Origin of the sequence: Streptomyces sp. NBC_01410, from assembly GCF_045040195.1 — a bacterium.
GTDB lineage: Bacteria > Actinomycetota > Actinomycetes > Streptomycetales > Streptomycetaceae > Streptomyces.
Genome location: NZ_CP109530.1, coordinates 8,191,984 through 8,306,450, shown reverse-complemented (window position 1 = coordinate 8,306,450; position 114,467 = coordinate 8,191,984). Strand labels below are relative to the sequence as shown.

Here is a 114,467-nt window from a genome sequence, read left to right as displayed (position 1 = left end):
GGCCCCTTCACCGCAAACCACGCGGCGACCCTGCGCGGCACCCACAAAGGCAAAGCGAACTTCATCGTCACCGTCCTTGACGCGAAGGGTGACCTGCAGAACCTCCCCTTCAACCAAGTCGGAAACTTCAACGGCTCCACCGTCACTCAAATGATCAGCGACGGTCCCTACTACCTCAACGTGACCGCGGACGGAACGTGGACACTGAAGCTCTCCAAGCCGTAGCGCTGCAGTTGTGGATGGGCGCTACCTACCCTTGGGCGCGCCTGACTGCCTCACCAAATCGAACAGACGTATCATTCTGGTGGGCTGAAACGTACGACTTCCCCGAGGACCTCCGCGCCGCGCAGTTCGTCCTGCACAGAACGCGGGCGGAGTACGAGGCGCTGTGTCGCACGCTGCCGTGGTCGGTGACGCCGGAGCCGGGCTGGACGAGCGAGAAGTACGTGCTCAACGACCGGGTGGCGTCGTTTCCGGACAGTCCCGGCTACACCGCCGAGCAGCTGCCGGAGGAGAAGCGATTGCGCCAGCGGCTGCTTGCCCTGTCGATCGCAGTGAGCACGCATCCCTACTGGGAGACGCCGACGCTGCAGGGGAAGGTGGTCGATGCCCGGATGGCGTTGAAGCACGTCCACGAGCGGGCCGATGACGAGGCGGCGTAACCCGTCATGGACGAGGGCCAGCCACTCACGGACGGAGAGGTGCCGTCTGCGACGCCCACCCCGCCGATCCGGATCCAGCTCTACGACGGCCAGCAGATCACCGGCCGCCTCCACCACCCCGGTGGCAGGGCTCCACCGGCTCCTGTTTTCTACCGGGTGAGCGTGACGCTCTGAGCCCAGCACCCAACTGGGCGCCCGCGACGTCCCCCAGCCTGCCGACGTCGAGTTCGATGCGCCGCAGACACACGTGCGGCCGATCGACGGCGTCTCCTACCAGGGTGTACGGCTCACCCGGCACCGGGACGCGATCGTCCGCGCGCGCACTGGCCACCGCCTGCCCGAGCCACCGCCCCAGCACGCCACGGCAGTTGTCGACGAAAGGGGCTGGGGCGTGGAGCGGGAGCGGCAGGCCTACGACGCCACAGGCCCGCGCCGCACCCACGTCCACACCGAGGACTGCCCCATCTACAAAGGGCCGTTCGACCTCACTGCCCAACAAGCGCTCCAGGCCGCCACACAGCCCGCGGCCGCCGTCTGCACCATGTGCAGCGCCGCCAAGAAGATCACGCAGCTACGCCAGCACCCCACACCCGGCACGCCATCAGCGCCTCAAACCCCCGGGCGGCACCCTGCAACTGGCCGGCGGGCACCAGGACATCCTCACCTGGCAGACGGGAGCGGCCCGCGAAATGGGCTACTGCCTGACGTACGCACTGCCGCTTGGCGCGGCGGGGTTGTCCTGGGCCGATCTCGTGGAGTGGTGGCAGCAGGAGAACCCAGCATGGATGATGCGTGCAAATCTGGGAGAGGAGGACACCCGCTTCTCAGACGGGAGTCGATGTTAAGTGGCGGGGGAATCAGATTCGTTAACTTCCTCAGGTTCTTCGGGCTGGTCAGGCGCGGTCACTGAGAGGGCAGGTTGCCCGCCTTTCCTCCATGTTGCCGATACTTTGAGGGTGGTCTTCCCGCCCGCGCTCGTCACTGCGCTCACCAAAAGTCCGGACTTGATGGCTAGTTCGATTCCGAATTCGAGCGTAACTTCGTCCGGCGCTGCCTTCCGCAGCCCCGAGCGCACGCTGCCGACGACGGTCTCCAGCGTGCGGGGAAGATCATCCAACTGGAATCTGCCACCGAACGCCGTATCCCTGGGCCCGCCGCGATCCTCGATGCGCACCCAGAGAGTTCCCTCGGGCGTTTCCACCTGGACAATCTCTGACAATTCTCCTCCTTGCTGATGTAATACTCAGCAACTGCATCGCGTCTAGAGGGGTGACGACCGGTGGACAACGATTCTCTGGAGACGAGCGCGGAAAGGATCTACCTTTCTGACGTCGAGCCCCATGCGGCGGCACCGATTGACGGAGCCCCAGATCTACGGTCGCGTGTACTGCTGCACGTGCTCTTCGCGGACACTCTACTGATCGGGGACTCCCAGAGCCTCAACAACAAGTACTTCCGCGCGCTCGTCTCGCCCCAGGAAGCTGAAGAAGTCGAGAACGCCGCAGCAGGCGCTGTGCTCCCGGATCTCGCCCCGCTGCTGGAGGAGGGCAGGATCCGTGTGGCTCGCCGTGCGGGGTACACGCTCCACGGGATCAGAGACGCACATGCGGCGAAGAACGTCGACCATGTTCCCTGCTCCGCCTATGTTGACCAGCTGGACGCGATGGCAGCCGCCCACTTCGTGCCGTACGAGGGAAAAGTGGTGGAGGCTGCCTTCAAATCCGGTGCGCTGCACCGACTGGAGCTGGGGCTCCAGCAGGCTCAAGGCGATACGAGGGCAGTCTTGGACGCCGCTCTGATGTGGTCCAGGGACCAAGAGGTGCTGTACTACAAGTCGCTCCGTGACTGGCTGGACTGCTACCGCAAGACATCCCCGAGGGCGAGCGCGGAAGTAGTACTGGCGCTGCAGTCGGTGGACGACTGGGCCGGTGAGTCCTACCGGCAGGCTCTCCCGAGTGCGTTGGACGTCGGTATGGCCAGTCCACGCGATGTACCGGATACGATCCCGGCTTCGCGAAGCCGCCGGATTCTGGAACAGGCAGAGCTGCCCGCAGCGGTACTCGACAATTTCCTGCTGTCGCAGCTCCCTGTGGAGGTCTTGTTCGAAGCGACAGCGCAGCCCTCACGCAACGCGCTGGTGCGGGAGTTGGCACGGCTCAGGCGTGGCCTGCAGCCGGATGTCTCGGTCCTACGGGCCGCTGTCAAAGAGTTCAGTTCGTGGATGATGGAGGCGTTCGACCGCACGTTCCGTGCCAGTGGCGGCCGGGCATGGGACCACCTGCGGGGTGAGGCCCGTCTGATGCGCTTCGGCTTGGATGAGGACCCGGCGACCGGTCGCCTGGGGGCGGGGCTGGAGATCCAGACGGCGGCTGCCAGCACCGCCCGGAACCTGTCATTCCATGTGGTGAACCGTCCGACCGAGGCAGCGGAGGGCGACTGGATCCAGGCTCCCCGGCGATCGTTGAAGGACCTCGATCAATTCGACCGGGTGGTCACCCTCTAGCCACCAGCGGCAGCGTATTCCGCTCAGCCATCACCAGGGCGTAGGCGGCGATCGTGACACCACAAGTGATCCGTCCTTGCCGCAACCAGTCCGGCATCTCATCTTGCGAGACCCACACCGGTTCGGCCACCGACTCCATTGCTTCCGGCCGGGCGGCCTTGCGCTCCGCGGAAAGCACAGTGGCACAGCAGACGTGGATGCCGGTCTCGATCAGGCCGGTATCCGCGTGGATCAATCCGATGTCCCGCACAGAGGAGGCGTCGAGTCCGGCCTCCTCCCGCAGTTCGCGCACAGCGGCTTTCTCGGGGTGCTCACCAGGCTCGCAACCGCCGCGCGGGAACTCCAGGGAGGCAGCGCCCACCGGATAGCGATATGTAGGCACCAAGCCCATGCCGTCCGGACCCACCGGTACCACCACCACCCCCGTCTGCGCCCACTGCCACCGCAGGTAGTTACCCGGCAGCCCGCCCGGTGAGACAACGTCGTCGTTGTACAGCCGCCCGAAGCGGTTGGTGAAGACCTCGACGGCCCGCTGGCGCCGGATCGGCGCGGGAGAGCCGGAAGTCTCGTGGTCGGTCGGCATATCGCTCCTGCCTGGAGTGTCATGGACTACCGGTGCGAGGGTTCCTCATCCGCCATGATCGTCCAGGGACTCCAGCTGCTCCAGCCATGACGCACGTTCATGAGAGAACTCACTGAGGTCGCAGCACAGTTCAGCCAGCGCGCGCAATGATTGCCGCTGCGCTGCGAGCCGTGCAGGGTCCCGGCCAGGAAGCCCTTTACGCAGGTTCGCGGACTCCCTAAAGGCGATATAGGCCTGCCGGTCCTGGCCTGTCCTGATGAGGCCCCTCGCGTGGCGGTGCAGCGTCTCGGGAAGCCTCGCAAGGTACCGCCCTGGCTGTCGCTCGGCCAATTCGCGCAGAAGCGCTACGGACTCTTCTCCGGAGACGACGGCAGCCTTGATCAGGCCGGTCCGCTGCCTGCACTCGGCGAGTACTTCGAGGCAATCCAGCATCGTGTCGTCCTGTCGGGCACCTGGACTCGCTTGTTCGCACAGCAGAACACCCCGGGCGGCCTCGCGGGCAGCCGCGTGCACCTGGCCGTCCTTCAGGCGCAGCAGCGCGAGAGTACTCAGGGCCGCCGCGGCGTCCAAGAGGTGCCTCTGCCGCGGCAGGCTTTCCCTCTCGGCTTGTGCCAACAGCTGCTCGTAGAGGTCAACCGCCAGCCTGCTCTGTTCCAGCGCGGGCCCCGTCTCACCGGCGCGGTGCAGCAGCAGGCTCAGGTTGTTGAGCGCCGCTGCGTACTCGGCCATGTGCCGTCCGGACTGGCGTACCAGGTCGCGGCTCAGTGTGACGGCCTGGCGGGCCGCTTCCAGCGCCATGTGGTTCCGACCCGTGTCGTCGAGTCGGAGGCTGTAGCGGGAAAGGCGGCGCAGCCTGAGGAGTTGGTCTTCCTCGGTGAATTGGGCACTCGGCAGGTCCAGCAACCGGCCGAGGACCACCACTGCGACCGGGGACAGGCTCGAGGGGTAGTCGGGCAACCTGTTTTCGACTGAGGCGAGCAGTGACGGCTCGCATACCTCGAGCACTGGCAGCATGAGGTCGGCCAGCGGCTCGGCGTGGGGCAGCACACCGCCGGTGATGACAAGCGCGGGCAGCAGCACTTCTGGGTGCTCGGCGACGGCATGGTCCAGGGCTGCGTCCAAGGCTTGGTGCGCGGGGTGGGCCTCGACCCGGCCCACGCCCGTGCAGCCGCGGGCCCGGGCGAGCACTTCGACCGTCTCCGCGGCCGCCGCGATTCGGGCCTCGGAGGCGTGATGGCGTGTCTGCAGCAGCGCGGCAAGATAGGCGTTGGTGTGCCCTGAGCTTTCCGGCGTGCTGAGGACCCGGCGGACCAGAATCTCGCCGATCCGGTCCGGCTCCAGCGGGGCCACTTGGTCACCTCCTGCGGGATAGAGCATCTGCAGAGAGGTCTGGACGCCGAACGTGTTGAGCGCCTGTCTCCCGGGAAAGGCCGCCGAATAGACCCGGTTCAACACGTCGGTGAGGTCGGTTCGGGGCAGTCTGGGGACCAGGGTAGGAACGAGTAACAGTCCTTCCGACACGCGCTCACCGCTCTCGCCGGACAGCGCCGTCTCCCCGGGCAGGCGTGCCGCGAGCAGAGCGTGCCAGCCCCGGATCTCATGGTCGCAGATCCGCTCCAGCGGATCGCCGGCTTCAGCCCAGGTACCGCCCTGCTCTAAAGCGAGGACCGCGTCCAGCGCGAGTGCGAGCACGCCCAGCAGCGAATCCTGCTCTTCAGCGCGTGCGTCCAGCGATTCCGGCGCGGCGAGCCACCCGCAGCCGAGGCGGTCGGCGAACACCTTGAAAGCCCTGGAGGCCAAGGATGAATTCGCGATGGTCCTGGGAAGCTGTACGACGCTCGCACCGGCCAGCGCCCAGTCATCAACACGGCGCTTCAGCGCCTGCCACAGCGGTTCGTCCGAGCGGGCGAGGAGCAGCAACCGCAGCCGCATCCCCTCGGGGCCGTACTGGTACACGTGCTCCAGCTGCGCACAGATGTCATCCAGCCGAGCCTGGGCGTAGTCGAAGACGACCAGTACCGGAATGCCCGCCGAGAGGGCATCGATGAGTTCGACCAACCACTCCGGCCTGCCCAGCGCCCTTTTGTCTACAAACCCGGCGATCCAACCGTGCTTGTGCATCTCGCGGCACAGTTCACCGGCGAGCCTGGTTTTGCCAGAGCCCCCCGACGCGTGCAGCAGCCGCAGCAAGTAGTCCGGGTCGTCGTCGCACCATGCCCGCAGATCCGCTAGCTCCGGGCGATCCTGGAAAGGCATCGTGCCTTGGGCAAGCAGCTGCGCTGGGGTCACACGGGATACGGCGCGCCGCGGACCGCTGCTCCCGAAGTGGCCAAAGAGCGCGGTCTGCCGGCGCTTGCGGTCCAGCGCCCAGTCGCACCACTCGGTGCCGGGCCGGTGGTCCCGGTAGTTGCGCTCCGCCAGCTCAGGGAAATGGTGTCGTACGGCATCGACGGGGATGAACCAGCCGCCAAGGGGGTACTGGTCGTCGCGCGACGCCTTGAGCACGCCGCACACCCGCCCGGTACGGAGGTCGAGCACAGGGGCGCCACTGAATCCCTCCACGACCTGATCCCCTTGGAGCCGCACCAGCTGTCCAGCCGGCCCAGCCACGACGAGGCGCATAGTGTCCCGCTGCGCGCCAGCTTGTAGGGTGCTCTCGCTGAATCCGTGGACAGCCACCTCTCCGCCCTGCGACGGTCCCTTCTCCCCGAGCCACACGCCGATGCCGCCCTCCAGAGGCTGACAAAGACGGAGCTCCGCGAGGTCCGGGAACTCATAGATGTCCCTTTCACCTCCGTGCTCTGGAACCCTGCGGACCACTTCGGCATCCATCGTGCGCCCCCGCACCGAAACCGAAACCGCCTCGCAGTTCTGAACGACATGAGCGCAGGTCAGGACGGTGTCTTCGGAGACCAAGAATCCGGAGCCATGGGGGTCGTCCGCGGTCCCTACGCCGACCACCTGATCGACGGCCAGCCGGTTCAATGCGTCCAGTCTCTCCCACGCCTCGTCGTCAGCGACCATGCCCTACTCCTCTGGGGTCGGGCAGCCAGCCTTCCGTGCGCTGCCACCGGAATCCAGTAGCCACCGCCGGTGTCCGCCTTCAAACACGCCTCAGAGCGACGAGGACCACAATCCCGCTTCGCCTTGTCGTTGCCCCCGTAGAGCTCCCCCTTGAACTCCAGGTCGTACGACTCGGAGACCGCATTCGTCTTCAGGGCGACAACCTGGGCGTGCGAGACCGCGTCCAGCCGGGCCCCGAAGAGCCCTTCCAGACGGCGGGGACGAAGGGCAACCATGACGCCCGACACTGCCCAAACCACCCACATCTGTCACAGGATCAAGCGGATTCCCCACCAGCCCCGGCACGGGGGCGGTTGCTTGCCCAGCGCTTGAGGTCGCCGACGCGGTAGAGGAGTTCGGCACTGCGCTTGCCCGCCGGGTTGGGAAACACAGGCGCGGCGGGGACGTCTCGGTCCGTACCGTTTGCCCTTGGACGACTGGTTCAATTCATACTGAGCGAGGGTAAGTTGAGCGATCAAGAAGGCGTCGTCGTCGCGGCCTCGGCCGCCGCGGTCACAACGATCGACGATGTGCCCGGCCTGATGCAGAGGATCCGGCCGGAGTGGCAGGCGAAGAACCTGATCGAGCGCGTGCGACGCATCCTGCCCGTGGATCCGAGTAGCGCCTGTCAGCGTCTGTTCAACGCCGCCGTCCGAGATCTCCGGGACAAGATCCTCATCGTGGGTGTCAGCATCGCCAGCGAGGCCGCCAAGACGGCCAAGCCGAAGCTCCCGCCGATCGAGAACGCCGAGGACATCGAGAACTACTCAACTGCCTACTTGATCAGGCTTGCATACCGCATTGGGCTTCTCAGCCGCGCCGAGTGGCGGAAGATGACGCGGGTGTACGACATCCGCAAGGACCTCGAACACGAGGACTCCGAGTACGAGGCCGGCTTCGAGGATGTCGTATACACCTTCACGACGTGCATCGACGCTGTTCTGTCGAAGGACCCGATCACGTTGATCGAGGTGTCCGAGGTCAAGCAGATCATCGAAGCCTCTGGCCCCATCACACCGGATAGTGGGCTTCTCACCGACTTTGAGCACGCACCGGACCAGCGCCAGGAGGAGATCGTCCGGATTCTCGTCAGCACGGCTCTCAGCAGCTCCGAAGTCGATGTCGTTCGCGAGAACGCCTACCTGATGCTGCAAGAGCTGAGCGGACGGACTCGAAACGGTGTGCGCCTGGCCGTCGCCAAGAACCTGCTGACCAAGCTCGGCCGTGACCCCCTGGACGAACTCACCGTGCGTGTGGCCCACGCTGCCGAGCTCCTGCCCTACTTCGGGAAGGGACAGCGTAAGGACTTCTTTGCAAGACAACTCGACAAGCTCACCGGCATCGGCCACCGATGGACGAACCACGAGGAGCACGGCCCCGCGCTGCGGCTGTTCGAGGAGTTCGGCGGCCTCGATCCGGTTCCCGACGGCATCAAGCCTGGGATCGTCAAGTGGATGGTGCTCTGCTACATCGGCGAGCCGGGGGGATACGGCGCTGGCATCAACCGCAAAGTCTTCTACAGCAACCGGGGCGTCCCCATCATCAATCAGCTCTTCCTGGACAGCCGCGGCGGCATCCAGAAGATCGTTGAAGATCTTCAGAGCGATTCAGTTGTCCGCCGCGCGTGTGGAAACGAACACGTGAACCGCCGCTTCCAGGATCTGCTCGACATCGTCAGCAGCTGATCAAAAACCCGTCCCCGTCAGGGCGCCGGACAGGCCACGTGGCCTCGGAGGATGCATCTGCTCCACCGGGGCTCGTGGCGTATCCGGACCTGGTCACGACAAGTGGGTGGTGCCGACGGCGGCACGGAGCCGGTTGCGTGCCCGGCGCTTGAGGTCACGGACGCAGTAGAGGAGTTCGGCACCGCGCTTGCCGCTGAGGAACGGGAAGTCGGGGTCGTTGGCGCGGGCCCAGCGCCGTTCAGCGGATGTGGAGGAGCACCGGGCCGACGCGGGCTCAGTCAGAAGGAGACATCGATGTAGTCGATGTCGGTGAATTCGACCTCAAGCTGGTCGGCGCGGCGGCCGTTGTCCTTGAAGTACCCCTCCTGGATTCCTTCGGCGATGACCTCGTTGGGGCTCAGGGCACCGATGTCTTGCTGGGCGTCGAAGAGACGCCGGGCGTAGTCGGCGGGCAGGTGGACGGTGATGCGCCGCATGCGGCCGTCGTCGGTCGTACCGATGGGTGCGGTGTAGCCGAAGCGGGCGCGGGCTTCCACGGTGATCCCGGTCGAGGTGGCGGCCTGCTTCCGTCGACGGTCACGGACCTTCGGTTGCCAGCGGGCGCGCACCGCGGCGTCGATCCGGTCGGCGATCGCCTTGGGCGGGTGCTTCCGCTCGCCGGTGCGGTAGCGCTCCACCGAGCGCTGGGTGATGCCGAGTGCCTGGGCAACGGCCTTGGTCGTCTTCAACTGCTTGAGCAGGAAGTTGATGCGGCCCTTGAGAGTCTTGGGGGGCTCGCGGGTGAAAGCGTCCTGCCCGGCACGCTCGATGGCGTCGAGGACGAGGGCGTCGTCGGCGTCCGCGTTACCCGGGCGGATCCGTCGCACCATGGCCTATTCCCCTTCGTCAAGAACGGCGTCGCCGCCCTTGATGTGGCGGGCGGGGTTGTAGCCCTGCTCCATCAGGTCGACCGCCCAGGCCATCTCCTGGACGCCCTCCAGCTTGCAGAAGCCGGGATTCGCGCCCAGGCGGAAGGTGCCGTAGACGGGGGTGCCGTCGCCGTTGGACGGCAGGAAGTGAAGCGGGGAGGGGCCGCGGCTGGCGTAGACGACGCAGTCTGAGAGCACCGCGAGGGGGTGCAGGCCGGTGAGGGCGGCGAGTTTGGCCATCTTGCGGTGCATATTCACCCGGGCCTTGGCGATGACTGCCGCACGGATGTACGGGTTCCAGGTCGGTCGCTCGAGAGCGGGCCACCGCTCCCCGTCCTTGTAGTGCCGCCCTTGGGGGCGTTCGCGGAGCTTGCCGATACCGCCCTTGACCGTCGACTTGACCGCCGACAGCACCATCGCGCCCTGCCGATGCCGGCGCACCGCAGCCGCCAGCTCCTCATCGCCCGCCTCGGCCAGGCGGGTTGCGTCGGCGCGGTAGGCCGGCATCTCCCGCAGCGCCGCGCGCAGCGTGTCCAGGTCGGTTTCGTCGGTGACCGCGTACGTCTTGTGCAGCGCCAGGGCGTCCAGGAAAGCCACCGGGTCGGCGTCCTTGTCGATGGGGATGCCCATGTCCGCATTGGTGGTGAGGTAGGCGTCCTTGAGGCGGTCGTGCCACGGGTCCAGGTACGCGCCCGTCTCCCGCCGCAGGTACGCCTCGATCGGGCGGACCTCGAAGCCGAGTTCCTCCGCGTAGGCCAGGGTCGGGGTTGTGTACCAGCCCGGGCCCTCCGGGCGCTGCCCGGTCGGGGTGAAGGGGTTGGGCAGGCGTGGGTCCAGGTCGATGTGGGAGAGGTCCACCAGCCACGTGCCGGGGACCTTCTTGTCGAACACGGGCCCGGTGACGTGCACCGGCTCCGACAGCCCGACTGTGAGCCGAGCGGCGGCGGCAAGGAAGGCGGTGTTGATGTCGATGCCGACCGCGTGAGGCAGCAGGCACTCTTCATCCGACAGCAACTCAGGGTCGCGCACCCACTGGTAGGCCTCCTCATCGAGGAAGCCGCGTGCCCATCCCTGCGCGACCGGATGTTCCTGGGGGGCCTCCGGCGGCGCCGGGTCCACCGGACGGGTGAGGGCGCCCGGGTTCGGGCCGGAGACCCACTCGCCGGTCGCCTCATCCTTGACCGGCCGGGTCGGCGGCCGCACCGCGGTCATCAGCTCCAGGCCCGTCACCGCGGTAGAACCGCGCGGGGTGAGCACCCGGGACGCGAACACGCCGAGAACGCGGGCCAGATCGGCCGGGTGCAGCTGAGCAGCACCGCCCCATGCCCGGGCGTCCAGAGCGTCCCAGGGCAGGATCGCCAGCTGCACGCACTGCCGCTGGCCGCCCTGCGCCGGCCGGTAGATCCGCGGCCACGGGCCGAAACCGCGCTGCGTCAGCTTCCACTTCGCCTTCGCGAGTTGCTTGATGACTGGATGGTCCTCCGCCAGTCGCAGGCCCCGGCGGTCCTGAAGCTGCTCCGGCAGCCCGAACCGCTCGGCCGCGGCCGCGGTCAGCACCATCAGCGGGTCGGAGTCCTTGCCGTGCCGGTGCAGCTTCGGCTGCCCGATACCGGACTCCTTCAACACCCAGTCCACCAGCTGCGGGATGGTGGCGGCCGGGCACTCCAGCAGTACCCCGCCCAGGCAGTAGGCGGTGCCGTCGCCGTCCAGGACCGCCAATGGGCCGTTCGGGAACCGGGGGTCGGCCGCGGGTGCGGCCGCCTTCGGCGTGGCCGGGCGCCGCGACATCGACGTCGCCCTAGCGGGGGCGGCCGGACGGGGGGCTGCGGGCACAGGGGACTGCGGGCGCGGGGAGCCCTCGGACACAGCCGCAGGAGTGCCGGGGGCATCGGTGGGCACCTGGTGTGTTTCCGGTGCGGGCGTCGGCCCGGTGAACGCTTCCGGAGCCGGCTCGGTCGCGGGTTCGGCCGGGTATTTCTCCGCCCAGCCCTCCAGCAGCCGCAGATACGCCTGACGGCGCGGCGGCCGGGGCTCGGACCGGCCGCTCTCCCAATTCTTCACCGTCTGCGTCGTCGTCCGCAGCACCTGAGCCAGCCGGGCCTGCGTCACCCCGGCTGCGTCACGGAGCCGTGCCCGTTCCGCCGACGGCGGCAACTCCGGCTCCCCCGCCAGCAGTTCATCCACCGCCGCAAGCAGCTCATCCTGACTCGGCTGATTCGGCATCCGCCACCTCCAGCCCCCAAAACTAGCAAATTTATCCTTGGATATTTCCAGTTCCTTAGCCTTGGATTTGGAAATGTCGGTTAGGCGGATGCGAAGCGGTAGCCGAAGATGGGTCGGTCCGGACGGGCCGTCTGGCGCTCGCCGGACGCGGCTTGCGCGGCGGCGGGCGTCGCGGCTGTCATGCAGGACGCATCGCGCGAGAAGGCTGAAGCCCTGGAGCCCTGGAGCCCTGCGACGGCGAGCACTACCGCCTCTTCCTCGACGACTCCCTCGACGACGGCCTGCCCCTCATCCCGACGCCGTTCCCCTCCACGGCTACCCCGAACCCCACTGACACACGGTGCGGGGAAGGCACGCGCGCTGCCGCCCGCCATCCCTTCTGCCATAGCTCTTGTCAGTTGGCGCCTCGGGCGATGGACCGACCGACGTGGGTCCACGTTGGCTCGACAGGTTGCTCCCGTGTGGCGTCGGTGAGGCCGTCGAGGTGATCGACAGCCTGACGGGTGATGTACCGGTCGGGGTCAGGGGACTGCACGTAGCGGCGAAGGAGGGCAGGGTCGAGGTCCTGGCGCTGGAGGTAAGCAGTGATCGTCCCAACCAGGAGATGGTTGTGGGCAAGGGCGTCGGTCAGGGCGTACAGGACCAGGCGCTGCCATTCGTTCTTGCAAGCCTGGTGCAAGGTGCCCAGACTCTGGGCGCGGGCAAGGTAGGCGTTGATGTGTCGGCAGTGGTAGGTGACCAGCGCGAGCAGTTCGTCCGGCACCTCATCACCCGCCGCCGGGCGCGGGGCGGGCGCGACGGTACGCGCCGCTGGTGCAGGCGGCAGGGCGTCACGGATCTGCTGAAGGCCTTCCGACTGCTCGGGGCCCCGAGGGGTCTCGGTGCATCGCACAGGACGCTTGCGCGGGTATGAGGTCATGACAGTTGCGCTCTCCGGCCGGCCCCACGATCCGGCGCTCGTCGGTGGCCTGGCCACACGGTGGGCGCTGTGAACGACGCAGTGCGCCTAGGGCCTACCCGTCCGCATCAGTCGGGGGCTGACGCGGCACTCGGCCGGGCACCGTCACAGCGGACTCAAGGGCGGCACCACTCAGGGAACGATCCACGTCCCGGTGAGGTCACGCAGCGGCGGGCCAGCCCTGGCACCCCTCGCCCGCAGCCCCGGCACAACGTCCCTCGCACAGCGGCACCAAGCCACCGCGCCTGCGCCATCTGCCCTGGGGATGTGCTCAGGGGCGCCACGCCACCGCAACGAACGGCGCCGCCCGAACCTCTCGCGTTTCAAACAGTGCCGCTGTGTGATGCGCCGAACAGCCGTCATGCCCGGTGGAGGGCTTCCCCGAGGGCGCCTTTCTCCCACGGTGGACGCACGTTGGAACAACTCTCGGTGGATGGAGGGGATTTCCTTGTCTGAAGCGACGCCTGGCGATGCCGTGGCCACGGACGTCACGGTGCAAGGCAAGCTCGCCAGCAGGAGCGGCGAGATGTTCGTCGAGGTGCAGCGGGCGGACGGAAAGGCGGCGGCGCTGTGCGCGGTAGCGGGAGGCCTGCTGGCCCTCGTCGGTGCCGCGCTGGTTGCACCGGCAAATGGCGTGCATCTGGCAAAAGCCGTCCTGGGGTGCGCCTGCGTTCTCCTCGGCGCGGCGCTGTTAGCCGCTTTGCTCTCCATTCGTCCTGTGCTGCCGCCTGGCAGTGCCTTGACGGGGCTGGAAGGCGTGTGCGCCGGGTCGGCAGCGGAGGATGTCGTGGCGGCATTTCAGGCCATGAGCAGCGGGGATCGCGTGCGGGTTGAGGTGGACCGTCTGTCGCTGCGGGCCGGTCTCGCCCGCAGGAAGTACCGGGCGATCAAGGTGTCTGTGGATCTGATCGTCACAGCCATCCTCGTGGCCGGAATTGGATTGTTGATCCCCTATGTGACTACTTGAGAGCATCGCATCTGTGACGGCCGCCACATACCGGGGGGGATATGTATCAGCCTCATGCACGCCTCATCGGGGACCAGTTGTGGTCGAAGCTCCGTGAAATGGCCCCTGAACGCCTGCGTCCGGCCAGGAGCATGCTGCTGCGCCAAGGAGACCCGGGCACGCAAGTGATCCTGCTGACGTCCGGTTCGGCTCTGGTGGCCCTGGCTGGCTCCCAGGGGCAGCGGACCCTGCTGGCCGTGCGAGGGGCCGGTGAGTTATTGGGCGAGCTCGCCGTCCTGGACGCGAAACCCCGCACGGCGTCCGTCATCGCCGCCGAGCCGTGCCGCGTGCACCTCATCCCGGCTCCCGAGTTCCTCGCGTTCGTCGACGAGTACCGGCTCTTGGCTCCGCTGCTGCGTCATGCCATCGCACGCGTCCGCGAGTCGGAGGCGGTCCGGCTCGAACTGGCGACCGCCGCTGTGCCTGTGCGGCTTGCCGCCGCGCTGGGCCGGCTGGTTCGTGCAGCGTCCGCCACTGGTTTGCCGTATGCAGTGCGGCTAACCCAGGAAGAGCTGTCCCAGCTCATTGGAGCCTCCCGCAACGCGGTGGGCTGCGCCATCAAGCCGTGGCGGGAACGGGGCTGGGTCGACACGGAGGCAGGTGGAGGCCTCCTCGTCCACGACATGGATTCCATTCAGGAACACGCACAGGCCGACGGGCACAGGTGACGCAGCACACCGTGGTGGTGCCCAGTGCTGGGCACCACCACGAAGACGCCCCGGTCAGCATGGGTCGCCCACGGCAACTCCTGCTGAACGAAAGGTGACTTCCTCATGGAAGCGGCCAATCCTCAAGACGGCTTCGACGTTCCTCCCGACCGTGCTCTCCTGGTCGTCGACATGATGCGCTACAGCCAGATCCCCGAAGCGAAGATGGCCGTCGTGCGTTCGGACCTGGACGACATCCTGTCGACCGAGTTCACCGAAAGCCGGCTGCCCGACCCTCGCTCACTCGGCGGGGGATACAAAGACACAGGCGACGGTGCCATCTTCGTCCTGCCCGCCGAGCATCTGGCACGCCTCGTCGACCCCCTGCTCACCAACCTCAACGCCGCCCTCCAGCGCTACGACAGGCAGCGTCTGGCCAGCAGCCCGGCCATCCGGCTTCGGGCCGGCATCCACGTCGGACCGCTGACGCCCGGGCACCGCGGTGACGCCATCAACGAGGCCTGCCGGCTCGCCGACAGCACCGTCGTGCGCCAGGCCATGGCCGCCGCGGTGGACAACGGCTCCTTCCTGGCCGCGGCCCTCTCGGAAACCGTCTACCGGCGAACGGTCCACGCAGGCCGCACCCCGAGCCTCCATCCGCGCCAGCTTCTGACGACCACGGCCAGGGTGGAGGGCAAGGAGGGCTTCGAGGAAGTCTGCCGACTCCTCGTTCCCGGCTTGGCTCCGGTGGTCCTCGAGCCCTACCTCACCGAGACGGACGATCAGCCGGTCCCGCAGCCCCAGAGCCCCAGCCAAGAGAACGCCGCGAAGCGGCAGGGCGAAGGGCGCCAAGCCGACGTCAGGCAGAAGGGCAAGGCGAGCGGCAAGGCACGGATCGTGCAGGTCGGCGGAAACTACATCACTGGCCCGGAGCAGTCATGACGAGCACTGAGGGCGTCGTGACGGTGCCGATCCAGCAGGCGGATGCTTCAGGCAATGCGCGCGTGACGCAGGTGGGCCGCGACTACGTGGAGCACGTTCACCAGTACGTGCGCGGCCGGGAGTACCTGCGCGGGCTCGGTATGGACGACCGCGAGATGGACCTCGTGGAAGACGCGTTCGTCGATGTTCCCGGCCCCAACGGGCCCGGACAGGTGGTACATGCCGTCAGCAAACTGAAGCACGCAGACGGTCCAGGCCATGCGCTGGTCCTCCTCGGAGAGACGGGCGCAGGACGGCGCACAGCCGCGCTGCGTGTACTCCGCGATGCGGGGGTGTCCAGGGAGCGGATCCGCTGGCTCGTCCTGGACTGGGAACAACCGCGCACCGAACAGATCCCGCACACGAAAGGACACGGCTTCGTCCTTGACCTGACGGGCTATTCCGCACTGCCCGAGGACTTCTACACCGGGCTCGCCGACTACCAGAAAGAAGCCGAAGCGGCCGAAGCGTTTCTGGTCATCCTGGCGGCTCCGAACTCCTGGGATCCGGGGCCGTTCACCACCGTGCCCACAGTGCGCTTGGCCCGTCCGCCGGCGAGAGAAATCGCCGAATCCCATCTGCGGTATCTGTCGGACGGCAGGTTGGACTGGCTGACCGGTGCTCCCCTCGACGCACTGCTCGCGAAGGCAACCCAGGCATCCGACGCGGCCCGGCTCGCGCGGCTTGTCGCCCAGGCTGAAGGTGACGACAGGGACGCGGTCAAGCAGGAGTTCACCAACTGGCGGGAGCACCTGCGTCTCTGGTTCGAGAAGCACTCAGAGCCCAAGGACCTGCGTGAGCGAGCCCTTCTGATCGCCGCGGCGCTGCTGGAAGGAGTGCCGGCTGAGGTCGTGCTGGAGGCGGCGGACCAGCTCTTCACGGAAGTCGGAGGTGTCCTGCCGCCGGGTGGCGCGCTGGCCGGCCGGGATCTGGACATGCGGCTTTGCTCCATCCAAGCTTCACGTCTGGGAGGCGAGAGCATCTCGTTGGACGCCGAACGGCACGGACTGGCACAAGCCGTTCTGAGCTACGTGTGGCAGCAGCGCCCTGCGCTGCGACGGGCGCTGCTGGAGTGGGCCTCGCGCATCAGCGCGCCGCAGGGGATTGCCGTGCGTCATCTGCGTCGCATCGCCGAAGTCCTCGCCCAGCTGTCCCTGCTGCCCGGTGGCGCCACTGTGCTGGCCGTGGTGAGCACGTGGATCGACACCGGCCGGTCAGCGCATCGGGAGCTGGCCGTTGACGTCCTGGAAGCCATGGCGCTCGCCCCGGTCACGGGCGCCGGGGTCCGTAAGCAACTGTATGACTGGGCCCATCAGAAGAACACCAGCGAAGCGCTGGCCACGGCGGTTGCCGAGATCTGTGCCGGCAAGCTGGGCCAGATGTATCCGCGTGTCGCACTGACCAGGCTGCGCCTGCTGGCGTCACGGGAAGACGGCCGAGCCCGCGAAGCGGTGGCCAAATCAGTGCGTGCTCTGGCAAGCATCCCCGAGCAGCGCATGCTGGTGCTGTCGGAGATCGTCGACTGGTCCGAGTCTGCTGATGAGACAGTGGGCAGGGCCGGAGCGAGCACCTTCCTCGCGCTCGCAGAGGACCCGAACGGCACCCTTGGTTCACCGGCCACGGCGCAGGAGACAGCCAGCGCCTCCGACGAAGCAGCGATTGCGCAATTCTTCGTCCGCGGCTGGCGCGCGGCGCTGCTCGAGCCGGCTACGGGCGAGAGGGCCTATGCCCATCTCGCGGCCTGGCTGGACTCTCCCGAGCTGTCGGACAACCAGGTCCTTCCGCTGGCAGCGGCAGTACTGCGTGGAAGCATCGGCCGGGAGGGGCCCGCCGCGCTCCTGGTGAGTCACGGCACCGATCTGGGGCGCACTCGGCGCAGAACACTGCTGGACCAGCTGTTCTCTGAACAGTCGGCTTCCCTCACCGTCGTCGCCCCGGTCACCGAGCCAGGCGGCGATGGTCTCCCGACGACAGCGTGAGTCTCCTGCCTCGGCGCCGCAGAGCCTTGTCCGTGCCTCCCTGGGCAGGCAGCGAGGGAGCGCATCCGCTCGTCGTGAGCGGCGAGCGAATGCCCAGCCACATCGCCAGCGTGTTCTTCACCGTCCGTATCGACGGTGCATGGCGCCCGACACCCGAGCAGGCACTGGACCACCACGATCCGGGTGCGCTCGCCGGTCATCAACTGCGTCAGCACCTCGCCCCCGTCCTGCGTCGGCACTCGGTCCTCGATCCCGCCGCAGCACGGGACGCCGCTAACACCGCCCTGGCGCGGTGGCTGCCTGCCACTGCCGGGCTGGAGATCACCGGGTCGGTACAGCTCACCGTCTCGGCCCCGGGCCACGCTCTCGCCGAGGAACACGCGCGCCGACAGCAGGCCGCCGATCTCGAACACGAAGACGAGATGCGCCGCCTGGCGCACCTGCAGCGCGTGCTGGCCGATCCAGACCTACGCCGGGTGTGGTGGATCGCCCAGTACCCCGACCGCCACCAGGACCTCACGCCACTGAAGGAGGCACTCAATGGCCTGCCTCTTCCACACGAGACCACGGACGACGGCATCCGCAGCGACATCCGCCGCTTCACCGACCGACTCCTCACCACCCTGCACACACCCCAGCAGCGTGAGGTCTTCCTCCAAGCCCTTACCCAAGTCCTGCACACCCTCGGCCACCACGGCCTGAAGAGCACGGCCACCCACTGGCAGGCCGACAACGCCCCCGGGAGCCCACCAGCATGAACCCGCACACCACACGATGGCTACTGGCACCCCTGCGGCAACTACGCACCCGCCGGCTCATGGCTCAGCACGGGCCGACCCTGCCCTACGACACCGCATGGGCCCTCATCACACTGCACACAGCACCCGACGAAACCGACCTCGTGCGAGCCTGGGCCCACGAGAACCCCAGCGGGCCGCCGGGAATCCACTACGACCAAGCCCGCGACCTGGACAATGCGGAACACGCCCGCCGGCACCAATGGCTACGCCGCCACGACCACTCCCCCATCCAACTCCTTCACCTCGACACCGAACTCATCAAAACCGCCGGCATCCACGTCCTCGACTGGGGACCAACCGCGACGGCGGCAGCTACTGCCCGGTCAGCGAGGCTACGACGGCGCGCAAGGGTGCGATGAGTTTGGGATGGTCTCCGCGGGAGGCGGACTGCAGTAGATCGGCGGCGACGACCAGCTGCGCTGTGCGCCCGGCCTCGGTGCCCAGGATGTGCGCGAATTCGGCGCGGATGCGGGCGGCGGTGGCTGGCGCGAGCAGTGAGTAGGCGTACATCAACGCTTGATCCCAGCCGCGGGGGGCGAGGCCGAAGCCTTCCCAGTCGAGGATGACCCCGGAGGTGGTGATGTTGCTGGTGTGGAAGTCGCCGTGTGAGCAGGTCCATTCGGTGATGCGCGGTGCGGGTACTCCCGTATGCGTCGGCACGGCGCGGTCGATCCACTGCTGACGGACGCCGACGCGGTCGGTGGCGACGGTAGCGATGGTGTCCAGGTCGGTGCGGATGGACTTGAACCAGGTGTCGGTCAGCTCGAGTTCGCCGCGCAGGACCGGTTCCGGGGATAGCACCGGGCTCTCGATGAACTCGGTGAGCTCGGCCCGGTAGGCGTGTCCGTCGGCGGTGGCGTCGTGCAGGGCATGCAGGGAGGGCTTGTGGACACCGGTGAAGAGGCGGCCAGCAAGTTCCGTGCCGTCCCACAGCTTGCCGCCTGCCTTCGCTGCTGGGGCGGAGAGCAGGCGCAGCCAGCACGCGCCGTGGACTGGGTGGTCTGCGCGCAGGCCGAGGGTGCGGCCGTGCCAGCCCCACACCGGATCGCCTGTGGCGATGGCGCCCAGTGCGGCGGCGGCCGCGGCGTGCGCGGCCGTCATGCGCCGGGCATCGACGTCATTGGGGGGCGGCGAGTACATCGAGCACCTTCCGCATGCTCTCGGCGGGAATGGGACCGTCGTCGAGCGCGGCGAGGGCCTCGTCCCAGTGTCGCGGATTCCCGGTGGACAGGAGCAGCATCGAGACACCTGGGCAGGAGGCGGCCGCAGCCAGGCAGGCGGCCGGGATGCTCGCGCCGGGGCGGAGCAGGCCGGTGAGCTCGCGGGTGGCCAGGGTGGGCAGTTCGCCGCCGTGCAGGGGGGCGGAGGCGTGGACCTGCCAGCCGAGGGCGGCCGCGTCGGCGATCGGGCCGCGGCCCGCCAGGGCCTGGTCGAAGGCGTCGGCCATGACGAGGCTGACGGGCAGTTGCAGCGCGCGCAGGTGGTGTTCGCGGGTGCCGGCCGCCTCGGCGGCGAGCCGGTCCAGGTCGGGCACGGTGATGCGGTGCTCGGTGAAGCCGGACCAGCTCGCGATGCCGTAAGTGGTGAGGTGGCCGGCCGCGGCCGCTTCCTCGAGGACCGCGAATGCGGCGCGCAGTTGGTCGTGGAGGCGGTCGGGTCGGGTGGTGCGTTCGGGGTTGTGGAGGAATACCGTGTCGAGGCGGTGTCGGCCGAGTTCAGCCCGGTTGCGTTCGAGCTGCCATCGCGCATACGGCCCGGCGAGGCTGTGCCCGGCTGCGGCGTCGGTCTGGTCGACCACGCCGGCCGCGAGCGCGGCCCGGGCGGTCGCCGGGGTGAGGAATCCGGTCTTCGTCGCCACCCGCAGACCGGGGTCGTTGGCGAGGACGGGGGCGAGGAGGCGGTGGGCGCGGCCACGGTTGTAGTTGGGGGCGGTGTCGATCCAGGCCGCCGGGGAGGATGCTGCGCGGCGGGCGGCGTCGGCGAGCTCCTCCCCCGCGATCCGGTAGGTGCCCAGCCCCAAGGTGGCGTTCACCGGGCGCCTGTTCGTACGGCTGCGGCTTGGGCGGTGACGAGTTCGCCGACCACGGTGGCGACGTCCGGCACGGTCAGGCCGGCGGCGTTGGCGAGCCCGCCGAGCGGATGCCAGCCGCCGGTCATGAGGCGGCGCAGCAGCGGGCCAGTCCCTGGGGCGAGGTCCATCTCGCTGCCGGCGGCCGTGAAGCGGACGAGGTCCTCACCGTCCACTCTGACTTCGGTCAGGCGGGCGCGGCCGGTGGTGAGCCGCACCCTCAGGTGCGGGTCGGCGGGGAGCTGCTGCAGGTAGGGCAGGGAGGGGCGCATCCGGCCGACGTCCTCGGCGTCGCAGGCCGTGGTATACCGCTGCAGCAGGGCCGGTTCGTCAAGGGCGGCGTGGAGTTCCTTGCCCAGGTCGGCCAGGAACTCTGCTTGCTGCTCGAGACTGGCGTGCAAGGGCAGGTCGGCGCGGACCAGTTCGCTGGAGCGCAGCGTCTGCGACAGCCAGCCGATCAGGTCGGCGCCGGTGTGCGGGGTGATCCCGCAGGTGAGGTGCAGGGAGTGGGTGCCCTGGTCAGCGGTGACGGCGTGCCACCAGCCGCGCGGCAGGTAGAGCACATCACCGGGCTGCAGGACGAGTTCGGCGACCGGCTGCACCGGTGGCGGTTGCGGCGTGGCGACGTCGCGGTACATCGGCAGGCGCCGGGTGGGCCCGAAGAGCTGCCAGCGCTTGGATCCTTCGATCTGGACCACGATGACGTCGTGGTCGTCCCAGTGCGTTCCGAAGCCTTCCGTAGCGGTCCAGGAGGCGTACGCGTTGATCTGGACGCGTGAGCGCAGCCAGCCCTCGATTCCGGCGGCCAGGTCGCCGATCGGCTCGTGGAGTTCGTCGATCGCATCGATGACGAGGGAGGCGCCTTCGGCCAGACGCTGGTGAAGCTCGGCGGGGTGGATGCGGTGCCACACGATGGCGCGACGGGTGGTGACCGGTACGGCATAGCGGTGCTGGGGCAGGGCCTCGCCGGCGGCGGACAGGCGCAGCCGAGGGGGCTCGAGACGGTGGCTGGCCAGCAGATCGTTGAGGGTGTCGAAGCAGGCGAGAGAGCCCGGGTTGTCGAGCGCACCGGGCACGTGGAGGAAGTCGCGGCCGTACGTCTGGGCCAGGAAGGTCTCCTGGCCCAGACGCTCCGCGATGAGCAGGCTGGTCATCGCAGGTTCACCGGTCCCGTGCTAGTCGTTGCCGTCCGAGCGGCCGGTGCCGCCGCCGTCGGACGGGGTGGCGCCGCGGGTACGGGCTGCGGCGATGGCCCGGCGGGCGCGGACCAGGCCGCCGCCGGTGCCGGGGGTGCTGCTGGAGGTGGTCGTCGGCATCAGGTGCCTCCTCGGTGAGTCAGGCGGCCCCGGGATTCGTGGCCGCCTGCTCAGCGTCGCGGCGAAGGTGACGTCCCGTCATTGCCACCCAGCGGAGCGGACATTGCGCGTCGTCCGCAATCGCGGCGCCCTGCCCGTGGCCGGGGTGCTCGGCTACCGTGAACAGGCTGATTCGCCGTCCGCACGGGGGTGCGCCCATGGCCACAGTCACCCGCTCGCGCCGCGCCGCCATCCAACGCGAAGCCGCCCAGATCCGCATGCGCTGCCAGCGCCAGCAGCACACCCTCGAGCAGACCGTGAAAGCCATCCGCACCGTGCTGCCCGAGGTCTCCGCGCTGGAGGCGTGGCGCTTCGCGCTGGGCTGGTCCAGAGCGGCCACCGTCGCCCAGATCGCCGGCCTCTACCTCGCCGACGGGCTCTTACCGCCCGGCCTGTCCGAGTCGATGCTGTGCCGGTGGGAACACGATCCGGACGAGTGGCCCGGCCCGGAGTACACGGTGATGCTCTGCCGCATCTACGCCGCCCGCCCCGAACAACTGGGCCTGCACCGCACCGTGGAGCCGCCATGGGGATACCGGACGATCCGATACGGTCAGCCCGATCACGCCGCATACGGGCCAGGCCCGCGGGAAGGGATGCAGCCGATGACCACAGCAGCCGGCCTCCCAGCCGTCCGAGAATCCCTCCACCTCGCCCTGCTCGCCCATCCGGACGGAAGTGTGCTGGCCGCCGAGATGGCCGAGGCCGCCGTCGAGCACTACGCCCTGAACTACTCCAAGCACCCACCGCAGGTGCTGTTCAACGAAGTCCGCGACGTGCGCCAACTGCTCACCCCGATGACCACCAACGGCAGCAGTGAGCCGGCCACCGAACTGCAGCGTCAGGTTGGCTGGCTCTCCGCACTGCTCGGCAACCTCGCCTTCCACCTGGACGACACCTCCGGCGCACGGACGCATCTCGGCACTGCGGCCGCATACGGCGAACGCGTAGGCGACCCGCGGCTGGTCGCATGGGCGTGGGGCGCGCAGAGCATGATCGCCCGCACCATCGGACGTCACGAGGCGGCTGTCGCGCACGCCGAGCGCGGGATCGCGGCCGCCCCGGCCGGTCTGGTGCGCGCACAGCTCCACGCGTGGGCGCTGCTGCCCGCCCTCGCCCGGCAGGGCCGCGGCGACGACGCCGACCAGGCCCTCACCGTCGCGCTCACCGAGCTGGAATCGGACCGGGAGGGATCAGCGCCGGGCCGGTTCGGATTCGACGAGCCCGAGCTCGCGCTCCACCAGGCCGAGGCCCATCTCGCCCTCGGCCGCACCGAACAGGCCCGCCACCGGGCCCAGGCCTCCGCCGACGCATGCCCGGCCGGGACACCCGGCTGGGGCGCCGCCACCCTCGTCCTCGCCCAGGCCGAAGCCACCGCTCGCCCCGACGACGCCGCACAGCGAGCCATCGACGTCCTCGAGCGAATCCCGCCCCAACGGCTCCGCTCCACCGCCCGCGCGCGACTGATCCGCCTCGACACACTTCTCGCCGACCGGACCGTCCACTCAGTGGCAGACCTCAACGAACGCCTGCGCGTACTACCCACAGCCATCGACGCACACGGACAAGCCCTCAGCAACTGACCGCGGAACCCCCGGTTCAGCTCACACTCCGGCCCGGCGGCCACGCCATCCGACGGGGGTACAGATCCGCTGGCCATCCCAGACTGCCGATGCGGCCTCGCCTGTCCGGAGCTGGCTCAGAAGAAGAGACGAACTCGTTGACCTGCTGGAACACCTCTCGCTTCGTGCGAGGACCCCGCGTTGAGCGATGGAGAGCACGGTAGACGCCGTACTGGGCTATGTATAGGCAGCAATGCGGCTGCGCTAGCTCGAGGGTGTCCAGCACCGGGAGCAACTCCGAAATGGATGCCACGATCGCCCTGTCCTCCGCCCCCGCGCCGTGAAGCTGTAAGCGCTTCGACTCGTCGCGCGCGTGTCCGAGGAAGGACACGCCGAGTTCGGAGGCGGCCTCAAAGTCCGCTGCCGAAACCCCGATCATCAGTGACTCCGAAGCGGTCGAGCCGGTCGTCTATAGAACTTCCAGGCCAAGCACGCTTGACAAGCGGATCATAACGGCGTGAACTGGACATATTGACGACTCGGAGTGAGAGTCCGCCACTAATAGTGAGCATGGCTACCGTGGGTGACCGTTGCCCCGGGCAGTCACCAATTAGCGGTTAGGTCGGACAAGCAGGCTCGGCCGAATGCCAAGTGCTCTACGTCAAGGGGTATCGGCATGTCTTTCGAGAGCCAGGTACAACAGTTGGCGCGGCTCAGTCACGTCAATCTGGCAAATGTGACCTCTGTTGGAGCGAGCGCCAAGTATCGGTTCGGTGACTACGTTCAGACGGTCATGATAGTTCCGTACGACGGCTTGTGGGAGTTTTCCTGCCTCACCGTCTTCGCGTCATCTGATCTTGACGGCTTCCCGAAGATGCTTCTCGCGGACACTCTCCGGAAGAACGCCAAGGTGAAGACAGGGTTTTGGTGCATTGAAGACATCAAGGATCGCAAAGTTCTTTCCTACATGCATAACCATCAGGAAGCAGATCTTTCCCCAAAGAGATTCAGCGACATCTGCTACGACGTCACACACCACGTCCAAGAACTGGAGAAGGCATTCCGCAGCTGAGCCCGCCTTGCTGGCCACCCGGGTGGACACCTCCCTGGCGCTTACATCAAGACGTGCGAAGTCGAATTTTCGGCGCTGTACCCCTGCGGCCGTTCAGCCCATCGCCGACGAGGACTACCGTCACTTCAACGAGGAACACCTCTACCGAGGGGTCGGCCGGGATACGGCCAGAAGGGATAGCAGGGCCAGTTGGGGGTTGCTCGTAAGCGGATCCCCCAACGGACAATCGTGATCTTGCCCCGCCGGAGAGACCGACCTGACGGTCTACCGTGTCTGGAAGACCATCGCGATACCAGCGCCGAACGATGGCAACTACGCCTTCGCGAAGCAGGCGTAGCCGAGGAGCACGTCGACGGTGTACTCGGCCTGCAGGCCTTGCGTTCGTCCCGTCCGGCGAGCTCTCGGCAATGGCAGAGACTCGCAGACCGCCGCACGCCGCCGGGGGATCAGCAGCGACGACCACTTCGACCACGACGACCTGCCCGAGGCCACCTTCGACCGAGGCCTGGCCTAGCTGGCGGCCGACGCCCCGGCCAGAAGAGGCGGCGAAAATGCTACTGCGGCTGCGGGAGGACACCCAGTGCATCACGCGCCGGATCCAGCACCGGCGCTCCAACGCAGCCTCGACTCTTCGCTCTGCAGTACTCGGTACCTGGGCGATGTCACACATTCGCCGCCCTGGTGCACTAGGAGACGCGGTGCCGGTGGTGGCATCGCTGACTGAGTGCCAGGAGGACTAGGTGGATCCGGTGTTGCTGGGGTGCGATCGTGCTCGTCAGCGCTGCATGGAGCGCGGCGCGGCGGCACGGCATGGGGCTGGGCACATAGGGGCAAGCGTCGTCGCCCAGGCGCTCACGGAGCAGTACCGGCTTACGGTGCCCAGGGCTCAGTCGACAGGTGACACGCGGCACGTTCATCTCTTCGGCGGAGCTGGGGTGAGTCGTCATGGAGGACGCGGCGAGCGCTGAACTACGTGTCACCGAACCTCTCAAGACGGCGCTTCCCGCTCTGCGCGGCCGGGATCTGGCCGAGGAGCTCCACCACGCTGAATACCCGGGCCTGGTGCGCTTTTTGCTGCTGCACGGCGCGTCCTGGAATGAAGCGCAGGACGCGGCGCAGGACGCTTTCACTCAGATGTGCCGGCCCGGTACGAGTATCAGCTATCCCAAAGCCTGGCTGCGGAAGGTGGCCTGGCGTTCCTGGTTACGGCAGCAGGTCCGGCCAGAGGATCCGTGCTCGCAGGTGCCGGCGGAGTCGGTGGTGCACTGGCAGACCCCCGCGCACGCGGCGGAACTCGGCGTCGAGGAACGGCGCGTTGTCGAACTGCTGTTGAAGCTGCCGGCCAAGCAGCGCGCTGCCCTGGCGTGGACTCTGGACGGTTTCACCACGCTGGAGAGCGCGGAAGCCATGGGCATCACGCCCGAGGCGGCACGTCAGAACCTGGCCCGGGCCAGAGCGACTCTGAAGGCGGAACTCAGCCTGGAGGGATTCAGCGGCACAGCTGGAGAGGAGGAGCGATGAGCCACGACAGCGCTGAGGAACGGTTCGACACGCTGCTGGCGAGCATGTATGAGCAGTTGGGGGTGGCGGTCTACGACGGCCTCATGGGTGCGGGTGGGCCACCGGAACTTCACGACCCGGACCGGGTGCTGGGCCAGTTGCTGGCGGCCGTACACCGGCAGACCGGCGCTGCCGTCGGCCGGCGTCTGGCCCGGCGGCGGAACAAGATGCTCGCGAGTGAACGTCGGCCCGTGAACGGGGGCTGCGTGTATGGCGAGGGCACCGTGCTCATGCGCAGGCCGGCGTCCGTGCGGCTCAAATACCGCGAGGAGGCCTTGCGTATCGCCCGGACGTACTGGCCGCAGGACCTGGTGCAAATACTTCGGGACGCTCTGGACTACGTTCAGGATGTCATCACGCACCTGGAAACGGATTCGCTGCCGCCCGGTTCCCGTCAGACACTCACCCGGGTGAGCGCCAGCATCGGGCATGTACTTGCGTTGCCGGAGTCCCCGCAGCTGCCGCCTGCACTCGCAGGCTACGACTACCTGGAGACGGTGGAGAACGACCTCTCCGGCGGCGCCATCCGGCTCATGTCGCAGGTCCGTGATGTGCAGCAGCTGCTGGAGACGGAGCTGGTTCCCCACCTTCTGGCAGCCGAGGTCTCCTGGCTTGGTGCCCTCGAGGTAGCTCAAGACCTCGCTGACGACCTGGACTTGGCGCACCGGGAAGCCGCCGCTCTTTCGGAGGTGGTTGGCGCCGTCGAAGAAGCGAGCACGGATTTCAGGGGCGCGGACCTGCGCTCCGTGGATCTCGAGGGTGTGGATCTTGAGGGCATCCGCTGGGATGCCACGACGATGTGGCCGCCGGAATGGGAGGAACGGATCTGGAAGGCCTCCCTTGAGGAGAAGACCGACCGGGGGGTCCTCATCGTGGGCGTGGAACCTCACGACAGCACAGTGCCGGCGGACCTGTGAACTGCCCCCAGCTGCCCGGTGCATCCGGAGGAACCGGGCCGGGGTGCGCCCCTGGTCGCGGATCTGCAGCAATGCCCTCCGACCCTGCGCCGGGGTTCGCGGAGGGGGTTGACGAGTCGTCGTCTGGGATGCTGCATCCGCGGCCGGAACATGGCGGAGGCCCGGCCGCTCGGCCGGGCCTCCACTCGGGCTGGGGTACTCCCCCCAGTGCGAGGTCCCCCGTTGGCGCGAGGGACCTCTTAATCCGCAAGCGTGTCCAAGGTCAGGAACAAGCGCTGTGGATAGCAGCCCGTGCGGGCCGCTGCACCATGGTGACGAGCCATGGCGCTGTCAGGACAGCCTAGCGGACAACTTCCGAATTTCGGCCCGTTTCCGCAGGACGGGTCGGCTGGTTTGACCTGCGGCGACAGCCTCATAACCGGTCGTAGCTGCTGTGTTGTTCAGTTGTTTATTCGCGGCCTCCTCTGCCCAGTCCGGGAATTTCCACTCACCCATCCGGGCGATGCCATAACCGGCATACAGGACAGGAAGCGCCGCGGTGGCGTTCCGGTCGGAACCCCGTCCGGAACGGAAGGCAATTCGGACGTCTGCGCGACCATCACCTGCACGATATGGCAGTTGTTCAAGGTTTCGAGTTTCGCGAGGAGTTAGTGCCGTAACGCGTGGTGAACGAGGCAACACGTGCGGCAAGATGGGTGACGCAAGCGGCCCGATCCGCTGGGGAGTTGGCGCTCTCGCAGTCGGCGGTGAAGGCCTTCAGTCCAAGGTCGAGCAGGGTCCCTGTCCTCATGTCGAGGTACCACTTCGTCCCAGCAGGGACCCTGCGTATTCACAGGAGCACGTCGTGGAAATCCACCGTCCCATTCCGGGCAGCGTCTGTCTGCCCATCCCCGCGCAATCCCCGCTGCCACTGCTGCAGTTGATGCGCGAGGCGATCGCCGCCGGGCTGGCATCGGCGGCCACCACGGTGGCCTTGCGGCGCCGTACCCGCCCGCTGCGCACGGCCGGCTACACCGCTGCGGGACTCGGCGCCGGAATCGGCGCAGCGCTTCTGGGCGCCGATGTCGTCGAGGCCGCCTCGCTGGGGGTGAGCGTGACCACCTCGCTGTTCACCCTCTCGCCGCTGCCCGGCGAGCCGGCCGCCGTGCAGGCCGCACAGCCCGAGACGCTCACCGCCGCGCCAGCGAAACCGCTCCCCCGTGCCACGGGGCCGAGGCGGGGTGGGCACCATCGCTGGGCGCGCAGCGCCCGGCGCATCGTCGAACGGCAGCACGGCCGGACGCCCGGCCCATCGGCCGACGCCTGACGGGGAAGGGGAAAAAGGATGCCTCGACCCGAGAGCCCGATCCACGCCGACGCGAGCGACGAACTGACCACGCTCGTACGGCTCATGCGCGAGCTGCGCAACACCAAGGCCATCCCCTACGGAGAGCTCGCCAAGCGCTGCCACTACTCGGTGGCCACCCTGTCCACCGCGGCCTCCGGCAAGAAGGTGCCCAGCTGGGAGATCGTCCAGGCCTACGTCCTTGGCTGTGACCCCACCACGGACCTCCCTGAATGGAAGGAACGCTGGCAGGCCGCCCACACCGTCGAAGCCGACCGGGCACACGTGGCCCGACACGTCGTCCATCACCGCAAGCCCAGCTGGCTGAACCGGCCCCGCACAGCCGAACAGCCCGCCATGCCCTCGCAGTCACTCGCCGAACTCGTCCGCGAGGCCGCCATGGCCAGCGAGAAACAGCAGAACCTCCCCCAACCGGTGCGCTCCGACCCGATGCGCACCGCGCTGGGACTGTGCACCACACCGGCCGACTTCACCGCGCTCCTCAAAGACATCCGCGAACGGGCCGAACTGTCCCTGCGCGACATCACCGAACGCTCCCGCCAGTTCAGCACCCCGATCTCCAAGTCCGCCGTCCACGACATGCTCACCGGACGGAAACTCCCGAGCACCGAACTCCTCCACACCTACCTCCTGGCCTGCGGCCTCGCCCCGGAAAACACCCTCGCCTGGCACCACACCGCCACCCGCCTGAAAATCTCCCAGATCCGCCGGACCGAACACCCCCCCAGGCCCCGCCTGTTCTCCCGCACACACATCAACAGCGAACCGATCTGGCCCCTGCTCATGACCCTGCTCCTAGCAGCCACCCAAATCATCCAACTCACCAACCACTAACCCGCTGTCAGGGCCTGCCGGGCGCATCACACCCGGCAGGCCCTGACCCGTGCCTCGCAGCCCGAAGCCGCCACGGCGAAACTGGTTGTAGCCAGCTACGCGAGATCGAAACGGAATGCCTGTCGCCCGCCCTGAACAAGATTCGCAGGCGCCTGCGAGAAGGCGAGCTTGGTGATCTGAGCCAGCTCAGTGCCGAGGACCGCAGCGATCTTGGCGATCTACTCCAGCGACTGGAGCTAGGGTCTGTTGTGAAAGTGCTGGTCATAGCCATTCGTTGATGGCTGCGACCAGCACGGTGGCTTCGTAGCGGACGGCGAGTTTGTCGTACCTCGTTGCCACTGCGCGATGTCTCTTGAGGCGGTTGATGCCGCACTCGACCGCGTGGCGTTGTTTGTAGTCTTCGCGGTCGAACCTCGGTGGTCTGCCTCCGCGGGAGCCGAGGTTCTTGCGGTTGCGGATCTGGTCCGCTTTCTCCGGGATGGTGCAGGCGATCCGGCGTTCGTGCAGGTAGGCGCGGTTGGCGCGGGATCCGTAGGCCTTGTCGCCCCGGACCTTGTCAGGTCTGGTTCGCGGCCGGCCGGGGCCTTGTCGGGGTACTCGGATCTTCTCCAGGACCGGGCGAAGGTAGGGACTGTCGTGCCGGTGGCCGGCGGTGATGAGCAGTGACAGTGGTTTCTGTCCCTGCTCGGTGGCGAGGTGGATTTTCGTGGTCAGACCGCCGCGGGAACGTCCGAGGCCGTGGTCGTCGGGTTCGGTGACGAAGCCGCCGGGCGGTTCCTTTTGAAGGTCCCCTTTTTACGTGCCCCGGCGGCGTGCTGATGAGCGCGGCAGACCGTGGAGTCCACGCTGACGTCCCACGTGATCAGGCCCTTCGCATCGGCATCGGCCTGCAGTTGCTCCAGAATCCGGTGCCAGGTGCCGTTTCGCTGCCACCGGCGGAACAGGTCGTACACCCGGTCCCACGGCCCGTACCGCTCGGGCACATCCCGCCATGGCGTTCCCGCCCGGGTCCGCCACCGTATGCCGTCTATGAGCTGCCGTCTGGTCCATACCGGCGGCCTCCCGGCCTTCTTGCCGATCGGCAGCAGCGGCTCCAGCCGCGACCACTGTGCATCCGTCAGATCTCCACGCGCCACAACGCATGATCATCACCGATCAAGATCCACTTTCGCAACAGACCCTAGTTGGCTTCTTCGTGGAGCGAGGGCTGGTTGATCTGGAAGACGCCAAGAGTGGCCATACATCGAGCGACGCCGAGATCATGAGACGGGCTACGCCGCCAAGTTTGAACGCTTGATACGACGATCCTGGTCCCGGAACTGCCTATTCATCCGGCCACCTCACCCGCTGTCGGCTACGACTACGCAGGACGAGCCCTGATTGATCTGCGCGAACTCCAGCCACGCACAACGCCTGTGGCTGCTTGACCCGTTACGTCGCAGAGTGTATCTCCCGTTGGGGCCTTCACCGTTCCCGTCAATCCCTCAACCCAGCGACGCAGTGAACCCGCCAGCCTGGGCTTCCGCCGAGGACACAGAGATCTTGCCCCTGTGAGTCACCTCGACCTGGTAGAACTTCTCGCCCTTCGGCACATCCGACACGCTGACCGGGAACGTGCATGCCCGCAGCGAGGATCCATCCGGCTGATCGCCCTTCCCCAGCGCCCCGGACGCCACGACGTCGCCCGCGGCGTTGTACACCGTGACCGACGCGCCACTTGCGATGTCGTCGTAGCCACCACCGCCAGCGCACTCGCTGTCGTCGATCGTTGCCGACGTGGCCCCAGTCGTGAGCAGCAACGTGCCCCTGAGAGTGAATACCCCCGGCTTGTCCGCCCCTCCAGAAGCCTGCAGCCACCAGACCCCACCCACGGAACCGGCACCCACCACGAGGCCGCATAACCCAGCCAGCAGCGGGTTGGACCACCAGCGCCTCCCGCCTGCCCCAGGCACGTGCGGCGGTTCCGAAGGGGGCTTCGGGAGGCCCTGGCCCATCGGAGGCGGTTCGGGCTCGGAGCCAGCCGATGCGGGTTCGTTCGTCGTCATGGTCCACAGGATTCCAGCGCGCCACACAGAGCAACCGGTTCGTCACCACACCGTGACACAGCGCTGGCAGGGAGGTGAGCGCCCGTGGCCGGCAACTCCCACAACAGCAGGCTCAGGCTTCCGGTTGACAGGCTCTGGGATCGAGTGCGGATCCAACGACGATGTGAACGTGCGGGACTTCATGACCAATCAGCCCGGCTTCAGCATCAGCAGTGTCACCATCAACCGCGGCACCAACCAGATCGGCACCGGCAACACCCAGGGAGGGGTGGTGCCGCGGGGCATCGCTGATGGAGTGCCAGGAGGACGAGGTGGACCGGGTGTTGCTGGGGAGCCGCAGCGATCGTGCTCGTCTGCTGTCGCATTGTGTGCGGCAGGTGCGCAGCGCGAGTGGACCGTGCAGGACGGAGACAGCGGATTCACAGCCACAAAAGCACTCGGCCGCTCGGCCTGCCCGTGGGACGCTGATCATTCATGCAGGCCAGGAAAGGAGACGCAACAATGGTCGAGCGGAAGGCGGACGCCGTGAGGGGAAGGGGCAGTACGTGATAGATCACGGCGATGATTACTTCTCCAGCCTTTACGGACGTGCCGACTTCATCCCTTTCGAGCACCGCCTAGCGTCCCTCGCCTGGCTGCGCGACAGGATTGACATGAGCGTCAACCTCGATCTTGCCGAGCTGCGCGAGGAACGCAAGACCGGTGCCCATAGAGTCCCCGGCTGGGAGGGGGAGAGCGACCTGGTCCTCGATGAATCGCTGATCACCCTTGACACGGACACGCGGCAGATCGGCGCCGGCATCATCGTCGTGGCGGCAGTTGCGACCCTCGAGTCGCTGATGAACCAAATGCTGGACCGGCCCACGGACGAACGCCTCCGCAGGGCAGGCCTTTCACGGAAGGCCAACGAGCTGGCGACGCGGTGGCCAGCAGCGATCAACGCGACGGAGTTCTTCGCGCACATTGCATGGCTGAAGGACCGGCGCAACTCGTTCGCGCACCGTCTCATCGACGAAGATCGTGTCGCGCACGACCAACCGTGCGCGTGGACCTTCGACGACGAGATGGCGGACGAGGCACTGGCGAAGGTCGGATCCGTCGCCCGGATTTTGGAAGAGGGCTGGGAGCGGCAGCTCACTGCGCAGGGCTGATGGACTGATGCCCGCTCCCGTTCGAAGTCGGCCCAGATCCCGTGCCGGTTCCCCCGCCGTGCCGTCGCTACGGGTGATGAGCCGGGCCAGGTGGTCGGCGGTGTCGTCTGACTAGACCGAGCGGTTCGGTTTGCGGTTGATCTCGGCGGCCACATCGCTGATCTCGTCCTCGGCGTACGCGGTGCGCACGCCGGAGACGGTGTATCCGGCGGCCCGGGCGAGATCCTCGAGTCGGTAGGGGCGGGTGCCGTGGAACTCCCGTCCGTATGCGAGCAGTCGGCGGATACGGGCGTCCGCCGACTCTTTCTCCGCCCGGGCATCGTTCAGCGCCAGCAGCAGAGGGTCCATCTCCAGGCCGTCGCTTGCCGCCTCGAGGTGGAGGGCGTCGTCCTTGCGCTGCTGCTCGGTCTGTTCACACGCGTCGTCGTAGCAGTCGGCCGGCGTGACACTGCCCGGCTTGGGCATGGGACTGCGCAGGGCGGCGAGTTCGTCGATGAGATGCATGATGCGATCATCTCATTCCATTGCGATGATCGCAATATTCTGGCACGAGGTTGGCCGGATACGTAGGGGGCACGGTCCAACTCTTCGGCGGCAGCTCCTCGTTCGCCTTTGCGCGGGAAAGTCACGATGCAGGGTCCGGGGAGAGTGACGGGTTTCCGTCGGGGTGGTTGTTGATCCAGGACAGGCCTCCGAGGTCGAGGCAAGTGCGGGTGCGGGTGACTGCGACGTAGGCAAGACGTGCTTCGCTGTCGTCGATCGGGCCGGGAATCGGGCGGCCGTTGGCGTCCTGCTGGTCGGTGTCTTTGGGTGGGGTGAAGTCGGCGGCGATCCTGACGCTCGCCCATTCACGGCCTTTGGCCCGGTGGGCGGTGGAGATGGTGATGTCGGCGTGTGCCTCGGGGGTGAGTTGGTCGACGGCGGCGAGGATGACGTCCGGACCGTGCTGGTCGATCAGGTCGACGAACGGCTTCAAGTCACCTCCGGCAGGGTCGTGTTCGGCGTAATCCTGCAGTTCGCCCCAGGAAGGGAAGAGGAGGAGCTCGGAGTGCCAGGTGCGGCGTCCTTCCTTGAGGTCGCGGGCGGCGTTTGCCAGGGCGCGCAGGCTCTCCCCTCCCCCGGCCAGTGCCACGCGTTGGCCGGCGGCGAGATAGGTCATGACTTCGGTCATGGCGCCGATGTTGGTCCGGCACAGCACCGCGTCAGGGTCCTCAACGGGGGCGAGTGAGGTGGAGATCGCGTCGGTGCCCGCGAGGCGGATCGGCGCGTCGGCGATCGTGAGCCACCGGTTGGCCTCGTCGGCGAGGCGGGGGCCGAAGCGGAAGGACTGCGACAGGGACAAGGCGTGGCCGTCGAAGCCGGCCATGACGTCGCGGGCGCCGCGCCAGCCGTAGATGGCCTGGGCTGAGTCGCCGACCATCACGAGCTGGGCGTGGTCACGTTGGGCGGCGAAGACGTGTTCGAGGACGGGGTTGGTGTCCTGGGCTTCGTCGAGGAGGAGGAAGTCGGCGTCGATCTTCGGGTCCGACAGGGCCCAGATCTTCAGGTAGTGGTCGTGGTCGAAGCGGACCACGCCGTCGTCGGGGTGCTGGAGGTCGGCCCAGGCCTTCTGGGCGAACGGCAGAACCACGTGGGCGAGTTGGGTGTGCAGGTCGGGGTCGTCGAGGCCCCGCAAATGCGGGACGTGGTGGCGGGCGAGGGTGCGGTCGGCGGAGTGGCAGTAGCGGGTCACCGTGCGCAGCACGGCGTGGGACAGAGCCTTGGGCGTCACCTCGCGGTCGCCGATACGGACGGACTTGGTGATGCCCAGGGCCGTGCCGGTCTTCCAGCCCGCTTGGCGGGGGCCGTTGAGGCGGCGGGCATAGCGGTGGCCGATCGCCGCGAACGCGAGTGCGTGGGCGGTCTTGCACGTCACGGTGGCGGGGAAGCGGGCGGCTGCATCGTGGGCGATGGCCTTGTTGAACGCGATGTAACGCCCGCGGCGCCGGGTAGCGGAGGCCAGCAGAACAAGGGTGCTGGTCTTCCCGGTACCGGCGCCTGCCTGGAGGGCCAGGTGGTGGCCGGCGCGGAACGCGTCGGCGGCTGCGGTCTGTTCATCGGTCGGATTCAGCATTGTCGCGTTCCAGAGAGGGTGAGGGTGCGGCCAACGGCGGCCAAGAGCATGCCTGGGGTGGTGCGGTCCAGCAGGGCCTTCAGGGCGTGGTCGAGGCGCTCGGCTTCCTGACGGGCGTGGCGGGCGAGGGCACGGTGGATGGTCTGCTGGAGGAAGACGCGGGGTGTCTGGCCCATCTGTTCGGCGGCGTGGCGGATGAAGGCGTCGGCGGTGGGGCTGAAGGCAGGGGTGAGAAGGACGTGTCCGTCGTGGGCCGGGTAGTGGGTGGCGAGGACGTCGAGGGGCAGCAGGTCCTTGAGGCGGTGGTGGGCGCGGCTGAGGGCCCGGCCGGGATCCTTCGCCTTCGCCACGGTCATCAGGCGGGTGGCGTCGTGGTTGGCGGCGAGTGGCATGACGCGGGCGGCACGGGCGAGTTCAGTTTGGGTGGCGGGCCGGGTCAGGGTGATCTCAAGAGCGTGGTGCGGCATGGTCACGCCTCCGTGGCGTACGGGAGGACTGCTCCGTCTGCCGGTGGCGGCGGACTGGCGCTGTCCGGCCGGTGGAGAGCGCCTCATCCGGCCAGGTGCCCTGGCTGGAGGCTGCGTTTCATGGCCGTTCCCGGCGGCCGGTGGCGGGGAGGCGGGCGTGAATGTGCTTGTGATGGAGCAGCGGGTCGAAGACCTCCCAGTCCGCCAGCGCCAGGTCCGCAGCTGCGGGGGCGGCGGCGTGGTCTGGGCAGCGCTGGGTACGCCAGCGCAGCTGCTCCGCATAGGGCAGGTGGGTGAGGTCGTAGACGGCCATGTCGGCGGCGGGCAGGGCCAGTTGCCCGCGGGCGGCAGTGGCGGGCATGAGCACCCAGACCCCTGCGGGGCCCTCGACGGCGAGGACGGGGTGGGGGCAGCGGTGGCGCCGGCGAGTCTGGGCGACGCACTGGATGTCATCAACCGGGCGGGCAGCGAGGTAACGGCCGTACAGAATCTGCACGACGGGCCGGGCCGGCCGGCACACCGGCCCAGATGCAGGGGTCGGTTCGCCGTCCGGAGGCGGCGCGAAGGCGCCAGTATCGAGCAGACGCCGGGTGCGCAGCGCGAGGCGGCGGCGCAGTTCGGCCAGGTGCGGCGTCAGCGGCTCGGTGGGCTCGCGTGCTGGGCACAGGACGGGGTGCGGGATACGGCACCACCGGGTGCCGTCGCTGGCGGCGTGCGCGATGCCGGAGTCGACGTGCCAGCGGCAGGAGGCAGGGACTGCGGCTGCGGCGAGTTCCTGCGGGTGAAGGCCGACGGGTCGTCCTTGGGTGCGGGTGTACCAGTCGATGCAGTTGCCGCAGTCCGGGCACCGGCTGGGCTGAGCGGTGCGCAGGAGCCGGCTGGGGCTGTCCGCGTCAACGCGCAGCGCCCGCAGGTGTCGAGGGGCTGCGGGGGTGCCGTCCCAGCGTCGGCCGGACGGGGTGGTGAGGGAGCACATGTCCGCGAAGGTGACAGGCGACGCGCCGCAGGCACGGTGTCCGGGCCGCCTATGTCGCGCGAACGGTCCAAACACTGGGAACTGATGCGCGATTCATCGCACGTGTGCGCGAGGTCGGTGACCGGATCGGGTGATCTGTCGACAGCGGTGCAGCCGGGGCTATTTCGCAGCTTCGGCGGGAGGGGTGTGGCCGTCGCAGAGGATGGCGAAGAGGTGGTCGACGGGCACGCCCAGGGCATGAGCGAGGGCGTGCCAGGTCTTCAGGGATCCGATGGTGCGGCCCTGCTCGATTTCGATGAGGGTGCGCCTGGCCAGGCCGCTGCGGCGGGCCAGTTCGTCGTAGGTCCAGCCGCGCTCGCTCCTCAGCCGCGCCAGCTCCAAACGGAGGGCGGTGAGGTTCGGGTCGGGCGGGAAGATCGTCACCCCACCATCCGACGGTGCAGACACCTGCCCTGTCAGTGCAGACCTCTGCCCTATTTCCGCAGGTGACCGCCCCAGCGGCAGGGCAGAGGTCTGCACTACGGTGCGGCCAACACCCCCGCTCCCCCCATCGAGGAGAGCGGTAAGCGGAGCGGCCCCGCGCCGACGGAAGGAGGAACGCGCGCCCCATGAGGCTGTGCACCACGCACCCACCGGTGCCCCGCACCTGGACCGTCGAACTACGCTCCCAACGCGGCGGACCGGTGCTCCACTGCCCGCGATGCTCCCCCAGCGGCCAGCTCTTGCAGGCAGCCTCGGCAAGGCAGGCAGCCCTCGCACACCTGGCCCGGCACGCCCACAGCGACGCCCTCCCCGCGCATCTGCGCATCTGTCAGTGCCATGAACGCGGCTGCCGCTGGCACACCCGCCACCGCGGCTGCGCCGGACCCATCCTGCTCGTCCTCACGCGCGAAAACGGCGGACGCATCTGGCGCCTGGCCGATGCCTGCGCCGCCTGCGCAGCCGCCACCCCGTACGCGGCCGTCGTGCCCGACACCGCTCTCGCTGCCCCGTCGACGCGGCATCCGCCCGGTGACAAGCCCGGCTCCGGCCGCGTGAAGCGCGCCAAACGGCGACGTGGCCCGTCCGAGCAGGTCCGCGTCCAGGACATGCTCAGCTACCTGGCATCCGCCCTCCCCACCGGCACCAGCCCCGAGGCCCGGCTGCTCGCTCTCCAATGCGTGCTGCGCGCCGACAACCACGGGCAGGTACGGCTCCGCTTCGGGCTCCTGCGCGGCATGCGTCTGGCCCACGACCCCACGCCCTGGCACGAGTTGGAACGCCACCGCTGGCTCCACCTTGGGTCGCAGCAGAGCACCACCTGCCCGCACGACCAAACCTTCACGGCCCAGTTGGTCGACCCCCTGACACGGGAACCCGGCCGCGCTGACCGTCGCAGTGCCGCCGACTGGGCCCTACGCGTCGCCTTCACAGCACCGCTCAGAATGCTGCCCGCCAGTGCACGACTGACCGCACTGGGCCTCGCCGCACACCACTCCCCCGCCCACGCACGCACCGGCGTTGAAACCGACCGCCTCAGCCGCGCATGCGGCACCACACCCGCAGAACTCGGCCCGCTGCTCGATCAACTCGTCACAGCCGGGACGATCAAAGCCTGGGCCTGCGACCCGCACATCGAAGAGCTCCACTGGGCCCCCTCACGCCCCTCAGTACGCCCTGTCGGGTGAGGCCGACTCACCGCAATGCTGTCGTGGCCACTCCCGGATTCCCGGGATACGACTCCCTTGTTGCTGGGATCACCGCCCGCCGAAAGTGCACGTACTGGAGGTGAGCCATGAACAAGCTCGCGGGAAACCAAGAGGCACACACGATCCCGAGCACGACACCCCTGCTGGCGAAGCTGGCGCAGAAACGAACCGCCTGGAGCCTGTGGATCGCCACGGCCGTCATGGCGGCTATGGCTGTGGCCTTCGCGATTCCCAGCCGGTCGATGCCCCACCCGGAGTGGCACCCATGGGAACTCACCCTGGTGGAGCCCGTCATGCTCGTTGCGTACGCCTTCCCAGGGTTCGTGGTGGCCAGGCGCCGACCGCAGAGCCCTATCGGATGGCTGCTGTTGTTCTCCGGGTTCGGAGCAGTCCTCGACTCCCTGGGGGAGGCTTACGGGCTCTACGCGATTTCCCGAGGCCTGCCGGGGGGTGTCTTGGGCGCGTGGGTGGCGAACTGGGCCTTCGCGTTCTACCTCTTCCCGGTCTATTTCCTGCTGCTGCTCTTCCCTGATGGGCGATTGCCGTCTGCACGCTGGCGGACGCCTGCTGGCATCGTTGCCGCCTGCGGGGTGTTGGTAATGCTGTTCGCGGCCTTCGTGCCGGGCCCGATTGACCCTGACTACTTCCCGACGGTGCCCAATCCGGTCGGCACATCAGTGCTGTCGTTCGCAGCCCGGAATGAAGGCGTGTTCTCGTTCCTGCTTGTCGCGTGTCCGTTTCTACTAGCGGGCGCCTCCCTACTCCGGCGGTTTGGCGCCAGTGGTGGGGTAGCGCGCCAGCAGATCAAGTGGATGGCGTTCGCGGTGCTGGTGGACGTGGTCATGGTGGCTCTCGTCGTGACCTGGAACCAAGGTGTGGTGGGATCGATTGCGGTCGATTTGGCCAGTGTGGCGCTGAGTGCGGCCATCGCGGTCGCGATCGTGCGCCACAATCTGTTCGATATCGACCGGATCTTGAGCCGGTCCCTGCTCTATGCAGGGCTGACGGGGTGTGTGGCCGGGCTCTACATCGGGTCCGTGAGCCTCTTCGGACTTGTGCTGCAGCACTCAGCCTCCGCGGTTGCCGCGCTGCTGGCGACCGGCGTGGTCGCCGTTGCGCTGCAGCCGCTGCGTGACGTGCTGCAGCGCCTGGTCAGCCGGCTCGTGTACGGCTTACGGGACGACCCGTATGCGGCACTGGCCCAGCTCGGCCGCCGGCTAGAAGCGGCCACTGATCCGAAGAGCGTGCTGCCGCAGGCTGCTGCGACGGTGGCCGAGGTAATGCGCCTGCCGTATGTGGCCATCGAACTCGACGACGCCACGGCGCCCGGCGCAGGCACGGCACGCGTCGCCGCCCACGGCACCGAATCCCCGGTCGCGCTGCGGCTGACGCTGGCGCATCAGGGAGAAGAGATCGGCACTCTGCTGGTGGCAGCACGGGCGCCCGATGAGGCTTTGTCTGCCGCGGATCTGCGGCTGTTACGGGATGTTGCCCGGCACATCGCACAGGCCGCCGCCGGTGTTCGGCTGTCCCTGGCACTTCTGCGCTCCCAGGAGCACGCGGTCGCTGTACGGGCGGAAGAGCGCCGACGCCTGGCCCGCGACCTCCATGACGGCATCGGCCCGGTCCTCACCGGCGCCACCTGGACCCTGCAGGCGGCCACCGCCAAGCTGCGGACCAATCCCGACGCCACGCACGACCTGCTGAACACCGCGCTGGTCCACATCCGGCAAGGCGCGCAGGACCTGCGCCGGATCTCCATGGGCCTGCGCTCCCCGGTCGACCAACTCGGACTGCGCGAGGCCGTCCTGGCCTACACCGACCGCGTGTCCCTGGCCGTACACACAGATCTGCCGCAGCACATTCCCCGGCTTGCCGCGGCAGTTGAAGAGGCCGCGTACTGGATCCTGGTCGAGGCGGTGGCGAATGTGCTGCGGCACGCGGAAGCCGCCAACTGCTGGATATCCCTTGAAGTGGGCAACGACGCACTCCAGATGACGGTCGCCGACGATGGGCAGGGCCTGCCCCCGCGGATGCGCCCGGGGGTGGGGGTGGGGTCCATGCGCGAGCGTGCCGCCGAGATCGGCGGCAGCTGCGAGATCCGGCCGCGGAGTGGCGGCGGTACCGAGGTCGTCGTATGCCTGCCCGTCAGTCTGCCAGGCGCAGAAGACACCGGCCTCGCCGAACCGAGCAGGAGCGTGTGATGGAGCAGGGCATTCGCGTCGTGATCGCCGACGACCACCCCTTCACCCGCTACGGCCTGCGCGTCTTACTGGAGTCGGATCCCGGAATCACTGTGGTGGCCGAGGCTTGCGACGGCCGTGAAGCGCTACGCCATGTACTCGAGTTCCACCCGGATGTCGTCGTCATGGACGTACGGATGCCAGGCGGCGACGGCCTGTCGGCCACCCAGGAAATCCAGCGAGCCCGTCCCGGCACCAAAGTCCTGGTCCACTCGGAATACGAAGCAGACCCCACGGTGATGGCCGCCATGCGGGCAGGTGCTTCCGGCTTCCTCCTCAAAGCCGGAGACGATGTCACGCAGCTCACCCGGGCGGTGCGTGACGTAGCGGCTGGCGCCTGGATCTTCCACCTCTCCGACACCGCCCGCATGCGCCCCTGGTTCGACCAACTACGGACCGCCCGCCGTGACGGAGCCTTCCCCCAACTCACCACCCGAGAAAGAGAAATCCTCAACGTCATCGCCATCCCGAAACAGACCACCCGCACCGCCGCAGCCCGCCTCGGCATCAGCCACAAACGCGTCGAGAACGCCCTGACCGACATCAAGGCCAAACTCGGGGCCACCGACCGTGCAGAACTCATTGCCCTAGCCCGTGCAGCCGGCCTCGGAACGCCGCCCTGACCCACCAACCCCGCCGCGTCGGTAGACCGCTCCCGTGACCGCGGGAACCCTCCCACCGCACCCTGGTCTCAACAGATTCCGAGAATTTTGAGGGATCCAAGGCGGAAAGGGAGGGGCGGATGCACCAGGAACAACGGCAGCTCGGCAGCAAAGCCGAAGCGGCGCACAGAACACGGAGTTGGGGCAGGACCGTACGACTGTGGACACCAGCCATCGGGACCGTCATCACCACCGTGATCACGATCTACCAAGCCTGGCACGGCCAGCCACCCGGCTAACATTCCACACGGCACACCAGCCAAAGGCTCACCCAAGCCTGAACAACAGGCCCCTGGGTGAGGCCTTTTGGGGGCATCCCCGATGGACATCGGAGCCGCCAAGCATGGGACGGGTCGGCGCGTACTGATCGACATCAATCCCGGGTTAAGCCACCGTGCCATCGGCATCATGCTCATCCTCTTCGGCCCGTCTCTCGCCAGGGTCGTGACGATGCGCATGGACGAATTCCGTGAAGGCCAGAACGGGATGGAGGTCGTGTTCGCCAGGCCCCGCCGTACTTGCGCTGACCGGCCACTCCGAGCAGGCCACCCCGGCCCCGCTGAAGCGCCTCAAAACAGCTGAAGCAACCACCCAATTAATTCCAAATCTGGACCACGCCCCGCGAGGGTCAGGCGAACACGCCAAGAGATTCCAGAGCCTTGACTGTCCGAGAAGCGATTTGGCCGGAGAAAGGCCATGCCGCCTAAGCTTCCGGAGGTACCGGAACCGGCGAGGACCGCATCCCGATTGACGCGCAACTCACGTGCACGCGGGGACTGAACAGGTACTCCGGTGACCGAATCCCACCCGACGAGCACCGGCCCGGGCCGGCTTCCGGCGGACGCGACCCCGAAGACAAGTCAGCTACGGCCATGGGTGAGGGGTAGCGACTGGGCACACGCTCTCGGCGTCTAGGGTCGAGAGGATCAGTCAGCATGCTTCATCCGCGAGGTGGTCATGTCCTCTCCTGTTCCGGGCCTGCCGGACCAGCTGTTTCAGCACTTCGGTCGCGCTGGATTGCAACGGTTCAGCCGGGCCGATCTGGTTGGCGCCCAGATGCCTGGCTCGGCCCGGGCATTTCTTGAAAGCACGGGCGTGCCTCAGTCGGTGGCGCCCTACTTCCAGGGTCGCGGCCTCACGGAATCGGTGGCGCTCGGTGTTGTTGCCGCTCAAGAGCTGCAGCTGCGGGTTCCTGCAGAGTTCGAGCGGTGGCTGCGGATCGGTTGTGACGGCCGGGCGCATCTGTGCGTCCGGCCGAACGGCGCGGTGGAGGCGGTCCTGCTGGTCGAGGGTGGCGAGGACATGTTCGTGAACAGCGACGTTCATGCGTTTGCGGCGTCGCTGCTGGCTCTGGATCGAGCCCAGCCTTTGGTCGCGGCCTCCTCCGGGCTACAGGAGGCGGCCAGGGTGTTCCGGGACCTGAACGCGGAGCTGCGTGGCATTGACAGGCAGGCGTTCGCGGAGCGGGAGAGCTGGTGGCCCCGTGTCCTGGACGACGTCCGCCACACCCTGAACTTCCCGTTCTCCGCTGCTTTCGAGTACGTCGATGAGATGGGCAGCAGGCAGACTGTCACCGAGTCGACCGGGCCGGGGCTACGCCATCCGGAAGAGATTCTGTGGCAGCGCCTGTCCGCCAGCGGCGTGCAGCCACGGCAAGTGCGCCGCGTCTACTGCGAGCTGGAGCCGTGTCTCATGCCGGGGCACTACTGCGCTCTGTGGCTGCAGGCCACGTTCCCCCATGCCGAGTTCACACACAGTTTCGACTATGGCAGTACGGCGGAGTCTCGCGAGGCAGGGCTGCAGGAGCTGATCAGGCACGCCGCGGAGCAGGCGAGGCGGCAGTGACCCGTTGGGAGCCGCCGGCCGCCGGTCGTGAACCTGCTGCGGCTGCTGTGCTGGGCTGGCTGGCTGACCCAAAGGCTCCGCATCTGTGTCTTGTCTCCGGTTCTGCAGGTTGCGGCAAGTCGACGCTGCTCGCGTGGCTGGTGCGCCATGGCAGCAGGAGCGCCACCCCGGCCGAGCGTGCCATCCATGCGGTGTCGCCGTTTGCTGGGAGCAGTGCGCGGGGCACGGTCTGGGCTCTGGCTGCTCAGCTGGGGCTGTCGGCACGCACGCCCGGGGAGCTGGTGGCGCAGCTAGCAGCGGACACGCGGCGGGCCGCAATCGTCATTCCTGATCTCGCCGAGAGGGCTGTCGCCGAACTTGTCCTCGAGCTTGCGCGGCTGCCTCACGTCCGATTGATCGTCGAGGCTCGCACAGGCAGTCCCGCGCACGGCGTCCTTGCCGGCAACGGGTACGCGGAGCTGGATCTGGACCTCGCGCAATGGCAGGACACGCGCCGCTTCGAACAATGGCAGGCCGCACTGCCCCCGCGGGGCGAGGCTGACGCCGGCGCGAGGGCAGCTGATCCTGTGGACCTCTCCAGCCCAGAGGCTGTGTGCGCGGCCGACCCTTGGGTCGTCACGGCGCTGTACGAGGCAGATGCGGCAGAGGATCACGGCGGACTGCGATCTTCATGGTTGAAGGCAGGACAGTCCCTGTGCCGTGAACAGACACCCGCCACCCGGGCATTGGTACTCCTGGCCGCACTGGGCGACATGGCCGATCCCCGGCTGAGACCTGCTCTCGCCGGGCTCGCTGACGAGGCTCCGTGGCAGGTGGACTGGACCCTGACCAAGGGGGACGTGACTCCGCCGTGGACCGGCCCGGTGGCCGCCCTGACGCTGGGAGAAGGTTCGCTGGATGGCACCGTCCTCGCTGCGGATCACCTCGGCACCGTACGAATCCTGACCTTGCGCGACGGCGTGCCGCATGGGCGCCTGTCACCGGCGGTGGGGGTGGTGTCAGCGCTCGCCGTATTGCTGGACGGCACGTTGCTGGTGCTGGGCGAGGCCGGAGGCGTCCATGCGGACCGTTCCGGAGCGCAGAAGAAGTCCGGCTCCGGCATGGAGGCATTGCTGGAGGGCCCGGACGAAGCCGACGGCCTCATCACCTCGCTTCAGGGACAGGCGGGTACTGCGCTCGCTTCCGCTGGAGACGTGGTCGCGCTCGGAGACGCTCTGGGGACGGTGCGGGTTTCCGGTGAAGCGGTCGCTAGGGCGGCGCTCCATGACGGGCCGGTCAGCGCAGTGGCCGTGGTGAGTCTGCCGGTTGACGACGGGACGATGCTGCCAGTCGTCTACAGCGGCGGCGTGGATGGCAAGGTGCGCGCGTGGTCGCCCCTTGAGGATCCGATGCGCCTGCCGGTGGTGGAGCGTCGGCAATCGGTGGTGGCGCTTGACGCCACCTACGGAGACGAGGGCCCCCTCGTCGCTGTGGCGTGGGCTGATGGGCTCGTGGAACTCCACCAGCCGGACACGGGCGGCCATTTGCGCTTCCGCCCAGGCGCTCCGGTCCGCGCCGTGGCAGTCACGACGCAGGGTTCTGTGGTGGTGGGCATGGACGAGACGGTCGTGCGACTCTCGCCCCGGATCCGCCAACCAACCACCCTCTGACGCCACTAATCAGCCAGTCACTGGCTTGATCCATTCCCCCCGGCCCAACCGAGTTGACGATCATTCAGGCCACAGTCGAGGCTGACGAGACGACGCCGACGACGGGGGTTCAACGCGTGGGGAAACAGCTGCCGGACGACTTGGTCGAGGTCCTGGACCTGATCGGCATCGACTGGCCACAGATCGACGAGGACGAGGTCAAGTCCTCGGCCAAGGACTACCGGAACCTAGCCGACGGCATCCGCGACGCGGTCAAGGAAGGCAACAACGCCTGCTCGCACATCGTCGGCGGCAAGAGCAAAGGTGCCACCGTCGCCGCCATCGACCGGCGTTGGGGCAGGCTTACCACCAGAGACCTCGCCACGTTCGCCAAAGGCTGCGACGAACTGGCCGACGCGCTCGACGAGTGCGCTGGGCTCATCCTCACCTGCAAAATCGCCATCATCGCCAAACTCACCGCCACGGCCGCTACCGCGACCGCAGGCGTCATCGGCATGTTCTTCACCGCCGGACTCAGCGGCCTGCTCTCCGCGGCCGCCATAGCAGCGGCGCGCCTCATCATCCAGGAGGCGATCGACTACGCGATCGGCGAGATCACGGCCATAGTCACCGACAAGATCGAGGCCAAGATCCTTGCGGAGATCGAAGAACTCTTCAGCGACCGTCTCGGCGCCGGCGCCACCTACGACGTGATGGCCTCGGGCGAGGCGGACATGGCCCAGGATCTCGTGATCGAGTTCGACGAGTTCGACCGCGCGTCAGGCGACTACAAGAAGACAGCGGACAACTTCGACAGGAAAAAAGGCACCTTCAAAGGCGGCGGGACCCACCGCAAGACGTCGGTCAAGAAGGACAGCCGCTTCCACAAGCTCGCCACCGTCATGGACAAGGCCGAGGACGCGGTCGACAAAAAGTCCGACGAAATGGTCAAGACCCTCGAAGACCACGGCGGCAAGATCGACAAGAGCAAACGCGACCAGCGGAAGGAGGACGAAGAGCGCAAGCGCGACCTCGACCGTTGCAAGGTGGACAGCGGGGACACCCCCATGTACCTCCTCAACGCGGACGGCTCCGTCCAGACACTCAGCGCGAACGGCACAACCGGCGACGTCTCCCGCACGGACAAGTCCGGGATCTGGAACATCCTCGAGAAGGACGGAACGATCTGGCGCCCTCCCAAGGGAGACAACCCCTACACCGTCCCGCGAGGCCGTACCGGACCGGCCATCAGTTCCACCAAGATCCAGCCCGGCAGCAGCGATCTGTCACGCGCCACCGAAATCGCGCGCTTCGCCAAACAGGACTACGGCGGCACCAACTTCGCCGCGGCCCGCTACATCAACCCGCAGACAGGCAAGCCCGTCATCCTGGTCGGCGACAGCGGAGGACCGCACTCCGAACGGCTCATCGGCTACCCGGTCCTCCGGCACGGACAGGAGAAACACATCCAGACGGTCTACACCGAACGAGAACCCTGCCAGCTCAGCCCCAAATGCGACCAATGGCTCGACATACATTTCAAGTCGAAAAACCCAGCACTCGAAGTCGAATACGCCAATGACTACGACCAAGCAGACAGGTCCACCGCACGGGACAAGGAGCATCGTGACTACATGAGAGACTTGAAGAAGCAACACCAGGAACAAGGACATCCGTAACCCCGGGAAGACGACCGCATGCTGACCCACATCCCTGCCTCCACGGTCATCGAGACGTTCGGACTCACGGCCGTCACCTACTTCCCGCGCACAGCCGGTGGCCACCTCCACGAGCCCACCGCCAGGTTCCTGTCCTGTGTCGGCCTGCCCGAGAACTCCTTCTACTCCCCAAGGCTCGACCTGGAGAACCAGGCATCCCCACGGCTCAGCAACTCCCCGACCCTCAAAGCACACTTCGAGGCCGACGGAGCAGAATGCCCACCTGAGGCCGAAGGCTGGGAAGTGCTGGGCGGCTTCATCTACGCCACCGTCGCGCTCGACCCACGAGACGGCAAGATCTACGCCTTCCCCGAAGGGGAAGAGTTCTACGTGCCCATGCACGCCGACGTGTCATCGCTCGTCCACTCCCTTCTCGTCCTGGAGCAGGGGAAGGCCGACTACAAGAACCTGCCGCACGACGACGAAGGTGCCGCCGGCGCCGAGGCAGCAGAACGCATGAAACAGCGCATCACCGAAGTCGACCCCACACCCTTCGCAAGCGCCGACAGTGAATGGGAAAAACTCTTCGAAGAGATTTCCTTCGGCATGTGGGGATAGGCACCCCCATCGTCTTCCGGTCTCATCCCGGCTGAGGCAGCCCAGCAGTTTGCTGGCCGTGGGGCGCGAACGCCACATCAAGGGTCGTCCTCCGGGTACGGCTGATTTGATCAAGGAGCCCCGCCCACGCGGAACTTGCCGTCCACGAGGGGTGACGCGGACCAGATCATCGATGACGTGATGAGTGAAGGCTGGAGACGTTCTCACCGTCGGCACCACGCAGGTCGTCACCGCTCCGGATTCCGCGCGCCGCTCAACGAGCCGGCCCACTCCCTGGACAGGCGGTGGCAGCCGCACCCGATAGCCGGCCCTCACCCCCTGGCGCATGACCGACCGTGGCATCGCCACGGAACGCGCCCGGCCGTGAACGGCCGTAGCCCGGGCGAAATACGCGCCGAACCTCGGGGCCCTGACGATCAGCGAGGACCGTGCACCGGGTGCAGCGGTCCTCGTTCTGAAGAGGCAGCGGGCGGGCGGGCGGCGGTTCAGCCCGCCTTCCGCCTCGCCATGCCACCCTCCGCGCCTGGCAGCGCGTTGCGGATGACGGCCTTGCCGGTGATCGCGCGGGCGATGGTGTGCGTCGCACCGAGCACGACGATGAAGGCGGTCACGATGAGCGCGACAGCGACGTCACGGCGTGAGGTCAACTGGCCTGTGAAGTACAGGACGCCGACGGTCACGATCGCGGTCGGTGCCACGGCGCCGTAGATGCGCTGGCGGATACGCGGCGGCAGGACGGGGATACGGATCCCGACCTTGCGGAACCACGGAGAGTCGGACGGGACGAGGCTCAGCGGGACGGGCTCGTTGCCCTCAGAATCGTTCACCTGCGGGTCCTTCTGTTCCAGGGGGACAGGGGTACTGCGGTGGTGCTGGGTCCGGGCTCGACGCCGCTGGGTGCGGCGCCGGGTTGCCGGAGAAGCGTCAGGGCCGGCCACGGCGACCGCGGCCCAGGCGCTGGTCGAGGGTCTTTGCCGTCATCTCGTCGCGCGCGACGATGAGGTCGGGGATGTCCCCGCCCTCCTTCAGGGTGTTCATGAGCAGCTGCGAGCCCTTCCACGACGGCAGCATCCGGCTGGCGTCGGCGAGGGGCCGTACAGCGAGCCCGTGCGCGGCAGCTACGAGGACGATGGCGGAGTCGAGCACCGTGCCGGAGTAGTGCATGGCCACCGGGACGTTGTGGCTGAGGAGGGCCTCGGTGATCGCCGAGCAGGTGTCGTGCACGTAGTCGATGTGGGGGTAGTGCTCCTCGAGGACGGATGCGAAGCGGATCATCTGCCGGGGCAGAACGATGTAGCCCTGCTCGGCGGGCTGCCGACTGGTGTCCTCGCTCAGCTCCTCCCACTCCCCTTCGGGCAGGCGGAGCCGGTAGGCGGAGGAGCAGTCCGCGGTGAGGCCAGAGTGGGCGGTGGCCACGGCGGCGGTCAGCTGCGCACCGGGCACCTTGACGAGGATGGACAGCGACATCACGCGAGGATTGCCGGTGATCAGCAGGTCCCTGAGCGAGCCGGTGAAGGAGATCGAGACCACCGGCCGGTCGTCCAGCACGCACTGGCGCACGAGGGCGATCCGGTCCTCGGTGTCGCCTTTCGCACCGACGAGTTCGACGTCCATGGCCGCGGAGGCGCTGAAGGCCGTCAACCCGGCGCGGATGTCCGTGAAGACCTGTTCGCGCGCGGCCTGGGCCGTCGTCTCCCAGAACTCGGCGGCCCCCGGAACTCCCGCCGGCGGCCGGCGGCCGGGATCGGGGGTGTACTCGTCGCGCAGCAGAGCGACTTGCTCTTCGTTCGTGCGCGGGCCGGGGACCAGATCCTGCGCGTCGTTGACGTCCGGGTCCCGGGACAGTCCGGTCCGGATGCCGCTGATGGAATCGACGGCCGTCTCGGCAACGCCCCGGGCTATCGCGGACGAGACGTGGAGCGGCGGCTGAGCGCCGCCAGCGGGACCGCCATGCGTCTTCACCAGTGCCTCCGTACAGTGAGATTGGATCAACGATCAGTGTTCGGAACCACACTACCTTTCGCGCGCACCTTTGCGAGTTTCCACCTCCAGTAGGCCACTTGGCCATCTTGTCGGCCTACCCGCCCCCGCGCACCACCGCGGAGACCGCCGACGTCGCGCGCCGCGCGGTGCCCGGAATCGCGCCAAGTGGCGGCGGGTCATGCGGAATCGATCACCCATCAGTCGCGGGGAAAGCCTTCCCACCCCGATCGACCTGGGCTGACGCCGAGGTTGGCGGGCCGGCTGGACGAGCCGAGTCGGGGCAGCTGATGCCGCGGCGCCCACCACGCGCAGCGGCACAGCCGTTTGACCAGGCTTCAGGTCGGGGACTTACAGAGGCGACAGTTTCTCGTCATGTAGCGAACGCAACTACAAAAGACGCGCACTATGACACTACAGAACCACTACGCTGGACCGGCGGAGAAAACCTCCACCTTGGCACCCGCATGCCCGCGTACGACTTGCAGCAGGAGGCACGCCATCTTGTCCCTGGCCGGAGCGGCTGGCGCGCCTCCCTTATGAGAGAGGGATCTTTGTGCCCGATACCCAGCAGACTCGTCCGACCGTCCGCCCGAAGGACAAAGAGCGCCACGTCGTCGTCTCGGTGCGATTCCCGGAACGGCTGTTGCAAAAAGTGAACGCCTTCGCCGCCGTCAAGGACGCGACCGCCAACGCGGTGATCCGCGAAGCCGTCGAGGAGCACATCCGCACCCAGGTGCGGACCCCGGAGTTCCAGGAAGCGAGCAGGGCTCACATCCAGCGTGCTCAGGAACAAGTCGCTGCCGTCCTGGACGACGAGGAAGCAGCGGCCATCGCATCGTGAACAGCACGCCTGCAGCGTCGCGGGATGCGGCAGCCTCCTCTCCGGCAGAGGAATCAAGGCCTGATTCCCTCACACGCACCACTGACCACACAGTTGCGCAGCGACGGAGGCGGGGCCCGCCCGTGCGGGCCCCGCACGTCGCGGCGCCCCCACAGCTGCGGCCGGCACCTGAGCCGGTCAGCGACGGGCGCAAAAGTCGTGGAGCCGTTCAGCCAGGCGCCGGTCAGGTCGGCTGACGATGGCGCATCCACTGTTACGGGAGGCGAGCCGGTTGATCTCGGCTTCCAGTCCGCCAGTGGGCGGGCTGGCCGCTGATCCGTTGTGCCGAACGTAGCGGGCGAAGATCTCCAGACCTTCGAGGAATTCGCCGTCCGGCGCTGAAGCGCCAGTGGAAGCATGGATGACCTGCCGGTACCAGTGCTGCGCCTCCCTGCTCTCGCCCAGCTCGAGGTGGTGCAGATGCAGGCAGTAGGCGGCTGCCCGATGACCGGCGCCGGCGGCGATCTGCCACCAGAACTGGGCGCTTTCGGGGTGGCCGGTGAGATAGAGCAGGCAGGCGAAGACGAGCGCGCCCTCGATGTCGAGCTGATCCTCGGTCAAGTGGATGCCCGCTTCGGGATCGGCTGCCAGTCGATCCATGTGCAGCGCGGCGCCCGGCTCGTTGAGGACCCAGCGAGAGACTATGCCCAGGCGCTGTCCTGCCTGCGATGCCCTGTACACCTCGGCCGCGGGTGCCGCCAGTGCGGCCTCGGCCGCCAGTCGGCACAGCGCTGCCGGGACACTGAAGGTGCGGGGGACGGGAGGGGAGACAGCGGCGTCTGCCAGAAGGTCATCGATGGCGGAGGTCATGTGCGCTCCCCTTTCTTCGTGTCGGCGGGCAGTCCCAGCTGGACGCGGAGCCGTTCCTTGGCCTTGCGGCCGTGGTAGTCGACGGTGCGCTCGTTGAGGCCCATGAACCACGCGATTCGGGACGGCGGGTAGCCGAGGAGGTGACGCAGCACTATGACGTCGAACTGCCGGGGCGGGAGGGCGGCGATGGCTTCGTACAGTCCCGTGTTGCCGTCCATCAGGCTGAGCTTGTCCCGGGCGGCGCCGAGCACGGTGGTGACAAAGGCCGGGCCGCGGCCCTCGCTCTCCAGCCGCTCGTCCACGGTCCGGCGAACGATCGCCCAGGCCCGCTGCTCGAAGTTCCCGGCCTGCAGAAGGTCGTCCCAGCTGGTGAGGATGTCCAGGAACACGGCGTGGACAACGTCTTCCGCGGCGCTGCGGCTGCCGAGCTGTATGTGCGCGTAGCCGTGGAAGAGTTCCTGATGTCCGAGGTAGAACGCTTCGAAGTCCAGCGGGAGCGCCAGCGGGTCGCGCACCGGTTGCGTGAACCTGCCGCACGGCGTGGCATCGCCCTCATGGACGTGCTCGCCGTTCAAGCCGGCCTCCCATGAGTGTGGGTCATCACGGATCCTCTGAAGGAGGGGCAGCACGTCAACTCTGGCGTACCGGAGGCCCGTTGGGTCTCACCACCCACCTAAGCGATTTCGGCGGCCGAACACTCACGCCCCACGGGAAAAAGGATTACCGACTGCTCACCCTTGGCCACGATGAGGTAGATCATCCAGCCAGGTGGAGGCACGAAATAGAGGCTGAACAGCGGCGATTCCACATGGGCGGGCGCGGCAGGGCTGCCAGCTCAGGCACTGAAGTGGCCCAGATCACACACCAATTGGGCGGGGAGCGACGCACTGCGAGCCGAACCGATCGCTTGTTGGCGAAGCGACCAGCACTTGAGCAGCTTGACCGGCATCAGGCAGAGTCTCCGCCAGCGCACCGCCGCCGCCCATCTCACCCCGCGCAGGCAAGCGGCCGTGCTAGACGCCTTCAGGCCGCGACTGGGCGCTACGTGTCGTCTCCAGACCGCCGTTGAAGGGGCAGCCTGCTGGGCCTGCGACTACGTAGGTCGGCATCCCCCGACGCGAACAGGCATCGTCGTGGTCGGCCGCCGTCCGCGCCGGGGCACGCCGGGGCACGCCGCCCCCTGGGAGACGTGGAATCTCGCTCGGCCCGGCCGACCTGGCCGTCAGGCATCCGGTTCCGGGCCCCTCGGACGTGTACGTCTACGGAGAGGCAGTCACCCGCTCGATGCGGCCCTCCAACGCATATTCGTCCACGATGTCTTGGAGGCAACCCAGTGCCCAGCAACGAGCGCACGCCCATCGCGATCGCAGTGATGGGAGCGGCCTTCGCCGCCTACCTTGCGGTTTCCAACCCGTCCCTGATCCCGGCTATCACTCTTGCCGTCGCCGCCTTCGTGGTGCTTCTGGCGTTCCTGAAGTTGTAACGCCGTGCCGAGCGTTGGAGCACCCAGCGCGGCGGCGTGCAGCGGCCAGTTCCTTCGAGACCTGACGCTGGACGCGGCTGCGCTGGGTGCCGGTGACTCGGTCGGGGCGGATTGCAGTCACAGTGACGGCAATCCGCCCCGACCGTGCGGCCCACTGGTGTGCTAACTGACCTTGGTCTTCATCCGGCTGGAAAAGTTCGTCCTCGGGCATCCGGATCCAGGCCCTTCTGACGTGTAGGCGGGTGAAGGCGCTGCCTTCATCGCTGAAGACACCTCACAGAAGGGAGCTGAGCCCGATGGCTTGGCCTGAGATCCCATGGGGGGACGGTGCGTACACCACCCGCCATGGCACGCTGCCGTGGGTGATGCGTGAACGGAGGTCACCATGACCGAAGAAACGTGCCCACCCGCCTTCGACAGTGACCCCGACAAGCGGTTCGCCGCTCTGAGACGTCCATTATTGTCGGCAGCTATGGCGAGATCATCTGACCGAGACTTTGCTGAAGACGCGGTTCAGATCACCATGGAGAAGGTATTCAAACGATTTCCCGAGTTGGGTGAAATCAGTGACAGTCGACTAGTTCAGTATAGTCGTAAGGTTCTTTCGCACGTAATCATTGATGAGTTTCGAGCTAACAAGAAGCTCCCGATCATCCCGGTTCCGCCGGAAGACCTTCCCGATGGAACCTCGTCGCTGGGTATTCCGGAATCAGTTCTTGTTGCTGAACTGCGGGCCGAGATCTACAAGTTCATCTCGGAGTTGCCCGAGCGTCAGAGGCAGGTCGTCAACCTCGCGGTGGTGAGGGAACTTCCGCTAGAGCAAGTAGCGAAGGAGATGAACGTCGATGTGGAAACCGTCCAGAGGTATCTCAGGACGGCCCGCCGACGGTTGGAGAGGACAATGGTTGAGTCATCCGAGGAGGTGTCAGCATGAGCAGTTGGATGTTTGATGAAGAGCGAGAGGCGTTCGCCCGCCTGGTCCTGCTGGAGCTCTTTGACCAGGCAATGTGTGAGGAAACCGGGTTGGGCGAGGTCTCTGACCTGCTCATTCACCAGGGGGGTCGGCCTTCGGGCCGGCCCCCGGCCGGGGCCTGCCTGGTGTGGGATGAACGCCCGTTCCGTGTGCGTGATCTCATCGGTGATCTCATCGCCAATGGCCGTCAGCGAGAACGTCTCTTGGAGCTGGTCAAGCTAATCAACAAAGAGACGAAATCCCCGATCACGTCTGCTGAGGCGAGAAGAGTCGCTGAGATCGCAGAGGCAATCGGTGACCTAAAGGTCGCCTACCGCTGGTGGTGCAGGGCTGCCGCCTCTGGCGATGAGGACGCGCGGGACTATCTAGAGATTCTCAAAGAGGATTTGGGGGTGGTAAGTGATGTTCCAGATGAGGCGATCAAGGAAAGACGCCTATTCCGTGAACAGTTCATGCTCCGCCAGGTCAGAGTCTTAAGGAGTCTCTGCAGTCGTGAGCGTGTCGCAGAAAAGGAACTGAACGATCTTTTCGGGGAGATCGAGCAGTTCCTTTCCAACCCTGACCAGGTAGCAGATGGAGGAAGGCGTATTTGAAGAAGATTCTTTGGTGATCCCTTAGCTCTCTCGTGCAGAGAGAGCGGGTGAGGAGGTCTTCAGCGAGCGGCGGCTGTCTCGGCAGAGGCAGCCGCCGCCCTCCTCTCTGAGCAGACCAAAACTCGCCCCGCTTGGCTCTCGCCGCTCGTACGCTCGCCTCCAGCTCGGCCATCAGGTCCACCGCCGGCACCGGCTCCACCGGCGACTCGGCCAGCTCGCCGCCGCTGGCCTTCGCCGCGATCAGCTGCTCGAGGGCGTGTCCGTACTCGTCGTGCAGCGCGCGCTGCTCGATGCCGGTCAACTCCCGGATGAGCACCTCGGCGAGTTCTAGCTCCGGGGCGGTGGGGCGGTCAGCCGTCGCCTGATGCACGACGACGGCCTCGCCATCGAGGACCGGTTCGCCGGACTCCTCGTCCTGCTCTATGCCCAGCCCCTCACCGTGGTCTCGCAACTGCCGGTCACGGCGGCGATCGTCGAGGGCCCGCAGACGTCGCTGATGCTCGGCGACACTCCCCTGCTGCTGACTGATCCTCTGGACATGCTCGCCCGCCGGCTCCTCGCGCGGCGACGCGGGCACACCGCCATCGGCACCTCGGCGGACTCGCCCTGGCTCTTCCCCGGTGCCCTCGCGGGCCAGCCCCTCAGCAGCTGTCATCTGGGGACCCGGCTCAAGCGGCTGGGTATCTACTCCCGTCCGGGCCGGACCTCCGCCCCTGATAGGGCTCTCCACCCAGCTGCCGGTTGCGGTCCTCACGGAGATGCTGGGGATCAGCCCCGAGAACGCCGATACGCCGCAGAACTCCCCAGGTCGAACACACCCACGGGGCTAAGCACCGAAATCCAGGTTCGGCCGCTGCCCCAACAGCCCTATGGTCCACTCCATGCATGCCGAACAGCTCAAGGCCTCGTCGCGGAAGTGGATGACTGCGGCACTCACGGCGTTCGCGGAGGGGCCCGAGTCATACGACTTCGCGGTTCACCACGCTGGGATCGCCGCCGAACACCTCCTCAAGGCCTACCTCGCGGGCCTCCACCCGGCGCTGATAGTCGAGGCCCGGGACTTCGATTCGCTCCTCCACGCCACCGGCCACGGTACGCACGCCTCAGCCCCCGAGAGTCGGGCGAAGACGATCGGGCTGGTGGAAGCCCATGCCCGAGTCCACAAGATCCTTCGGAATCAGATCCCGATCAACAAGCAGGCACTGGAGCCGGTCGCAAACGCCCGCAACGGCGTTGCTCACAGCGGCGTTCATGACATCACGGAGGTCCAGACGGTCTTCACCACATGCCTGCGGCTGATCGACCCGTTGCTCGCAGAGCTGAAGATGGCTCCGGACGACTACTGGGGCAGCTACGTCCCTCTGCACGACAGGCTGATCGAGGAACGCGTTCAGGCCGCCCGCATCCGGCTGGAAGGCAAGCTGGCCAAGGCGCGGGCCATCTTCGAGCAGCGTTACGGGCACTTGGCATCGAAGGAGCGGGAGATCGTGCTCGCCACGATCACACAACACTCGCCCCGCTACATGGAACAAGACCTGGAGACGACCTGCCCTGCCTGCGGCTCACAGGGTTGGCTCATGGGCGACACCCACATCGAGGAGACAAACAGCCCCGTCGTGGTCTTCACTCCCTACGTCTTCGCCTGCTCCGCATGCGACCTCGACGTCGAGAACGAGGAGTTCTGGCAGCTGGGAGACCTCGGTGACGAAGTTGAACTCTCAGACTCGCCGGAGGACTTCTATGGGACCTGGGAGCCGGATCCCAAGTTCCTCCCGGACGACCCGGAAGACCCCACGATCGATGCGAACTGGGAGCCGGACGAAGACATCTATCGAGACAGATGACCCGCCTCCGGCATGGCATTGCTCAAGTTCTGTTATCCGGAGTTACCAATATTCGCGCGGCTGTTCGGAACGGCACGGTCGTGGAGCACCACGGCGTGCCTCTTCCGCACGAGGGGAGCCAGGAGCCGGGCCGTCCGTGCTTCCCCGGCGGTACCCACCCACCAGCTGTTGTGGGCACGCAGGTATAACCGACCCACCCCCAGCCCCGCCACGACCAACCCGGCCACCAGGCCCAGTTGCCAGTTCACCAGCGCGCCCACCGCCACGCCGACCACCGCGGCGGCCGCCGCCAAGAGCGGCAGCACCACCCGGGCCAGCCGATGCTGCGCTGCCCGTTCCGCAGTCCGCGCAGCCTCACCCATCCGGGCCGCGCTCGCACCCGCCCGCCCCGGCCCCCAGCTCTCGTCATTCCCCCTACGTGGTCACTGCCCTGCACTTGGGTCGCGGGCTCCGAGCTGCTGTCCCCGGGCGACTGCACCGACGCCCTCGGCCTGCAGTACAGCCTGGAACCCTCCGGCAGCGGCTACCGAGTGCGCCCCATGGACAGCGGCATCCTGCCTCCCCGAACCGACGGCGCCGAAGCCATCCAGGCGGAATGCACCGGAGCCACCGATCAGGTCTTTGCTTCAGCCCTCTCGAACCGGCCAGAGAGTTCGGCGGTGCGGGACGAGCGAAGTACCGCTTACCGGAAGCCGGAACCCAAGGGCAGAACGGTCCCGCCCGACCGTTCGCGCACCGATCGAAGTCTCTGGCCGGGGACGTTACCGGTGCTGTAGCCGGTGAGGACTCCGGCGATCGCCCCCACGAGGCGGCCATCAGAAGGATGGTGACATGGACGAGTACGGCCCTGATGAGCCTGCATGTTGACCTCCGCCTCCCGGGAAGCCCCGCACAGTGGAGGGACCGTCCCGAGAGAGACGGGGACGACGCTCGGCGCCAGCCCCCGTGGCAGTCCGTGCGCCAACACGGGGTTCTGCCGTATGCCCTGTTTGGTTGCACCCAGAGGTCAGGGCTCTCCGGACTTCTGAAACGAAATCCGGGTTGCGTGACCCACTGTGCCCCGGAGCGGTCCAAGGCAGCAATTTCCACATGACAGAGGATGAGCCAATCCGCAACGCCCTGTGTCCGTGCGGTCATGACGTCACGGGATATCGGAGACGGCTCCCCTAGTGGGGACTACACACGGTAACTTTCTTAAGCCGAATGGTGGATTGAGCGCTGGTGAACCAAAAGGCCGATGAGGCAAGCGAAAATGCTGACAAATCAGACATGCGGGGATCTTCGGGGTTCTGAGCCGCTGGGTGACGTGCTGATCGTGCTGTGAGACTAAACATGCCCGTGCGTGCGCGCAGCGCCAAATGCCGCACACCTCACACGGGTTGCACCCAGAAACGGGGTGCGCCGGAGACCGGCGCACCCCTCATGGAGGGCTCGATCCCCGTGGCGAAGAACAACGGCGATGTCGCCGTACCCGCCTTCGACAAGAACGCCGCCTCGACCGGTGGCACCGTTCAGGACCAGGCATCCAGCCGCCTGACTATCGCGCAGGTGCTGCCGGGCATCGTTTTCCCGGTTCTCGGCTGCATCCTCTACCTCGTTGGCAAGGTCCCCGTCGTCGACATCGTCGCTCTGCTCGGCTCGTGCGGCGCCGTCGGCGCAGTCGTGACGCTGATCGTCAGCGGCGGTCGCCGTCTGGCGAATGCGGCAGGTGTCGCGCTTGCGCAGGGCCTCGCCCATCTCACCGCCTCGCAGCAGTGAAGGAGTCGGACGATCATGGGACGTCACCAGAATCCGATCGACGCCTCCCGCCCGGCCCGTGCTCATCTGGCCACGGCGCTGCGTCGCGTGCGTGAGGAATCCGGCCTGACCTACACGGAGATGGCCGACCGCTGCACCGTGTCGGCAGCAACACTCAAGCGGGCCGCGTCCGGCACGTCCGTGCCGAAGGAGAGGACCGTGCGCGAGTACATCAAGGCGTGCACCTCGTTGCCGGGCGGCATGCCGTTGAACCTCGTGCTCACACTGCACCGAGCAGCCCGGATGGAGGAGCGCGGCATCCTCACCACCCTCAGCGCACCCGACATCCACCTCATCAGCGACGAGCGGGACCTCAGCCGCGCGCTCGAAGTCCTCTACGAGCGAGATGGTGCTCGGCCGATGCGGGACATCCAGGACCGCAGCGACAACTCGTACGCGCTGCCTATGAGCTCGCTGCGCCGGATCGTGAAGAGGCGAACGATCCCGGCCGATGAGCAGCAGCTCCTCGCGTTCGTCCATGGGTGCGGCGACCACGACCACGATCAGGCATGGAAAGAGGCCTGGGCCAAGGTCACCGGCACGGCCGCCGCGACGGCGCTCGCCCCGAGTGCCGAATGGCAGCCCAGCTTCGATCTCGACCACGCCTATGACGGGAACACCGCCAAAGCGGCCCAGCCGCAGATGGGTAAGAGGAGTCCCCTTCGGGAGCAGCTGTCCAGACTGGCGCGTGAACCAGAAACCTGGACGACAGTGATCACGGTCCTCAGCCTCTGGACCGCGCAGCAGGTCGCCAGCCGCGGCGGTCAGTCGAGGAAGACAGCCGACTTCTCGGCAGCTAAAGGCGCGAGGCGGTCAATTTCTCAGGTGCCCGTGAGGCTGATCGCCTCGGGTGTACAAGCCCGTGATGCTTATGACCTCGGATAAGAGGCGATATCCGAGGCGATATACCGGACATGACGACCCGTCGGTCCGGTGCCCGACGAACGGAGCGGCATGAGATCCAGCGGACCGGTCCGCGCGGCCGACGAGCCCGGCGCCGGTGTCGACTTCCCGCCCGTGGCGAACGGGCTCGACTACCTGGTCAGCGTCGTCGAACTTCTTGCCGTGGGCGAGGACGCGGTGAGCCCCCGCAACCTGAAGTACGCGGTGCTCCATCTCCAGGCCGCGACCGAGGTGCTGCTGAAGTACCGGCTCTACCGCGAACACTGGACCCTCGTCCTGCAGAACCTGGACCTGACCAGGATGAACAAGAACAAGAAGATGACCCGTGCGCTCTTTGACGGAGGCGACTTCGTCAGCTGCACCCCTGAGGAGACCGTGCTGCGGCTCCGCAACATCGTCGGGCTGTCCATCAGCGAGGAGGAGCAGAAACAGATCCTCTCCCTGGCCAAGTCCCGCAACGCGCTGCAGCACTACGGCCTGACCGACTCGGAGGGATCGGTCGAGGCCCGCACGGCGGAGGTGCTCGACTTCCTGATCCGCTTCCTCGACGAGGAGCTACTGCCGCGGCTGGACGAACAGGAACGCGAACGGGTCGAAGACGACGTGCAGTTCATTCGCAGCGGCCTCACCAGGATCCGAGCCTTCGTCAAGCAGCGTATGGAGCGGCTAATGGACAAGCTCGCACCGCACTGGGAGCGCACCCTGCAGTGCCCCGACTGCCGACAGTGGGCCCTGGTGGCGCGGGGCGGACCGACCCAGTGTTTCTTCTGCCCCGCGACTGCGGATCCCCAGTGGACCGCATGGAACTACGCGACTTACACCCTCCGGCTTCCGTGGCGCGACCCTCCGCGGACACACGATCTGTTCAGCCAGCCCTCCACCCCTCCGGTAGACGGGTGCCCGGATTGCGGCACGGACACCCTGGTCCAAGGCGCGATTACCTTTGCCTCGCGTGACCGCCCCACCAATTTCTGCTTCAACTGCGCCATCGCTTTTCCCGATCTCTGCGAGATCTGCAGCCGGCCGTTCCGTGCGGTGGATGAGCAGTCCATCTGCGGCAACTGCCTCTCTCTCGGATCAACGGACGCGCCTGAGTGACCGGCCCGGCAATTCGAGGAGGGTAGGACGATGACCACCGAGCTGAAGCACGTCGAGGTCGTCGACGCTGAGCTGGTCGACGACGCCCCCGCCGCGGGAGCGGTCGCGCCGCACGACCCGGCGACCGCGGCCGTGCTCACGGCCCTGGACCACGGCGCGGAGCAGCACCTCAAGGACATCCGGCTGAAGAAGACCAGGGGCGGCTACGCGCGGGACTGGGCGCTGTGGGCCGAGTTCCACGGCTGGCTCGCCGAGCGCACCAACGACCCGCTGCCGCTGACCGCCGTCACCACCGGCACCCTGGTGGGCTTCGTGGTCTGGCTGGACGAGGTCAAGAAGGCCGCGCCGAACAGCATCGACCGCCGTCTCACCGGCGTCACCGTCACCGCGCGCTCGATGGGCGCCGAGGTGCCCCATGGAGGCAACGAGGGCTGCGCGCACCGCGCTCAAGCCGCTCAAGCTCGACCCCGTGCGGCAGGCCCGCGGCCGCGGCCAGGCCGTCGCCATCACCCCGGACCAGATCCGCCGGATGAACACCGCCATTGCGGCGGTTTCCGTACCGGCCGTCGCCGTCCTCGCTCTGACCGGACACCCGGACCAGGCCACGGCCGTCGGTGTGGTAGGCGGTGCAGTGGCGACCGCCGGCGGCATCCAGATCACGGTGAACATCCGCCGGTGAACCCGCGGTTCGGAGGCGGCGCCCCGGGCTCCACAGCAAGATCGTGAACATCCCCGAGCAGTGCGCGTCGGACAAGTTGATGGCCCCGAGAGCATGTCTCGGGGCCCTCACGCTGGTCGAGGGAGCGGCGCAGCGGCAGAACGGGTACCTCGTCTTCGACGACCGAAACCGCGGCCATCTCCGCGAAGCGGCGAATGGTGAGAGTCCCCCAAGGCCCGGATCTCCCCGGAGACCGACTAACTGACGATGACTCCGTCGTTGCTGTGCAGCCGTCCCGCAAGGCGGGCGGCAAGGGTGGTGTGGCTCGGATGGCCCCGGCGGAATGTGTCTGCAGCTCGGTCACACCCAACTCGCTCGGGGGCGGGGGCGGGGTTCGATCTCGGCTGCGACGGATCGCTGCCAGGTGCCGGTGCCGTCCTGGGCCCGACAGGTGAGGTGGAGCACGATCTTCGTCTTGCGGGTGTCGAAGTCGAGGTCGACGTGGACGGTTTCGGTGCCACCGGAGGCCATGGGGCCGATGTCGATGTTCGTCTCGCGGTCGTATCCCCAGTGGCTGGCATCGTTGCGCCGGCCGCGCATGCCCTCTACGCCTTCGCCGGTCGCAGTGACCGTCCCGGTACTGAGCGCGGGGCCGCTGGCCTGCCGCAGCACGAGGACTCCGCGGGGCACATTCGCGTCCGAGATATCGGTGTGGCCGCTCTCAGTGGTGAACTCCGGTCCGCGGGCCTCGTGACGGCCGACTTCCTCGCCCTCCACCTGTCGGAGCATGAGGGCGACCTGTTCCTCGGCCGCCTTCACCTGTGCTTCGGCCGAGCGGGCGGCGCTCTTGGCGATCTGCGCCTGCCGGGCTGCGTATCCCGCCCCGACGACGCTCACGGCAACCGCCGCGATCGCGGTGATCAGTTCCCCGTCCACGTGCCCTCCCCGGCGCCGGTCCGCTGTCGCGGATCTTCGATCGGCTGCCTACCGGAGAGGGAAGGATAACGGACATTATCCTTCCGTCTATTGAGTGTTCGGCCGGTACGATGGCCCGCCATGACCAGCACTCGACGGCAGCGCTTCTCCGCTCGCCTGGGCCTCGCCAACGATGTCGACGAGGCTCCGTACACCGACGTGCCACCGCACCTGCTCAGGCCGCTTCAGCGGTGGGCCTTCGGCATGGCGAACCGGGCGGACGGCTACATCGGGCACACCGTGTGCCTGAGGTTGCGCATCGCCGTACCCGAGGATGCGAACGCCAGCTGGTGCCTCAGCCAGCTGCAGGGCATCGATTTGCTCGATGGGGTGGACGACATCCTGGACTTGCTGGCCGAGAACGACGTGCGCGGGCTGCCGGAAGTACGCCAACTCGGCGTACTGCTGGACGACGCCGGATCCGCTTACCGTGTCAGCGACGACGAAGGCGGCCTGGAGACCCGTGTCAGCGCTGAGGTCCGCGACGCGGTACGGCAAACCGTCAGTGATGCGGCGGCCGTGCCGTCGGCCGGATCGGCCGCCGATCATCTGGCCACGTCCTGGAAAGCGGCGTACGGACTGCACCCCGACCCGGTCCGCGCGTACAGCGAGGCCATCAAGGCGGTCGAGTCCGCCTCGCACGCGGTCATCCAGCCGAACCACGCCCGAGCAACGCTTGGCACGATGCTCGGCGAGATCGGCAACGCGCGGGTCAAGTTCACCACCGCCATCTCCACCCCGGCCGGGAAGGACCCGATCGCCCCGGTGGAGGCGATGATGCGCGCCCTCTGGGACGGGCAGACCTCCCGCCACGGCAAGCAGACCGGCACCGTCCCGGAGACCCTTGAAGCCGCGCGGGCTGGCGTCCACCTCGCCGCCACCCTCGTGCAGTGGTTCGCCTCCCGGGCCGTGGCCCGTACCCCGTGAGCCACCCGAGCAGCGCAATGAAGGAGGGCGACTGGGCCCCGCACTCGAAAGAGCTCGCTGGCTACCTCGAGGTCGTCGACCAGTGGGAGGACTACGCCCTGCTCGGCGTGCTGTAGGCAACCGTGACGGACGACGACCGGCCGGTGCACATCGCCGCCCCGCCTACGGGTGCCAGTACGCCGCCAAACGGCCGTCACGGCCGCCGGGCGGACACGGAGCGCGCCCATGGTGAAGGGGTGGCAGGCAACCGAGGTGGTACCACCAGGGCCGGGCGTCGGACGGATGGCACGCCCCGAGCCTCATGCGGGCGTGGATCGTCGCCCCGCTCGCCGTCCTCGGCGCCATCGGCGCGGGCTGGCTGATCTACCGCCTGGTTGTCGACCGCCTCGTAACCGACACCTCGGACGCCATTAAGACCACCCTCGCCATCCTCACCCTGGCTGGCGCCGTGCTGGCTGGCGTGTACGCCTACCGCAAGCAGCGCATCGCTGAGAGCGATGCCCACCGCGCCGACGCCAACCAGTTCGCCGACCGCTACACCACGGCGGCCGAACAACTCGGCCACGACAAGGCCGCCGTCCGCCTCGCCGGCGTCTATGCGCTTGCCCGGCTCGCGGACGACTGGGAAGAACAGCGTCAGGTGTGCATCGACGTCCTGTGCGCCTACCTGCGCATGCCCTACCAGCCGGACCCGGATGCCTCCGGATACAAGGAGGGCGAACGCGCGACCACCTCCGCCTGAAACCGGAGAACCCGATTCCTGGCAGGGTCTTGACTTCGATTTCACAGAAGCCACGTTCGACGGCGGAGACTTGTCCGGCGCGGTGTTCTGCGGCGGCACGGTCAGCTTCGATGGCGCGATGTTCTCCGACGGCAGCGTGGACTTGCGATCTGTCGCCTCGTGGGCGAAGCCGCCCCACTTCGACACTGAGGTGCTGGACAACCCGCCCCGCAGGGCTCCTTCTTCCCTCTCCAACCGTCGTTCGACCCTGACGTTCGCGGGGAGGTGCTGCTGGGCGGCGGCCGATGGCATCGACGCCGATCCCGGACGAGTTCCGCCGAGTACGCCATGAGTGCTGCGCGCCCGCCCCGAGTTGCTGAACGCCCATGACGAACCGTCGGCACTGCCCCGGCAAACCGATAGGAAGCCTGCTCAATGAGCGCCGAGCCGGAGCGCGCCATGCGGTACGCAGACGACATCACCCACGACGACGTCCTCGCGCTGGAAGCATTCATCTACGCCCAGCTCCGGCCAGTCCAGGACGCGGCCGGCGAGACCGGGGACACCTTCTGCGCGCTGCGTTCCCTTGAGATTCTGGTCTGCGGCTCTGCCGGGATCCTGCTCGCGCTCCTCAGGCAAGACGAGCGCAGCCAGGAGCAACGGCTGACCATCCTCCGTGAGTGGAACCGGCTGCGGAGCACCGCGAGCTGGTGGGACTATCGCGACGGCTACGACACCAACCGCTGGAACCGCGTGAACCACGTGGACGAGTGTGACTGGACGGAAGGCGACCTGTGAGCGCTGTCGACTCGGGCGGTCGGGTTTTGCCTGCCCGTCCCGGTGACCCGTCCAGGGTCGGTCCCTACCGGATCATCGGCCGTCTCGGTGCGGGCGGTATGGGCACTGTCCATGCCGGTCTCGATCCGGCGGGGGCGCGGGTCGCGGTCAAGGTCATCCATGCCGCTCAGGCCGAAGATCCTGAGTTCAGGGCCCGGTTCCGCCGCGAGGTACAGCTCTCCGCCCGGGTACAAGGCCCTTGCCTGATACCGCTACTGGCCGCCGACCCCGAGGCCGCCGATCCATGGCTGGCGACTGAGTACGCCCCAGGACCGACCCTGAACCAGCACCTGTCCGAACACGGTCCGCTCACGGGCGGCATGCTGTATGCCTTCGCGGCCGGTACCGCGCATGCCTTGGCCGCGATCCACCAGGCGGGCGTGGTGCACCGGGACGTGAAACCGCAGAACGTCATCCTCTCCCCCGCCGGCCCCCGCGTGCTGGACTTCGGCATCGCCCACGCCGCCGACGGCACCAGCGTGACCCGCACCGGCGTCATGACCGGCACACCGGGCTGGATCAGCCCCGAGCACTACCGCACCGGCACCGCAGGACCGGCCGGGGACGTGTTCGTCTGGGGTGCTCTTCTCGCCTACGCGGCCACCGGACGGCTCCTGTTCGGGACCGGCGCCCCCGACGTGGTCGCCTACCGCGTCATGTCCGGTGACCCGGACCTCGACGGCGTTCCGGCAGACCTGCAGGAGATCGCGAAGAAGGCCCTGGCGAAGGATCCCGAGGAGCGGATCAGCGCCATCTCCGCCGCTGAGGAGTGCTCGCTGCTCCTCGCCTCCCAGACCACACAGGTCCTCCCTGTCGATGGTGCCGGGCTGGAGCCGACCATGGTTGGCGATCTCGTCGCCGCCGCGTGGGACATGCCCACCCTGGATGACCCGTCTTGGCACGTGTCCGCCAGGCGACGCAAGGGCCGCACCGTGGCCGTGCTCATCGGCGCCGCTGCCCTGGGCGGGGCGCTCGTCGGCGGTCTCCTCTCCCAGACAGACAGCGCCCCCAAGAAGCGCAACCCGCCAGCCGCTTCCGTTTCCCGCCCCAGCCCGGCTGCGGACATGGCGAGCGGCACGCCCGGCGCCGTCCGGAGCGACGGCAAAGACGGTGCACGGAAGGCCGATTCAGGAGAAGCGTCCCTCGCGACGTGGAAGGAATCCCGGCCGGCCCGGACCCCTGCCGAGAACGACGCCCCCGGAGCGATGGGAACAGGGGCTTGGCTCGACCCTGTCGCCTACCCAGACATGGACCGCACCATCACATTCCATGAACCCAGGGGGGAGGTGTACATCGCGACAAGCGGCCAGGAACTGCCCTCGGTAGCGGTGCAGGAAGTCGCCGAGACGGTCTGCCTGGGTTTGCAGGACCTCGTCCGTTCCTACCCCCACTCCCCCTACAGCAAGTACGTAGTGGTGGACACGGCCCGCACGGGCGGGCCCGGCATCGTGTGGGAGGACAACTTCCGCACCAACACCGCCTGCACCGCGTCCATCCAGGACCACAGCTCACCCGGTGTGGGACAGGACTCCTGGTGGCAGCCGACCGAGTCCGGCCTGGAGCAGGCGCAGATCCCCAGCACGGACAACGACGAGATCCGTGTGGCCGGAGAAACGGCCAGCGGCGTCATCGCCGAGTGGCAGGGCAACTCCCGCATCCGCAACGACCCCAACTGGCTTGACCATCACAACATGTCCGTCGGTTTCGCCCCCGACGAGGCCGTGATGTACGTGTGGGCCACAAAGCCCGAATGGGACCAGACAACGCGGGGAAAGTGGGCAAAGATCGCCTCCGACGTAGCCTGCCAAGCAGTCCTCACCGAGTCCCACGCCCGCAAAGAGTGGCGCTACGCGCAGTACGCGGTCGCCGTCATCGGTGGTGAAGGAGGCAAAGACTTCCTACGCTGGGGCTCAGCCGGGAGCTGCGCAGGCTGAAATAGCGCGCCGACAAAGCCGGGGCAAATCGGCGGACAGGAATCGTCCGCACCACCTGAAACCTGGTAGTGGGCGTATCGGGGCGCAGGGCGTTCTTCGCCTACTCGTTCTCCGCAGAGCACCCGTGTGCCCAACGCGATCGGCACGTGCCACTTGGCGCCCCTCTGTCTTCGGGGCAAGTTGCACGTCCTGACCTGCGGCGGGCGGCGGCATCAAAGGGTGGATGAAGTCACGTGTCCTCAGTGCTCTCGAGGCAATCCGAAGGTGGAGAGGAGTGCCCAGTCCAGCAACGGCTCGTCGATGCGGTCCTTGCCGAACCGCTGCATGCCCTGCAGGCACTTTTTCGTAAGCTGCACCCAGCTGCGCATTCGGCCATGCGGGCCGTGTGCGTCGGCCTTGTCAATGAGGGTGCTGGGTACGTTCGCCCATGCACGGTGGTAGGCGGGCATGGCGGTGCGGACCTCGTCGGCTCTCAAAGGGTCGATCCTGTTCCAGGCGTACATCCGCGCGGCCAGTTCCCTCCGCAGCTTCTCGTAGCCGCGCTGGTCGCCGATGAACACGACGGCGGGGCGGCGGTCTCCCACGTCCCACAGGCGGCGGATCAGGTGGAGACAGTCGGTGTTCAGGTACTGCACGTCGTCGAACACCAGGACGTAGCGACGGCGAGCGAGTGCTTCGTGCAGCAACGATTCGATCGCTGAGGGCTGGTAGGGCATGGGCCCGCGCAGCGGTAGGGCGCGGAAGAGTTCTTGGCGCAGGTTGCGTGGGGTGGGGCGGGGGACGGGGAACCGAGGCCAGATCATTTGTTCGCGTGCGGTGGTGCGGAGCGTGCTGGTGGCGGAGAGTGTTTTGCCGACACCAGCGTCGCCGTGGAGGCATGTCATGCAGCGTCTTTCGACTGCGTCTGCGATCGCGGTTTGGGCGGTTCTCAGTGCCCGGGTCGACACCAGGCGGGCGTGAGCGGGCCAGTTGCGGCGGGTGTCGAACTCGCCGGGTTCGTCAAGGGCAAAGGTCATGTCAGGGATCCTTGGTGATCGGAGCGGGTTGATGGTGGTGCCGGAATCCTGGGGGCGCACGCCAGTGCGGTAGGCGGGCGCGGGTGAGCATCGTCGGGCGCGATGGTGGCGGGATTCAGCGGTGGTTCGGTCGTCGGGGAGGCGGCCAGGCCCAGGGCGAACAGCAGGTCGGGATGAGGGGCTGGCAGGCCCTCGGGGGCCAGCAGACGCCGGTTGGCCAGGCGAGGGATCTGCGCGGCCGGAACATCCACTGGTAGGCCGCGCACAGCGCGGTGTAGCAAGTCAGCTGCGGCGGTGGCCTCACCGGGGCTGAGCGCCGCGGCGGTATGGCCCGTGCTGTACAGGCTGTTGAGCTGCCGGCCAGTCAGCAGTCCGGGCAAAGCGGCCAGGTGAATGGTCGTTTCGGTGTGGATGAGGCGTTGCGGGCTATTGGCCTGGTGGAGATGGGCCTTCAGGATGGCGGCGGCTCGCTTCAGGCGCGTGGGGTCCCATTCCAGGGCGGAGGCCAGGTCGTCGGGGTGGATGCGGCCGGTTTCGATGAGGGCGGCGTGCAGTACGGCGGAGTGGGGGCCAGTTGCGGGCTGCGTTGGGGGGTTGTGAGGTGTGTCCGGCTGGCGGAGCAGGGCGTCGGGTGGCGTGTTCAGAGCATGGGCCAGAGCAATCAGCGCCGCGCTGCTGAGGGTCTGAGGCGTGAGGTGGGAGTCCCAGTCGGTGGTGGGGATGCCCGTAAGAGCGGTCAGTTCGTCGTCGGTGAGGCGGCATTCCATGGCGCGCGCCCGCAGGAAGGGCAGGTCGAACGCCAAGGGGGTCTGGAGGTTGGGCGGGTGCGGGTCGGTCACGGGCGTGCTCCGGGCGCTGGGGGCAGGACGGCCGGGGTAGCCGGGGCGGGGGTGTTGAGGTGCCAGCAGCGGGCAGCGGTGTGCCAGTCCTCTGCGGGGTGAGGGTGGAGAACGGCGGGGATGTGGAGGCTGATGTCGCGGACGAGGTGATCGAAGCGCTCGGAGGTGCCGAAGCAGTTGGCGAACAGTCCCAGGTGCTCGGCGGTGCGCGGGGTGCGGCGGCGGAACTCCAGGGCGGCGCGCAGGAGCGGGCGAGCGCGAGGCGGGATGGCGTACATGTGCCTCGGGCCGGGCGGCACGCCGACGTTGATCCGGGAGTCGCGGTCGATGGCCAGGCGGGTGGCGTGCTCATCGACGCTGGCGAGTTGGGTCAGGGACAGCAGAGACTGTGCGGTGCCGGTGAACAGCAAGGCGGCGACGGCGGCGGCGCGCAGCGGGTTGGGCAGCTGGGTGGTGATGGTATGCCCCACGCGGGGGCTGATCGGCACGGTGGTGATGCCGGGTCCGCCGCGTTCGGCGAGGTCGTCGGGCACGTCGAGCAGGAGTGCTTGGCTGAGGAATCCGGCCTGGGCGCCGCGCAGGCGGGCCAGCGTGTGCTGGGGGCTGGGGCTGAGCACGGTCAGGCGGGCCAGGAACAGGCGCAGGCCTTCCATGTCCTGCCAGGGGATGGCCTCGTCCGGATCGCTGTCTGCCGGTGGGGGTGTGTCGGGTGGTGCGGGTGCTGGCGTGTGGCGGGCCAGCCAGGTGCAGGCGGCGGCGTAGCCGGCCCGGTACTGGCCATCGGTGTGGGCGAAGTCGAGGTCGTTCTGGCGGCGCCAGCAGTCGGCGCGGAAGGCGGCAACTCCGCTGCGGGGCAGGCTGGGCAGCGGGTAGGCGTGGTCGGTGGGGGGTGGTCCGTAGCGTCGGCCGGTGACGGCCGGGCCGAGGGCGTTGAGGATGGCGTCCGTGCCGTACACGGATGTCAGGTCGGTGAGTTCGGCGGTGGTGAGGCGTTCACGCAGGCGCTGTTCATCGTCCGCGGTGGGGGTGTGGGCGATCAGGGTCAGGCGGATGCCGGTCTCGGCGCGCCAGGTGGCCAGGCGTGTGAGGCGTTCGGCAGTGAGGCGGTGGGCGCGCAGCACAATGGCTTCCTCAAGCCCCGTGGTCAGTGCCCAGCAGGTCACCGCGCGCCAGGCCGGGTCGGTGGACATCCGCTCGGCGTCGGGGCGGGAGAAGCTGTCACGGTCCATGGCACGCAGCAGGTCCAGGGCCAGGTAGGCGAGGCTGTTGGTGTGCGGGGTGGGGTCGGTCGTGATGCGGCCGCGGTCTGGGTGGGCGCGCTGGTGGGCGGCGTGGTGGATGGTGCGGTCGTCGCGGGCGTCCAGCAGCAGCGTGACGGGCGGCGGGGTCGGTGGTGCGGCGGGGTGGGTGGGTGAGGTCATGGGCGGCGTGAGGTGTCGATGCGGCGGACGACGTCCTGCACCAGGCTGGGGTCGGGCCGCGTGGCCCCGGTGGTGGTCAGGGCGCGCTGGATGTGGTGGGTCAAAAGGGCCCAGCGGCGCAGATCGCCGTGGGCGAAGCGGCCGTCCAGGGACCACAGGTGTTCGGGCTGGACGGTGTGCCACAGCGGGTGCAGGACGGGAATGGTGCGGTGGATCTGGTCGCGGGTGAGGGGCCGGAGGTTCAGCCAGGTGGCGGTGCGGGTGTGAAGCATCTGCTGGGCGCGCAGGGCCCGTTCACCGCGCTGGCCGGCGATCAGGACCACGCACAGTCCGCCGGGTAGGTCGTCGTGCAGGAAGCGGAGGTATTCGAAGCAGGCGTCGGGCATCCGGTCGGCTTCGTCGACGACCACGATGCGCGGCCCGGTGCCGAGCGCGCGGCGGATGAGGGAGTCGGCGGCTGCCGGGTCGCTGGGCGGGGCGCCTTTCAGTTTGAGGGCATGGTGCAGGTGGGCGCGCAGATCGGCCGGTCCGGGCCGGGCTCCCAGACGCAGCAGCAGGTGCGTGTCAGGGAAGCGGGCTCGGGCGGTGGTGTGGACGGCGAAGGTCTTGCCGACTCCGGCGTCGCCGTACACGCACAGGAAGCGCTGCTGGTGGTAGGCATCGGCGAGTGCAGGGCCGACGGCCGCAAGGCCGGGCGTCATGACGGTGTGTGCCCCGGCCAGGCTGAGGAAGTGCAGTTCCTGGGTCGCGGGTTCGTCGGCGAGAGGGAAGGGCTCCGTGGCCGCCGAGACCGGCGGGGTGGTGGCGGTCAGCACCGGGCCAGGGCCCAGTCGACGATGCGGTCGTCGACCTTCTCGGCGCCGAAGTGCTCCATGCCTTTGAGGACGTGCTTGGTGACTTTGACCCACTCGCGGAAGGAGCCAAGCGTGTACTGGGTGTCGATCCGTTTCATCAGCGCTTCGTCGGCGTCGCGCCACACGGGGTGGGAGTCGGGTACGGCCTGGAGGACTTCGCCCTCGGTCATGGCCAGGATCTCCAGGCGGATGTAGATCCGTGAGGCGAGTGCCGGGTCGCTCTGCAGGGTCTCGTAGGCCTCCCGGCCGCCGACGAACAGGATGGCGGGCTTGGGGTCGCAGTTGTCCCACAGCTTGCGCAGGAACTCGAAGTTCTCCCGCCGGTACTGCTGGGCCTCGTCGCACACGATCACATATGGACGCCGCGGCAGGGTCTCGCGCAGCAGCTTGTCGAACGCGGTGGGCGTGCCGGGCATCTTGCAGCTGAGGTTCATCTGGTGGAACAGTTCCTCGCGCAGGTCCTTGGGGCCGGGGCGGGAGCGGGCGAAGTCCAGCGGGAGGATCAGGTCGGGGTTCATTTCCTGGATCGTGGCGCGGGTGCTGAAGCTCTTGCCGAGCCCCGCGTCGCCGTAGACCACCGACATGGCCCGCGACTCGACGGTGTCGACGACGGTGTCCTTGATCTGTAGCAGGGTGTCGGTGGCGACCAGGGTGGAGTCCTCGAGGCCGAGGAAGAACTGTGGGCGCAGATCGGGGCGGCGGCGGGGTGCCATGGCGGACTGGCTCGCTGTCGGCTCGGTGCGGCGTTTGGGCATGTGCTTGCGTTTCGGAGCGGTGGTCATGATGCCTCGTCTTCCGTTGAAGGGGCAGGGGTCTGGCCGGGGCGCGGCCAGGTGGGCGGGATAGGGGTCAGGGGCTGGTAGGGCTCTGCGCGCCGGCGGGGCGGGGCGGTCGGGGTGGTGCCTTCCAGTTCGGCGCGTGCCTCCTGTTCCGTCATGCGGATGGCGCGGACGGGGAGTTCGGGCTGGGTGGAGGGCAGGTGGCGTTCCCGCTTGCGTTCGGCAGAGCGTTTCAGTGCCTGGCGCAGGACCTCGCTGTGCTCGTCGCGGTCGTTGAGGACTTTCTCGCGCATCTCCTCGCTGACCTCGTTGCTGAGGAAGGCCCGGCCGAGGTAGCGGTTGCTGCGGAAGGTGTACAGGTCGATCTCGTGGTCGTGGTGGGGCATCCAGCGGACGCGCAGTTCCAGACCGATGCGTCCCACGCCTTCCTCGGGCATGTAGTAGCGCTTGTTGAACTCGACCCCGTGACTGGTGATCTTGTGGACCTTGTTGTCGCTCTCCAGCATGAAGGCGCGCAGTTCCTCCGGGCCGGGTTCAGGCCGGATCTCGGTGGGGTCGGCCAGCCACGCCTGAAGCGGCGTCATCCCGGTGCGTTTGAGAACGTGCTGGGTGTTGCGCTCCTCGACCCACTTGCGCAGCAGGTCGACGAAGACTTCGAAGGTCAGGGGCGGGTCCTGGTCACCGACGCGGCGGCGGTGGTCAAGCTGGGGTGCCTTGGTGTAGCGGGGCAGGTCAGCGAAGAACCGGGTCATGCTGGTGCGGTTCAGCCGCTCGATCCCTCCCTTGTGGCGGGCGCTGCGCACTTTGTGCATCGGCACGCCGAGCAGGCCGAAGGTCCGCCGGACGGTTTTGGACAGGAAGTCGGAGCCGCCGTCGACGCGTACGAGATGCGGCAGTCCACCGGCGGGCCCATAGGGGGCTTCGCGCAACACGGAGGCGCGGACGGCCGCCAGAACTGATCCGCGGTGCGCGGAGCCGGCGGTGACCGCCCAGCCCACCACGTAGTCGGTGCCGCGGTCCTCGAACCACGTCACCCACACCTTCGACAGCTTCTTGTCGGGCATCATCACGACGGTCGGGGCCTGCTTGTGGTCCCCCTCCCACACCTCATTGCGGGCCACCGTCGGCCGCTGGAAGGCAGGGTCGAAACCGCGGGCAGCTGGGATGCCCTCCCGCAGGCCGGCCATGAAACCGGGGTCGAGGTCACGGGCGATGGCGTCGTGCAGCGTGGTCAGACCCACCGGCTCCTCCCCCGCCTCCTCCGCGACACGCACCAGACGCTCATGGGCACGTTTCACGTTGCCCTGGTAGTCGGCGAGGACATCGATGATCTCTTCGGTGATCCGAAACCGCTTGCGCTCAGGCTTCTCCGGTGAGCCGGTCTCCTCCGCCTGCGCGAGCCAGCGCCACACCTGCCGCACGCTCACGTCCACTGAGTTGGCGACCAGCTTCACGTGAGCGGTCTTCAGCTCTCCCTTTTCCCTCAGCCTGAGCAGCTGACTGACCGCAGCAACCCGTAGCTCGTGCCGGTGCCGCCCCAGGCCCGTCTCCTCCGGTGCGCTCTCTTGCGTGGTCATTGCTCGCGGCCCTTGGGAGGTGAGGCCGTGAGTAACGGCACCTTGTACAAATGAGCCTCCAACTGCGGGCAGCAGTAAGCACAGGATGGTCTTCCTGGCGTGGCCTCTGTGAAGAGTGCGCCGACCATGAGGCTAGGAGCAGTGCAAGATTCTCCCCTATGGCGCTCACTCGTTTGGAGTGCTCAGACTCGACTTGCTCTCATATCGACGGGCAGATGCGATATAGGAATGCAGGCCCCGGAGCCACGGCACGGTCAGACGCATTGCCCCATTGGGAACTTAGTTCCGTGGTCGCATATCGACGGAAGTCTCGGCCGCAACCACCACCTGCCCACGGTGGACGAGATTTCGCCCTGTCTGTGGACATCTAGGGACCCAGGTCTCTGACACGTTCGGTCGGGCTGGGCACAGCTGATCAGAAACCGACATTGGCGTGCCATCTCGGAATTTTTCCGGGGTTCGTGCTGATGCAACCGCTCTCGCAGCCTGTACTGCTTTGCATGGAGTGCCGGTCTTCCCGTCGTCCTTGCAGCCGTCTCTCGGAGCTAAACCAGGTCCTGTCCGCAGTTCTCGAACGGCCCTGTGCCTGCCGAGACAAAGCCTTGGGGCAGAAGTCTCCTGTGCTTCCTGCACAGCCGGAGGCACCAACAGGGTCTCCTCACCCAGTACAGGTGATCGTCGACCCTTCGGATGACATCGAGTTGATGCAGGCAGCTCTGCGGGCGCATGCGCCAGAAAGGGGACGAGTAGCAGTCCATATCGCTCCCACGCGCTGGCCCAACGACGGGGTGTCTCGATCCCTGCTCTCCGGCCTCGGCAAGCAGGCCCACTTTCCGCTTGGTCCAGGCCCCTGCAGACGGCTGAGCAACGTAGCATCCATCTGGGTGCACGCCATGGGCATCAGGCACATCATTGTCTGCCGCGCGCACAACAGCTGGCTGGGCGCAGCGTGGAGGGACCTGCTGGCACTGCACCAGTTTATGGATCTGCGTCTGACATTGCTGTGGTCTCAGCCGTGGAAGGGCACCTCCCGTTTGGCAGACGTGCCGCACCACGTGATCACGAGCCGGCCTGCCGCGCACGCGGCTTTCGTAGATACGCCTCTGCATCCCTACCAGGCGTCGAGCGCTATGTCATTGGGCAGCATGGCCCAGGCCGATCGACCGGCGTTGGCTCCTGTGTTCGCGGCAGCCACCCGGGGGCGCGCGGTAGCAGTCCCGCTCGTAAAACGCCGAACCTGTCCAGGCGCCGATTCCAGCCCGGCGGCAATGTTGCGTCTGACGGGCCCAGAGGCAGAACCAGGACCGGGAGTTGCCGCACGCCTGCTGCAGATCCCGGATCCCGTGCAGGCGGCAGTACTCGCCATAGCAGCCGTCACCGGAACTGGACTGCGCACCATCGCCGAGACGCGTACCTGTGACATCGCCTTACACGGGCACGTTGTGATGACACATCGAGGCACCACCGCAAAGGGCCACCATCGACGGTGCTTCCTCCACGCGCTCCCACCATGGGCCCATCCCCTGCTCAGAGCAGCCCGGTTAGCCTCCCGGCTCCCTCCGTATGAAGGCTCATTCGACTGGGTCAGACAGGACGCGCGGCGGTTGCACCGTTTGGCCGATGAAACGGGTGTGCTGCTGTCGCAGCACTGATCGCCAAGGCAGCTTGCGCACCAGGGCACCCACTGCTGTTGAGCGAGCTCGGCACGGTAGGGGCAGACGAGCAACTCACCGCGCTGGCCGAACGGGCGGTTACCCATTGCAGCGTGGCCGATCCGGATGCCATGCCTGGTTGTTGGAAGGCCTGCGCGTGCCCGGGGGCTGAGGAACAGATCACCGCGCTGGTTCAACGCGTGCTCGCTCACTTCACCCTGGACAGCGAGGGAGCTGCGCGCTTGCTGCTGGACGAGCTACATGAGGCATCGGCCAACGAGCAAATCACCAACCTGACCGAACAGCTTCCTGCCAAAGGGCACTTCGAGCAATTCATCCTGCTCGGTGACCATAGCTACGGTCCCCCGTCCTGCGGGCCCTGCTGAGCGGTGAGCGGCAGGACGCCCACCCAGTTCTCGCGGCTCTCGCCGCCGGGCAGGCGGACAGCACCGACATCACCGAGCGACCCGCCGACGGGGAACTCTTCCGGCTCCCACTGCACTCCGCAGCGACCGGCGCCGAGCCGGTCCAGTGCCGCTGGGTTTGCCCGGATTCCCCGAACCCCCGCTGACCCCCTCAGTGCCATCCTGCCCCTGCGAGCCGCCGAGCAGAAGGAGGTTCGGCGAAGGTGACACTGACCGATACGCCTTCATGTCACCACCAGATCCGGATGCCTACCACCATGATCTTCCAACAAAACCGCCTCTGATCAGCGCATATACGTGTTCCCTCAGTGACATGCGAAGGCGAACATCTGGGTGACGGATTCCCCGAAGCTCACACTGTGTCCTGGTGGTTGGCGCAGACCGGCTCCCATGTTGCGGAGCCGTCCGTGGTGCCGGTCCGCTGGTGGAGCTCGACGGTGGCTTCGGAGGTGGCGGTGCCGTTCCTTGCCCGCTTGCTGGGGTAGGTCTGCTTGGGTGCTCGCACGATCCTCAGGCGCCGACCGGCTGCGCTGAATTCGAGGGTGACTCGGGTGCGCGTGTCCGTGGGGGCGTGGTCGCTGCGCAGGCGGTGGGTGGGGCGGATGCCGGGCACGTTGCCGTAGAGGGCGAAGCAGACCGCGTCCAGGATGCTGGTCTTCCCTGCTCCGGTGTCGCCGCGCAGCAGAAACAGGCCGTTGCTCGTCAGAGCATCGAAGTCGACGGCTTCCGTGCGCGCGAAAGGGCCGAACGCCTGAACGGTCAGGTGGTGGAGATACATCAGCTGGCCTCTCGTACCGCGGCTTCGGTGCGGACGCTTTCCAGCCCTTCTTGCAGCAGGTCCTGCTCCGGGACGGTGGCCGGAAGGCCGGTGACGTGGTGGAGGAAGCCCAGCGTGATCTCGTGGTCGGTGCGGCCGTTGACGCGGGCCCGGTAGGACTCCTCCTGGGTGCGCTGTTCCTGGGAGAAGCTCAGCTTCAAGGCGTGGCGGAAGCGCTGCTGCAGGCGTTCCATGGCCATGTGTGGCCGGTCAGGATCGGTGAGCGTGATGTGCAGCCAGCAATCCTCGTACCCGGTGTACTCGGGGTGGGTGAGCAAGTCGTTCAGAAGGCCGGTCAGTTGGCGCATGCGGCGGGGCACCGGGCACAGGATCTTGCGTGCCGACACGTGGGAGTCGGCGTCCAGATCGATCAGCCACACGGCCTTGGGGTGATCGGCTTCGGAGAAGGAGTAGGCCAGCGGGGATCCGCTGTATCGGATGCGGTCGCTGATTCGCTGGCAGCGGTGCAGGTGTCCCAGCGCTACATAGTCCACCCCGGCGAAGACGGAGGAACCGACCGAGGGGACACCGCCGGCGGTGATGTCCCGCTCACTGGCGCTGGGTTCCGCTCCGGTGACAAAGGCATGGGCGAGGACGACCGACCGGGTGCCGTCAGGACGCGTCGCCAGGTCGGAACGGACCTGCTCCATGGCCGCGCTGAGCACGGCGTGGTGACTGGGCTTTTCCGCTGCGAAGTGATCCTGGACCAGGCCGGGCTCGAGGTAGGGCAGGCCGTAGAAGGCCACCGGCCCGTGCTCGTCGTTCAGGACGGCAGGACGGACGCAGTCCTGAACGCTGGTACGCAGGTGGATCCCGGCGCGCTCGATCAGCCGGGCATTGACTCCCAGCCGCCGCGGCGAGTCATGGTTGCCGCTGATCATGACGAGCGGCACCTGGAGATCGGCAAGTTCTCCAAGAACCCAGTTGAACAGGTCAATCGCGTCCAGAGGAGGGATGGCGCGGTCGAACACATCGCCCGCGACAGCCACAGCCTCAACCTGTTCTCGCCGCACCGTGTCCAACAGGTGCTCCAGGAAAGCGCGCTGCTCCTTGAGAAGCGCCACGCGATGCAGTTGACGGCCCAAATGCCAGTCCGAGGTGTGCAGGATCCGCATGAACACAGACCGTAACCACCGAGGTAGCAGGTGCGGGCGGTTTTCCCGATAAACAGTCATGTTTGAGGTGACGTCGTGACAGACGGGAGGAAGGTTTCTTCTTCTGCCTCGTCCGGGGTGTGGGCAGGAGCCGCTCGCAGAGTAATTGTCAGTGTCAGGAGGAGGCCAGATAAGCAGCGGGGGAAGGTGGGTGTGATATCGCTATCACGTTCTGCCAGGTTTGATCGTGCCGGGGGGATGAGGGCTGCCGCTTCTCCCACCGGATCTGGGCGCCGCCGCGAACGCAACCAGCAACCGCACAGCAGGTCGATCGCCGCGAGGCTGAGTTCGAGCCAGACGGCATTGATGCTGAAGTCACGGGAGGGGAAGCGGCCGAATCCGGTGGTCTTGCCGCACCGGATTCGGTCCTCGACAGTGGCATGCCCGCGGTGGCGGGCTTCGAGGACTGGCCGATTGTCTCGCGGAGCGCACCCGCTTCTACGCCTGCGGGAAGGAGCCGGCCCCATGAGTCACAGGGAAGTGCCTCACGGGGATGGTAGGGGCGCGGCGGTGGCCAGGGGCGGGTCGAGGGGGCTGGGAAGTGGGCAGGCCCGGTCAAAGCTCCTGTTGCGCACCGCCTCGTGGACCCCGAACCAGTCCGATGGGCATGTCCCCGACGGCGTCAACGCGGGCGCGGGAACCGTGGCGGCGGAGGTGCTGTCGGCCGGTGGGGCGACCGGATGGCAGTCGACCGTGTACGACCCGCCCGTGCAGTCGACGGTCGATTCGCCACCGCATGCTGATACACCGAACATCAGCAACGCCGTCACCACGATCGTCGCGGTGCACCCTCGTTCGGTGGATGACGTAGACCGACTCCTCATGACCTTCTGTCCCCTCTTCTCCTGCCCATGGCGCAGGCCCTTCCCGAGCAGGCCACCGCATGCCTGAATCCATACGGGAATCGCGAGCAGGAGGGGGCTGCTCCGACCGCCTCGGGTGAGCGGATACATCCTGCAGAAAGGAGTTCGGTTCGCCTTCGGCAACGCAGGTTCCCTCACTCGGCGGTGACACATCATGAGCGGTACACATCTGCACCGCAGGCCCCAAACTTGCTGGATACGCGGGTGGCTCCCGACGTTATGCCGCCTTCCTGGGCCAGCGTGTCCCGGCCTGCTTGACGATACGGTCGCCGACAGAGAACAAGGCGTACACGTCGTCTTTCACCGGCAAGGTGAACTGCCGGCCGTCGTCAGCACGGATCGTCAGCAGGTAGTCGGTGCGCATGCCGGTGGTCAGCGTGACGGGCTGGACCGAAAGGGCGATCACCTCACCGGCGAAATGGCTGTCCACCTGTTGGTTCACTTGTCCCGCGAAGAGCCACAGGAGCAGAGCGATGGGCAGCAAACCCAGTACCAAGAAGATCCACATAACTGCCCCCGCCTGCCGCCCGCGGCGGGGACGTCCGCCGCGTTTGTTGAGCGTAACGCCGATATGCAGCGCCGCCCAGGGTAGGGATGACCTTCAACCGCGTGCCCACTGCGAAGTACCCGTGCCTACCTCGCACCAAGCTGAAGCGCCCACGGGCCCCGGCGCGAACGGGACGTCTCCCACAACGGCGTGAGCCAACGTCATCGCACGCTGCAGATCGCCGACCCTGTCGGCGTCCCCCGGTCGACGGTGTACGGGCACCTCGACAAGACAAAGGCCGTGCCCCGCCAGCCGAAGTAGGCCACGGTCATGTGGGGGCTTCCCCGGCGGCCAGACCGGCGGCAACCGGTACTTGGTGCTCGGCCTTGGCACGGGGCAGGCCGCCGACCTCGCGGTGCCGCCCGACCGGGGCGAGCTGATCGCCTATGGGCCGCTGCTGTCCGACAACGGTGCCACGTGGCTGGGCACGGCGGCGCTTGTCCGGGCGCCGGACCGGACACCGCACGCGCCATCCTGGCCCCGGACCGGTACGCCGACATTGAAGTGCACAACTGGCAGTTCGGCGGGCGGCCGTCATGACCCGAATACGTCCAGGCCGACGTCACCGCCGAAGCCTCCGGATCGCTCAGCATCCTCATGTTTCACCCGAACCCACGGATGCATCGGCCTGACGCACACCCGTGGACCCATGGGTTCGCGCTGCAGGACCTTCGGTTTCCTTGAACCCACGGGGATCGTGGCTCCGGAGTCCTACCTCTGACCTCAGCCGCAAAGTAGCTCGTGTTGTGGCTGTCCACGGTTCGTCAGGTCGCCCGTTGCCACGGGGCCGCCGGTTCGTTGAGCCGGTCGGTCTCGTGAGCTGAGGCGAGGGCGGGGACGCTGCTGCTGTTGGTGGCGGTGTTCATGTTGTCGCGGTTCGCTATGTGCCGTGGACGCCATCCGCTCGTTGTTGGCCGCTCGCCGTCACAGGCTCGCGCGGGGCTGGAAGCCTGCCGATGTCCAACTGGAGGGACTCCGGGGCAGGTGAGGATCCAGACAAGTGCGGGTTGCGACCGGCTACCCCTGGACAGCCGGCTCCGGCTCAACGATGGCGCGGGCTCCCAAACCCCAAGGCCCTTCCACCTGGTCTTCGATACGTACCCTGTAGCGGCGAGTGGGAAGCTCCACGACCATCGCCCACTCGCTTTCGGTCGCAAACTGTGCCGAGCCGGCTGGTCCCAGATTCGCGAGCGCCTCAGGCACCCTCTCGCCTGACGACGGGGCGGGAAGCAACGCGATCGCACCTGCCGTCACCTCGACGAGTCCCGCATCCGTCGCGTCCGCGCTGCACGGACGCTTCACATAGTCAAGGAAGTCCCGATCGGCGAGATGCTCGACGTCGGACCAGCACGCCTCGATCAGCACAAGTGCCTCGCCCACACCGAAAACCTCAACATAGCCGCCGCCGCTGACATGGATGCGGATCGTAAGCAGCTCACCGCCGTCGCATGTCACCCGTGCGAAGGGGAGATCGGTGCCCCAATTCAGCGCGTCCAGGCAACGCGCCCAATCGCTGCCACCCGCTTCGAGATCTTCGTCATTGACAGCGTTTGTCACTCCCTTCCATGTCGCGGCGATTCCGGCGTCCCCGAGAACCATCATGATCGAGCCATTGATGCTCACAACCGAACCAAGGTGGTTCAGCGCCTCAAAAACGCTCACTTGTCCTCTTTTCGTCAAGGCAGGCACCGCCAACCGCCGACCTCGGCGCCCTCCAGCGGCTGCCTGCCCGGCAGCTCGAAGCCAATATGCCCGTGAGATAGCGGCTCGGCCGAGGGCTTGGTGTTCGGCCTGTCAACCGACCGGGAACAGCGGCAGGAAGTCACCCTTCGCCGTTCGTACGTGGGCTCACGCCTTTGTGATGTCGTCGGACAGGGTGAAGCGGACCCAGCGACAGCTCCAGTCGTCGTCTGCATATGACTGTGGTGGTCCATACATCTCTTCCTCGGACATGTACCGTCCCCGAGTTCCTTCGTGCCATCCGCAGGTGACGCGATACGTGCCCGGCTTGACCCACAGCACCGTACCGAGGCCGAGGATATGGTCCAGGTTGAGCTGGACCGGGGGGTTCAGCCGGGCCAGGGCACTGAGTGATGCGGCTCTTTCCTGCGGCGTCGCGAACGAGCCGGTCTCGTTCGCGCCTACTGCTGCCCAGACGACAACGACCCGGCCGCTACGGAGCTCAAGCTCTCCTACTTCCTCTTCTTCGGCCACGGACGCCCCGGCTGCACGCCGACGTGGCGCGTCCGTCCTGTTCCGGGGAGTCCATGAGCGCATGAGCAAAAAGGCGTCGTCGTTGTCAGCGGGGCCGTTTTGGCGCCGGGCATACGCAATCTCGGCGCTGCCCTCGCCGTCCATTTCCCAGATGAGGCCGGCATGTTCCTCGTGGTCGCCGAAACGCACGAACGCGGCTTCGAGGTCATCGTCAGACGGGTGGAGCGCTGACCAGGCACGGGAATAGTCACAGGCGGTATCCAATTCATAGTCAGGGCTGTGAACTTCACCGCCCCAGTCCGAGAAGGAGTTGACCTCGCAGACGAGCAGCGGTCCGCCCTGAGAGCCAACCGTGGTGGACTCCCATACGTACGTGGACTGTGACCTGGAATCTTCGTTGCTCACGTGAGTGGCTGCCTATGAATAAGGGGTTCCGGAAAAGTTGGACGGGTGTCAGTGTGAGCCAATACCAGCGCTGCTGGCGTGCGTTTCCGCGTCGCACTGGTTGCCGCACTGTCGCAGACCAGCCCGCAGTCCCCAGCCTGACTGGCCTACGACGGCCGCAACGCCGTCACTCGATCGTCTTTCGCCGCAAGGGTCCTGCGACAGGGGCGGGTACCAGCTCCAGCGGGTCGGTGAGGATCCCGAAGCGCTGGCGCAGTGCCTGCCTCGCGGCGTATAGCCCGCACATTCCGTGGACTGCCGGGCCCGGTGGGGTGGAGGCCGAGCACAGATACAGCCCGGGGAGCGGGGTGGCGTACGGATCGCGGCCCGGAACCGGGCGCATCGCCGTCTGCCACGGAGACAGTGTGCCTCCAGCGATGTCACCGCCGACGTAGTTGGGGTTGTGTTCCGCCAGTCTGGCGGCGGGGAGGACATGGCGGGCGAGGACGAGATCCCGGAAACCCGGCGCGAAGCGCTCCAGCTGCGCGGTCACCGCTTCGCCCATGTCCAGGGGTGATCCGTGCGGAACGTGCGCGTAGGTGTAGAGAGTATGGCGGCCGACCGGTGCGCGTGTCGGGTCGACGACGCCGGGTTGGACGGCGAGGACATAGGGACGCTCGGGGTGTCGGCCTGCGGCGACCTCGCGTTCGACCGCGAGCGCCTCGTCACGGGTGCCCACCAGGTGCAGTGTGCCCGCGAGTTCGCAACCTGATGCCTTCCACGGCACCGGTCCCGACAGCGCGAAGTCGACCTTGCACACGGCCCCGCCGTACTGGTACGCCCGCATGCGGCGGGCGTACCGGCCCGGGAGTGTGTCCCCGGCGATGCGCAGCAGCCCGGCTGGGGTCAGGTCCAGCAGAACCGCGCTTGCCCGCGGCAGCTCGGAGAGGCTCCCGATGTACCGGCCGGTGACGATTCGCCCACCGCGGCGGCGCAGTTCGGCGGCCATTGCGTCCGCGATGGTCTGGCTGCCGCCCCGGGGGATCGGCCAGCCCACCGCGTGTCCCAGGGCCGCCAGGACCAGTCCGACCCCCGCCGGCACGGGGGCGCGCGGCGGGGCGATGGCGTGCGCGCTGACTCCGGTGAGCAGCGCGGGTGCAAGGGATCCGCGGAAGCGTGCCCCCCACAGCGGTGAGCCCTGCTCCGCGATGCGCAGGGCGAGGCGGGCTGCGGTGACGAGGTCCGGCGGGAGGCTTCGCAGGTCCGACATGGCGGTGCCGGCCAGCCCCTGCCAGCGGTCCACCAACGGGCCGAGCAGCGAACGCCAGGCCGGTCCGTCCTGTCCGAGTCCGTCGACCGTGCGCTCCAGGTCCCGCCAGGCGAGCCCCGCCCTGCCCCCATCGAGGGGGTGAGCGTACGACACCGCGGGACGCAGCATCCGCACCCCGTGTGCGGCGAGGTTGAAGGCGCGGAAGAAGGGTGAGGCCAGTCCCATGGGGTGGGCAGCGGAGCATATGTCGTGGTGGAATCCGGGCAGGGTCAGTTCTGCGGTGCGGGTGCCGCCGCCGACGGTGGGCGCGGCCTCGTACACCGACACCTCCAGCCCGGCCCCGGCCAGGACGATCGCCGCGGCCAGGCCGTTCGGCCCGGCCCCGACGACGACGGCGTCCACCTCGCCGTTGGACCTGTCCCCGATCCACCCGTCGGCGGGAGAACTCACCTGGTCGCCACCACCATGGTCTGGCCGTCGGCAGGGACACCGTCCTTGACTTCCCGGCCGTCGATGCTGACGGCGGAGAAGGTGAAAGGAAGCCCAGCGGCGACGAGCGGCCAGCGGTGGTCCATCAGCTGGAAGTGCAGGTGGGGTTCGCTGGAGTTGCCCGAGTTGCCGCACCGGCCGATCCTTTGACCGCGGTGGACGAATTGACCGGGCCGGACCGTGGCCGACCCTTGCTGGAGGTGTGCGAAGACTGCGTACGTGCCGTCCCCGAGGTCCAAGATGATGTGATTGCCGAGTATCTGGCGGGGCCCCGCGAGCTCCCGGATCATGCTTTCCCAGATCATGTAGGCGCCGGCGAACCGGTTCGAGCGGCTGAGGTGGTCTCTGGCACGGTCCCGTACCTTGACGACCCGGCCGTTGGCCGGTGCCAGCAGTTCCTGGCCGAAGGCTGGGAACTCCTTCGCTGGCCGGAAGCCGGGGCCTTCCCCGAAGGCCGGCCGTGAGCGCTCTTCGGGCTCGTGGACTAGGCCGACCGCGAACGTCTGACCGTAGGCGTTTGTGCGATGACTCGGCACCCTGGTGCTGGGGCTGTTGACAGCGCACCAGCGGCCGGTGACGGGAGCCCCCATTTCGCGGTGCGCGATCCGAGGTGTGGCATGACGGAACGACAGGGACAGTCCCAGTACCAGTGCCGCGGATCCGGCCAGCCAGAGGGCGGTCGCCAGGCCCGGGGTGAACACGGAAGGTGTGACCGACGGGCCCACTGCGGCGGTGCCCAGCACGACGGGACCCGCCACTCTGGAGACGCCCCTGACCCGGGCTCTGAGCCGGAACGGCCTCGGCAGCGCGCCCGGCGTGCCCTCGGCATCTCGCACGCGGCTCAAGCCGGTGCTCCCGCGGGAACGAACGGAGACAGGAACACGTAGTCCGGTTCGTTTTTCTGGTCATGCCCGGTGTGCCTGGCGATCAGGAACTGGAATCCCTGCGGAAGCTCGGCCTCGGCGCAGGAGTCCCGCACGGTCAGCTCCACGAAGTCTTGCAGCACCCGGTACGCGGGGAACTGTGTCAGATCTAGGCCAGGTTTGTTCATCAGCATGATCAGCTCGGCGCACACGTCGAACATCGCCTTCTCCCGGCGTCGGTTGGGGAACCACAGGAGCTGCGACCAGGCCCGGGGCGCGATCCGCGTGGTCTCCTGCCAGGGGGTCTGGGCGCCGTCCGCTGTCAGGACGCGGTGTAGGACGTGGAAGTCGTGCTGGGCAGGCTCGGGGGCGAAGAACTTCCAGTTTGGTATGAGCATTCCGGTTCTGTCGCGTTCGCGTACGCGGTCGAATGTGCTGTGCGGATGCTGGCCCGCGGTGGTCGCGCTGAGCCACACCGCGAGTCCGCCGAGCAGTAGCAGAGTGAGGGCCCCCCGGGACTCCGCCCGTAGTGCGCCGTCGTCAACTCGTACGGATGTCATGGGAATCCCCCTTCTTTTCGGTCCTCGCAGCGTCCTCGCCGAGGTTTGCGACGAAGTCCGACACCAGCTTGACGACGGACTTGGCCGTGTCCTGGTCCGTGAGCACAGAGTCGTGGTCGGCGCCGTCGATGATGTGATGCACGGCGTGCGGAGCCGCTTCGGCGAGTTCTGCGTGGAGTTCCGCCTGGACCGGATCCTGGGAGGCGGTGTGCCCGGCCGTCATGACGAGCAGGGGGACACCAGGGTCCGGCAGTTTCCCGTCGAAGGCAGCGAACTCCTCCTGTACGGCCCGCCATTCGCGGCGCCCCGCCACCCACATCCGCGAGTCGCGGTAGTGCGCCGTCAGCAGGCTCCGTACCTCCTCGGGCAGGCGATCGACCCAGCGGGGATTACTGAGCAGTGCTCCCATGCCGAATTTCAGGGAGATGGCGACAGACGCGAGTGAGCCGCTGAACATCTTTGCGCCCTGTGCCTGGCGGGACGAGCGCTGCAGCTCGGCGGGATGGCTGGAGTCGATCAGACCGACACCCAGGATGTGATCCGGGAGCCGGTCTGCCGCCTTCAGCGCCAGGTAGCCGCCCAGTGAGTGGCCGGCCACGACGACCGGGCGGTCACCTGCCGTGTGCCTGACCAGGTCGACGAGATCGTCCACAGCAGTGTCCAGGCTGTACGTCCCGTCCTCGGGCCCGGTATAGGTGCTGCGGCCGTAGCCCGCCCGGTGGTATGTCACCACGGGGAAGTGTTCCGACAGCCCTTGGACGATCCACTCCCAGTGCTCGGCGCTCGCGATGAGGCCGCTCTCGAGGATGACGACCGGCTGTGTGCCCTCATTCGTCGCCGCGCTGTCCGGTCCGGTGCGCCGGTACGAGAGCCTGTTGCCAGAAGCGGCGGTGAACTCCTGCTCATCACCTCGGCCCCGCAGCACCTTGTGGCTCTGGCGGCTCTTTTCCACCTGCAGGGCGCCCAGCGCGACGGCCAGCAGCCCGAGCGCGAGCGCCGGCAGTGCGTCGTCCCGCCGCTCCATGCGGCCCTGCGCCCCGGTGCGCTCACGCGGACCGGCGGCGTACAGCACGGCCGGGTGCATGGAGCCGAACGACCAGAGGAAGCGGCCGAGCCCCATGAACCTCGCGTTGGCGATGTGGAAGGCGGCCGCCGACCCCACCATGAGCGGGGCCGCTCGGCCCTTCGCCAGGAAGACCACTGGGAACGCGCACTCCAGGGCCAGCACCCCGGCACAGAGGGCGTGGGCCGCACGGGGGTGACGGCGCGCCAGTTCCCAGGCGGTGCGGTCCCCGTAGGTTAGGGTCCGCATCACTCCGGGCAGCGCCCGGCCGCTGCGCCATGTCGAACTGGACATCTTGCCCCAGCCGGACACGGCGTAGGAAAGCGTCGACTGCAGTGCGACGAACCACAGACAGGCGTCCACGATCTGCGGGTTCCGCTCGCCCGCCCGGGCAACCGTGGCGACGGACTGGACCAGGAAGGACACCTGGTCGGAGCCGTCGGTCCCGTAGTGGTTGAGGGGGTACAGGGCGAGCGAGGTACCCGACAGGACTGCGTTCGCGGCAACACGCACCGCGCGGGGCGACGGTGCCAGCAGGGCCGCCGCGGCACCTACCCGGGCGATATGCACGGCGCGGGTGACGCGCGGACGAGCGGCAAGGTCGAGCACCTTGCGGAGCGCCGGCGGCCATGTCGAGAGGGCCTCCCGGTTGACGTCCCAGTTGTTCAGCCCGCCGTGTTTTCTGTCCCGTTCCGTCGTCAGATACTCCAGGCTCGACACGAGGTGCGTCGTCGCGCTCAGCCGCTCGCTGAGCGACAGGGCCGTGGCCCGGCTCACGGCCGGCGGCGACAGGACGGCTCGCATCAATGCCTTCGGCCATCGCGCCATGAGGCGAACTCCTTTCTTTCTCAGGTTTCGTCGTGTCTCCCAGGGAGCGATGCGCTCTTCCAGCCCCCGCTCCGCGGGACAGCGACGGGCTGCATCGGGATGGTGAGGCTGGTCACGCAGGCGTCTGCTGGTAGGAGGTTGTGTTCCTCAGCCGAGCAGTTGGTGCGCGGCGAGCTCGGCGTACAGGGAGTCGTCGCGCATCAGCGCGTCATGGGTGCCGATAGACCGCAACCCGCCGTCCTGGATCACGGCGATACGGGCGGCCGAGCGCACGGTCGACAGGCGATGGGCAACGACGACGACCGTCGTCCAGGCGGCCAGCTCTGCGATCACCTCGCGCAGTGCCGCCTCGTTGACGGCGTCGAGCTGTGAGGTCGCCTCGTCGAGGAGGAGCAGGCGTGGGCGGCGCAGCAGGGCCCGCGCGATGGCGATGCGCTGGCGTTCACCGCCGGACAGTGAGGTGCCGTGGTGGTCGATCTCGGCGTCGAGGTTGCTGCCGAGGCGTTCGAACAGTGGCAGGAGCCGCGTCGTCGCCAGGGCTGAGAGCAGTTCCTGGTCGGTGGCGGCGGGGGCGGCGTAGGCGAGGTTGTCGCGCAGCGTGCCCGCCATCACGGGGGCATCCTGCTCTACATAGCCGATGCGGGCGCGCAGGGCGTTCAGGTTCCAGTCATGAAGGTCGCGCCCGTCGAGCAGGATGCGGCCCCGGTCCGGGTCGTAGAAGCGCTCGATGAGGCTCAGCGCGGTGGTCTTGCCGGCACCTGAGGGGCCGACGAGGGCAGTGAGGCCGGTGGCGGGAATCCGGAGCGAGAAGCCGTCCAGAGCGGGGGTAGTCCGCCCGGGGTAGGTGAAGGAGACGTTCTCGAAGACCAGGGAGGTCGCGCCTGTCCACACCGCATCATCGGCGTACGCCGGTGACAGTGCCTTGTCCACCGGCTCGGTGGGCAGCCGGGTGATCTCGGACAGGCGCTGTATCGCGGCTCGGGCAGCCTGGAAGTAGGTGCCGACATCGGTCAGCGACATGACTGGCTGGGCGAGATAGAGGACATACAGGAGGAACGCAGTGAGCGTGGCGACGGAGATGGCGCCGCTGCTGACCCGCGCCCCACCCACACCGAGCACGACGAAGAAGGCTACCTGCATCGCCAGCCCGGCGACGGTGCCCGCCACCGAGCCCCACCGGGCGAGCCCGACACCCTCGTCATACGCGTCCCGCGCTGCCGTGTAGATACGCTCGGTCTCGACCTCCTCCGCCCCGGACGCCTTGACCGTCGTGAAGGCGCTCAGCGCACGCTCCAGGGCCGTGCCCATCTCCCCGACCGACTCCTGTGCCCGCAGCGCCGCGCTCCGGATCCTGGGCAGGATGAGGCCGACCACGGCTCCGAGCAGCACGACCACACCGACAGTGACAGCGAACAGCACTGCGTCGACGATCGCCATCATCACCAGCGTGCCGATGATCATCACCACGCCCGTGAGGGCCTGCACCAGGGTCTGCGTGACGATCTGCCGCAGCAAAGATGTGTCACCCGCGGCCCGGGCGAGCAGATCGCCTGGTGCCTGGCTGCGCATGGCCCGCATCGGGAGCCGCAGCATGTGACGCACCAGCCCACGGCGCCCGGCCAACACTACGCGCTCGGCGGCACGTAGCAGCAGGAAGTCGCCGAAGGCCAGCACCAGCGCGGCCACCAGAACCAGGGCGGCCAGCTTCGCCAACCCAGGCGCTACCGGCTTGCCCTGTGAGTACGCGGTGAGTATGTCCCTCACCATCAGCGGCTGGAGCAGGCCGAGCACCCCCGACCCCACCAACAGCAGACTGGCGAGCGCGATCTCCCGCCAATGCGGGCGCAAATATCCCCGGAAGTCCATGAGCGTCTCCCGCAGGGAAAGCTCCTTGCCCGGTGCGGCCACAGCGCCGGGGGCGTCCACACCCGTCTCCGGCTCGTCCGTGATCATCCCGGGGTCCGAGGCCTCGGTACTCAGCGAAGTGCTTGCCATCGTGCGTCCTCACCTCTCCTGGTCCGAGGCCGCGGAACCGGCCTGCTCGCCCGGGCCTCGGTACACAGAGATGCACATGGGCTCGGTGCCGGTGAAGGGCGACCCATGCCAGTCCCCGTAGCGCGCCTCCAGGCGCAGTTCGGCGCGTTCTGCGTACGCGTCGATCTCAGCTGGTGTCGTCAGCCTGCTCGTCTCGGACGCGAGCCGGGTACGGCCGTCCTCGTGCCAGATGTGCGAGAGGTGCCAGATCTGCTGCGCAGGGATGATCAGGGAGTAGGACTGCAGGCCGGCGTTCTCCCCACACGGGATGAAGAAGGTGTCGCGGAGGCGTCCCTCGTGCATTCCGTCCACGAAGGCCGGGTTGTGCGTTTCGATGACCACGACACCGCCAGGTGCCAGAGACTGTGCGCACGTCTCCAGCACCTGCTGCTGCTCTGCGGGGTCGAGCAGCATCGACAGCGTTCCGCAGACGCAGAACACCAGCCCGTGCTTACGCTCACTCCGGTAGGTCCGGATGTCGCCGTGCACCACGGTGACCGGCCGAGGCTCGCGCGCCAGGGCGCTGCGCAGCATCTCCAGCATCTCCGGGGAGGAGTCGACACCGACCACCTCACCGGCGTGATCCGCCAGCGGCAGGGCGATCCGTCCTGTGCCGACGCCGAGTTCGAGCGCGGGCGTACCATCTCCGGGTTGGAGGCTGGCGAGCCATTTCGCCGTGCCGTCGCCCGGCGGGAAGATCTGGTTGTAGAACTCGGCGAACTGGCGTCCGTAGCCGAGGTCTTGAATGTCGCTCATACCGCCTGCTCGATAGACGATGGTTGTGGAGATCGCGTAGAGGGGCGAACTCCCTTTCTTGATGAACACGGGAAGGCGCACCGGCAGTGGTGCGCCTTCCCGTGGTGCGTCAGCGGTCCTTGGAAGGCCGTGGCGCCCTGGTGACCGCCCCCGGTCGCGGCGAGACAGGTGCAGACGCCCCGGTGAGCTGAACGCCCACCGCATCTCCGGCAGCGAAGGCCACCGCGCCGGCGGGCGTGGGGAGTTCGCCCCATCTGCCGAGCCCGGTCATCCCTCAGCGGGAACTCGGTCACGCCCACTCGAAGTCACATGCTCGGCCAGGGACATGACTTCGCACTTCGTGTCGTGCTGGTTCAGTTCAGCTGGGGTCCGGCCTGGGCCTCGGCTGAGGGATCCCACCACCGCCGGCGCCGAGCCCGGCATTGAACGCTCCGGTGAGCTGGACCCCCACCGCAACTCCGGCAGCGAACGCCACCGCGGCGGCGGGCGTCGCGAGGACCGGTGCGAGTTCACCCATCTGCCGGGCCCGGTCGGCCCTCAGCGGGAACTCGGCCAGTGCCCCACTTGTATTCACATGCTCGGTCAGTACAGACATGACAGCTCCAGACTTCGTGTCGTGGCAGTTCAACTGGGGTCCGGCTTGGGCCTCGGCTGAGGGATCCCGCCGCCGGAGCCCCCAGCAGCCCCGACCGCATAGCCGAGGGCGTAGGCGGTGACACCGACGGCCACTCCGGCAGCGAAGGCGGCGGGGGTGGCCATGACGGGAGTCAGGTCCGACAATTCGCGGGCCCCACTCTTGGCCGTAAACTCACCGAACAACGACGGCGATACGTCGTTGACGCGAGCAGAGATACTGGACATGGGTGTCCTTTTCTGGGTTTGGGAGAGCACATGTGACTGGCAAGTCGGTGTCGTACCTTGAGGATGAGCAGGTCCGTTCGAACACCGTCTGCGTGTGGATGACTCTCACAGCTGCTCGCCACCGACGCATCAGGGGAACTACGTAAAGGACCACGCAACAATCCTGCTCAAAGGGCTCGCGGCAATTGCGTCTCAGTCCCGGACCGCCCACACACACGGCCGACACCTCGGCGCATGGTCCAGCAGTGCCGTGAACTATTCCGGTGAGGAGCCGCCCGTCGCACGCCCGTGGGCCCACGCCATCGGGCTCGTCTCATCCGAGGGCGTTGCCGCGAACCACTTGGACGCCAGCGCGGCACGCGAGGACACGCCTATCTTGCGGTAGACCCGGGCCACATGGCTTTCGACTGTGCGCGGACTGAGGTGGAGCTTGGTGGCGATGGCCTGATTGGTGAGGCCTTCGGCGACCAGCCCGGCGATCTCCCGCTCGCGTGAGGTCAACGCGGCCAGCCCGTCGGCCGGTTTGGACGCGCCCCCAAGCACCACCGGACGCACCTGCTCGGCAATGGCGACCAACAGCCGTGCCCCGCCATCCGAGGCCAGGCGGCTGGCCCGGCGCCACATGGCGTCTGCGCGGGAGCCGTCCCCAGCGGCTTTCATGAGCGGGGCTCCGAGCAACAGGGAATGTGCCTCGCGGAGTACCGCTCCCGAGCGTACGCTCTCCGCCGCGGCCTCGGCGAACATCCTTGCCGCAGCGGCCACGTCTCCCCGGTACGCCGCGACTTGGCCGCGGCTGCGCAGCGCTGCGCCGTGCTGGGTCGGCAGACCGAGCTGTTCCGCCTCCTTGCCTGCGCGCTCGGCCCAGAGTTCGGCTCGCTCCATATCGCCGGTGGCGACGGCGGCAGTGACGAGCAGTTCCAGGAAGTCGGGGCGAAGCGAGGGCTGCAACCGCTGCAGGTCACTCCCGCCACCCGCATGCACCATGGATTCCAGCGCTCGGTGCGGATCGCCGCCGCTCAGCGCGGCGTAGGCAAGCATGGACCGGGCAAGAGACGCCCACCAGCTGTCGCTTGTGCCGGCCGCAGCCACAGCCTCCTCCGCAGCGGCCCGTGCGTCCGGATCACCCGGAGGGCGGGCCTGCAGAAGGATCTGGGATCTCAACGCCAGGGTGAAGGCGAGCAGTTCGCCGCTCCCCAGGGAGCGCACGACCGGCTCGGCCTCATCGGCCAGCGTCAGCGCGGTGGTGACCCGGCAGGTGATGAGGTGGACATAGGCCTTGCACAGCAGCAAGTGCGGCACCAGGTAGAGCTGGCCGGTACGCCGGGCGATCTCCAGCCCGCGATCGGAGTGGCGTTCCGCGTCGGCGTAGTTCTCGAGAAACACCTCGGTCCAGCCCAGTCTGGCCAGGGACTCGCACAGTCCGGCGAGGTCGTTGTCGGTCAACGCGTCCGCCAGCCTGGCTGCAGGCTCGGCGAACCGCCGGGCGGCGGCAATATCGCCCTCGTACGCCTCTCCCATCGCGACCAGGGCCAAAGCGACCACCTCGCCGATCTGGTCACCGACCGAGCGGGCGGTCGCCAGCGTCCGGACCAATTCCGCGCGCGCATCCGGAATCCGGACGGCGAACATCGCGGAGAAGCCCAGTTCCAGCCCGAGGGCGACACTCTGGGACGGTGATGGTCCAGGGTGCCGGGCGAGTTCACGGCGCAGAAGCGCAGCGGATTCCGGGTATCGCCCGAGATGACGCTCCATCACGGCGCACAGCGCGACCGCCGAGGTGCGGATGGCGGCGTCGCCGTCCGCACCCGACATGTCGATCACCTCGTGCAGTAGGTCGCGGCTCTCCTTCAGCCCGCCGCTCACTCCGAGCGCACGAGCGCGCGACAGCATCAGTTCACGTCGTTTGGCGATGTGTTCGGGGGCGCGGGGCAGGATCCGGAGCACGACGTCCAGCCAGTGGGCGGATGTTGCGGGAGCGGTCACGGCGGTTTGCTCGGCGGCCTCAATGAGCACGGCGGCCAGCTGCGGGTCCCAGCTCGTCACCGACCGCTCGAGGTGGTGGGCCCGCTCGACGACAGAGGCTCCGGCCCGCTCCAGTTCCACTGCCGCCCGGCGGTGGAACTCCTCGCCCCGCCAGGGGTCTATGCTCTCGCGGACCACCGCCCGGATCAGCGGGTGGCGCAGCACCAGCCGACGTCCCCCCTGCCCCGGTCTGAGGAGGTCCCGTCGCATCACCTGGTGCAGTGCCTCGATGACGTCCGCAACAGGGGCCCCGGTGAGCGCGCCGATCATTTCCGGAGTGGCGTGGTCACCGAGGACCGCAGCCGCCTCGAGGGTCCGGCGTTCCAACAGGCTCAGTGGCGACAGTTCGTCGAGCAGCAGCGCCCCGAGACTGGCGGGCAGGCCGTCCGAGCCGCTGAACCCGGTGGGGCCGCCGGATACCCGAAAGGGCGCCCGCGGATGGGGGGCTCCGCGATGGGCATGGAGAAGCGCGAGGAAGTACAGCGGGTTGCCCCCGCTCGCCACGAAAAGCTCGGCTGCCAGCACCCGGGGCAGATCGCAGGCCAGCTCCTCGACGCAGTCGCGTTCGGCGAGCGGCCCAAGAGCGAGCTGCAGCACCACACCGGTGTCCACTCCGCGGGCCAGTGCGGTGGCGAGTGCGGTCGGCGCCTGACGGTCACGCCGGGAGACGACAAGCAGCAGTGGGGCCGAAACCGGGTGCCGGACAAGATAGTCGAGCAGTTCCAGCGACGCCGGGTCCGCCCAGTGCAGGTCGTCCAGCATCACCACCAGCCGGACGCCACCGAGCCGCCCCAGCACGGCCGCCGTCGCCCGGTACAGGCCGAAACGGTCGCCGGCACCCTGGCCGCCCGGCCCTTCGATCACGCCTCGCAGGACCTGGGACAGCTCCACCAGCGCCGGGAGCGCCCGCAGTTCTTGCTGATCGAGATCGGCGAGGGCATCGGCGAACGGTTGGAACGGGCTGTGCCGCTCGTACTCCGTCGCCCGGCCGCGCAGCACCGTCACGCCCCGGCTGCGTGCCAGAACGCAGAACTCCGTCAGCAGCCGGCTCTTCCCGATGCCGGCCTCACCAGTGATGTCGACGATCGTCGGACCGCCCTCCCCCAGGCATTCCAACGCCGAGTCGAGCCGAGCGAGCTCCACGGACCTGCCGACCAACGGCGCTACGTCCGCGACCTGTGCCGACTTGTCTAACGCCTCAGCCAACAGAAGCCCCTTCCAGAGCACGTGTGTACCAACAAGCCCCTGTCGACCTCGGAATTGGAGGTGGGCGAAGGCTCGATCGGCCTCGACCGGGATCTGGACCTGGAATTCGGTCTGATCGCGCGGCACGGTCGGGCGAGGGGTGTCCCGTCTTGGGGGCGCCCCTCACCGCAGACAGTCCTCGCCCCGGCACCTGGTGACCGGTCTCGACCGTGCCTCCGGCAGCCCGCCGGCCTTGGGGTGTCAGGGGCACGTGGTGCCGTAGGCGGGCACGTTTCCCTTCAAGAGGTAGCCGTTGACGGCACGGTGTACGCAGGTGTCGCCGCTGATGTATGCGGTGTGGCCCTCGCCCTTGAACGTGAGCAGCACCCCGACACGGAGTTCCCTGGCCAGCTCGGTGGCCCAGGGGTAGGGGGTGGCGGGATCGCCGGTGGTTCCGATCACCAGGATGCGCGGGGCACTGGGGGCGTCGGCCCGCTGGGCGTCGCCCTTGAACGGCCATCCGGTGCACGCGGTCAGTGACCAGGCCAGGGTCGGCCCGAAGATTGGTGAGGCCTTGGTGAACCTGGGCAGCACCCTGGTGACGTCCCGCTCGGTGAAGTGCTCGGTGGCATCGGCGCAGGTGATGGCGGCGTGGGCGTCGATCGCGTTGGTGTAGTGCCCATCAGGAGTGCGCTGGGGCTGGCTGTCGCCCAGGGCCAGCAGGATCGTGCCGTCGCCGGCCATCGCCCGCTCGATCCCCTGGAGCAGCACGGGCCAGAAATCCTTGGAGTAGAGCGCCATGAGGACCCCGCTCTGGCCAATGCTCTGGGTGAGTTCGCGTCCGCCGTCGGCGGGGATCGGCTTGGCGTCCAGACCCTTCAGCAGCTTGGCAGTCCTGGTGAGTACCGCGCCCTGGGTCAGGCCCCTGGCCTTCACTTCAGGCTGCTGGGCCGCCCATCGGCTGAAGTGGCCGAGCGCACGCTGGAATGCCGCGGCCTTGAGGAGGAACCGCTCGGCGTTCATGGGGTGGAAGGCACCGTCGAGGACCGCGCGGCCGACCTTCTCGGGGAACAGGTGTGCGTAGACGGCGCCGAGCGAGGTCCCGTAGGACAGACCGAAGTAGTTCAGCTTCCGCTCGCCGAGCGAGGCCCGCAGCACGTCCAGGTCCCGGGCTGCGCTGATGGTGCCCACATGCGGCAGGAGCTTGCCCGACCGCTGTTGACAACCCTGGATGAGGCTTCGCTCCGCGGCGAGGAAGGCGGCTCTCTCCGTGGCGTTGTCGGGGCTGGTGTCCATCGCCAGCCAGGCGTCCTTCTGCTTGTCGTCCGCGCAGGTCACCGGGCTGCTCCGGCCGACTCCTCGGGGGTCGAATCCGACGAGGTCGTATTGGGTGCCCAGCTCTTTGAATGATGCTGTCGATCCCCCGCTGAACGCGTCGATCCCGGATCCGCCGGGGCCGCCGAAGTTGAAGACAAGCGATCCCAGGCGGTGGGCCCGGTCGGTGGCCCTGACCCGGATCAGCGCCACCTGGATGGTCTCTCCGCGCGGCTTGGCGTAGTCCAGGGGGACGGTCAGCTTGGCGCACTGCAGATTCTTCGGCCGCGGCGGCCCGCCGGGCTCGGCGGGCGGCAGGTTCGAGCATGTGGTCCAGTCCAGTCGTGGCGCGTGGTATGGCTTGGCCGCCGAGGCCTTCTCCTGGCCGCCGGTGACCACGCCGACCGCGATCAATGCCACTGCCGTCGCCACGATGAGCGTCCTGCCGACCGTCCCGAGGGCGGGACGTGCCCTGCTCCCCCGGGCGGCCGACGACGAGCGGCCGTCATCCGGACCGTCGTGGGGATTGCGGATCGACTTGCGAGGGAACAGCATGAGCTGTTCTCCTTTCGTTGGAGGCACGTGCGCGTAAGGACACGCCCAAGGGCGTGGTCGTGCGTCTTCCGTCTCGTGGGCTGCCGAGCTGCAACTCGGCGGCCCACTTCTCATGGGTGATCGGGCAGGGAGCGCGTGTTCAGGGCGCGGTGCCGCCCACTGCCTCATCGGACTCGTCCAAGAAGTTCTTCAGGCGTTCCAACTGGTCCCAGTGATGAGCGATTCGCTCTTCGCCCAACGCCGTCAGCGCGACATTCGTATTGGGCTTCTTGTGGACGAACCTCTTCTCGATCGTCACCAGACCGGCCTCCTCCAGCTTTGTCAGGTGGCTGGAGAGGTTTCCCTTGGTAAGCCGGGTCGCGCGCTGAAGGAAGACGAAGTCGGCGGATTTCACTGAAGACAGCACGGTCAGGATCGCCAGCCGGCCCGGCTCATGGATCAGCCGATCGAGAATCGGTCCGTCGCTATGCTCCGGCATTGCCGCTTCCAAGATCCAGGCCCTTGGCAGACTCGAAGGTGCGCCTGAGGACTCCGTGGTCGAAGATCCCGGTCACTATGGTCGCCGAGCCACTGAGCAGAATGCCGATATTGATTTTGGCATCAGCATCACCCCAGACCGGCAGAAAGCCGGTCACCAGAAGAGAGCCCAGGATGATGGCGTGGTGGATTCTCAACCCGACACCGACGGCGTAATAGCCCAGCATGACCAGCGCGAACGAGGCCGCAGTGCAGCTGACCGGCAGATCAAAGGTCCAGTCCACGAGCACTGCTGCGGCGATCACCGCCTCAGCGCAGACGGTCGCGACGACGGCCGTTGCCTGCGTCCTGCTGGAAGGCGTGACGCGCCCGTAATTCTCGTTGTAGTAGCGGTAGATGCCCAGGTATGCCGCGCCCGCCACCACCAGGGCGACCGGAAAGACCCAGACGAGGCCCAGCGGGCCCCAGGCCAAGTTGCCCAGCGCCGCGAGGATGAACATGACGCCTACCGGAATCGAGAGAAGACCTCTCAGGTGGGCGTAGATCGCCGCCGCAGACTCCAGCTTCCTGCGTTCCATTATCGCCGCCTCAAACTAGTTGGTGCTGCACACCTTGCCTTGCCGGATGGCCAGTGTCAACTAGTTTGCGCGGCAAACCTTATGCGAGGGGACTGATCCTCCATCCGTAGTGCGCTCCAGCGCGGGATCCTCGTTCTGGCAGGGCACAGCAGGGTGGTGCCCGCCAGGCCACCCCACAGCGATCCTGAGCAGCGCCGAGCAGGAGCGGGAAGACGAGCAGGTGGTACCGGTCGATCAGGCCGGCGTCCGAGAGATTGCGGTTGAGGGCGGCGCTGCCGTGGATGATGATCGGGCCGCCTTCGGTCACTTTGAGTGCGGCGACCTCCTCGAGCGACCGCAGGATCGTGGTCTGGCCCCAGTTCGACACCAGGTCGTCCTCGGTGAGGGTGGTGGAGACGACGTATTTCGGCATCACCTTGTAGTCGGCGAAGTCCTCCATCTCTGGCCAGACCGGGCTGAACGCCTCATAGCTGGCCCGGCCCAGCAGCATCGCCGTGGCTTCCTGCTGCTCCCGGCCCTTGATGTCGAATGCCTCGGGGAGGAACTCGACGTCCTTGAAGGTCCAGCCGGAGTTCCGGTAGCCCGGCTCGCCGCCCGGGGCCTCCACGACGCCGTCGAGCGAGACGAAGGCGGTGCTGATCAGGGTGCGCATCGAAGGTCTCCTAGGTATCTCGTGTTCTGGTTCTCAACAGCTGCGGTCGGTCGGCTTCGACCGGCTACGACCGGCCTCGCGGCTGCAGTACGCCAACTCTGACTGATTGACTGCGGGTCGCGGAGAAACTCATCGATCATCGCCAGCGCTCGGACCGATGAGTTTTCGCGCGGCACGAGGTCTGAAGTGGAGAGGTGTCCCCGTGCCAGAGAGAGAAGAGTGTGCGCAATGAGACTGGTACTGCAGGAGTTCCTGTCGCTGGACGGCGTCTCCCAGGGCCCCGGTTCCCCGGACGAGGACACGAGCGACGGATTCACCCAGGGCGGCTGGTTCGTGCCGCACCTGGACGAGGAGTTCGAGCGGCAGGCCGGCACCTGGCTCGGACAGGCGGACGCATTCCTGTTCGGCCGCCGCACCTACGCGAACTTCGCGCGGGACTGGCCGCAGATGACCGAACACCCGCTCGCCAGCATCATGAACGACCTGCCGAAGTACGTAGCCTCCCACAGCCTGACCAAGGCCGAGTGGCACCCGAGCACGATCCTCTCCGGCGACGTCCCCGCACAGGTCGCCGAACTGAAACGGCAGCCCGGCCGCGAGCTGCAGATCCACGGCAGCGCCCGGCTGGCCCAGTCCCTGCTTGCCGCCGGCCTGGTCGACGAGATGCGCCTCGTGATCGCCCCGGTGGTCGTGGGCACCGGCCGGCGCCTGTTCCCCGACGGCGGCACCCCGGCCGGCCTGCGCCTCGTCCGCAATGAGACGACACCGCGCGGACTCGCGGTCCACGTCTACGAATCGAGGGGACATCCTCAGTACGGGACGTACGGGGCCGACGCATAGGTCCACCGTGCCGAAGTGATCCCGATCTGAGTGAAGGTGCCACTCACCCCGTGGCGTCGACGTCGCGCAGGGGCCCGATCACGCGCCGCGGCCCCCACCAGGCTGACAACACGGGCCCCCAACCGGAAAGCCACGCGCCATGATGCCGCTCTTCCCCAGCACGGCCAGTCGGTAGTACGAGGCGACGGCAGGCTGTCCGGCGTAGTTGGGGCCGCATGAGGATCCGCGCCGAGATAGCTCCAGGGCAGATCTACCCTCCGCGGGCCGCGGAGGGTGAGCCGGTGATGGCGCGCGCTGTAGGTGAACCCAGCCGCCCGCAGCGCCGCGAGCACGGGACGGCCGGCTGACCTGCCGTCGGCCCACCGGATCGACTCCGGATCGAAGTGGGCAACGAACAGACGGCGCTCGCGTTCGTCGACCCAGACAGGGTCCGCCAACGGCAGCGACCACGGCCGACCCGACCTCCCCTCCCCCAGCTCCGGCCCGCCGACCTGCTCCCCCACCCGCACCAGCCGCCAACCCCGGACCGGCGCCAGCTCGGTGAACGCGTCGATCACGTCGCCACGTTCAGCTGTCAGCAGCTGCACAACCCGACCAACGCACACCAAGCCCCAACAGTTATGAAACAACCTTTGGCACGCGAGCCCGGACTCGTCTGCTGTGACCCGCAGAGAGAATGCCTGCGGCCGTGAGTTGCCTGCTCCTTCAACGGACGGGACCAGAGCGGGCTGCACAGTGGGGAGGAGCGAAGTGTGCAGCGTCCAGCCGTGCCGGCCGCCTCACCCTGCGCACGCAGCGCTTCCAGGAGGGCTGGCGCCTCGTCCCAGTTCCCTCATCCGGGCTCCGCAGCCTTGCCCGGTCCTCGCCTCGTGCTCTTGGCAGGTCCTCTACCGCGAAGGCTTGCTGAAGAAGGTGACCGGACGCTGCTGCCGCTCTCCGTCGATGACGATGTCTACGGACTCGTTGTAGAAGGCCACGAGGTCCTTGATGATCCGCACGGAGGGCAGCGGATCGGGATAGCTCCAGGCGACGTCGGGAACTACGTCGGCGCCGTTCGCCCATGACCAGTACTCGGTCGCCACGCCCTTGTACGGGCAACGGGTTCGTGTGCTGGTCGGGGTGAACAGATCAAGGCGGACGTCCTCCCGCGGGAGGTAATAGCGGACCGGCAGATGCGTCTCGAACAACAGAACCGGCGTACGCGTATCCGCGACAACGGTGCCTTCGATCTCGACCTGGACGTGCCGGGTACTGGGCAGCGTGTCCACCCGGCTGTGCGGGTCACGCGGGTGCACGAAGATCTCCTCGTCCTCTTCGTACCAGTGGTCGAGTACCTCGTGGCCGAACCATTCGAAGCTGATGTAGCCGGCCAGCTCCTCACCGGGATAGGTCCAGGCCGCCGCACGGACGGTCTGATCCGCGAGCACGAGGTCGTAGAAGACCGTCGCTCCCGCATGACGCCGGGGGTTGGCGGGCCGCTCGGTCCTTCGCAGCAGATCCATCCGGACGTCTGCTGCCGGGAAGGCGTACAGGGGTACGGGACGGCCGGGCTCCCACACAAGAACCGCGCGGCGGCTGTCCACGACCGTGTTCTGGCCCTTGGTCGCCCGCACCCAGCGCTCGCTCGGCTCCCAGACCACGCAGTCGATCGAATCGGGCCGACGGCGTACGACCGGCACGGCCTCCGAGCCCTCGTGCATTGTGGCCATCGGTCTACCTCCTCAGTCCGGCAGCTGTCTCTGAACCCAGTGTCACGCCCTGACCGGTCATGGGGTGCTCGAGGCCGCGCCGGCCGCCGAACACGAGGCCCCACACGCCCCCGGTGTCGACCTCATGGGCCGACTGAACAAGCGTGTGGTCAGGGCCGCGTATCCCGCGGTGAGAACGACCAGGACGACACCGCCCACGGCATCCCGGGCCCGACGAGGCGGGCCTCGAAGAAGACGACGGCGGCCGGGGCGGCCACGCAGGCCGGAGCCAAGAAGCAGGCCGGCAGGAGCCCTGCAGCGCGTGACGAGGCGGCCATGCAGGGTGACCCTCGCTACCGCGACGGCCGGGGCGTGTAGTGCGGGAACGTGACGATCAACCCACCGCTCGTGCCCATGGGTGCCGCAGGCCCTCGAGCGGCAGACCGCGCCCGGAGCGCTGCCCGGCGGCCGGAGGATCACGGCGAGCCGCCACGGCTGCGAGCAGGCACTCCGCGTGCACCCTCAAGGATCGCGCCCTCCAGCTTCGCGCCCGACAGCTTTGCCCCGGTCAAGTCTGCGTTGCTCAGGTCTGCATGGGTCAGGTCTGCGCCGCGCAGGTCGGCGCCGGTCAGGTCGGCGCCGGTCAGGTCCGCGTCAGTCAAGTCCGCGTCGATCAGGACCACGCCGCGCAGGTCCGCGGTGCGCACGTTGGCGCCGATCAGGGACGCACGGGTCAAGTTGGCGCTCGAGTCGGCCTCACTGGTTTCGTTGGTTTCCTCGGCCCTGCTCAGGTGCGCGTTGTGAAGGTTCGCTCCGCCGAGGTCCGCGCCGGTCATGACGGCCGCACCCAAGCGCGCGTTGGTCAAAATGGCGCCTCCGAGAAATGCTTGCCGGAGGTCCGTGTCCTGCAGGTTCACGTCGGGCATGTTCGCATCGTCGAGGGACGCGCCGAAGAGGTCGAAATTCTCGAGGCCTGCGTGTCGGAGATCCGCGCCAGTGAAGTTCGCGAAGCGGAAGTTGCTGCGTCTGGGCATGCCGCCTTCTGTGAGGCCCACTTCGCGCTCCAGGCCGCGCAGATCGACACTGCTCAGATCCGCTCGGTACAGCGGCTTCCCGTCCTGGGTCACCTCACGGTCGGCGGACCGGTTGCCCAGCACGGAAACTACAGCCGCTACGTCGGTAGGGGGTCTGTACTCCTCTGCCGGCTTGAAGCCACTGACCGGAACGGGAGCGTGCTGGCGTACGAACGCGGACAGCACCGAGACGGCAGTGCGCTGATCTCGAGAGGAGTCCTGCATGATGCGTTGCAGGGCGTAGATACCCCCTAGGCGCACATCCAACGATGCTGATCCCAGGTTGGTGATCGCCGCGTTGAACCGGGTGGTGATCTGCCCCTGCTCGGAGATCTGTAGATCTTTGTTGGTCTGCCCGACCGACATCCACGTGAACAGCAGGGCGACGAGCGCAGCCAGTCCCGGCAGCATGGACGCCGCGAGTGCCACCCACGTCAGTCGGCTGACCCCGGTGTCGCGGCCCGGCCCGAGTGAGCGGCTGCGTTGCCGTCGGTGATCCCTGGCGGCTCGTCGACGTGCGATCCGGCGGAGTTGTGCGGCGGCAGACGGCTCGGTCATCCACTCATAACATCCCAGGAAACAGTTCCCATTTCTCCGCCACGCTGCCGTAGCACCCGATCATGACTCTCCGGAGGTGGTCGTAGAGGAAGAGTCGGTGTCCATGGTCATCGTGCACGGCCCCGGCGTCGTGCCGGTCGATGGACTGCGGAGACCATCGGCAGCATATGGTCCGCGCCACTCCGTGCTCAGCGATCCCCCAGCCACTCCCCGACGCGGATCGTCGAGATCAGCGAGGTCTTCGACCGCATCATGGGCTGGGCCAAAGACCGCCGAGACATCGTCAACAACCCTGCGGGTCAATACACCTAGCGCTTTGGTGGACGTTCCAGGTCACGGCACCAACCGGGAAGCTCAGCAGTAGGCGGTCCTGGCGGCCTACGGCACGCCTGCTAAATCCGCTAGAGGGCGGTCGCTGCCTCACCAGCGCTCGAAAGTTCTCCCTGTTGCGCAGCGAACTCAGGCACGGATCCTGCTTGGCTTCCTCCTTATCGCGCTCGTTGGCAAGCGCTTAGCGCAGCTGCTGGATAGCGCCGTCTGGGCTTGCTTCCCACGGAGATGCGAGAAAAGCACTCAAGGCAGGCTCATGCCGTGCGCTGGGCAGCCCGGGGGCGGCACCGCTGCGGAGCCTCCGGGAGAAACTCGGGGCGCGGGGTGGTCACGAGGCCTCCGAAGCCATGAATGGAGCGGCCACCGTCACGGAGGAGAATCCCGGCAGGGCGCTCACGAACGTCTCTAGTGGCGTCGGACCCCACGAGGCCGCAGACCCGCTCCGGTCATACAAGATCCCAAGCCGGAGGCGGCAGCGACCAGTTCCTCGGCTGTGGCCTGATCCGGGGCATGCCTCACGGAACGCCTCGATCTGGGCGAGGAGAGCACCACTACCCAAAGGGCGCATCGGGTCGCCCACCGTCATCGTGCGCCACGCACTGGTCGACGCGGGGGTGGCCCGGCAGACCGGGCTGTCCCAGTCGACGGAACCCCGGATCTGGCGGACCTTCGGCCTCAAGCCGCACCTGGGCGTTGATGGCTCAGGCTGATGCTCCGTTGGCCGCGGAAGCACTGACAGCCCCCGGCTCGACGCGTGTCCGGGATCACAGGCGGCTCGCGGGACGGGCGGAATGTAGTGACCACCGGGGCGGTTGATACCAGCACGCATTCAATGCATGTGCACATACCGTCTGGTACCTCAAGGAGCACCCCCGTGAGCGCCACCGCGTCCTCCGTCTCCCGCGCGGCCGAGATCCTGTCCCGGCCCGTCGCGCTGAACGGCCTGACCGTCCCGAACCGCATTGTGATGGCGCCGATGACGCGCATGTTCTCCCCGGGCGGCGTCCCCGGTGAGGACGTGCGGTCGTACTACGCCCGTCGCGCCGCCGCGGGCGTGGGCCTGATCGTCACCGAAGGGACCTACGTCGGCCACGACTCGGCCGGGCAGAGTGACCGCGTGCCGCGGTTCCACGGTGAGGAGCAGCTGGCGGGGTGGGCCAAGGTCGCCGAGGCCGTTCATGCGGCGGGCGGCACGATTGTGCCGCAGCTGTGGCACATCGGCATGGTGCGCAAGCAGGGCGACCCGCCCTACGCCGATGCCCCCGCCGTCGGTCCCTCCGGCATCCGCGTTGACGGCACCGAGGGCGCCGGCAAGGCGATGGCCAAGGGCGACCTGGACGACGTCATCGGCGCCTTCGCCGAAGCCGCCGCGGACGCCGAGCGCATCGGCTTCGACGGCGTAGAACTGCACGGCGCCCACGGCTATCTCCTCGACCAGTTCCTGTGGGCGGGGACGAACCGCCGTACCGATGCCTACGGCGGCGACCCCGTGGCCCGTACGAAGTTCGCGGCCGAGATCGTGGCTGCCGTCCGCGAGACCGTCTCGCCCGACTTCCCGGTGATCTTCCGCTACTCGCAGTGGAAGCAGGAGGCTTACAACGCGAGGCTCGCCGAGGCCCCGGAGGAGCTGGAGGCGATCCTGACCCCGCTGGCGGCGGCCGGCGTCGACGCCTTCCACGCCTCCACCCGCCGCTACTGGCTCCCGGAGTTCGAGGGCTCGGACCTGAACCTCGCGGGCTGGACCAAGAAGCTCACCGGGAAGCCCACCATCACCGTCGGCTCGGTCAGCCTCGACGGCGACTTCATCCGCGCGTTCTCAGGCGAGGGCGCCCCGGTCCGTGGCATCGACAACCTCCTCGACCGCCTGGAGCGCGACGAATTCGATATGGTCGCTGTCGGCCGCGCCCTGCTCCAGGACCCGGAGTGGGCGGCGAAGGTCCTCGGGGACCGGTTCGAGGAGCTGAAGCCGTACGACGCGGCGGCGCTGAAGACGCTGAGCTAGGTGTATTACCCGGGCAATTGGTCGAGTTGGTGAGACGACACGGCCGCGGGCACGACGCGGACGGCACATCCGCCGCCGGTGACGGCAAGGCCAAGCGGGTTCACCTGAGAGGTGCGACCTTCGGGGGCTTGAGCCGAATGCGCAGCCAACGCGCTCGTACGGCTCCCCGGTAGGACCGCCGCAGCGATGCGGCGGTCCTACCCCGGCTGCGACAGTCCGCCGGGAGTGCGAGCGTTATGGACCGCCGATACGCGGACCAGCCGACGGCCGTCCCGCAGGATGGTCTCCGGCTACGAAAATCTTGCCACTGCCGCGGAAAAGCCCAGCCGCGTACGCGTGAACGTGCCCACTCCGGCCCACTGCACAACGCCGGGCAATTCGAGAGAAGTTACGCCACGGGGGCCGATGCTTTCCCTACGAAGATTCCCATTGACCGGTGTCGGCCGGGGAGTCGGGCGTGGCGCTGAGGGGCAGGAGCTGGGGGCGCTTTGCGGTGCGGCCGTCGCCGGAGGACTGGCCGCGCAGTCGGCGTCCGAGCCAGGGGCCGAGGAATGCGGCCGCCCAGCGCAGTTCGGCTGCTACCGCTTGCCGGCGAGCGGGCACTGCCCGTGGCGGCAGGGGGAGCGTCCAGGCATCGTCGCTTCCGGGCAAGTGGATCGCGTGCGCGACGGCCGCGGCGATCCGCTCATGACCGAGGGGGCTGGCGTGGAGTCGGTCCCCGCTCCACAGCCGTGGGTCGGCGGCGACGGCATGCCGGGCGGTTTCGGCAACCGTGACGTTGTGACGGTCGGCCGCGGCGCGGATGCGGGCATTGAGGTCGAACACGCGCGACCTGATCGGCCGGGCAAGGGGCGCGATCTTCCCCACGTCGGGAAAGGTGAGGGTGACCACGTGGGCTCCGGCCGCCGTGAGCGCCGCGAACATCTCCTCCAGGTGCCCGGCCACCTCTGCGGCGTCGAACCGGGGCCGGAGCAGGTCGTTGACCCCGGCGACGACGGTGGCCAGGTCGGGGCGCAGGGCCAGAGCGGGCCCCAACTGCTCGGCGCGGACCTGGTCGGCGACGCGTCCTCTCACGGCCAGATTGGCGTACCGGAGCCCGGGATTTACGGCCGCGAGGTGCTCGGCGAGCCGATCGGCCCAGCCCCGCAGGCCGGCGGTGTCGTCGCCGTCTCCGAGCCCTTCGGTCTGGCTGTCACCCAGGGCGACATAGCGCAGGTATTCACCGCTCGGCATGAGTGGTCCTTTCCTTGAGGACGGCTGCGATCCGCCGGCACCAGTCCCGGTGCTCCTGCTCAAAGGCCAGGCCGCGCAGGCAGGTCAGGTACGGCCCGATCCGCTCGCCTCGGCGTAGGAATTCCTCCTCGTCCGCATCGCCGCGCATCCGCCGCAGCAGCTCGCCGAGAAGCTCGATCTTGGCTTCAGCTGCCGACGCCCGCTCTTCGAGCTGTTCGATCACCGCCGCGGTACCGATGCGGTCAGCGACCTGGACCTTGACGAGCAGATCGTCGCGGATGAAGGAGGGCTTCGATACGGCTGCCGCGAACTTCCCCAGCTCGGCGCGACCGGCGTGGGTGACCCGGAACAGACGCTTGTTGGGCCGGGTCTCCTGGACCACCTCCCGCCCTGTGACCAGCCCTTCCTTCTCCAGCTTGGTCAGCTCGGCGTAGAGCTGCTGGGGCAGGGCGTGCCAAAAGTTCGCGACGCCGATGTCGAACGCCTTGGCCAGCTGGTATCCGCTGTACTCGCCGTCCAGGAGCGCCGCCAGCACGGCATGTCTCAAGGCCATCGAAGCCGCCCCCCTTCCCTTTCCTCGTCCGCCACTGTCTCATACTCAAGAAAATGACTAATCATATTCTTGCATATAAGGAGAATTCATGGAGACTGCTGAGCGCTTCCGCGCTGCAGTGGAGAAGGGCGAACTCGCCGCACTGGACAACCTGTTCACCGAGGACATCCGCCTCTACAGCCCCGTGAAGTTCACCCCCTTCGAGGGCAAGCCCCTGGTGCTGGGACTCTTCGGCGTCCTGCTGCGCACTTTCGAGGACTTCCGCTACATCGGACACTTCGAGGGCACGGCCGAGACCAGTGCCGACGGCGAAGATGCTCCGTCAGCGATCCTGCTCTTCCGGGCCACCGTTCGCGGTAAGCAGATCCACGGCATCGACCTGCTCCAGTTCGACGAGACGGGCCGGATCAAGGAGTTCACCGTGATGGTTCGACCCCACTCCGCCGTGCAGGCCCTGGGGCAAGCGGTACTCGCGGGCCTGGTCGCCGACGGCCTCGTCCCCGAGCCCGCCGACCGCTAGAGATGCCACGAAGCGGGAGGGCCGGGCCGAGCCCTCGGCGAATCTGCTCCGCCGGCTCGACGATGATCCCCTCCGGGCGGCGAACGTAGGAGAGCCGATAGCTGTCGTCGTAGCGCTCCACGTCGCCAACGAGCTCCGCGCCGAGGGCTCGCAGGCCAGCGACGACGGCGGCGATATCGTCGACTGCGCATGCGGCGGTCAGCTCGAGCCGTCCGTGGCCGTCCGGGGTCTTCACCATCGCGATCTCCGCCCGGACGACCTCGAGCCCCACCACGCGGTCCACGACTGTTCTTACGGACCAGGTGGTCGCGTTCGGCGACGTCCGTGGCCTCCCCACCCTGCGGGCGGGGATGGACCGTGATCCCGGCTAGGCTTCGAGTGGGACGCGGCCACCCACGTAGCGCGGCGTCGAGTCCGGACCAGGGCTCGAAGGCCCGAGCGGAAGGAGTCGTCATGGACCCTCAGCGAGATCAGGTTCTGGTCGTCACTCCCCGTGACAGAAGGCCGGGGCCCCACACTCCGGGGATGGACTGGCAAGAGGCTTTCGCCACCGAGGGAACGTGGTCGGGATACGTCCGCACGGAAGCCGGAATGGTCTCCGGCTGGCACCACCACGGCGAATGCGAATCAGTGATCTACGTCCTGACCGGCGCGCTGAAGATGGAGTTCGGCCCGGACGGCTCGAATACCATGGAAGCCGGCCCCGGCGACTTCATCTACGTACCGAAGCGCGCCGTGCACCGAGAGAGCAACCCCTCCGCAGAGGCCGCCGACATCATCGTCGTGAGAGCCGGGACCGGGGAGTCCACGTTCAACGTCGACAGACCGACTCCGGGCTGAGACAGACCGTTCACCGAGCTGAACCCGCGTCAGTTCGGCAAGCTGATCACCGAGCTGCGGCAGCAGGCCGCAGACCCGGTGCCGTGACTCGATCTTGACGACCTCGGGGCGGGCTGGGGCGGGTGATCGGGCCGTCGAGATGAACTACCGCCAAAACACTTGGTTCGCCGTGCTTGCTCGTTGCATGAAGTGCTTCGTTGGACCTCGCGTCCAAGGTCCTTCCAGCAACCGCCCGAGGCGAGGCGTGCATGGCTACACCATCGTGTGCGCGGCCTTCGGGAACCGCCCCGCGTTCTGGCCGGTCATACCCGCAGGCGTCGGAGTGACGGTCGCTGTTGCGAGGCTGAGCCAGGTGATCCGGCGACGCGGCGGCCCGCCCGCCGAGGACACGCCCGTCGGGACGTCACCGGCCGGGACCTGACGGCAGGAGCGCGACTCGCCCGCGGTGGGGAATATGCGGACGGGACCGCGCCGATCTCAGCTCTGCCCGGTGCTCCGCCGCGCCCACGCTGAACAACAATGGCCTCTTTAACTTTCCGCGCCGGATGCGCCAGGTGCCGTACAGCCCGGCGAACGCCCCGATGTTCACGGAGAAGCCGGTCTCCCCCACGGCGCGGTACACCCCGCCGCACACAGCCAGCAGGGCACCAGACTCCCTCACCGGGCAGCTCTCCAACTCCTGCCGGCCCACCCGCCCCCCGGACTGCCGCGCCAGTCTTCCCCAACACCCAGCACCGCTCCGGCACCCACAACCTGCAGCCCGCACACCCGGGTTGGCACATGCAGCCGTACGGGTCCGGCCGCAGCCCGACACAATCGCCCGGCTCGGCCGCCTCGCCGAAATGAGAGCGTCGCAGCGACGAAGGGCCCTGTGACGTGCCTCACCCACACTAGCCGGTCATGCGCACGAACTGCCTGGTCAGCGCCGCCAACCAGCAGTCGACGGCTGCCCGTTGGCCGAATTCGTCAACAAGCTGTCATTGCGGCCAGTTGGACGTCGGATACAGGCTGTGACCGTGTTACAGCGACGCGTTGTAGTGGTCGTGTACTCCGGTGCGCAGGCCCTGGACATCACCGGACCCATAGAAGTGTTCGATACGGCCAACCGGCTCCTCCCCAGATCGGGTGCCCCTTACCGGATCGAGTTCGTCTCCATCGATGCACCACTGGTGCGCACCAGTTCGGGAGTGATGATTGAAGCCGCGCCGCTGGAGGCAGGGCATGGCCCTATCGACACCCTCCTCGTCCCGGGGGGATGGAGCCTGCGGGACGCGTTGAAGAACCGGGCGCTGGTCTCGTGGATCGGGCAGGCAGCCGCCCGGTCGCGGAGAGTCGCATCCGTATGTGGCGGATCGTTTCTGCTGGCCGAGGCCGGCCTGCTCGACGGGCGGCGAGCCACCACCCATTGGGCGTACTGCGAGGAGATGGCCTGCCGCTACCCGGACGTGACCGTGGACCCGGAGCCGATCTTCGTCTGGGACGGCCGGTTCGTCACCTCGGCGGGGGTGTCGACCGGGATCGACATGGCCCTCGCTCTGGTGGAGGCGGACCACGGCGCGGCGCTCGCGCTGGAGACAGCACGGTTTCTGGTGCTGTTCCTCAAACGGCACGGAGGGCAGGCTCAGTTCAGTGCTGTCCTGGACGCCCAGTTGGCAGACCACGCGCCGATCCGGGCCGCACAGGAGTGGATCCTGGACAACCTCCAAGACCCGTTACCCGTGGCCGAGATCGCCCAGCAGGCCAATATGAGCCTGCGCAACTTCGCCCGGGTGTTCCGGCGCGAGGTGGGCACGACCCCCGGCCAGTACGTCGAGCGCACGCGTATCGCCCGCGCCCGCGAGCTCCTGGAGACCACCGATCTGACGACGAGCCAGGTAGCCCGCCGCTGCGGATTCGCGGCCCCCGAGACGTTCATCCGCTCCTTCGGACGAGCCTTGGGGCTCACTCCGAACCAGTACCGGCACCGCTTTCAGGTCGTCTCGCCGTCCGGCCTCGTCGTCCAGCCCGACCAAGCGGACAGGAGCTCCGTATGACAGCCAGGACACGCGGCAGGCCCGAGGAAGGCGGTGTGCGCCTTGTCGACTACCTGGCCGCAGAGTTGGTCCGGGCCGGCGTCACCCACATGTTCGGCGTTGGCGGAGCCAACATCGAGGACCTGTACGACGCCGTCCACCGCACGGGCACCATCCGCGGCGTCGTCGCCAAACACGAATTCTCCGCGGTCACCATGGCCGACGGATACGCCCGCGCCACGAGGCGCCTCGGCGTAGTCGCAGCCACCTCGGGCGGCGGTGCGATGAATCTCGTGCCCGGTCTGGCGGAGGCTCACGCCTCCCGCGTGCCGCTGCTGGCCCTCGTGGGACAGCCGCCCACCGCGCAGGAGGGCCGCGGGGCGTTCCAGGACTCCAGCGGCAAGGCAGGCTCGTTCGACGCCCGTGAGGTGTTCACGCCCGTATCGCGGTTCTGCGCTCGGGCCGAAGACGCCGACTCGTTCGCGGAGTTGCTGCCTCAGGCGATCGCGGCGGCACGGGCCGATCCCAAGGGGCCCGCGGTGCTGCTGCTGCCCAAGGACCTGCAACAGGCACAGGTCACAGTGCCCGTGCCCGGAGTGACGTCGACGCCGGTCGTGCCGCCGCCGACCACCGCGGCCGCAAGCGTGGAATCCGACGCCCGGGACGCCGCATCGGCCGCGCTGCGCGGGGCGAGCCGTGTCCTCGTCATCGCCGGCGAGGGCGTGGCAGCCTCGGATGCGCGCGAGGAGCTGGCGGAGCTCGCCCGGCGGCTCGGGGCCTGGGTGGCGGTCACCCCGGACGCCAAGGACGTGTTCGACAACCGGGACCCCCGGTTCGCAGGTGTGGCCGGAGTGATGGGGCACGCAAATGTCGAAGACTGCCTGCGCAGGGCCGACTTGTGCATGCTGGTCGGCACCCGGCTGCCGTTACTGGCACGGGGAGGGCTGGACCAAGCCCTGGCCGCCATTCCCGTCGTCTGTATCGATCCCGAACCACCGTTCGTGGCCGGCATCGCGTTGGGCGGGAACCTGCGGGACACGCTGCGCGCCGTCGTCGGCCGGCTCCCCTCGCGCCCGCTTCCCTGCCCGGAGCACACCGGCCCCTCACCGACGCCCCTGCCAACTACCGTTTCGCAGGCCCTTGGTGGAAGCATTTCCTACCCCGAAGCGGTCGCCGCGGTCGAAGCGGCACTCCCCCAGGACGCGCACGTCTTCGTGGACGCCGGCAACGCAGGGGCCAGCGCCATCCATCTGCTTCCCGCACCGCGCCACGGCCGCTTCGTCGTGGCGGTCGGCATGGGCGGCATGGGCTACACCTTCGGAGCCGGCATCGGCGCCGCGCTCGCCACGGGCCGACGCACCTACGTGCTCGCGGGCGACGGAGCGTTCTTCATGCACGGGATGGAAGTGCACACCGCCGTGGAGTACGCCGCACCCGTAACCTTCGTGATCTTCAACAACAACGCCCACGCCATGTGCGCGCTGCGCGAGGAGCTCTTCCAGGGCGGCGTCCGCAGCGACGACCTGTTCGCCCGGAGCAACATCGCCGCCGGGGTGGCCGCCGCCTTCCCGGCCCTTGAGGTCACCTGGGCCGACGACGCAGCGCGGCTGCGCCAGGCGCTGCTGCGCAGTAACGCGAGCAGCGGTCCGGCGTTCATCGCGCTGGACTGCGACGCCCGGGAGATCCCGCCGTTCCTGCCCTTCCTGTCCGTCACCGAAAGCACCGAACACGAGGAGAGTTCCGATGAGCGCGGACCCGTCCACGTTGGCTGACATCCCCGGCCTGATGCGGATCGAGATCACCGACAGGGAGGAGATGACCGCCCACTGCATGGACCTCACCCACGCCGTCTATCCACATCACCAGGTCTACGGGCAGTACTGCACCATCCAGGAGCATGTCGACTGCCCGCCGGAGCAGGCCTATGACTACCTGCGCCAGGGCCACCACCTGGAGGAGTGGACCTACAGCTTGCGGGGCTTCGCGCCCACAGCCACCCCGGGGCTGTGGGTCGGCCACGACCGGCTCGAGCACGAAACCAGCATCTATTGCAAGGTGGTGGCCAACCCCGAGGCCATGACCGTGGACTACCACTGCTCCTGGGACCAGGGCGACAAGCTGTGGATGATATACCTGATGCGCGTCGTCCCTGCCCGGCTGGTGCTCGACAAGCCGGGGTCGGTGATCACTTGGACCAACTGCCACCACCCGTATTACGACGACAACCCGCACCCCGAGATGTCGCCCCGCCCGGATCGGCCGTGGGTCGGCGACTACTGGGATCTGTTCTACGCGGGCCACACCGTGGAGATGAACAACCTCAAGGCGATCCTCGAGCACCGCCACCGCGGCGGCCTGCCCGTCAGTGTGCCGCCGGTGACGGCGGTGGTCCGTTGAATACGGTCAGCCTCACCGATGTCGCAAGCTACCTTCCCGGCGAACCGGTTCCCGCCGAGTTCTACACCGAATACCCCGGAGCCGAGGACAAGCTACGCCACCATCCCATGTTCAAGATCCCGCCTTTGCGGCATCACGTGGCCGCCGACGAGACCAACGCGGACATGATCGAGCGCGCCGTACAGCCCCTGATCGAGCGGCACGGCAAAGATGAGATCCGCAACGTGGATGTGCTGTTGGTGCACAGCCAGCTGCCGGACCTGCCGTTCGTGGGCGCGGGCACCGAAGTGGCACGCCGTCTGGGCCTGCACCCGGAATGGCTGATCGACGTGGCCAACGCCGGCTGCGCCTCATTCGTGTACATGCTCAAACTGGCCCGGCGGCTGCTCACCACCACCGACGCGAAGACCGCCCTGATCTGCAACGCGCAGAGCGCCGCGGGCCAGTGCTTCACCCAGTCCGAGGTGCGCAGGCTCGCCCAGGCCGCAATCCCCGGCGACGGCTGCGGCGTGGGATACGTGACCACCTCGGCCGGCGCCCCGGTGCTGGACGTGGAGACCCGGCACATCGGCGACTACGCCGGGGACATGACCGTGATGCTCGACGACGGCCGCAAGTACTGGGAGGCCGGGGAATCCCAGCTGCGGATCGGGTTCACCGAAGCGAGCATCGCCAAGGTCCTCGCGCGCGGGAACCGCCTCGTACCAGAGGTCGTCACGGACCTGTGCGGCCGGCTCGGGGTGGCCACCACCGAGATCGACGTCTTCATCACCAACCAGCCCAACCGAGCCTTCCTGCGGAACTGGCGCGAAGCGCTGCAACTGCCGCCCGAACGGCACCTGCACACGTTCGATCAGTGCGGGAATCTTTTCGGAGCAGCGATCCCGATCACATTGGACCGCGCCATCCGCTCACAACACGTCAAGGACGGCCATCTGGTGGTGCTGGGGGGATTCGCCCACGCCGGCGACTTCGCCGGTGCCGCCGCCATCCGCTGGCACAGCGGTCGGGGATGACGGGGACATCTCGTCGTCCTGTGGGCATGCCTGGTCAAGGCTGCCAGGCATCGACCGGCCATGGCAGGGCCGCATCCTCGAAGAGCCTCTCGCCAACGGCGCCGAGCCCTTCACCTCACACCCGCCTTCTTCCCCGGAGCCAAACCGATCTCCGTCACACGTCCGCCGCCGCCACTTCGGCCGCCGAACAGGATTCGCGCCCTCGGTGATCTCGCCAAGGCCGCCAAGGCCGATGGCTCAGATCTGACGGTCGTTCCGATGGCGGCCAAGGGCTCGACCGAAACGCTCCGAGATCCCCGGCATACGGCTTTCGCCGTCAGCCGGCCGGTCCAGGCCGAAGAAAGTCCGGCTCGCCCGGAGTCTGCGCAGAGAGGCCGCGTCCCGGTAGCCGACCTGTCGCGCGATGTCCGCGGCCGGTGGCAAGGTGGTGGCGCGCAGGTGCTTCGCCCGCTCAGAGCGCAGCGCACGGATGAACGCGTAGGGCGAGACACCGTGCCGTTCTCGCATACGGCGTTCCAAGGTGCGGCGGGTGGTGCTGAGGGCGAGTGCCGCGTCGGCCACACTGATGGAGCAGTGAAGGTTGGCCCGCACCCACGCCTCGAAGTCGTTCGTCAATTGATCGTGGTCCGACAGGTAGTGGGTCACCGCGTTGACGCTCTCTGCAGGACGTTCATCGATGAGCAGGGCGCTCGCCGTCTCCCTGGCCAGCGCCGGGCTGACCCGGGCAACGAGACTCATCGCGAGGTCGATGTGAGCAAACGCGGTACCGGCCGTGGCGATGTTGCCGTCGAGAACCACCATCCGGGACATGTCCAGCTCCAGGGTGGCGTAGCGGAGTTGGTCATCCCGCCTCGGTCGCACATGCCGTGAGCACGGAGATGTTCGCGAGCGAGGGGTAACGCCGCAGGTAGTTTGCTGGTCGCCGCGATCGTCTGAACGACCTCCGCCGAGGCGACCGCGCTCCTCGGCGCCGCGGGCACGGTCCTCCTTCCGGCACGCACCGACATTGATGCCGGGGGGCCGACCCTTGAGGACATGGACTGGGGCGACGCCGTAAGGTCCCACCACGTGGAGTTCATATCGAGAAACATCGGCTTGTTCAGGCGGGCTACGGGCGGGTTCTCCCAAGCGCAGGCGACAGTCTTCCGCTGCCTCCTGGAACAGGTCGAGACGGGCGAGTACGAAGAGGTCGAGGCCCAGGCGCAGGCTCTTGCGGCCCGGCCACGACGCGCCTGGGAGCGACACCCCGAGCCGGTGTGGCTGGCGAGGGCGTACGCCCTCAGCGCCGCGGTTCTATACGGTCGCAGAGAGCACGTGCTCACCGAACTGGATTCGCTGGCAGCAGATTTGCAGCAGACGAGCGGCGGTGATCGGAAGATTCTGGTGGTCGTGCAGGTCGCTCGCGCGGTCGTTCTCAACGGTGAGGAGCGCTACGCAGAGGCGGAGACCCAGGCCACTGACATCCTCCGTGAGGTGACCCGCCTGGCACATCTCACCCACGTGGCGGACATCGAGCTGTCCGCTCTGGCGTGCCTTGCGGAAGCCATGTGCGGACTGGGCCGATACGAGGAGGGGGAAGCGATCGCGCGCGGCAACCTGCCCCGCGCGACGGAGAACAGAGCCGCCTCCTTGCGGTGCCTCCTGGTGCACAGTCTGAACGGCCAGGGCCGATACGAGGAGGCGCTCGCCGAGTCCCGACAGCCGACGCGGCCCGCGTCCCGCGCCGGGAGCGGGGCGTCGGCCATGGTCCTCGCCGCCGCTCTACACGGTCTGGGCCGCCGCGACGACGCCAAGGCGACCGCTCATCAGGCACTGGACGAGTGCAAGCAGTTCCTTCACCCCACCCATCCACGCATCCGCCAGGCGGAGGAATTGCGGCCCACATCACCGCCGGAGACTCTCCGGCCGCCGGATCCCCGTAGGGCCTGGGAAGTCGGTCGGTCCTACGAGCCCTCGGGAGTCTCGTCCGTGGATCGTCTCGGATGAACTGTGGTCGCTGATCGAGCCGTTGCTGCCGATACCTGGGCCGAAACTGGAGCCGGGGCGGCCTCGGGTGCCGGACCGGCAGGCCTTGTGCGGCATCCTGTTCGTGCTGCATACCGGCATCCAGTGGGAGTACCTGCCGCAGGAGCTGGGCTTCGGTTCAGGCATGACCTGCTGGCGTCGTCTCGAGGCCTGGAACGAGGCCGGGGTCTGGGACCGGCTCCACGCTGTTCTCCTCGGTCAACTGCGGGCAGCGAAGCAGATCGACTGGTCCCGGGCGGTGATCGACTCCTCCCATGTCAGGGCCGCCCGAAGGGGCCGAAAAGTGGGCCGAGCCCGGTCGACCGCGCGCGTCCGTGCAGCAACCACCACGTCCTCGTCGACGGCCAGGGCAACCCGCTCGCCGTTTCGCTGACCGGCGGGAACCGTAACGACGTCACTCAGCTCCTGCCATTGCTTAAGAAGATCCCAGCGGTCGCCGGCCTGGTCGGACGACCACGAAGACGGCCCGACACTCTGCTCGGTGACCGCGGCTATGACCACGACAAGTACCGACGACTCGTCTGAGCTCAGGGCATCAAACCGGTGATTGCACGCCGCGGTGTCCCGCACGGGTCCGGACTCGGAGTCCACCGCTGGGTCGTCGAGCGGACCATCGCCTGGCTCCACGGCTTCCGTCGACTACGCATCCGGTGGGAACGACGCGACGACATCCACGAAGCATTCCTCGGCCTCGCCACATGCCTGATCACTCACCGACACCTCCACCGCCTTTGTTAGGACCTCTTAGCGAAGAGAGGTCCGTCAGACACAGATCCAGCAGTAGAGGCGATGCCCCCGCTCAACCGCCCGGCTCGCCAATTCGACGGCCTGATCGAGGAACCCGGCAAGGCCATCCGGATCCGGCGGGGTGGGGAACACGTCCGATGCGGCCCATTCCCGGGCAACGTCGCGCAGTGAACCGCGATCAGCAGCAGCGAGCGCATCACGCAGGGCATCCGTCAGCGACAGACACAGCAACTGCCCCTCATCAGCGGTCGCAATTAGTTGCCCATGCCGCGGGTCCGCCTGGATGGCCTCGACCGGCCGGCTGCCGGGTGAGGACGAAGAGCCGTATCCGCTGCCCTTCCACCCCCTCGACCTCGGTGAAGAGGCACTGCGTGCCCTCTGCGGGTTCATCCAGGAGGGCCGACCCGAACCCGACGACGTCGACGCCGACGGCGCTTGCGCTTCCATGCCGACCGGTTGTTGTCCATGAAGACTTGATCTTCATCGACTATGAGTCCATGACGCTTGGCAACATCGCGGCAAATGCGCTCTTGGCGCTCGACCCCGGTCTGGTCGTCGTCGTTCACATGGGAGATCCGGCAGTAGATCGCTGCGGCTCCCCTGTCCAGTCGGAACGATGCTTCCTGGTCCGCTGGGTACCGGCTGCCTGTCTCGCTCGAAGGGCTCGCCGCGAACTTGCCCTTGACTGCTGGTCCTTGTCGACTGCCGTCATGGAAAAGACTATGAGAGCGGCCTGATCCACCCCAAAGCCCGCCTCCCGGAAGCGTTCGGTAAGCAGGCCGCCGATTCGCGTAGCGACCGATGAAGTGTTCGAAATTCCAGGGAAAGCAAGAAGCGGCGCTGCGTCTGCGCGCTGACCCGTGAAGAGGGAGCGTGAGCCGGAGTGCGCGCTCTATTGCGCCACTTCGCCATTCTTCTGCTCTTTCCAGGGAGTAGCTGTGCGGCTGCTGTTATGCGACTATCTGTCTGCGCGGGTGGAATGATCTGCAGAATCCGCCTGGCATTCGACATACTTCTTGCTCGAAAGGTGGGGGTGCAGCCGGCCCGAATGGCCGGTTCTGATTCCGGCGGTGGGCGCCCGGGGGGTGTCAAGGAGTGCTCCCAGCAATGTCGGTGTGATGCATCGCCGCAAGTCGACCGGTGACGCATGCAGATGCCGCCCGCGCCGGACTGGACTCCGTCCTGGCTCGTCATCACCGCGGGAATCACTGTCATGAAGTCCTGCCGGCCTCCGCGGAAGGCGGAAAGAGGGGCGGCGTAAGGCCTGCCGAAGTGCCGACGTGCCGCCGTTGGCCAAGGCTCTCTTCCGTCGAGGCAAACCGTCATTGTCCGGGCCCTGCGCCCGGACCGCACCGACCTCATCGATGCGCTCCGCTCGAATCCCGCAGGAGACCAGAGCGCGCAAGCGCGTCTCCCCAAATTCCACTCTCCCGTATTCCGGCACTGTCACGTGCCGTGCCAGATGAAAGAAGGGGAAAGACATGCACATGAAATTCTTGACGGTTCTCAGGGGGTGGGGCGCCCGAACGCTGGGCGCCCTTGTCACACTTGTGCTCACCGCCGGCATGGTCGCTCTCGTGCCGTCCACCGCATACGCAGCGGCGAGCCGGGGCTTCGCCTACGTATGGGCGAACCAGGCGTCCGCCCCGCTCAACACGCCCTACACGCCGGCCAGTTCCTACAGCCGGAACTCGACCGGTGGTGTGAACACCGTCGTCCGTACGGGTGTCGGCCAGTACACGGTACGGCTGCCGAGGCTGGGGCTGCTGGGCGGCACCGTCCACGTCACGGCCTACGGAGCGACCTCCCACTCCTGCAACGTGGCCTACTGGCTCCCCGTCGGCGACCGGCTCGACGTCCATGTACGGTGCTTCACCCCAAGTGGCTTCCGAGCCGACACCAGGTTCACCGCCAGTTTCGTGAACACCGCCTACCTGGGCGGCCGGTTCGGCTATGTGTGGGCGAACCAGCCCACTTCGGGCGCGTACACACCGTCCGCCACCTACCAGTTCAACTCGGCCGGTGCCACCAACACCATCACCCGAAGCAGTGTGGGCCAGTACGCGGTACGACTCCCGGCGATCGGCTCCGCTGCCGGGCATGTGCAGGCGACCGCGTACGGGGATGTGGCAGCGCGCTGCAAAGTCGTCAACTGGTACCCCTCGGGGACCGCGCAGATCGCCAACGTCCGCTGCTTCAGCCTCGGTGGTGCACTTCGTGACACCAGGTTCACACTCACCTACACCCGCAGCACCGGCATCCTGCGCATCACGCCCGCGGCGTACGCCTGGGCCAACCAGCCGATCTCAGCCGCGTACTCGCCTGCCACGGCCTACCAGTACAACTCCAGTGGCAGCACCAAC

General features: G+C 67.7%; 106 protein-coding genes and 3 pseudogenes (2 of these 109 only partly in view). 55 read left to right on the top strand and 54 right to left on the bottom strand.

Features of this window, described 5'->3' with window-relative positions:
• The 4 genes from OG741_RS37800 to OG741_RS37785 form a co-directional block, all read left to right on the top strand.
• Positions 1–225: the final stretch of a hypothetical protein gene (locus OG741_RS37800; RefSeq protein ID WP_405593801.1), read on the top strand. It extends 639 nt beyond the left edge of the window; the window shows 225 of its 864 coding nt (coding positions 640–864); the start codon falls outside the window, past its left edge; its stop codon occupies positions 223–225.
• Positions 198–662, top strand: a complete 465-nt coding sequence (locus tag OG741_RS37795; RefSeq protein ID WP_405593802.1) for a hypothetical protein — start codon at positions 198–200, stop codon at positions 660–662. The genes OG741_RS37800 and OG741_RS37795 overlap by 28 nt, the downstream gene beginning before the upstream one ends.
• 6 nt (positions 663–668) lie before the next feature.
• Positions 669–836, top strand: a complete 168-nt coding sequence (locus OG741_RS37790) for a hypothetical protein (protein WP_405593804.1) — start codon at positions 669–671, stop codon at positions 834–836.
• A gap of 73 nt (positions 837–909) precedes the next feature.
• A complete protein-coding gene (locus OG741_RS37785; RefSeq protein ID WP_405605317.1) occupies positions 910–1,572 on the top strand; it encodes a DUF6233 domain-containing protein in 663 nt (220 codons plus the stop codon).
• On the opposite strand, the gene OG741_RS37780 is transcribed toward OG741_RS37785, so the two are convergent.
• Complete coding sequence (locus OG741_RS37780) at positions 1,504–1,881, bottom strand: CU044_2847 family protein (protein ID WP_405593808.1); 378 nt, start codon at positions 1,879–1,881, stop codon at positions 1,504–1,506. The genes OG741_RS37785 and OG741_RS37780 overlap by 69 nt on opposite strands.
• Positions 1,882–2,058: 177 nt before the next feature.
• Here OG741_RS37780 and OG741_RS37775 point away from each other — a divergent pair, with 177 nt between their 5' ends.
• On the top strand, positions 2,059–3,165 hold the full coding sequence (locus OG741_RS37775; RefSeq protein WP_405593810.1) for a hypothetical protein: 1,107 nt from the start codon (positions 2,059–2,061) through the stop codon (positions 3,163–3,165).
• Here OG741_RS37775 and OG741_RS37770 read toward each other — a convergent pair.
• Positions 3,155–3,748, bottom strand: a complete 594-nt coding sequence (locus OG741_RS37770) for an NUDIX hydrolase (RefSeq protein WP_405593812.1) — start codon at positions 3,746–3,748, stop codon at positions 3,155–3,157. The two genes, OG741_RS37775 and OG741_RS37770, sit on opposite strands and share 11 nt — an antisense overlap.
• A gap of 45 nt (positions 3,749–3,793) precedes the next feature.
• Positions 3,794–6,772: a serine protease gene (locus tag OG741_RS37765; protein WP_405593814.1), complete on the bottom strand. Its 2,979-nt coding sequence runs from the start codon at positions 6,770–6,772 to the stop codon at positions 3,794–3,796.
• Positions 6,773–7,179: 407 nt separating this feature from the next.
• Between OG741_RS37765 and OG741_RS37760 the strand changes: the two genes are divergently transcribed.
• On the top strand, positions 7,180–8,496 hold the full coding sequence (locus tag OG741_RS37760) for a hypothetical protein (protein WP_405593816.1): 1,317 nt from the start codon (positions 7,180–7,182) through the stop codon (positions 8,494–8,496).
• A 278-nt stretch (positions 8,497–8,774) separates the two neighbouring features.
• On the opposite strand, the gene tpg is transcribed toward OG741_RS37760, so the two are convergent.
• The 3 genes from tpg to OG741_RS37745 form a co-directional block, all read right to left on the bottom strand.
• Positions 8,775–9,365 carry a telomere-protecting terminal protein Tpg gene (gene tpg, locus OG741_RS37755; RefSeq protein ID WP_405593818.1) on the bottom strand — a complete coding sequence of 197 codons (591 nt, stop codon included), beginning with the start codon at positions 9,363–9,365 and terminating at the stop codon, positions 8,775–8,777.
• Between the two features lie 3 nt (positions 9,366–9,368).
• The gene (tap, locus tag OG741_RS37750; protein ID WP_405593820.1) at positions 9,369–11,627 is read right to left on the bottom strand and encodes a telomere-associated protein Tap; all 2,259 of its coding nucleotides are present in this window, start codon (positions 11,625–11,627) and stop codon (positions 9,369–9,371) included.
• Between the two features lie 394 nt (positions 11,628–12,021).
• Positions 12,022–12,546: a hypothetical protein gene (locus OG741_RS37745; protein WP_405593823.1), complete on the bottom strand. Its 525-nt coding sequence runs from the start codon at positions 12,544–12,546 to the stop codon at positions 12,022–12,024.
• 472 nt (positions 12,547–13,018) lie between these two features.
• Here OG741_RS37745 and OG741_RS37740 point away from each other — a divergent pair, with 472 nt between their 5' ends.
• The 5 genes from OG741_RS37740 to OG741_RS37720 all read left to right on the top strand — a co-directional run bounded on the left by OG741_RS37740 (position 13,019) and on the right by OG741_RS37720 (position 17,956).
• A complete protein-coding gene (locus tag OG741_RS37740) occupies positions 13,019–13,552 on the top strand; it encodes a hypothetical protein (protein WP_405593825.1) in 534 nt (177 codons plus the stop codon).
• A 98-nt stretch (positions 13,553–13,650) separates the two neighbouring features.
• The gene (locus OG741_RS37735; RefSeq protein WP_405593826.1) at positions 13,651–14,259 is read left to right on the top strand and encodes a Crp/Fnr family transcriptional regulator; all 609 of its coding nucleotides are present in this window, start codon (positions 13,651–13,653) and stop codon (positions 14,257–14,259) included.
• A 105-nt stretch (positions 14,260–14,364) separates the two neighbouring features.
• Positions 14,365–15,180: a hypothetical protein gene (locus tag OG741_RS37730; protein ID WP_405593828.1), complete on the top strand. Its 816-nt coding sequence runs from the start codon at positions 14,365–14,367 to the stop codon at positions 15,178–15,180.
• On the top strand, positions 15,177–17,198 hold the full coding sequence (locus OG741_RS37725) for a hypothetical protein (protein WP_405593830.1): 2,022 nt from the start codon (positions 15,177–15,179) through the stop codon (positions 17,196–17,198). The genes OG741_RS37730 and OG741_RS37725 overlap by 4 nt, the downstream gene beginning before the upstream one ends.
• Positions 17,199–17,272: 74 nt before the next feature.
• Positions 17,273–17,956: a hypothetical protein gene (locus OG741_RS37720; RefSeq protein ID WP_405593832.1), complete on the top strand. Its 684-nt coding sequence runs from the start codon at positions 17,273–17,275 to the stop codon at positions 17,954–17,956.
• A gap of 354 nt (positions 17,957–18,310) precedes the next feature.
• Here the strand turns inward: OG741_RS37720 and OG741_RS37715 are convergent, their stop codons facing one another.
• From OG741_RS37715 to OG741_RS37700, 4 genes are read right to left on the bottom strand one after another with little or no spacing between them, the layout of a single operon-like run.
• Complete coding sequence (locus tag OG741_RS37715) at positions 18,311–19,138, bottom strand: hypothetical protein (RefSeq protein WP_405593835.1); 828 nt, start codon at positions 19,136–19,138, stop codon at positions 18,311–18,313.
• On the bottom strand, positions 19,116–20,030 hold the full coding sequence (locus OG741_RS37710; RefSeq protein WP_405593837.1) for an aldo/keto reductase: 915 nt from the start codon (positions 20,028–20,030) through the stop codon (positions 19,116–19,118). The genes OG741_RS37715 and OG741_RS37710 overlap by 23 nt, the downstream gene beginning before the upstream one ends.
• Positions 20,027–21,220, bottom strand: a complete 1,194-nt coding sequence (locus OG741_RS37705) for a cupin domain-containing protein (RefSeq protein WP_405593839.1) — start codon at positions 21,218–21,220, stop codon at positions 20,027–20,029. The genes OG741_RS37710 and OG741_RS37705 overlap by 4 nt, the downstream gene beginning before the upstream one ends.
• Positions 21,221–21,241: 21 nt before the next feature.
• Positions 21,242–21,382, bottom strand: a complete 141-nt coding sequence (locus OG741_RS37700) for a hypothetical protein (protein ID WP_405593841.1) — start codon at positions 21,380–21,382, stop codon at positions 21,242–21,244.
• A gap of 197 nt (positions 21,383–21,579) precedes the next feature.
• On the opposite strand from OG741_RS37700, the gene OG741_RS37695 reads away from it, so the two are divergent.
• The 6 genes from OG741_RS37695 to OG741_RS37670 all read left to right on the top strand — a co-directional run bounded on the left by OG741_RS37695 (position 21,580) and on the right by OG741_RS37670 (position 28,711).
• Positions 21,580–23,004 carry a Twin-arginine translocation pathway signal gene (locus tag OG741_RS37695; protein WP_405593843.1) on the top strand — a complete coding sequence of 475 codons (1,425 nt, stop codon included), beginning with the start codon at positions 21,580–21,582 and terminating at the stop codon, positions 23,002–23,004.
• Positions 23,005–23,659: 655 nt separating this feature from the next.
• Positions 23,660–24,055, top strand: a complete 396-nt coding sequence (locus OG741_RS37690) for a hypothetical protein (protein ID WP_405593845.1) — start codon at positions 23,660–23,662, stop codon at positions 24,053–24,055.
• Positions 24,056–25,000: 945 nt separating this feature from the next.
• Entirely contained in the window at positions 25,001–25,576 is a 576-nt protein-coding gene (locus tag OG741_RS37685) for an RNA polymerase sigma factor (protein WP_405593846.1), read from the top strand.
• Positions 25,573–26,532, top strand: coding sequence for a hypothetical protein (locus OG741_RS37680; protein WP_405605314.1), 960 nt, complete (start codon positions 25,573–25,575; stop codon positions 26,530–26,532). The genes OG741_RS37685 and OG741_RS37680 overlap by 4 nt, the downstream gene beginning before the upstream one ends.
• Positions 26,533–27,376: 844 nt before the next feature.
• Positions 27,377–27,838 (top strand): hypothetical protein, encoded by a 462-nt coding sequence (locus OG741_RS37675; RefSeq protein WP_405593850.1) that lies wholly within the window; start codon positions 27,377–27,379, stop codon positions 27,836–27,838.
• An 18-nt stretch (positions 27,839–27,856) separates the two neighbouring features.
• Positions 27,857–28,711, top strand: coding sequence for a helix-turn-helix transcriptional regulator (locus OG741_RS37670; RefSeq protein ID WP_405593852.1), 855 nt, complete (start codon positions 27,857–27,859; stop codon positions 28,709–28,711).
• A 261-nt stretch (positions 28,712–28,972) separates the two neighbouring features.
• On the opposite strand, the gene OG741_RS37665 is transcribed toward OG741_RS37670, so the two are convergent.
• Positions 28,973–29,847, bottom strand: a protein-coding gene (locus tag OG741_RS37665) for an IS5 family transposase (RefSeq protein ID WP_405593854.1) whose coding sequence is annotated in 2 segments (ribosomal slippage) — positions 28,973–29,455 and positions 29,458–29,847 — 873 coding nt in all. Because the reading frame shifts where the segments join, the coding sequence is not laid out codon by codon here.
• Positions 29,848–30,195: 348 nt separating this feature from the next.
• Positions 30,196–30,756: a hypothetical protein gene (locus OG741_RS37660; protein ID WP_405593856.1), complete on the bottom strand. Its 561-nt coding sequence runs from the start codon at positions 30,754–30,756 to the stop codon at positions 30,196–30,198.
• Between the two features lie 311 nt (positions 30,757–31,067).
• Here OG741_RS37660 and OG741_RS37655 point away from each other — a divergent pair, with 311 nt between their 5' ends.
• Positions 31,068–31,907: a hypothetical protein gene (locus tag OG741_RS37655; protein WP_405593857.1), complete on the top strand. Its 840-nt coding sequence runs from the start codon at positions 31,068–31,070 to the stop codon at positions 31,905–31,907.
• Positions 31,908–32,018: 111 nt separating this feature from the next.
• Here OG741_RS37655 and OG741_RS37650 read toward each other — a convergent pair whose 3' ends face one another.
• From OG741_RS37650 to OG741_RS37630, 5 genes are all read right to left on the bottom strand, one after another.
• Complete coding sequence (locus OG741_RS37650; RefSeq protein ID WP_405593859.1) at positions 32,019–32,411, bottom strand: hypothetical protein; 393 nt, start codon at positions 32,409–32,411, stop codon at positions 32,019–32,021.
• Between the two features lie 121 nt (positions 32,412–32,532).
• Positions 32,533–34,017: a UvrD-helicase domain-containing protein gene (locus OG741_RS37645; RefSeq protein WP_405605322.1), complete on the bottom strand. Its 1,485-nt coding sequence runs from the start codon at positions 34,015–34,017 to the stop codon at positions 32,533–32,535.
• Positions 34,014–34,487: a hypothetical protein gene (locus tag OG741_RS37640; protein ID WP_405593861.1), complete on the bottom strand. Its 474-nt coding sequence runs from the start codon at positions 34,485–34,487 to the stop codon at positions 34,014–34,016. Before OG741_RS37640 ends, OG741_RS37645 begins: the two co-directional genes overlap by 4 nt.
• A gap of 118 nt (positions 34,488–34,605) precedes the next feature.
• Entirely contained in the window at positions 34,606–35,463 is an 858-nt protein-coding gene (locus OG741_RS37635) for a DUF6083 domain-containing protein (protein WP_405593862.1), read from the bottom strand.
• A 159-nt stretch (positions 35,464–35,622) separates the two neighbouring features.
• Entirely contained in the window at positions 35,623–35,886 is a 264-nt protein-coding gene (locus OG741_RS37630) for a helix-turn-helix transcriptional regulator (protein WP_405593864.1), read from the bottom strand.
• A 185-nt stretch (positions 35,887–36,071) separates the two neighbouring features.
• Here OG741_RS37630 and OG741_RS37625 point away from each other — a divergent pair, with 185 nt between their 5' ends.
• From OG741_RS37625 to OG741_RS37590, 8 genes are all read left to right on the top strand, one after another.
• A complete protein-coding gene (locus tag OG741_RS37625) occupies positions 36,072–37,130 on the top strand; it encodes a hypothetical protein (protein ID WP_405593867.1) in 1,059 nt (352 codons plus the stop codon).
• Positions 37,131–37,237: 107 nt separating this feature from the next.
• Complete coding sequence (locus OG741_RS37620) at positions 37,238–39,355, top strand: histidine kinase (RefSeq protein WP_405593869.1); 2,118 nt, start codon at positions 37,238–37,240, stop codon at positions 39,353–39,355.
• Entirely contained in the window at positions 39,355–40,017 is a 663-nt protein-coding gene (locus tag OG741_RS37615; protein ID WP_405593871.1) for a response regulator, read from the top strand. Before OG741_RS37620 ends, OG741_RS37615 begins: the two co-directional genes overlap by 1 nt.
• 119 nt (positions 40,018–40,136) lie before the next feature.
• The gene (locus OG741_RS37610; RefSeq protein ID WP_405593873.1) at positions 40,137–40,295 is read left to right on the top strand and encodes a hypothetical protein; all 159 of its coding nucleotides are present in this window, start codon (positions 40,137–40,139) and stop codon (positions 40,293–40,295) included.
• 718 nt (positions 40,296–41,013) lie between these two features.
• The gene (locus tag OG741_RS37605) at positions 41,014–41,901 is read left to right on the top strand and encodes a nucleic acid/nucleotide deaminase domain-containing protein (protein ID WP_405593876.1); all 888 of its coding nucleotides are present in this window, start codon (positions 41,014–41,016) and stop codon (positions 41,899–41,901) included.
• Positions 41,898–43,550, top strand: a complete 1,653-nt coding sequence (locus OG741_RS37600; RefSeq protein ID WP_405593878.1) for a hypothetical protein — start codon at positions 41,898–41,900, stop codon at positions 43,548–43,550. Before OG741_RS37605 ends, OG741_RS37600 begins: the two co-directional genes overlap by 4 nt.
• A 116-nt stretch (positions 43,551–43,666) precedes the next feature.
• Positions 43,667–45,208 carry a nucleic acid/nucleotide deaminase domain-containing protein gene (locus OG741_RS37595; RefSeq protein ID WP_405593880.1) on the top strand — a complete coding sequence of 514 codons (1,542 nt, stop codon included), beginning with the start codon at positions 43,667–43,669 and terminating at the stop codon, positions 45,206–45,208.
• An 18-nt stretch (positions 45,209–45,226) separates the two neighbouring features.
• On the top strand, positions 45,227–45,805 hold the full coding sequence (locus tag OG741_RS37590) for an SUKH-4 family immunity protein (protein ID WP_405593882.1): 579 nt from the start codon (positions 45,227–45,229) through the stop codon (positions 45,803–45,805).
• A gap of 485 nt (positions 45,806–46,290) precedes the next feature.
• Here the strand turns inward: OG741_RS37590 and OG741_RS37585 are convergent, their stop codons facing one another.
• Both OG741_RS37585 and OG741_RS37580 read right to left on the bottom strand, forming a co-directional pair.
• Positions 46,291–46,632 (bottom strand): hypothetical protein, encoded by a 342-nt coding sequence (locus OG741_RS37585; protein WP_405593884.1) that lies wholly within the window; start codon positions 46,630–46,632, stop codon positions 46,291–46,293.
• 97 nt (positions 46,633–46,729) lie between these two features.
• Positions 46,730–47,767: a hypothetical protein gene (locus OG741_RS37580; protein WP_405593886.1), complete on the bottom strand. Its 1,038-nt coding sequence runs from the start codon at positions 47,765–47,767 to the stop codon at positions 46,730–46,732.
• Positions 47,768–48,341: 574 nt separating this feature from the next.
• Here OG741_RS37580 and OG741_RS37575 point away from each other — a divergent pair.
• Positions 48,342–48,629 (top strand): hypothetical protein, encoded by a 288-nt coding sequence (locus OG741_RS37575; protein WP_175331491.1) that lies wholly within the window; start codon positions 48,342–48,344, stop codon positions 48,627–48,629.
• 177 nt (positions 48,630–48,806) lie between these two features.
• Here OG741_RS37575 and OG741_RS37570 read toward each other — a convergent pair whose 3' ends face one another.
• The gene (locus tag OG741_RS37570; protein WP_405593889.1) at positions 48,807–49,478 is read right to left on the bottom strand and encodes a hypothetical protein; all 672 of its coding nucleotides are present in this window, start codon (positions 49,476–49,478) and stop codon (positions 48,807–48,809) included.
• Positions 49,475–50,053 carry an RNA polymerase sigma factor gene (locus OG741_RS37565; protein WP_405593891.1) on the bottom strand — a complete coding sequence of 193 codons (579 nt, stop codon included), beginning with the start codon at positions 50,051–50,053 and terminating at the stop codon, positions 49,475–49,477. Before OG741_RS37565 ends, OG741_RS37570 begins: the two co-directional genes overlap by 4 nt.
• Before the next feature lie 758 nt (positions 50,054–50,811).
• Here OG741_RS37565 and OG741_RS37560 point away from each other — a divergent pair.
• From OG741_RS37560 to OG741_RS37545, 4 genes are all read left to right on the top strand, one after another.
• Positions 50,812–50,961 carry a hypothetical protein gene (locus tag OG741_RS37560; protein WP_405593894.1) on the top strand — a complete coding sequence of 50 codons (150 nt, stop codon included), beginning with the start codon at positions 50,812–50,814 and terminating at the stop codon, positions 50,959–50,961.
• Between the two features lie 385 nt (positions 50,962–51,346).
• Positions 51,347–51,895: a sigma-70 family RNA polymerase sigma factor gene (locus tag OG741_RS37555; RefSeq protein ID WP_405593896.1), complete on the top strand. Its 549-nt coding sequence runs from the start codon at positions 51,347–51,349 to the stop codon at positions 51,893–51,895.
• On the top strand, positions 51,892–52,527 hold the full coding sequence (locus OG741_RS37550) for a hypothetical protein (RefSeq protein WP_405593898.1): 636 nt from the start codon (positions 51,892–51,894) through the stop codon (positions 52,525–52,527). The genes OG741_RS37555 and OG741_RS37550 overlap by 4 nt, the downstream gene beginning before the upstream one ends.
• Before the next feature lie 881 nt (positions 52,528–53,408).
• A complete protein-coding gene (locus OG741_RS37545; protein WP_405593900.1) occupies positions 53,409–54,371 on the top strand; it encodes a hypothetical protein in 963 nt (320 codons plus the stop codon).
• 32 nt (positions 54,372–54,403) lie between these two features.
• Here the strand turns inward: OG741_RS37545 and OG741_RS37540 are convergent, their stop codons facing one another.
• Positions 54,404–54,733 carry a hypothetical protein gene (locus OG741_RS37540; RefSeq protein WP_405593902.1) on the bottom strand — a complete coding sequence of 110 codons (330 nt, stop codon included), beginning with the start codon at positions 54,731–54,733 and terminating at the stop codon, positions 54,404–54,406.
• 1,078 nt (positions 54,734–55,811) lie between these two features.
• Between OG741_RS37540 and OG741_RS37535 the strand changes: the two genes are divergently transcribed.
• The 4 genes from OG741_RS37535 to OG741_RS37520 all read left to right on the top strand — a co-directional run bounded on the left by OG741_RS37535 (position 55,812) and on the right by OG741_RS37520 (position 58,895).
• Positions 55,812–56,129 carry a hypothetical protein gene (locus OG741_RS37535; RefSeq protein ID WP_405593904.1) on the top strand — a complete coding sequence of 106 codons (318 nt, stop codon included), beginning with the start codon at positions 55,812–55,814 and terminating at the stop codon, positions 56,127–56,129.
• 15 nt (positions 56,130–56,144) lie between these two features.
• Complete coding sequence (locus OG741_RS37530) at positions 56,145–57,053, top strand: helix-turn-helix domain-containing protein (RefSeq protein ID WP_405593906.1); 909 nt, start codon at positions 56,145–56,147, stop codon at positions 57,051–57,053.
• 69 nt (positions 57,054–57,122) lie between these two features.
• On the top strand, positions 57,123–58,169 hold the full coding sequence (locus OG741_RS37525) for a hypothetical protein (protein WP_405593908.1): 1,047 nt from the start codon (positions 57,123–57,125) through the stop codon (positions 58,167–58,169).
• A gap of 30 nt (positions 58,170–58,199) precedes the next feature.
• Positions 58,200–58,895 (top strand): hypothetical protein, encoded by a 696-nt coding sequence (locus tag OG741_RS37520; protein WP_405593910.1) that lies wholly within the window; start codon positions 58,200–58,202, stop codon positions 58,893–58,895.
• A 292-nt stretch (positions 58,896–59,187) separates the two neighbouring features.
• Here the strand turns inward: OG741_RS37520 and OG741_RS37515 are convergent, their stop codons facing one another.
• The gene (locus OG741_RS37515; protein WP_405593912.1) at positions 59,188–59,763 is read right to left on the bottom strand and encodes a hypothetical protein; all 576 of its coding nucleotides are present in this window, start codon (positions 59,761–59,763) and stop codon (positions 59,188–59,190) included.
• Between the two features lie 120 nt (positions 59,764–59,883).
• On the opposite strand from OG741_RS37515, the gene OG741_RS37510 reads away from it, so the two are divergent.
• From OG741_RS37510 to OG741_RS37495, 4 genes are all read left to right on the top strand, one after another.
• Positions 59,884–60,729: a hypothetical protein gene (locus OG741_RS37510; protein ID WP_405593914.1), complete on the top strand. Its 846-nt coding sequence runs from the start codon at positions 59,884–59,886 to the stop codon at positions 60,727–60,729.
• Positions 60,730–61,030: 301 nt separating this feature from the next.
• Positions 61,031–61,471, top strand: coding sequence for a hypothetical protein (locus tag OG741_RS37505; protein WP_405593916.1), 441 nt, complete (start codon positions 61,031–61,033; stop codon positions 61,469–61,471).
• A 414-nt stretch (positions 61,472–61,885) separates the two neighbouring features.
• Complete coding sequence (locus tag OG741_RS37500) at positions 61,886–62,248, top strand: hypothetical protein (protein WP_405593919.1); 363 nt, start codon at positions 61,886–61,888, stop codon at positions 62,246–62,248.
• Positions 62,245–64,221 (top strand): serine/threonine-protein kinase, encoded by a 1,977-nt coding sequence (locus OG741_RS37495; RefSeq protein WP_405593921.1) that lies wholly within the window; start codon positions 62,245–62,247, stop codon positions 64,219–64,221. The genes OG741_RS37500 and OG741_RS37495 overlap by 4 nt, the downstream gene beginning before the upstream one ends.
• A gap of 239 nt (positions 64,222–64,460) precedes the next feature.
• On the opposite strand, the gene OG741_RS37490 is transcribed toward OG741_RS37495, so the two are convergent.
• Genes OG741_RS37490 through OG741_RS37465 form a run of 6 tightly spaced genes read right to left on the bottom strand, consistent with a single transcriptional unit; the run spans position 64,461 to position 70,707 of the window.
• Positions 64,461–65,237, bottom strand: a complete 777-nt coding sequence (locus tag OG741_RS37490; RefSeq protein WP_405593923.1) for an AAA family ATPase — start codon at positions 65,235–65,237, stop codon at positions 64,461–64,463.
• A complete protein-coding gene (locus tag OG741_RS37485) occupies positions 65,234–66,076 on the bottom strand; it encodes a hypothetical protein (RefSeq protein ID WP_405593925.1) in 843 nt (280 codons plus the stop codon). The genes OG741_RS37490 and OG741_RS37485 overlap by 4 nt, the downstream gene beginning before the upstream one ends.
• The gene (locus OG741_RS37480; protein WP_405605311.1) at positions 66,073–67,497 is read right to left on the bottom strand and encodes a hypothetical protein; all 1,425 of its coding nucleotides are present in this window, start codon (positions 67,495–67,497) and stop codon (positions 66,073–66,075) included. The genes OG741_RS37485 and OG741_RS37480 overlap by 4 nt, the downstream gene beginning before the upstream one ends.
• Positions 67,494–68,312, bottom strand: coding sequence for an AAA family ATPase (locus OG741_RS37475; protein WP_405605308.1), 819 nt, complete (start codon positions 68,310–68,312; stop codon positions 67,494–67,496). The genes OG741_RS37480 and OG741_RS37475 overlap by 4 nt, the downstream gene beginning before the upstream one ends.
• On the bottom strand, positions 68,306–69,133 hold the full coding sequence (locus OG741_RS37470) for an AAA family ATPase (RefSeq protein WP_405605306.1): 828 nt from the start codon (positions 69,131–69,133) through the stop codon (positions 68,306–68,308). The genes OG741_RS37475 and OG741_RS37470 overlap by 7 nt, the downstream gene beginning before the upstream one ends.
• Positions 69,130–70,707 carry a Mu transposase C-terminal domain-containing protein gene (locus tag OG741_RS37465; protein ID WP_405605304.1) on the bottom strand — a complete coding sequence of 526 codons (1,578 nt, stop codon included), beginning with the start codon at positions 70,705–70,707 and terminating at the stop codon, positions 69,130–69,132. Before OG741_RS37465 ends, OG741_RS37470 begins: the two co-directional genes overlap by 4 nt.
• Before the next feature lie 1,690 nt (positions 70,708–72,397).
• On the opposite strand from OG741_RS37465, the gene OG741_RS37460 reads away from it, so the two are divergent.
• A complete protein-coding gene (locus OG741_RS37460; RefSeq protein ID WP_405605301.1) occupies positions 72,398–72,745 on the top strand; it encodes a hypothetical protein in 348 nt (115 codons plus the stop codon).
• A 391-nt stretch (positions 72,746–73,136) separates the two neighbouring features.
• On the opposite strand, the gene OG741_RS37455 is transcribed toward OG741_RS37460, so the two are convergent.
• From OG741_RS37455 to OG741_RS37445, 3 genes and pseudogenes are all read right to left on the bottom strand, one after another.
• Complete coding sequence (locus OG741_RS37455) at positions 73,137–73,562, bottom strand: AAA family ATPase (protein ID WP_405605299.1); 426 nt, start codon at positions 73,560–73,562, stop codon at positions 73,137–73,139.
• Positions 73,562–74,716 (bottom strand): exonuclease SbcCD subunit D, encoded by a 1,155-nt coding sequence (locus OG741_RS37450; RefSeq protein WP_405605296.1) that lies wholly within the window; start codon positions 74,714–74,716, stop codon positions 73,562–73,564. Before OG741_RS37450 ends, OG741_RS37455 begins: the two co-directional genes overlap by 1 nt.
• 299 nt (positions 74,717–75,015) lie before the next feature.
• A pseudogene (locus OG741_RS37445) lies at positions 75,016–75,159 on the bottom strand (IS1380 family transposase); the annotation flags it as partial.
• 163 nt (positions 75,160–75,322) lie between these two features.
• Here OG741_RS37445 and OG741_RS37440 point away from each other — a divergent pair.
• On the top strand, positions 75,323–75,646 hold the full coding sequence (locus OG741_RS37440; protein WP_405605294.1) for a hypothetical protein: 324 nt from the start codon (positions 75,323–75,325) through the stop codon (positions 75,644–75,646).
• A 189-nt stretch (positions 75,647–75,835) separates the two neighbouring features.
• On the opposite strand, the gene OG741_RS37435 is transcribed toward OG741_RS37440, so the two are convergent.
• Positions 75,836–76,126 carry a hypothetical protein gene (locus tag OG741_RS37435; protein ID WP_405605292.1) on the bottom strand — a complete coding sequence of 97 codons (291 nt, stop codon included), beginning with the start codon at positions 76,124–76,126 and terminating at the stop codon, positions 75,836–75,838.
• Positions 76,127–76,430: 304 nt separating this feature from the next.
• Here OG741_RS37435 and OG741_RS37430 point away from each other — a divergent pair.
• Positions 76,431–76,705: pseudogene (locus OG741_RS37430) on the top strand (hypothetical protein); the annotation flags it as partial.
• Positions 76,706–77,182: 477 nt separating this feature from the next.
• Here the strand turns inward: OG741_RS37430 and OG741_RS37425 are convergent.
• The 15 genes from OG741_RS37425 to OG741_RS37355 all read right to left on the bottom strand — a co-directional run bounded on the left by OG741_RS37425 (position 77,183) and on the right by OG741_RS37355 (position 94,270).
• Positions 77,183–77,827, bottom strand: a complete 645-nt coding sequence (locus OG741_RS37425; RefSeq protein ID WP_405605290.1) for a hypothetical protein — start codon at positions 77,825–77,827, stop codon at positions 77,183–77,185.
• 186 nt (positions 77,828–78,013) lie between these two features.
• Positions 78,014–78,784 carry a hypothetical protein gene (locus OG741_RS37420; RefSeq protein WP_405605288.1) on the bottom strand — a complete coding sequence of 257 codons (771 nt, stop codon included), beginning with the start codon at positions 78,782–78,784 and terminating at the stop codon, positions 78,014–78,016.
• A gap of 166 nt (positions 78,785–78,950) precedes the next feature.
• Positions 78,951–80,483, bottom strand: a complete 1,533-nt coding sequence (locus tag OG741_RS37415) for a phytoene desaturase family protein (RefSeq protein ID WP_405605286.1) — start codon at positions 80,481–80,483, stop codon at positions 78,951–78,953.
• Positions 80,480–81,358: a M23 family metallopeptidase gene (locus OG741_RS37410; protein ID WP_405605990.1), complete on the bottom strand. Its 879-nt coding sequence runs from the start codon at positions 81,356–81,358 to the stop codon at positions 80,480–80,482. The genes OG741_RS37415 and OG741_RS37410 overlap by 4 nt, the downstream gene beginning before the upstream one ends.
• Positions 81,359–81,363: 5 nt before the next feature.
• Positions 81,364–81,945 (bottom strand): hypothetical protein, encoded by a 582-nt coding sequence (locus OG741_RS37405; RefSeq protein WP_405605285.1) that lies wholly within the window; start codon positions 81,943–81,945, stop codon positions 81,364–81,366.
• The gene (locus OG741_RS37400) at positions 81,926–83,836 is read right to left on the bottom strand and encodes an alpha/beta fold hydrolase (protein ID WP_405605283.1); all 1,911 of its coding nucleotides are present in this window, start codon (positions 83,834–83,836) and stop codon (positions 81,926–81,928) included. Before OG741_RS37400 ends, OG741_RS37405 begins: the two co-directional genes overlap by 20 nt.
• A 147-nt stretch (positions 83,837–83,983) precedes the next feature.
• Positions 83,984–85,831 (bottom strand): ABC transporter ATP-binding protein, encoded by a 1,848-nt coding sequence (locus tag OG741_RS37395; protein ID WP_405605280.1) that lies wholly within the window; start codon positions 85,829–85,831, stop codon positions 83,984–83,986.
• Between the two features lie 9 nt (positions 85,832–85,840).
• Positions 85,841–86,626 carry a class I SAM-dependent DNA methyltransferase gene (locus tag OG741_RS37390; RefSeq protein WP_405605277.1) on the bottom strand — a complete coding sequence of 262 codons (786 nt, stop codon included), beginning with the start codon at positions 86,624–86,626 and terminating at the stop codon, positions 85,841–85,843.
• A 358-nt stretch (positions 86,627–86,984) separates the two neighbouring features.
• Positions 86,985–87,221, bottom strand: a complete 237-nt coding sequence (locus OG741_RS37385; protein ID WP_405605275.1) for a hypothetical protein — start codon at positions 87,219–87,221, stop codon at positions 86,985–86,987.
• Between the two features lie 29 nt (positions 87,222–87,250).
• Positions 87,251–87,487 (bottom strand): hypothetical protein, encoded by a 237-nt coding sequence (locus OG741_RS37380; RefSeq protein ID WP_405605273.1) that lies wholly within the window; start codon positions 87,485–87,487, stop codon positions 87,251–87,253.
• Between the two features lie 255 nt (positions 87,488–87,742).
• Positions 87,743–90,715, bottom strand: a complete 2,973-nt coding sequence (locus OG741_RS37375) for an AAA family ATPase (RefSeq protein WP_405605270.1) — start codon at positions 90,713–90,715, stop codon at positions 87,743–87,745.
• A gap of 240 nt (positions 90,716–90,955) precedes the next feature.
• A complete protein-coding gene (locus OG741_RS37370) occupies positions 90,956–92,563 on the bottom strand; it encodes an alpha/beta hydrolase (protein ID WP_405605268.1) in 1,608 nt (535 codons plus the stop codon).
• 139 nt (positions 92,564–92,702) lie between these two features.
• Complete coding sequence (locus OG741_RS37365) at positions 92,703–93,041, bottom strand: transcriptional regulator (protein ID WP_405605266.1); 339 nt, start codon at positions 93,039–93,041, stop codon at positions 92,703–92,705.
• Entirely contained in the window at positions 93,028–93,618 is a 591-nt protein-coding gene (locus OG741_RS37360; RefSeq protein ID WP_405605263.1) for a hypothetical protein, read from the bottom strand. Before OG741_RS37360 ends, OG741_RS37365 begins: the two co-directional genes overlap by 14 nt.
• A gap of 79 nt (positions 93,619–93,697) precedes the next feature.
• Complete coding sequence (locus tag OG741_RS37355; RefSeq protein ID WP_405605261.1) at positions 93,698–94,270, bottom strand: dihydrofolate reductase family protein; 573 nt, start codon at positions 94,268–94,270, stop codon at positions 93,698–93,700.
• A gap of 228 nt (positions 94,271–94,498) precedes the next feature.
• On the opposite strand from OG741_RS37355, the gene OG741_RS37350 reads away from it, so the two are divergent.
• Positions 94,499–95,110, top strand: a complete 612-nt coding sequence (locus tag OG741_RS37350; RefSeq protein WP_405605258.1) for a dihydrofolate reductase family protein — start codon at positions 94,499–94,501, stop codon at positions 95,108–95,110.
• Positions 95,111–95,997: 887 nt separating this feature from the next.
• On the opposite strand, the gene OG741_RS37345 is transcribed toward OG741_RS37350, so the two are convergent.
• On the bottom strand, positions 95,998–96,819 hold the full coding sequence (locus OG741_RS37345; RefSeq protein ID WP_405605256.1) for a DUF427 domain-containing protein: 822 nt from the start codon (positions 96,817–96,819) through the stop codon (positions 95,998–96,000).
• A 455-nt stretch (positions 96,820–97,274) separates the two neighbouring features.
• On the bottom strand, positions 97,275–98,429 hold the full coding sequence (locus OG741_RS37340; protein WP_405605254.1) for a pentapeptide repeat-containing protein: 1,155 nt from the start codon (positions 98,427–98,429) through the stop codon (positions 97,275–97,277).
• A 917-nt stretch (positions 98,430–99,346) separates the two neighbouring features.
• Here OG741_RS37340 and OG741_RS37335 point away from each other — a divergent pair.
• Together OG741_RS37335 and OG741_RS37330 are read left to right on the top strand one after the other, a co-directional pair.
• Positions 99,347–99,469, top strand: coding sequence for a hypothetical protein (locus tag OG741_RS37335; RefSeq protein WP_405605252.1), 123 nt, complete (start codon positions 99,347–99,349; stop codon positions 99,467–99,469).
• A gap of 122 nt (positions 99,470–99,591) precedes the next feature.
• A complete protein-coding gene (locus OG741_RS37330) occupies positions 99,592–100,761 on the top strand; it encodes an NADH:flavin oxidoreductase (protein WP_405605249.1) in 1,170 nt (389 codons plus the stop codon).
• Positions 100,762–101,175: 414 nt separating this feature from the next.
• Here the strand turns inward: OG741_RS37330 and OG741_RS37325 are convergent, their stop codons facing one another.
• Both OG741_RS37325 and OG741_RS37320 read right to left on the bottom strand, forming a co-directional pair.
• Complete coding sequence (locus OG741_RS37325; RefSeq protein WP_405605247.1) at positions 101,176–101,994, bottom strand: SGNH/GDSL hydrolase family protein; 819 nt, start codon at positions 101,992–101,994, stop codon at positions 101,176–101,178.
• A complete protein-coding gene (locus tag OG741_RS37320) occupies positions 101,981–102,547 on the bottom strand; it encodes a PadR family transcriptional regulator (protein ID WP_405605245.1) in 567 nt (188 codons plus the stop codon). Before OG741_RS37320 ends, OG741_RS37325 begins: the two co-directional genes overlap by 14 nt.
• 88 nt (positions 102,548–102,635) lie before the next feature.
• On the opposite strand from OG741_RS37320, the gene OG741_RS37315 reads away from it, so the two are divergent.
• The 6 genes from OG741_RS37315 to OG741_RS37290 all read left to right on the top strand — a co-directional run bounded on the left by OG741_RS37315 (position 102,636) and on the right by OG741_RS37290 (position 109,332).
• Positions 102,636–103,067 (top strand): nuclear transport factor 2 family protein, encoded by a 432-nt coding sequence (locus OG741_RS37315; RefSeq protein ID WP_405605243.1) that lies wholly within the window; start codon positions 102,636–102,638, stop codon positions 103,065–103,067.
• A gap of 525 nt (positions 103,068–103,592) precedes the next feature.
• Positions 103,593–103,907, top strand: coding sequence for a cupin domain-containing protein (locus OG741_RS37310; protein ID WP_405605240.1), 315 nt, complete (start codon positions 103,593–103,595; stop codon positions 103,905–103,907).
• Positions 103,908–104,923: 1,016 nt separating this feature from the next.
• Positions 104,924–105,940, top strand: coding sequence for a GlxA family transcriptional regulator (locus OG741_RS37305; protein WP_405605237.1), 1,017 nt, complete (start codon positions 104,924–104,926; stop codon positions 105,938–105,940).
• Entirely contained in the window at positions 105,937–107,691 is a 1,755-nt protein-coding gene (locus OG741_RS37300) for a thiamine pyrophosphate-binding protein (RefSeq protein WP_405605235.1), read from the top strand. Before OG741_RS37305 ends, OG741_RS37300 begins: the two co-directional genes overlap by 4 nt.
• Complete coding sequence (locus OG741_RS37295; protein WP_405605233.1) at positions 107,663–108,316, top strand: SRPBCC family protein; 654 nt, start codon at positions 107,663–107,665, stop codon at positions 108,314–108,316. The genes OG741_RS37300 and OG741_RS37295 overlap by 29 nt, the downstream gene beginning before the upstream one ends.
• A complete protein-coding gene (locus OG741_RS37290) occupies positions 108,313–109,332 on the top strand; it encodes a 3-oxoacyl-ACP synthase III family protein (RefSeq protein ID WP_405605231.1) in 1,020 nt (339 codons plus the stop codon). The genes OG741_RS37295 and OG741_RS37290 overlap by 4 nt, the downstream gene beginning before the upstream one ends.
• Positions 109,333–109,569: 237 nt before the next feature.
• Here OG741_RS37290 and OG741_RS37285 read toward each other — a convergent pair whose 3' ends face one another.
• Complete coding sequence (locus tag OG741_RS37285; protein WP_405605229.1) at positions 109,570–110,142, bottom strand: helix-turn-helix domain-containing protein; 573 nt, start codon at positions 110,140–110,142, stop codon at positions 109,570–109,572.
• A gap of 225 nt (positions 110,143–110,367) precedes the next feature.
• Here OG741_RS37285 and OG741_RS37280 point away from each other — a divergent pair, with 225 nt between their 5' ends.
• Together OG741_RS37280 and OG741_RS37275 are read left to right on the top strand one after the other, a co-directional pair.
• Positions 110,368–111,318: a hypothetical protein gene (locus OG741_RS37280; RefSeq protein WP_405605227.1), complete on the top strand. Its 951-nt coding sequence runs from the start codon at positions 110,368–110,370 to the stop codon at positions 111,316–111,318.
• Positions 111,305–112,095, top strand: a pseudogene (locus OG741_RS37275) (IS5 family transposase). The gene OG741_RS37280 and the pseudogene OG741_RS37275 overlap by 14 nt, the downstream one beginning before the upstream one ends.
• A 24-nt stretch (positions 112,096–112,119) precedes the next feature.
• Here OG741_RS37275 and OG741_RS37270 read toward each other — a convergent pair.
• Positions 112,120–112,335 (bottom strand): hypothetical protein, encoded by a 216-nt coding sequence (locus OG741_RS37270; RefSeq protein WP_405605224.1) that lies wholly within the window; start codon positions 112,333–112,335, stop codon positions 112,120–112,122.
• A gap of 52 nt (positions 112,336–112,387) precedes the next feature.
• Here OG741_RS37270 and OG741_RS37265 point away from each other — a divergent pair, with 52 nt between their 5' ends.
• Positions 112,388–112,573, top strand: a complete 186-nt coding sequence (locus OG741_RS37265) for a DUF6928 family protein (RefSeq protein ID WP_405605221.1) — start codon at positions 112,388–112,390, stop codon at positions 112,571–112,573.
• 1,012 nt (positions 112,574–113,585) lie between these two features.
• Positions 113,586–114,467, top strand: the 5' portion of a protein-coding gene (locus OG741_RS37260; RefSeq protein WP_405605219.1) for a hypothetical protein. Its footprint extends 210 nt past the window's final position; the window shows 882 of its 1,092 coding nt (coding positions 1–882); it begins with the start codon at positions 113,586–113,588; the stop codon falls past the right edge of the window.

What these genes read in the sequence shown, in the direction of transcription:
- OG741_RS37435 (WP_405605292.1), bottom strand. Translation starts at nt 76,126, where the DNA reads ATGTGGATCTTCTTGGTACTGGGTTTGCTGCCCATCGCTCTGCTCCTG.
- tpg (WP_405593818.1), bottom strand. Translation starts at nt 9,365, where the DNA reads ATGGTGCGACGGATCCGCCCGGGTAACGCGGACGCCGACGACGCCCTC.
- OG741_RS37650 (WP_405593859.1), bottom strand. Translation starts at nt 32,411, where the DNA reads ATGCATCTCATCGACGAACTCGCCGCCCTGCGCAGTCCCATGCCCAAG.
- OG741_RS37680 (WP_405605314.1), top strand. Translation starts at nt 25,573, where the DNA reads ATGAGCCACGACAGCGCTGAGGAACGGTTCGACACGCTGCTGGCGAGC.
- OG741_RS37310 (WP_405605240.1), top strand. Translation starts at nt 103,593, where the DNA reads ATGGACTGGCAAGAGGCTTTCGCCACCGAGGGAACGTGGTCGGGATAC.
- OG741_RS37765 (WP_405593814.1), bottom strand. Translation starts at nt 6,772, where the DNA reads ATGGTCGCTGACGACGAGGCGTGGGAGAGACTGGACGCATTGAACCGG.
- OG741_RS37385 (WP_405605275.1), bottom strand. Translation starts at nt 87,221, where the DNA reads ATGTCTGTACTGACCGAGCATGTGAATACAAGTGGGGCACTGGCCGAG.
- OG741_RS37605 (WP_405593876.1), top strand. Translation starts at nt 41,014, where the DNA reads ATGTCCTCTCCTGTTCCGGGCCTGCCGGACCAGCTGTTTCAGCACTTC.
- OG741_RS37625 (WP_405593867.1), top strand. Translation starts at nt 36,072, where the DNA reads ATGAGGCTGTGCACCACGCACCCACCGGTGCCCCGCACCTGGACCGTC.
- OG741_RS37725 (WP_405593830.1), top strand. Translation starts at nt 15,177, where the DNA reads ATGACGAGCACTGAGGGCGTCGTGACGGTGCCGATCCAGCAGGCGGAT.
- OG741_RS37555 (WP_405593896.1), top strand. Translation starts at nt 51,347, where the DNA reads ATGACCGAAGAAACGTGCCCACCCGCCTTCGACAGTGACCCCGACAAG.
- OG741_RS37350 (WP_405605258.1), top strand. Translation starts at nt 94,499, where the DNA reads ATGAGACTGGTACTGCAGGAGTTCCTGTCGCTGGACGGCGTCTCCCAG.
- OG741_RS37705 (WP_405593839.1), bottom strand. Translation starts at nt 21,220, where the DNA reads ATGACCAGCCTGCTCATCGCGGAGCGTCTGGGCCAGGAGACCTTCCTG.
- OG741_RS37640 (WP_405593861.1), bottom strand. Translation starts at nt 34,487, where the DNA reads ATGCCGCACCACGCTCTTGAGATCACCCTGACCCGGCCCGCCACCCAA.
- OG741_RS37265 (WP_405605221.1), top strand. Translation starts at nt 112,388, where the DNA reads ATGGCCTCGACCGGCCGGCTGCCGGGTGAGGACGAAGAGCCGTATCCG.
- OG741_RS37480 (WP_405605311.1), bottom strand. Translation starts at nt 67,497, where the DNA reads ATGACCTCACCCACCCACCCCGCCGCACCACCGACCCCGCCGCCCGTC.
- tap (WP_405593820.1), bottom strand. Translation starts at nt 11,627, where the DNA reads ATGCCGAATCAGCCGAGTCAGGATGAGCTGCTTGCGGCGGTGGATGAA.
- OG741_RS37360 (WP_405605263.1), bottom strand. Translation starts at nt 93,618, where the DNA reads ATGGAACGCAGGAAGCTGGAGTCTGCGGCGGCGATCTACGCCCACCTG.
- OG741_RS37505 (WP_405593916.1), top strand. Translation starts at nt 61,031, where the DNA reads ATGCGGGCGTGGATCGTCGCCCCGCTCGCCGTCCTCGGCGCCATCGGC.
- OG741_RS37450 (WP_405605296.1), bottom strand. Translation starts at nt 74,716, where the DNA reads ATGCGGATCCTGCACACCTCGGACTGGCATTTGGGCCGTCAACTGCAT.
- OG741_RS37470 (WP_405605306.1), bottom strand. Translation starts at nt 69,133, where the DNA reads ATGACCACCGCTCCGAAACGCAAGCACATGCCCAAACGCCGCACCGAG.
- OG741_RS37285 (WP_405605229.1), bottom strand. Translation starts at nt 110,142, where the DNA reads ATGTCCCGGATGGTGGTTCTCGACGGCAACATCGCCACGGCCGGTACC.
- OG741_RS37770 (WP_405593812.1), bottom strand. Translation starts at nt 3,748, where the DNA reads ATGCCGACCGACCACGAGACTTCCGGCTCTCCCGCGCCGATCCGGCGC.
- OG741_RS37500 (WP_405593919.1), top strand. Translation starts at nt 61,886, where the DNA reads ATGAGCGCCGAGCCGGAGCGCGCCATGCGGTACGCAGACGACATCACC.
- OG741_RS37370 (WP_405605268.1), bottom strand. Translation starts at nt 92,563, where the DNA reads ATGCTGTTCCCTCGCAAGTCGATCCGCAATCCCCACGACGGTCCGGAT.
- OG741_RS37525 (WP_405593908.1), top strand. Translation starts at nt 57,123, where the DNA reads ATGAGATCCAGCGGACCGGTCCGCGCGGCCGACGAGCCCGGCGCCGGT.
- OG741_RS37325 (WP_405605247.1), bottom strand. Translation starts at nt 101,994, where the DNA reads ATGCCGAGCGGTGAATACCTGCGCTATGTCGCCCTGGGTGACAGCCAG.
- OG741_RS37340 (WP_405605254.1), bottom strand. Translation starts at nt 98,429, where the DNA reads ATGACCGAGCCGTCTGCCGCCGCACAACTCCGCCGGATCGCACGTCGA.
- OG741_RS37365 (WP_405605266.1), bottom strand. Translation starts at nt 93,041, where the DNA reads ATGCCGGAGCATAGCGACGGACCGATTCTCGATCGGCTGATCCATGAG.
- OG741_RS37610 (WP_405593873.1), top strand. Translation starts at nt 40,137, where the DNA reads ATGCACCAGGAACAACGGCAGCTCGGCAGCAAAGCCGAAGCGGCGCAC.
- OG741_RS37330 (WP_405605249.1), top strand. Translation starts at nt 99,592, where the DNA reads ATGCATGTGCACATACCGTCTGGTACCTCAAGGAGCACCCCCGTGAGC.
- OG741_RS37295 (WP_405605233.1), top strand. Translation starts at nt 107,663, where the DNA reads ATGAGCGCGGACCCGTCCACGTTGGCTGACATCCCCGGCCTGATGCGG.
- OG741_RS37540 (WP_405593902.1), bottom strand. Translation starts at nt 54,733, where the DNA reads ATGGGTGAGGCTGCGCGGACTGCGGAACGGGCAGCGCAGCATCGGCTG.
- OG741_RS37380 (WP_405605273.1), bottom strand. Translation starts at nt 87,487, where the DNA reads ATGTCCAGTATCTCTGCTCGCGTCAACGACGTATCGCCGTCGTTGTTC.
- OG741_RS37570 (WP_405593889.1), bottom strand. Translation starts at nt 49,478, where the DNA reads ATGACCTCCGCCATCGATGACCTTCTGGCAGACGCCGCTGTCTCCCCT.
- OG741_RS37320 (WP_405605245.1), bottom strand. Translation starts at nt 102,547, where the DNA reads ATGGCCTTGAGACATGCCGTGCTGGCGGCGCTCCTGGACGGCGAGTAC.
- OG741_RS37355 (WP_405605261.1), bottom strand. Translation starts at nt 94,270, where the DNA reads ATGCGCACCCTGATCAGCACCGCCTTCGTCTCGCTCGACGGCGTCGTG.
- OG741_RS37790 (WP_405593804.1), top strand. Translation starts at nt 669, where the DNA reads ATGGACGAGGGCCAGCCACTCACGGACGGAGAGGTGCCGTCTGCGACG.
- OG741_RS37550 (WP_405593898.1), top strand. Translation starts at nt 51,892, where the DNA reads ATGAGCAGTTGGATGTTTGATGAAGAGCGAGAGGCGTTCGCCCGCCTG.
- OG741_RS37300 (WP_405605235.1), top strand. Translation starts at nt 105,937, where the DNA reads ATGACAGCCAGGACACGCGGCAGGCCCGAGGAAGGCGGTGTGCGCCTT.
- OG741_RS37660 (WP_405593856.1), bottom strand. Translation starts at nt 30,756, where the DNA reads ATGACGACGAACGAACCCGCATCGGCTGGCTCCGAGCCCGAACCGCCT.
- OG741_RS37670 (WP_405593852.1), top strand. Translation starts at nt 27,857, where the DNA reads ATGCCTCGACCCGAGAGCCCGATCCACGCCGACGCGAGCGACGAACTG.
- OG741_RS37685 (WP_405593846.1), top strand. Translation starts at nt 25,001, where the DNA reads ATGGAGGACGCGGCGAGCGCTGAACTACGTGTCACCGAACCTCTCAAG.
- OG741_RS37395 (WP_405605280.1), bottom strand. Translation starts at nt 85,831, where the DNA reads ATGGCAAGCACTTCGCTGAGTACCGAGGCCTCGGACCCCGGGATGATC.
- OG741_RS37615 (WP_405593871.1), top strand. Translation starts at nt 39,355, where the DNA reads ATGGAGCAGGGCATTCGCGTCGTGATCGCCGACGACCACCCCTTCACC.
- OG741_RS37690 (WP_405593845.1), top strand. Translation starts at nt 23,660, where the DNA reads ATGTCTTTCGAGAGCCAGGTACAACAGTTGGCGCGGCTCAGTCACGTC.
- OG741_RS37465 (WP_405605304.1), bottom strand. Translation starts at nt 70,707, where the DNA reads ATGACCACGCAAGAGAGCGCACCGGAGGAGACGGGCCTGGGGCGGCAC.
- OG741_RS37730 (WP_405593828.1), top strand. Translation starts at nt 14,365, where the DNA reads ATGGAAGCGGCCAATCCTCAAGACGGCTTCGACGTTCCTCCCGACCGT.
- OG741_RS37510 (WP_405593914.1), top strand. Translation starts at nt 59,884, where the DNA reads ATGACCAGCACTCGACGGCAGCGCTTCTCCGCTCGCCTGGGCCTCGCC.
- OG741_RS37590 (WP_405593882.1), top strand. Translation starts at nt 45,227, where the DNA reads ATGCTGACCCACATCCCTGCCTCCACGGTCATCGAGACGTTCGGACTC.
- OG741_RS37490 (WP_405593923.1), bottom strand. Translation starts at nt 65,237, where the DNA reads ATGACCTTTGCCCTTGACGAACCCGGCGAGTTCGACACCCGCCGCAAC.
- OG741_RS37545 (WP_405593900.1), top strand. Translation starts at nt 53,409, where the DNA reads ATGCATGCCGAACAGCTCAAGGCCTCGTCGCGGAAGTGGATGACTGCG.
- OG741_RS37520 (WP_405593910.1), top strand. Translation starts at nt 58,200, where the DNA reads ATGACCACCGAGCTGAAGCACGTCGAGGTCGTCGACGCTGAGCTGGTC.
- OG741_RS37345 (WP_405605256.1), bottom strand. Translation starts at nt 96,819, where the DNA reads ATGGCCACAATGCACGAGGGCTCGGAGGCCGTGCCGGTCGTACGCCGT.
- OG741_RS37620 (WP_405593869.1), top strand. Translation starts at nt 37,238, where the DNA reads ATGAACAAGCTCGCGGGAAACCAAGAGGCACACACGATCCCGAGCACG.
- OG741_RS37390 (WP_405605277.1), bottom strand. Translation starts at nt 86,626, where the DNA reads ATGAGCGACATTCAAGACCTCGGCTACGGACGCCAGTTCGCCGAGTTC.
- OG741_RS37745 (WP_405593823.1), bottom strand. Translation starts at nt 12,546, where the DNA reads ATGACCTCATACCCGCGCAAGCGTCCTGTGCGATGCACCGAGACCCCT.
- OG741_RS37405 (WP_405605285.1), bottom strand. Translation starts at nt 81,945, where the DNA reads ATGACATCCGTACGAGTTGACGACGGCGCACTACGGGCGGAGTCCCGG.
- OG741_RS37400 (WP_405605283.1), bottom strand. Translation starts at nt 83,836, where the DNA reads ATGGCGCGATGGCCGAAGGCATTGATGCGAGCCGTCCTGTCGCCGCCG.
- OG741_RS37280 (WP_405605227.1), top strand. Translation starts at nt 110,368, where the DNA reads ATGGACTGGGGCGACGCCGTAAGGTCCCACCACGTGGAGTTCATATCG.
- OG741_RS37735 (WP_405593826.1), top strand. Translation starts at nt 13,651, where the DNA reads ATGGCCCCTGAACGCCTGCGTCCGGCCAGGAGCATGCTGCTGCGCCAA.
- OG741_RS37740 (WP_405593825.1), top strand. Translation starts at nt 13,019, where the DNA reads ATGGAGGGGATTTCCTTGTCTGAAGCGACGCCTGGCGATGCCGTGGCC.
- OG741_RS37715 (WP_405593835.1), bottom strand. Translation starts at nt 19,138, where the DNA reads ATGTACTCGCCGCCCCCCAATGACGTCGATGCCCGGCGCATGACGGCC.
- OG741_RS37635 (WP_405593862.1), bottom strand. Translation starts at nt 35,463, where the DNA reads ATGTGCTCCCTCACCACCCCGTCCGGCCGACGCTGGGACGGCACCCCC.
- OG741_RS37315 (WP_405605243.1), top strand. Translation starts at nt 102,636, where the DNA reads ATGGAGACTGCTGAGCGCTTCCGCGCTGCAGTGGAGAAGGGCGAACTC.
- OG741_RS37695 (WP_405593843.1), top strand. Translation starts at nt 21,580, where the DNA reads ATGGCCACAGTCACCCGCTCGCGCCGCGCCGCCATCCAACGCGAAGCC.
- OG741_RS37455 (WP_405605299.1), bottom strand. Translation starts at nt 73,562, where the DNA reads ATGTATCTCCACCACCTGACCGTTCAGGCGTTCGGCCCTTTCGCGCGC.
- OG741_RS37700 (WP_405593841.1), bottom strand. Translation starts at nt 21,382, where the DNA reads ATGCCGACGACCACCTCCAGCAGCACCCCCGGCACCGGCGGCGGCCTG.
- OG741_RS37530 (WP_405593906.1), top strand. Translation starts at nt 56,145, where the DNA reads ATGGGACGTCACCAGAATCCGATCGACGCCTCCCGCCCGGCCCGTGCT.